Annotated in this window: 121 protein-coding genes, 5 tRNA genes, 1 other RNA gene, 1 pseudogene and 1 riboswitch (2 of these 129 cut by a window edge); of the genes and pseudogenes, 54 read left to right on the top strand and 74 right to left on the bottom strand. The window is 39.3% G+C overall.

The features are described 5' to 3' along the window. Positions 1-191, bottom strand: the beginning of a protein-coding gene (gene thiB, locus NYR60_RS04455) for a thiamine ABC transporter substrate binding subunit (RefSeq protein WP_279467929.1). The gene continues 775 nt to the left of window position 1, outside the view; the window shows 191 of its 966 coding nt (coding positions 1-191); the start codon lies at positions 189-191; the stop codon falls past the left edge of the window. Between the two features lie 73 nt (positions 192-264). Beyond that, positions 265-358: riboswitch (TPP riboswitch) on the bottom strand. Positions 359-632: 274 nt separating this feature from the next. On the opposite strand from thiB, the gene NYR60_RS04460 reads away from it, so the two are divergent. The 6 genes from NYR60_RS04460 (at position 633) to ruvC (ending at position 6337) form a co-directional block, all read left to right on the top strand. Then, positions 633-1619, top strand: coding sequence for an amidohydrolase family protein (locus NYR60_RS04460; RefSeq protein ID WP_279467930.1), 987 nt, complete (start codon positions 633-635; stop codon positions 1617-1619). A 194-nt stretch (positions 1620-1813) separates the two neighbouring features. Next, positions 1814-3589: an aspartate--tRNA ligase gene (gene aspS, locus NYR60_RS04465; RefSeq protein ID WP_279467931.1), complete on the top strand. Its 1776-nt coding sequence runs from the start codon at positions 1814-1816 to the stop codon at positions 3587-3589. Positions 3590-3622: 33 nt separating this feature from the next. Next, the gene (gene nudB, locus NYR60_RS04470; RefSeq protein WP_279467932.1) at positions 3623-4060 is read left to right on the top strand and encodes a dihydroneopterin triphosphate diphosphatase; all 438 of its coding nucleotides are present in this window, start codon (positions 3623-3625) and stop codon (positions 4058-4060) included. Positions 4061-4274: 214 nt separating this feature from the next. Continuing rightward, the gene (locus NYR60_RS04475) at positions 4275-5015 is read left to right on the top strand and encodes a YebC/PmpR family DNA-binding transcriptional regulator (RefSeq protein ID WP_279467933.1); all 741 of its coding nucleotides are present in this window, start codon (positions 4275-4277) and stop codon (positions 5013-5015) included. A 135-nt stretch (positions 5016-5150) separates the two neighbouring features. Further along, positions 5151-5675, top strand: coding sequence for a hypothetical protein (locus NYR60_RS04480; protein WP_279467934.1), 525 nt, complete (start codon positions 5151-5153; stop codon positions 5673-5675). Positions 5676-5758: 83 nt separating this feature from the next. Next, positions 5759-6337 carry a crossover junction endodeoxyribonuclease RuvC gene (gene ruvC / locus NYR60_RS04485; protein WP_279467935.1) on the top strand — a complete coding sequence of 193 codons (579 nt, stop codon included), beginning with the start codon at positions 5759-5761 and terminating at the stop codon, positions 6335-6337. A gap of 39 nt (positions 6338-6376) precedes the next feature. On the opposite strand, the gene NYR60_RS04490 is transcribed toward ruvC, so the two are convergent. Both NYR60_RS04490 and NYR60_RS04495 read right to left on the bottom strand, forming a co-directional pair. After that, positions 6377-7843, bottom strand: coding sequence for a M16 family metallopeptidase (locus NYR60_RS04490; RefSeq protein WP_279467936.1), 1467 nt, complete (start codon positions 7841-7843; stop codon positions 6377-6379). Positions 7844-8027: 184 nt separating this feature from the next. After that, entirely contained in the window at positions 8028-9488 is a 1461-nt protein-coding gene (locus NYR60_RS04495; protein WP_279467937.1) for a DASS family sodium-coupled anion symporter, read from the bottom strand. 221 nt (positions 9489-9709) lie between these two features. Here NYR60_RS04495 and NYR60_RS04500 point away from each other — a divergent pair, with 221 nt between their 5' ends. Then, entirely contained in the window at positions 9710-10639 is a 930-nt protein-coding gene (locus NYR60_RS04500; protein ID WP_279467938.1) for a LysR family transcriptional regulator, read from the top strand. A gap of 61 nt (positions 10640-10700) precedes the next feature. Here the strand turns inward: NYR60_RS04500 and rluB are convergent, their stop codons facing one another. The 4 genes from rluB to NYR60_RS04520 all read right to left on the bottom strand — a co-directional run bounded on the left by rluB (position 10701) and on the right by NYR60_RS04520 (position 13910). Beyond that, positions 10701-11774 (bottom strand): 23S rRNA pseudouridine(2605) synthase RluB, encoded by a 1074-nt coding sequence (gene rluB, locus NYR60_RS04505; protein WP_279467939.1) that lies wholly within the window; start codon positions 11772-11774, stop codon positions 10701-10703. A 78-nt stretch (positions 11775-11852) separates the two neighbouring features. Beyond that, positions 11853-12470, bottom strand: a complete 618-nt coding sequence (locus NYR60_RS04510) for an L-threonylcarbamoyladenylate synthase (RefSeq protein ID WP_279467940.1) — start codon at positions 12468-12470, stop codon at positions 11853-11855. A 102-nt stretch (positions 12471-12572) separates the two neighbouring features. Beyond that, complete coding sequence (locus tag NYR60_RS04515; protein ID WP_279467941.1) at positions 12573-12899, bottom strand: hypothetical protein; 327 nt, start codon at positions 12897-12899, stop codon at positions 12573-12575. 114 nt (positions 12900-13013) lie between these two features. Continuing rightward, positions 13014-13910, bottom strand: coding sequence for a Dyp-type peroxidase (locus NYR60_RS04520; RefSeq protein ID WP_279467942.1), 897 nt, complete (start codon positions 13908-13910; stop codon positions 13014-13016). A gap of 170 nt (positions 13911-14080) precedes the next feature. Here NYR60_RS04520 and NYR60_RS04525 point away from each other — a divergent pair, with 170 nt between their 5' ends. The 5 genes from NYR60_RS04525 to NYR60_RS04545 are packed head-to-tail and all read left to right on the top strand — an operon-like array spanning position 14081 to position 18699. Next, positions 14081-15631: an anthranilate synthase component 1 gene (locus NYR60_RS04525; protein WP_279467943.1), complete on the top strand. Its 1551-nt coding sequence runs from the start codon at positions 14081-14083 to the stop codon at positions 15629-15631. Positions 15632-15644: 13 nt separating this feature from the next. Continuing rightward, positions 15645-16232 carry an aminodeoxychorismate/anthranilate synthase component II gene (locus tag NYR60_RS04530; RefSeq protein ID WP_279467944.1) on the top strand — a complete coding sequence of 196 codons (588 nt, stop codon included), beginning with the start codon at positions 15645-15647 and terminating at the stop codon, positions 16230-16232. A gap of 56 nt (positions 16233-16288) precedes the next feature. After that, positions 16289-17293, top strand: a complete 1005-nt coding sequence (trpD, locus tag NYR60_RS04535) for an anthranilate phosphoribosyltransferase (RefSeq protein WP_279467945.1) — start codon at positions 16289-16291, stop codon at positions 17291-17293. Between the two features lie 40 nt (positions 17294-17333). Then, on the top strand, positions 17334-17942 hold the full coding sequence (locus tag NYR60_RS04540) for a glutathione S-transferase family protein (protein WP_279467946.1): 609 nt from the start codon (positions 17334-17336) through the stop codon (positions 17940-17942). A gap of 1 nt (position 17943) precedes the next feature. Then, the gene (locus NYR60_RS04545) at positions 17944-18699 is read left to right on the top strand and encodes a class I SAM-dependent methyltransferase (RefSeq protein ID WP_279467947.1); all 756 of its coding nucleotides are present in this window, start codon (positions 17944-17946) and stop codon (positions 18697-18699) included. A 28-nt stretch (positions 18700-18727) separates the two neighbouring features. Here the strand turns inward: NYR60_RS04545 and NYR60_RS04550 are convergent, their stop codons facing one another. Further along, complete coding sequence (locus tag NYR60_RS04550; protein ID WP_279467948.1) at positions 18728-19870, bottom strand: hypothetical protein; 1143 nt, start codon at positions 19868-19870, stop codon at positions 18728-18730. Between the two features lie 196 nt (positions 19871-20066). Here NYR60_RS04550 and NYR60_RS04555 point away from each other — a divergent pair, with 196 nt between their 5' ends. Continuing rightward, entirely contained in the window at positions 20067-20285 is a 219-nt protein-coding gene (locus NYR60_RS04555) for a YdcH family protein (RefSeq protein WP_279465755.1), read from the top strand. 172 nt (positions 20286-20457) lie between these two features. Here NYR60_RS04555 and pgi read toward each other — a convergent pair whose 3' ends face one another. From pgi to NYR60_RS04630, 15 genes are all read right to left on the bottom strand, one after another. After that, the gene (gene pgi, locus NYR60_RS04560; RefSeq protein WP_279465757.1) at positions 20458-22098 is read right to left on the bottom strand and encodes a glucose-6-phosphate isomerase; all 1641 of its coding nucleotides are present in this window, start codon (positions 22096-22098) and stop codon (positions 20458-20460) included. A 37-nt stretch (positions 22099-22135) separates the two neighbouring features. Beyond that, positions 22136-22387, bottom strand: coding sequence for a ubiquinone biosynthesis accessory factor UbiK (ubiK, locus tag NYR60_RS04565; RefSeq protein WP_279465759.1), 252 nt, complete (start codon positions 22385-22387; stop codon positions 22136-22138). Positions 22388-22528: 141 nt separating this feature from the next. Further along, positions 22529-22603 (bottom strand) — tRNA-Gln (locus NYR60_RS04570). Between the two features lie 48 nt (positions 22604-22651). Then, positions 22652-22726, bottom strand: a tRNA-Gln gene (locus NYR60_RS04575). A gap of 48 nt (positions 22727-22774) precedes the next feature. Then, positions 22775-22849, bottom strand: a tRNA-Gln gene (locus tag NYR60_RS04580). Between the two features lie 26 nt (positions 22850-22875). After that, positions 22876-22960, bottom strand: a tRNA-Leu gene (locus tag NYR60_RS04585). A 3-nt stretch (positions 22961-22963) separates the two neighbouring features. Further along, positions 22964-23040 (bottom strand) — tRNA-Met (locus tag NYR60_RS04590). A gap of 173 nt (positions 23041-23213) precedes the next feature. Further along, the gene (gene aroE, locus NYR60_RS04595) at positions 23214-24038 is read right to left on the bottom strand and encodes a shikimate dehydrogenase (RefSeq protein ID WP_279465762.1); all 825 of its coding nucleotides are present in this window, start codon (positions 24036-24038) and stop codon (positions 23214-23216) included. A gap of 1 nt (position 24039) precedes the next feature. Next, entirely contained in the window at positions 24040-24594 is a 555-nt protein-coding gene (locus tag NYR60_RS04600) for a Sua5/YciO/YrdC/YwlC family protein (protein ID WP_279465765.1), read from the bottom strand. Further along, entirely contained in the window at positions 24587-25120 is a 534-nt protein-coding gene (locus tag NYR60_RS04605) for a DNA topoisomerase family protein (RefSeq protein WP_279465766.1), read from the bottom strand. The genes NYR60_RS04600 and NYR60_RS04605 overlap by 8 nt, the downstream gene beginning before the upstream one ends. After that, positions 25117-25425: a N(4)-acetylcytidine aminohydrolase gene (yqfB, locus tag NYR60_RS04610; protein WP_279445929.1), complete on the bottom strand. Its 309-nt coding sequence runs from the start codon at positions 25423-25425 to the stop codon at positions 25117-25119. Before yqfB ends, NYR60_RS04605 begins: the two co-directional genes overlap by 4 nt. Beyond that, positions 25418-25873 carry a recombination regulator RecX gene (gene recX, locus NYR60_RS04615; protein WP_279465767.1) on the bottom strand — a complete coding sequence of 152 codons (456 nt, stop codon included), beginning with the start codon at positions 25871-25873 and terminating at the stop codon, positions 25418-25420. The genes yqfB and recX overlap by 8 nt, the downstream gene beginning before the upstream one ends. 68 nt (positions 25874-25941) lie before the next feature. Further along, entirely contained in the window at positions 25942-27081 is a 1140-nt protein-coding gene (recA, locus tag NYR60_RS04620; RefSeq protein ID WP_279465769.1) for a recombinase RecA, read from the bottom strand. Between the two features lie 120 nt (positions 27082-27201). Beyond that, positions 27202-27801, bottom strand: coding sequence for an aminotransferase class IV family protein (locus NYR60_RS04625; RefSeq protein WP_279465773.1), 600 nt, complete (start codon positions 27799-27801; stop codon positions 27202-27204). After that, on the bottom strand, positions 27779-28747 hold the full coding sequence (locus NYR60_RS04630; protein WP_279465774.1) for an aminodeoxychorismate synthase component I: 969 nt from the start codon (positions 28745-28747) through the stop codon (positions 27779-27781). Before NYR60_RS04630 ends, NYR60_RS04625 begins: the two co-directional genes overlap by 23 nt. A gap of 134 nt (positions 28748-28881) precedes the next feature. Between NYR60_RS04630 and rmuC the strand changes: the two genes are divergently transcribed. The 3 genes from rmuC (at position 28882) to NYR60_RS04645 (ending at position 31602) form a co-directional block, all read left to right on the top strand. Next, on the top strand, positions 28882-30516 hold the full coding sequence (gene rmuC / locus NYR60_RS04635) for a DNA recombination protein RmuC (protein WP_279465775.1): 1635 nt from the start codon (positions 28882-28884) through the stop codon (positions 30514-30516). Beyond that, positions 30488-31078, top strand: a complete 591-nt coding sequence (locus NYR60_RS04640) for an anthranilate synthase component II (RefSeq protein WP_279465776.1) — start codon at positions 30488-30490, stop codon at positions 31076-31078. Before rmuC ends, NYR60_RS04640 begins: the two co-directional genes overlap by 29 nt. 77 nt (positions 31079-31155) lie before the next feature. After that, positions 31156-31602, top strand: a complete 447-nt coding sequence (locus NYR60_RS04645; RefSeq protein WP_279467967.1) for a DUF302 domain-containing protein — start codon at positions 31156-31158, stop codon at positions 31600-31602. 93 nt (positions 31603-31695) lie between these two features. Here NYR60_RS04645 and lpxM read toward each other — a convergent pair whose 3' ends face one another. The 8 genes from lpxM to rsxA are packed head-to-tail and all read right to left on the bottom strand — an operon-like array spanning position 31696 to position 39175. Next, entirely contained in the window at positions 31696-32652 is a 957-nt protein-coding gene (gene lpxM / locus NYR60_RS04650; protein ID WP_279465777.1) for a lauroyl-Kdo(2)-lipid IV(A) myristoyltransferase, read from the bottom strand. An 8-nt stretch (positions 32653-32660) separates the two neighbouring features. Further along, positions 32661-33347 (bottom strand): electron transport complex subunit E, encoded by a 687-nt coding sequence (locus NYR60_RS04655; RefSeq protein ID WP_279465778.1) that lies wholly within the window; start codon positions 33345-33347, stop codon positions 32661-32663. A gap of 11 nt (positions 33348-33358) precedes the next feature. Then, a complete protein-coding gene (rsxG, locus tag NYR60_RS04660) occupies positions 33359-33991 on the bottom strand; it encodes an electron transport complex subunit RsxG (protein WP_279465779.1) in 633 nt (210 codons plus the stop codon). Further along, positions 33991-35037: an electron transport complex subunit RsxD gene (gene rsxD / locus NYR60_RS04665; protein WP_279465782.1), complete on the bottom strand. Its 1047-nt coding sequence runs from the start codon at positions 35035-35037 to the stop codon at positions 33991-33993. Before rsxD ends, rsxG begins: the two co-directional genes overlap by 1 nt. A gap of 18 nt (positions 35038-35055) precedes the next feature. After that, positions 35056-35700, bottom strand: a complete 645-nt coding sequence (locus NYR60_RS04670; RefSeq protein ID WP_279465783.1) for a trimeric intracellular cation channel family protein — start codon at positions 35698-35700, stop codon at positions 35056-35058. A 4-nt stretch (positions 35701-35704) separates the two neighbouring features. Beyond that, the gene (gene rsxC / locus NYR60_RS04675; protein ID WP_279465784.1) at positions 35705-37990 is read right to left on the bottom strand and encodes an electron transport complex subunit RsxC; all 2286 of its coding nucleotides are present in this window, start codon (positions 37988-37990) and stop codon (positions 35705-35707) included. Continuing rightward, positions 37983-38594: an electron transport complex subunit RsxB gene (gene rsxB, locus NYR60_RS04680; RefSeq protein WP_279465785.1), complete on the bottom strand. Its 612-nt coding sequence runs from the start codon at positions 38592-38594 to the stop codon at positions 37983-37985. Before rsxB ends, rsxC begins: the two co-directional genes overlap by 8 nt. After that, positions 38594-39175, bottom strand: coding sequence for an electron transport complex subunit RsxA (gene rsxA / locus NYR60_RS04685; protein WP_279465786.1), 582 nt, complete (start codon positions 39173-39175; stop codon positions 38594-38596). The genes rsxB and rsxA overlap by 1 nt, the downstream gene beginning before the upstream one ends. 383 nt (positions 39176-39558) lie before the next feature. Between rsxA and nrdG the strand changes: the two genes are divergently transcribed. Further along, positions 39559-40026 (top strand): anaerobic ribonucleoside-triphosphate reductase activating protein, encoded by a 468-nt coding sequence (gene nrdG, locus NYR60_RS04690; RefSeq protein ID WP_279465787.1) that lies wholly within the window; start codon positions 39559-39561, stop codon positions 40024-40026. Positions 40027-40031: 5 nt separating this feature from the next. After that, on the top strand, positions 40032-41813 hold the full coding sequence (gene nrdD / locus NYR60_RS04695) for an anaerobic ribonucleoside-triphosphate reductase (protein WP_279465788.1): 1782 nt from the start codon (positions 40032-40034) through the stop codon (positions 41811-41813). A gap of 102 nt (positions 41814-41915) precedes the next feature. On the opposite strand, the gene NYR60_RS04700 is transcribed toward nrdD, so the two are convergent. Further along, positions 41916-42806 (bottom strand): LysR family transcriptional regulator, encoded by an 891-nt coding sequence (locus NYR60_RS04700; protein WP_039197504.1) that lies wholly within the window; start codon positions 42804-42806, stop codon positions 41916-41918. Between the two features lie 177 nt (positions 42807-42983). On the opposite strand from NYR60_RS04700, the gene NYR60_RS04705 reads away from it, so the two are divergent. Together NYR60_RS04705 and NYR60_RS04710 are read left to right on the top strand one after the other, a co-directional pair. Then, positions 42984-43562 carry a DsbA family protein gene (locus NYR60_RS04705; protein ID WP_279465789.1) on the top strand — a complete coding sequence of 193 codons (579 nt, stop codon included), beginning with the start codon at positions 42984-42986 and terminating at the stop codon, positions 43560-43562. A 9-nt stretch (positions 43563-43571) separates the two neighbouring features. Next, a complete protein-coding gene (locus NYR60_RS04710) occupies positions 43572-44225 on the top strand; it encodes an NAD(P)-dependent oxidoreductase (protein WP_279465790.1) in 654 nt (217 codons plus the stop codon). A 33-nt stretch (positions 44226-44258) separates the two neighbouring features. Here NYR60_RS04710 and NYR60_RS04715 read toward each other — a convergent pair whose 3' ends face one another. Both NYR60_RS04715 and rdgC read right to left on the bottom strand, forming a co-directional pair. Beyond that, complete coding sequence (locus tag NYR60_RS04715) at positions 44259-44864, bottom strand: beta-phosphoglucomutase family hydrolase (RefSeq protein ID WP_278225900.1); 606 nt, start codon at positions 44862-44864, stop codon at positions 44259-44261. A 9-nt stretch (positions 44865-44873) separates the two neighbouring features. Then, positions 44874-45782: a recombination-associated protein RdgC gene (rdgC, locus tag NYR60_RS04720; RefSeq protein WP_279465792.1), complete on the bottom strand. Its 909-nt coding sequence runs from the start codon at positions 45780-45782 to the stop codon at positions 44874-44876. A 360-nt stretch (positions 45783-46142) separates the two neighbouring features. On the opposite strand from rdgC, the gene proC reads away from it, so the two are divergent. Beyond that, positions 46143-46964, top strand: coding sequence for a pyrroline-5-carboxylate reductase (proC, locus tag NYR60_RS04725; RefSeq protein ID WP_279465794.1), 822 nt, complete (start codon positions 46143-46145; stop codon positions 46962-46964). Beyond that, positions 46961-48115 carry a 3-phenylpropionate MFS transporter gene (locus NYR60_RS04730; RefSeq protein WP_279465797.1) on the top strand — a complete coding sequence of 385 codons (1155 nt, stop codon included), beginning with the start codon at positions 46961-46963 and terminating at the stop codon, positions 48113-48115. Before proC ends, NYR60_RS04730 begins: the two co-directional genes overlap by 4 nt. Positions 48116-48185: 70 nt before the next feature. Here the strand turns inward: NYR60_RS04730 and mnmA are convergent, their stop codons facing one another. The 9 genes from mnmA to NYR60_RS04775 form a co-directional block, all read right to left on the bottom strand. Next, positions 48186-49355 (bottom strand): tRNA 2-thiouridine(34) synthase MnmA, encoded by a 1170-nt coding sequence (mnmA, locus tag NYR60_RS04735; protein ID WP_279465799.1) that lies wholly within the window; start codon positions 49353-49355, stop codon positions 48186-48188. 228 nt (positions 49356-49583) lie between these two features. Then, positions 49584-49829, bottom strand: coding sequence for a (Na+)-NQR maturation NqrM (nqrM, locus tag NYR60_RS04740; protein WP_279465802.1), 246 nt, complete (start codon positions 49827-49829; stop codon positions 49584-49586). A gap of 12 nt (positions 49830-49841) precedes the next feature. Further along, entirely contained in the window at positions 49842-50873 is a 1032-nt protein-coding gene (locus tag NYR60_RS04745) for an FAD:protein FMN transferase (RefSeq protein WP_279465804.1), read from the bottom strand. 208 nt (positions 50874-51081) lie between these two features. Further along, positions 51082-52311, bottom strand: coding sequence for an NADH:ubiquinone reductase (Na(+)-transporting) subunit F (gene nqrF / locus NYR60_RS04750; protein ID WP_279465806.1), 1230 nt, complete (start codon positions 52309-52311; stop codon positions 51082-51084). Positions 52312-52321: 10 nt separating this feature from the next. Beyond that, on the bottom strand, positions 52322-52918 hold the full coding sequence (gene nqrE / locus NYR60_RS04755) for an NADH:ubiquinone reductase (Na(+)-transporting) subunit E (RefSeq protein ID WP_279465807.1): 597 nt from the start codon (positions 52916-52918) through the stop codon (positions 52322-52324). 1 nt (position 52919) lies between these two features. Then, positions 52920-53543 (bottom strand): NADH:ubiquinone reductase (Na(+)-transporting) subunit D, encoded by a 624-nt coding sequence (locus NYR60_RS04760; protein WP_279465808.1) that lies wholly within the window; start codon positions 53541-53543, stop codon positions 52920-52922. Further along, entirely contained in the window at positions 53543-54316 is a 774-nt protein-coding gene (locus tag NYR60_RS04765; protein ID WP_279465811.1) for a Na(+)-translocating NADH-quinone reductase subunit C, read from the bottom strand. Before NYR60_RS04765 ends, NYR60_RS04760 begins: the two co-directional genes overlap by 1 nt. Before the next feature lie 2 nt (positions 54317-54318). Further along, positions 54319-55551 (bottom strand): NADH:ubiquinone reductase (Na(+)-transporting) subunit B, encoded by a 1233-nt coding sequence (locus NYR60_RS04770; RefSeq protein ID WP_279465815.1) that lies wholly within the window; start codon positions 55549-55551, stop codon positions 54319-54321. Between the two features lie 4 nt (positions 55552-55555). Then, positions 55556-56905 carry a Na(+)-translocating NADH-quinone reductase subunit A gene (locus NYR60_RS04775; protein ID WP_279465818.1) on the bottom strand — a complete coding sequence of 450 codons (1350 nt, stop codon included), beginning with the start codon at positions 56903-56905 and terminating at the stop codon, positions 55556-55558. 453 nt (positions 56906-57358) lie between these two features. Here NYR60_RS04775 and nfuA point away from each other — a divergent pair, with 453 nt between their 5' ends. Beyond that, positions 57359-57958: a Fe-S biogenesis protein NfuA gene (nfuA, locus tag NYR60_RS04780; RefSeq protein WP_279445899.1), complete on the top strand. Its 600-nt coding sequence runs from the start codon at positions 57359-57361 to the stop codon at positions 57956-57958. 74 nt (positions 57959-58032) lie between these two features. Here the strand turns inward: nfuA and add are convergent, their stop codons facing one another. From add to NYR60_RS04795, 3 genes are all read right to left on the bottom strand, one after another. After that, entirely contained in the window at positions 58033-59067 is a 1035-nt protein-coding gene (gene add / locus NYR60_RS04785; protein WP_279465820.1) for an adenosine deaminase, read from the bottom strand. 161 nt (positions 59068-59228) lie between these two features. Beyond that, positions 59229-60893 carry a ribonucleoside-diphosphate reductase subunit alpha gene (locus NYR60_RS04790; RefSeq protein ID WP_279465821.1) on the bottom strand — a complete coding sequence of 555 codons (1665 nt, stop codon included), beginning with the start codon at positions 60891-60893 and terminating at the stop codon, positions 59229-59231. Continuing rightward, complete coding sequence (locus NYR60_RS04795) at positions 60880-61860, bottom strand: ribonucleotide-diphosphate reductase subunit beta (protein WP_279445896.1); 981 nt, start codon at positions 61858-61860, stop codon at positions 60880-60882. Before NYR60_RS04795 ends, NYR60_RS04790 begins: the two co-directional genes overlap by 14 nt. A 353-nt stretch (positions 61861-62213) precedes the next feature. Here NYR60_RS04795 and dusA point away from each other — a divergent pair, with 353 nt between their 5' ends. The 3 genes from dusA to NYR60_RS04810 all read left to right on the top strand — a co-directional run bounded on the left by dusA (position 62214) and on the right by NYR60_RS04810 (position 66184). Next, positions 62214-63185, top strand: coding sequence for a tRNA dihydrouridine(20/20a) synthase DusA (gene dusA, locus NYR60_RS04800; protein WP_279465822.1), 972 nt, complete (start codon positions 62214-62216; stop codon positions 63183-63185). 63 nt (positions 63186-63248) lie between these two features. Continuing rightward, positions 63249-64622, top strand: a complete 1374-nt coding sequence (gene ppnN, locus NYR60_RS04805; protein WP_279465823.1) for a nucleotide 5'-monophosphate nucleosidase PpnN — start codon at positions 63249-63251, stop codon at positions 64620-64622. 11 nt (positions 64623-64633) lie between these two features. Then, on the top strand, positions 64634-66184 hold the full coding sequence (locus NYR60_RS04810) for a DUF2813 domain-containing protein (protein ID WP_279465824.1): 1551 nt from the start codon (positions 64634-64636) through the stop codon (positions 66182-66184). Positions 66185-66254: 70 nt separating this feature from the next. Here NYR60_RS04810 and NYR60_RS04815 read toward each other — a convergent pair whose 3' ends face one another. From NYR60_RS04815 to NYR60_RS04830, 4 genes are all read right to left on the bottom strand, one after another. Further along, positions 66255-66527 carry an acylphosphatase gene (locus NYR60_RS04815; protein ID WP_279439282.1) on the bottom strand — a complete coding sequence of 91 codons (273 nt, stop codon included), beginning with the start codon at positions 66525-66527 and terminating at the stop codon, positions 66255-66257. A 17-nt stretch (positions 66528-66544) separates the two neighbouring features. Then, entirely contained in the window at positions 66545-67678 is a 1134-nt protein-coding gene (locus NYR60_RS04820; RefSeq protein WP_279465826.1) for a glycerate kinase, read from the bottom strand. Between the two features lie 10 nt (positions 67679-67688). Continuing rightward, entirely contained in the window at positions 67689-68951 is a 1263-nt protein-coding gene (locus tag NYR60_RS04825; RefSeq protein ID WP_279465828.1) for a GntP family permease, read from the bottom strand. A gap of 125 nt (positions 68952-69076) precedes the next feature. Beyond that, positions 69077-70189, bottom strand: coding sequence for a CdaR family transcriptional regulator (locus NYR60_RS04830; protein ID WP_431831737.1), 1113 nt, complete (start codon positions 70187-70189; stop codon positions 69077-69079). Between the two features lie 347 nt (positions 70190-70536). Here NYR60_RS04830 and leuC point away from each other — a divergent pair, with 347 nt between their 5' ends. Together leuC and leuD are read left to right on the top strand one after the other, a co-directional pair. Continuing rightward, positions 70537-71946, top strand: a complete 1410-nt coding sequence (leuC, locus tag NYR60_RS04835) for a 3-isopropylmalate dehydratase large subunit (RefSeq protein WP_279465830.1) — start codon at positions 70537-70539, stop codon at positions 71944-71946. A 10-nt stretch (positions 71947-71956) separates the two neighbouring features. Next, complete coding sequence (gene leuD, locus NYR60_RS04840) at positions 71957-72559, top strand: 3-isopropylmalate dehydratase small subunit (RefSeq protein ID WP_279465831.1); 603 nt, start codon at positions 71957-71959, stop codon at positions 72557-72559. A gap of 42 nt (positions 72560-72601) precedes the next feature. On the opposite strand, the gene NYR60_RS04845 is transcribed toward leuD, so the two are convergent. Continuing rightward, on the bottom strand, positions 72602-73108 hold the full coding sequence (locus NYR60_RS04845; protein ID WP_279465833.1) for a DUF2301 domain-containing membrane protein: 507 nt from the start codon (positions 73106-73108) through the stop codon (positions 72602-72604). An 88-nt stretch (positions 73109-73196) separates the two neighbouring features. Continuing rightward, a complete protein-coding gene (pyrG, locus tag NYR60_RS04850; RefSeq protein WP_279465835.1) occupies positions 73197-74834 on the bottom strand; it encodes a glutamine hydrolyzing CTP synthase in 1638 nt (545 codons plus the stop codon). A gap of 305 nt (positions 74835-75139) precedes the next feature. On the opposite strand from pyrG, the gene ansB reads away from it, so the two are divergent. After that, positions 75140-76189 (top strand): L-asparaginase 2, encoded by a 1050-nt coding sequence (gene ansB, locus NYR60_RS04855; protein WP_279465836.1) that lies wholly within the window; start codon positions 75140-75142, stop codon positions 76187-76189. An 80-nt stretch (positions 76190-76269) separates the two neighbouring features. Here ansB and NYR60_RS04860 read toward each other — a convergent pair whose 3' ends face one another. Genes NYR60_RS04860 through NYR60_RS04875 form a run of 4 tightly spaced genes read right to left on the bottom strand, consistent with a single transcriptional unit; the run spans position 76270 to position 79468 of the window. Further along, the gene (locus tag NYR60_RS04860; RefSeq protein WP_279465838.1) at positions 76270-76914 is read right to left on the bottom strand and encodes a hypothetical protein; all 645 of its coding nucleotides are present in this window, start codon (positions 76912-76914) and stop codon (positions 76270-76272) included. Next, positions 76915-77898 (bottom strand): HTH-type transcriptional regulator CysB, encoded by a 984-nt coding sequence (cysB, locus tag NYR60_RS04865; protein ID WP_279465840.1) that lies wholly within the window; start codon positions 77896-77898, stop codon positions 76915-76917. Beyond that, complete coding sequence (gene yjjG / locus NYR60_RS04870) at positions 77898-78578, bottom strand: pyrimidine 5'-nucleotidase (RefSeq protein ID WP_279465842.1); 681 nt, start codon at positions 78576-78578, stop codon at positions 77898-77900. The genes cysB and yjjG overlap by 1 nt, the downstream gene beginning before the upstream one ends. Then, complete coding sequence (locus NYR60_RS04875) at positions 78578-79468, bottom strand: transcriptional regulator GcvA (protein WP_279465844.1); 891 nt, start codon at positions 79466-79468, stop codon at positions 78578-78580. The genes yjjG and NYR60_RS04875 overlap by 1 nt, the downstream gene beginning before the upstream one ends. 528 nt (positions 79469-79996) lie before the next feature. Here NYR60_RS04875 and rsgA point away from each other — a divergent pair. The 7 genes from rsgA (at position 79997) to NYR60_RS04910 (ending at position 84887) form a co-directional block, all read left to right on the top strand. Further along, positions 79997-81031, top strand: coding sequence for a small ribosomal subunit biogenesis GTPase RsgA (gene rsgA / locus NYR60_RS04880; protein WP_279465847.1), 1035 nt, complete (start codon positions 79997-79999; stop codon positions 81029-81031). Positions 81032-81053: 22 nt separating this feature from the next. Then, positions 81054-81647: a ribonuclease HII gene (gene rnhB, locus NYR60_RS04885; RefSeq protein ID WP_279465848.1), complete on the top strand. Its 594-nt coding sequence runs from the start codon at positions 81054-81056 to the stop codon at positions 81645-81647. Beyond that, entirely contained in the window at positions 81648-82502 is an 855-nt protein-coding gene (locus NYR60_RS04890) for a metal ABC transporter permease (protein ID WP_279465849.1), read from the top strand. Further along, on the top strand, positions 82495-83325 hold the full coding sequence (locus NYR60_RS04895; RefSeq protein ID WP_279465850.1) for a metal ABC transporter permease: 831 nt from the start codon (positions 82495-82497) through the stop codon (positions 83323-83325). The genes NYR60_RS04890 and NYR60_RS04895 overlap by 8 nt, the downstream gene beginning before the upstream one ends. A 71-nt stretch (positions 83326-83396) precedes the next feature. Further along, positions 83397-83762, top strand: coding sequence for a purine nucleoside phosphoramidase (hinT, locus tag NYR60_RS04900; RefSeq protein WP_279465851.1), 366 nt, complete (start codon positions 83397-83399; stop codon positions 83760-83762). A 1-nt stretch (position 83763) separates the two neighbouring features. Next, positions 83764-84138 carry a YcfL family protein gene (locus NYR60_RS04905; protein WP_279465852.1) on the top strand — a complete coding sequence of 125 codons (375 nt, stop codon included), beginning with the start codon at positions 83764-83766 and terminating at the stop codon, positions 84136-84138. After that, complete coding sequence (locus tag NYR60_RS04910) at positions 84135-84887, top strand: phosphotransferase family protein (protein ID WP_279465853.1); 753 nt, start codon at positions 84135-84137, stop codon at positions 84885-84887. Before NYR60_RS04905 ends, NYR60_RS04910 begins: the two co-directional genes overlap by 4 nt. A gap of 3 nt (positions 84888-84890) precedes the next feature. Here the strand turns inward: NYR60_RS04910 and NYR60_RS04915 are convergent, their stop codons facing one another. The 5 genes from NYR60_RS04915 to proQ all read right to left on the bottom strand — a co-directional run bounded on the left by NYR60_RS04915 (position 84891) and on the right by proQ (position 90588). After that, entirely contained in the window at positions 84891-85520 is a 630-nt protein-coding gene (locus NYR60_RS04915; RefSeq protein ID WP_279465854.1) for an MBL fold metallo-hydrolase, read from the bottom strand. Between the two features lie 17 nt (positions 85521-85537). Next, positions 85538-86092: a YcbK family protein gene (locus NYR60_RS04920; protein ID WP_279465855.1), complete on the bottom strand. Its 555-nt coding sequence runs from the start codon at positions 86090-86092 to the stop codon at positions 85538-85540. Between the two features lie 170 nt (positions 86093-86262). Further along, positions 86263-87849 carry a L,D-transpeptidase family protein gene (locus NYR60_RS04925; protein WP_279465857.1) on the bottom strand — a complete coding sequence of 529 codons (1587 nt, stop codon included), beginning with the start codon at positions 87847-87849 and terminating at the stop codon, positions 86263-86265. 99 nt (positions 87850-87948) lie between these two features. After that, the gene (gene prc, locus NYR60_RS04930; RefSeq protein ID WP_279465858.1) at positions 87949-89958 is read right to left on the bottom strand and encodes a carboxy terminal-processing peptidase; all 2010 of its coding nucleotides are present in this window, start codon (positions 89956-89958) and stop codon (positions 87949-87951) included. Between the two features lie 81 nt (positions 89959-90039). After that, positions 90040-90588, bottom strand: a complete 549-nt coding sequence (gene proQ, locus NYR60_RS04935; protein WP_279465859.1) for an RNA chaperone ProQ — start codon at positions 90586-90588, stop codon at positions 90040-90042. A gap of 364 nt (positions 90589-90952) precedes the next feature. Between proQ and cspE the strand changes: the two genes are divergently transcribed. Beyond that, positions 90953-91162 (top strand): transcription antiterminator/RNA stability regulator CspE, encoded by a 210-nt coding sequence (gene cspE / locus NYR60_RS04940; RefSeq protein WP_279445166.1) that lies wholly within the window; start codon positions 90953-90955, stop codon positions 91160-91162. Positions 91163-91212: 50 nt separating this feature from the next. Here the strand turns inward: cspE and bioB are convergent, their stop codons facing one another. Next, positions 91213-92220 (bottom strand): biotin synthase BioB, encoded by a 1008-nt coding sequence (bioB, locus tag NYR60_RS04945; protein WP_279465860.1) that lies wholly within the window; start codon positions 92218-92220, stop codon positions 91213-91215. Positions 92221-92320: 100 nt separating this feature from the next. Continuing rightward, positions 92321-92896 carry a hypothetical protein gene (locus tag NYR60_RS04950; protein ID WP_279465861.1) on the bottom strand — a complete coding sequence of 192 codons (576 nt, stop codon included), beginning with the start codon at positions 92894-92896 and terminating at the stop codon, positions 92321-92323. Positions 92897-92982: 86 nt separating this feature from the next. Here NYR60_RS04950 and NYR60_RS04955 point away from each other — a divergent pair, with 86 nt between their 5' ends. After that, entirely contained in the window at positions 92983-93834 is an 852-nt protein-coding gene (locus tag NYR60_RS04955; protein WP_279465862.1) for a thymidylate synthase, read from the top strand. Positions 93835-93887: 53 nt separating this feature from the next. On the opposite strand, the gene NYR60_RS04960 is transcribed toward NYR60_RS04955, so the two are convergent. The 4 genes from NYR60_RS04960 to NYR60_RS04975 all read right to left on the bottom strand — a co-directional run bounded on the left by NYR60_RS04960 (position 93888) and on the right by NYR60_RS04975 (position 96715). After that, positions 93888-94160, bottom strand: coding sequence for an HU family DNA-binding protein (locus NYR60_RS04960; protein WP_279465863.1), 273 nt, complete (start codon positions 94158-94160; stop codon positions 93888-93890). A 135-nt stretch (positions 94161-94295) separates the two neighbouring features. Continuing rightward, entirely contained in the window at positions 94296-94886 is a 591-nt protein-coding gene (locus NYR60_RS04965) for a YjaG family protein (RefSeq protein WP_279465864.1), read from the bottom strand. A gap of 109 nt (positions 94887-94995) precedes the next feature. After that, positions 94996-96060 (bottom strand): uroporphyrinogen decarboxylase, encoded by a 1065-nt coding sequence (hemE, locus tag NYR60_RS04970; protein WP_279465866.1) that lies wholly within the window; start codon positions 96058-96060, stop codon positions 94996-94998. Positions 96061-96163: 103 nt separating this feature from the next. Next, complete coding sequence (locus NYR60_RS04975) at positions 96164-96715, bottom strand: UPF0149 family protein (RefSeq protein WP_279465867.1); 552 nt, start codon at positions 96713-96715, stop codon at positions 96164-96166. Positions 96716-96791: 76 nt separating this feature from the next. Between NYR60_RS04975 and NYR60_RS04980 the strand changes: the two genes are divergently transcribed. The 6 genes from NYR60_RS04980 to NYR60_RS05005 all read left to right on the top strand — a co-directional run bounded on the left by NYR60_RS04980 (position 96792) and on the right by NYR60_RS05005 (position 102228). Continuing rightward, a complete protein-coding gene (locus NYR60_RS04980) occupies positions 96792-97112 on the top strand; it encodes a cell division protein ZapA (protein WP_279445172.1) in 321 nt (106 codons plus the stop codon). Positions 97113-97180: 68 nt separating this feature from the next. Further along, a non-coding RNA gene (ssrS, locus tag NYR60_RS04985) (6S RNA) lies at positions 97181-97362 on the top strand. A gap of 22 nt (positions 97363-97384) precedes the next feature. Then, positions 97385-97963: a 5-formyltetrahydrofolate cyclo-ligase gene (locus tag NYR60_RS04990; protein ID WP_279465868.1), complete on the top strand. Its 579-nt coding sequence runs from the start codon at positions 97385-97387 to the stop codon at positions 97961-97963. Continuing rightward, a complete protein-coding gene (locus tag NYR60_RS04995) occupies positions 97960-98745 on the top strand; it encodes an IclR family transcriptional regulator (protein ID WP_279465869.1) in 786 nt (261 codons plus the stop codon). The genes NYR60_RS04990 and NYR60_RS04995 overlap by 4 nt, the downstream gene beginning before the upstream one ends. Before the next feature lie 575 nt (positions 98746-99320). Continuing rightward, positions 99321-100835: a sodium/proline symporter PutP gene (gene putP, locus NYR60_RS05000; RefSeq protein ID WP_279465871.1), complete on the top strand. Its 1515-nt coding sequence runs from the start codon at positions 99321-99323 to the stop codon at positions 100833-100835. A 166-nt stretch (positions 100836-101001) separates the two neighbouring features. Next, positions 101002-102228 (top strand): uracil-xanthine permease family protein, encoded by a 1227-nt coding sequence (locus tag NYR60_RS05005; RefSeq protein WP_279465873.1) that lies wholly within the window; start codon positions 101002-101004, stop codon positions 102226-102228. Between the two features lie 108 nt (positions 102229-102336). On the opposite strand, the gene NYR60_RS05010 is transcribed toward NYR60_RS05005, so the two are convergent. Then, positions 102337-103182, bottom strand: coding sequence for a co-chaperone YbbN (locus tag NYR60_RS05010; RefSeq protein ID WP_279465874.1), 846 nt, complete (start codon positions 103180-103182; stop codon positions 102337-102339). A gap of 43 nt (positions 103183-103225) precedes the next feature. Next, positions 103226-103552, bottom strand: a complete 327-nt coding sequence (gene glpE, locus NYR60_RS05015) for a thiosulfate sulfurtransferase GlpE (RefSeq protein WP_279465875.1) — start codon at positions 103550-103552, stop codon at positions 103226-103228. Between the two features lie 185 nt (positions 103553-103737). On the opposite strand from glpE, the gene exbB reads away from it, so the two are divergent. The 10 genes from exbB (at position 103738) to psiE (ending at position 109851) form a co-directional block, all read left to right on the top strand. Further along, positions 103738-104187 carry a TonB-system energizer ExbB gene (gene exbB / locus NYR60_RS05020; protein WP_279465876.1) on the top strand — a complete coding sequence of 150 codons (450 nt, stop codon included), beginning with the start codon at positions 103738-103740 and terminating at the stop codon, positions 104185-104187. Between the two features lie 12 nt (positions 104188-104199). After that, positions 104200-104589 carry a TonB system transport protein ExbD gene (exbD, locus tag NYR60_RS05025; protein WP_279465877.1) on the top strand — a complete coding sequence of 130 codons (390 nt, stop codon included), beginning with the start codon at positions 104200-104202 and terminating at the stop codon, positions 104587-104589. Positions 104590-104598: 9 nt separating this feature from the next. After that, entirely contained in the window at positions 104599-105489 is an 891-nt protein-coding gene (locus NYR60_RS05030; protein ID WP_279465879.1) for an energy transducer TonB, read from the top strand. A gap of 171 nt (positions 105490-105660) precedes the next feature. After that, entirely contained in the window at positions 105661-105990 is a 330-nt protein-coding gene (locus NYR60_RS05035; RefSeq protein ID WP_005600053.1) for a YbaB/EbfC family nucleoid-associated protein, read from the top strand. Between the two features lie 67 nt (positions 105991-106057). After that, complete coding sequence (recR, locus tag NYR60_RS05040) at positions 106058-106663, top strand: recombination mediator RecR (protein WP_279465880.1); 606 nt, start codon at positions 106058-106060, stop codon at positions 106661-106663. Positions 106664-106743: 80 nt separating this feature from the next. Further along, the gene (gene grxD, locus NYR60_RS05045) at positions 106744-107067 is read left to right on the top strand and encodes a Grx4 family monothiol glutaredoxin (protein ID WP_279467968.1); all 324 of its coding nucleotides are present in this window, start codon (positions 106744-106746) and stop codon (positions 107065-107067) included. Between the two features lie 141 nt (positions 107068-107208). Continuing rightward, entirely contained in the window at positions 107209-108246 is a 1038-nt protein-coding gene (locus tag NYR60_RS05050) for a branched-chain amino acid aminotransferase (RefSeq protein ID WP_279465882.1), read from the top strand. 82 nt (positions 108247-108328) lie between these two features. Then, positions 108329-108673 (top strand): RidA family protein, encoded by a 345-nt coding sequence (locus NYR60_RS05055; RefSeq protein ID WP_279465887.1) that lies wholly within the window; start codon positions 108329-108331, stop codon positions 108671-108673. Between the two features lie 57 nt (positions 108674-108730). Further along, positions 108731-109363 (top strand): hydrolase, encoded by a 633-nt coding sequence (locus tag NYR60_RS05060; protein WP_279465889.1) that lies wholly within the window; start codon positions 108731-108733, stop codon positions 109361-109363. A 77-nt stretch (positions 109364-109440) separates the two neighbouring features. Then, positions 109441-109851: a phosphate-starvation-inducible protein PsiE gene (psiE, locus tag NYR60_RS05065; protein WP_279445183.1), complete on the top strand. Its 411-nt coding sequence runs from the start codon at positions 109441-109443 to the stop codon at positions 109849-109851. Positions 109852-109983: 132 nt separating this feature from the next. Here the strand turns inward: psiE and NYR60_RS05070 are convergent, their stop codons facing one another. From NYR60_RS05070 to NYR60_RS05090, 5 genes and pseudogenes are all read right to left on the bottom strand, one after another. Continuing rightward, a complete protein-coding gene (locus NYR60_RS05070; protein ID WP_279465891.1) occupies positions 109984-110973 on the bottom strand; it encodes a peptide ABC transporter ATP-binding protein in 990 nt (329 codons plus the stop codon). Positions 110974-110985: 12 nt separating this feature from the next. After that, a pseudogene (dppD, locus tag NYR60_RS05075) lies at positions 110986-111971 on the bottom strand (dipeptide ABC transporter ATP-binding protein). A 10-nt stretch (positions 111972-111981) separates the two neighbouring features. Beyond that, positions 111982-112872 carry an ABC transporter permease subunit gene (locus tag NYR60_RS05080; protein WP_279465892.1) on the bottom strand — a complete coding sequence of 297 codons (891 nt, stop codon included), beginning with the start codon at positions 112870-112872 and terminating at the stop codon, positions 111982-111984. Positions 112873-112949: 77 nt separating this feature from the next. Further along, the gene (locus tag NYR60_RS05085; protein WP_279465893.1) at positions 112950-113954 is read right to left on the bottom strand and encodes an ABC transporter permease subunit; all 1005 of its coding nucleotides are present in this window, start codon (positions 113952-113954) and stop codon (positions 112950-112952) included. Positions 113955-114081: 127 nt separating this feature from the next. Next, positions 114082-114144, bottom strand: the 3' portion of a protein-coding gene (locus tag NYR60_RS05090; protein ID WP_279465894.1) for an ABC transporter substrate-binding protein. The gene runs 1539 nt beyond the window's last position; the window shows 63 of its 1602 coding nt (coding positions 1540-1602); the start codon falls outside the window, past its right edge — the gene reads right to left on this strand; its stop codon occupies positions 114082-114084.

The raw sequence follows: 114144 nt of genomic DNA on the forward strand, positions 1-114144 counted from the left end.
GTAATTCCGTCTTCAAACGGCATAAATTTCACATCACATTGACATTGCTGTTCAAACAACGGTTCTAATTTTGGTGCAGCTCCCCAATCCGAGGCAAATGAATCATAAGTATAAACGGTTAATGCCTGTTGTTGAGCATAAGCGGTGGCGGTGAAAAATGCTGATAACACAGCAAGTTTGGTCAGTTTCATGAATTGTCCTTCTAATTTTACGGAATATAGAAGGATTTGAGTAAATCTTACTTTACTTCTGTTGTAAGAAATCAGAAAAAAGCGTCTCAAATCCCTACGCTGATACTAATCAGATCAGGTTCTATGGGTAATTTCTCAGCTTTTGTAAAGCACCCCAATGAGAACGTGTTAATTGTAAGGTATGCGTAAATATAATGCAAACACCATAAGCAAACGTTTGCCTTTTTAAGAAGAAATGACTATACTACAATCCTAGTGCCAAGAAAGGACCTAGATAAATTCATATGCAAAACCTTACAACATACTTAAACACTCATTTAGCCAAACATCATGTCACTATGGTGTTTGGCTCTTTTTTTGGCATTTCAAAATTTCATTGATCTCTTATAGAGATCTTTTTTTTGTCTAAAAATCAGCAGTCGTAAAGAGGAATAATTTAAAATGAGCCAGTTAATTCGTACACTTAAAAGCCATATCCGTGACGAAATTATTAAAAAAGGCGGTTGGGTAAATGCTCACGCTCATGCAGACCGTGCATTCACAATGACACCGGAAAAAATTACCATTTACCAAAATGCCAACCTCCAACAAAAATGGGATTTAGTGGACGAAGTAAAACGTAACTCAACCGTTGATGACTATTATCGTCGCTTTTCACAAGCGATTGAATTAATGATTTCACAAGGGGTAACCGCATTCGGTACATTTGTCGATATTGATGGTGTATGTGAAGATCGTGCCATTATCGCCGCTCATAAAGCACGCGAAGTATATAAAAGTGACATTACCCTAAAATTTGCTAATCAAACCTTAAAAGGTGTTATTGAGCCTAATGCAAAAAAATGGTTTGATATCGGTTCTGAAATGGTAGATATGATTGGTGGCTTGCCATACCGTGACGAATTAGATTTCGGCAAAGGCTTGGAAGCAATGGATATTTTGATGGATAAAGCCAAATCACTCGGCAAGATGTTGCATGTACACGTGGACCAATTTAATACCCCGAAAGAAAAAGAAACTGAACAATTGTGTGACAAAGCAATCGAGCACGGTATGCAAGGTCGAGTGGTCGCAATCCATGGTATTTCTATTGGCGCACATCCGAAAGAATATCGTAAAATGCTCTACCAAAAAATGCGTGACTCGCAAATGATGGTAATTGCTTGCCCAATGGCGTGGATTGATAGCGGTCGTAAAGAAGATTTACAGCCATTCCACAATGCACTGACACCTGCAGACGAATTAATCCCAGAAGGTATTACCGTAGCAATCGGTACCGATAACATTTGTGACTATATGGTACCGTTATGCGAAGGAGATATGTGGCAAGAACTTAGCTTATTATCTGCCGGCTGCCGTTTTACTAACTTAGAAGAAATGGCAAATATCGCCTCAATTAATGGCAGAAAAGTTTTAGGTTTACTCTAATTTCCGACTATTCACGCATATTTATGCTGATTTAGTACTAACAAGCGGTCAAATTTGCAAAAAAATCTGTAAATTCGACCGCTTGTTTCTTTTCCTCTCTCCAATTTCCAGCAATTTTCCGCTATAATCCCAAAGATTTTTTCTCCGCATTTAGCAAAGCGGAAAACCTCTTTTTAATAATTAAGGATATTTTTATGATGCGTTCTCATTATTGCGGTGCTTTAAACCGCTCGCACGTTGGTCAAACCGTCACATTAAGCGGTTGGGTACATCGTGTGCGTAACCTCGGTCGTTTTATTTTTATGCAAATTCGTGACCGTGAAGGTATCGTGCAAGTTTTCTTTGACGAAAAAGACGAAGCGATTTTCAAAATCGCTTCAAGCCTACGTTCAGAAGCGTGCGTACAAATTCAAGGTGAAGTGATTGCACGTGACGAATCGCAAATCAACAAAGAGATGGCGACCGGTGAAATCGAAGTGTTAGTAAAAAATGTGATTGTATATAACAACTCGGAAGTTTTACCGCTCGATTTCAACCAAAACAATACGGAAGAACAACGTTTAAAATATCGTTATCTTGATTTACGCCGTCCGGAAATGGCGGAAAAACTCAAAACACGTGCGAAAATCACCAGCTTTGTACGTCGCTATATGGACGACAACGGTTTCCTTGATATCGAAACGCCGATGCTAACCAAAGCAACACCGGAAGGCGCACGTGACTACTTAGTACCAAGCCGTGTACACAACGGTAAATTCTACGCCCTACCACAATCACCTCAACTTTTCAAACAGTTGCTAATGATGTCGGGTTTTGACCGTTACTACCAAATCGTAAAATGTTTCCGTGACGAAGATTTACGTGCTGATCGTCAGCCGGAATTTACTCAAATCGATGTGGAAACCTCATTCTTAACCGCTGAAGAAGTACGCGAATTAATGGAAAATATGATTCACGGCTTATGGTTGGACCGCTTAAATGTCGATTTAGGCAAATTCCCAATTATGACGTGGCAAGAAGCGATGCAACGTTTCGGTTCGGACAAACCGGATTTACGTAATCCGTTAGAATTAGTGGACGTGGCAGACATTTTAAAAGACGTTGAGTTTAAAGTATTTAACGAGCCGGCAAATTCAGCGGACGGTCGTGTAACCGTGCTTCGTGTACCGAACGGTGCAACGCTTACTCGTAAACAAATTGACGAATATACCCAATTTGTCGGTATTTACGGTGCAAAAGGCTTAGCATGGGCGAAAATCAATGATGTGAATGCCGGTATGGAAGGCATCCAAAGCCCGGTAGCCAAATTCTTAAACGAAGAGGTTTTCAAAGCATTAATTGAGCGTACCAACGCAACCAGCGGCGACATCCTATTCTTCGGTGCGGATAAATGGCAAGTGGTTACTGACTCAATGGGGGCTTTACGTCTGAAAGTTGGTCGTGATTTAGAGCTAACCGATTTAACCGCTTGGAAACCGCTTTGGGTGATTGATTTCCCTATGTTTGAAAAAGATAGTGAAGGCAACCTTTCAGCAATGCACCATCCGTTCACTTCTCCGAAAGGTTTAACACCGGAAGAATTAGCAGCAAACCCTGTTAACGCAGTTGCAAATGCTTACGATATGGTGATCAACGGCTACGAAGTGGGCGGTGGTTCAGTACGTATTTACGATCCGAAAATGCAACAAACCGTATTCAATATCCTCGGCATTAACGAACAAGATCAACAGGAAAAATTCGGTTTCTTATTAGACGCATTAAAATTCGGTACGCCACCGCACGCAGGTCTTGCATTCGGTTTAGACCGTTTAACTATGCTTATTACCGGTACGGAAAATATCCGCGATGTGATTGCATTCCCGAAAACTACCGCAGCAGCATGTTTAATGACCGAAGCACCAAGTTTTGCAAATCCGCAAGCATTGGAAGAGTTAGGTATTGCAGTCGTGAAAAAAGAGAAGGCGGAATAAGACAAGCGGTCAAAAATCGCTTATTTTTTGCTGATGAAATACAAAAATCCTAACTCCGTTTTAGTTGTGATTTATGCACAAAATTCGGGCAAGGTCTTAATGCTACAACGCCAAGACGATCCCGAATTTTGGCAGTCGGTGACCGGTTCGCTTGAACCGAATGAACAGCCGTTTGAAACGGCGATTCGTGAAGTGAAAGAAGAAATTGGCATTGATATTTTAGCGGAAAAACTTACGCTAACGGATTGCAACGAGTCGGTAGAATTTGAGATTTTTCCGCATTTTCGGTATAAATACGCACCTGATGTCACGCACTGCTCGGAACATTGGTTTTTACTTGCCTTAAAACAAGAACGACAACCGATATTAAATGAACATTTAGCGTTTAAATGGGTAAGCGTTGAAGAATCCATCCGGCTAACGAAATCCCCGAATAATGCAGCAGCGATTGCAAAATATTTAAAGAAATAACCACTCTCTCCTCTTGTGAGAGACAGTCTGTGAAGCGTATAGCGAGCAGACAGAGAGAGGGGGAAAACTAGCGGTCTAAATTCGTAAATTTCTTACAAAAATTAACCGCATCCCCTCTCCCTGATTTCCGCCTCTAAACGAGGCTTCAATCTTTCCCTCTCCCACAAGGGGCGAGGGCAAATTTTCACAAATCAAATATAAAGGAAACAACAGAATGGCAGGTCATAGTAAGTGGGCTAACATTAAACACCGTAAAGCGGCACAAGATGCACAACGCGGTAAAATTTTTACTAAATTAATTCGTGAATTAGTTACTGCAGCAAAAATCGGCGGCGGTGATGTTTCTGCAAACCCTCGTTTACGTTCTGCAGTAGATAAAGCGTTATCAAACAATATGACTCGTGATACGATCAATCGTGCAATTGAACGTGGTGTAGGCGGTGGCGATGACACCAATATGGAAACCAAAATCTATGAAGGTTACGGCCCGGGTGGTACAGCGGTAATGGTTGAATGTTTAAGTGATAACGCAAACCGTACTATTTCACAAGTTCGTCCAAGTTTTACTAAATGTGGCGGTAACTTAGGTACTGAAGGTTCTGTTGGTTACTTATTCAGCAAAAAAGGTTTAATTTTAATTGCTTCAGGCGATGAAGACGCTTTAACCGAAGCAGCTATCGAAGCGGGTGCAGACGATATTCAAGCACAAGAAGACGGCTCATTCGAAATCTATACTGCTTGGGAAGATTTAGGTAGCGTACGTGATGGTATTGAAGCCGCAGGCTTTAAAATTCAAGAAGCGGAAGTAACAATGATCCCATCAACAACTGTTGAATTGGATGCGGAAACTGCACCGAAATTACTTGATTTAATTAACCGCCTTGAAGATTGTGATGACGTACAAAACGTATACCACAACGGTGAAATCAGTGACGAAGTTGCTGCATTACTCTAATAGTTAAAGTTGATAAGTCAGCCGAATCGGTTGGCTTATTTTTTAGCTATTATCGGAACTAATTTAAGCATGAAACACTCTAAGAAATACGTTTAAAAAAACGTATATGTTTATCTTGAATAATAAGGAATAAAAATGAAAGCAATTAAACTCGTATCAGCATTATCTTTAGCAACAATTTTAGCAGCTTGCTCAACAGCAAGTGATGTTGCCTCAAATGTGACTGAAGGCGTATCAAATGTCGCCTCAGCAACCACAAATGCAGTAAAAGAAGGTGCAACCGCTGTATCTAACGGTGTTTCAAACACAGTCACTACTGTAAAAAATAAATTAACAGCCTCTTCTAAAACCGTAGTTTATCAATGCCAAAATAACAAAGCGGTTGTAGCAACTTATAACTTTGAAGGTGAGAAAGCAACAGGTTTAACTTTAACTGTGAATGATGTAGCAGTAAAAGATTTAATGCGTGATGATAACAATAAAGACTTTACGTCATTTGCATCAAAAACACACGTATGGAATGTTGATAACAATTTTGCATTAAAAACATTTAACAAAACTGAAGCAGGAATGTTATTCAAAAAAGGTAAAAATTCAGATGAAATCCTTGCCAAAAACTGCGAAGTTAATCAAACTGCAACTGCAAAGTTAAATAAATAACAGATTGATTCGTTTAGATAAGCGGGCAGGTTTGTAGAATTTTTTGCAAATCTGCCCGTTTGTTTTCATTCATTGGACAAGCTATGCCGATTATTTTAGGAATTGACCCTGGCTCACGAGTTACTGGATATGGCGTGATTCGTCAAACCGGACGCCATTTAGAATATTTAGGCAGCGGTGCAATTCGCACTTCTGTTGATGACCTACCAACTCGCTTAAAACGTATCTATGCAGGTGTGATCGAAATCATCACCCAATTTCAACCTGATATGTTTGCGATTGAACAAGTGTTTATGGCGAAAAATGCTGATTCCGCACTCAAGCTTGGGCAAGCTCGCGGTACAGCGATTGTTGCGGCAGTAAATCACGATTTACCCGTGTTTGAATACGCTGCTCGTTTAGTCAAACAAACTGTGACCGGTATCGGCTCGGCGGATAAAATCCAAGTGCAGGATATGGTCACCCGTATGCTTCAACTTTCTTCCAAACCACAAGCCGATGCTGCCGATGCTCTTGCGATTGCGATTACTCACGCTCATTCTATTCAACATTCTTTGGTCGTGGCAAAACAAAGTAATCAGAATGTCAGTAGCGATAAAGAACAAATTCTTGCATTAATGAAAACCCGTTATAGTCGTGGACGATTCCGTTTAAAAGGCTAAAAAATAAGAGTAATCAATTTCTTGATTACTCTTTTTCTCTTATTGCTTGTTTTCTTTAGCAGGTTCTGTAGCAGGTGGAAGCATATCTACTTTTTCCACTTCCGCTTTTAGCAGATTCACCGTTTCTTGCGTAATCGGCTTAATCTGTATTTTTCTTGGTGGTTGATAGTTGATCACTCGATCTTTTACATTACTCCACTGCTGGATTCTCTCATTAACCTCTTTAACCGATACTTTTTTAAGCATAGGTTCAAGTAATTCCGCTAACTTATTTTGCGTTAAGTAAGGTTTATCCAATAATACCGTTTCCGACATGAGCTTTAACCATTGTTGGAAATCTCGATCATTATCATCTTTTTTCGCATTTTCAATTTGAAGCTGGACAACTTCTTTTTGTTTAGCTAGCTCCTCTTCCGTAATAGGAGAGAGCTTTAGATTCTCTATTTCGCTAAAAATTTGCTTTAACCCTAATTCGTGCTGGGTTGATCCTACCGTTGCAAAAAAACCTAGTGCCGCTGTATTTTTACCAATATCAGATTTACGCACACTAATCGCTGACACACCTTTCGGCAAGTTATTTGCGCCTGTTTGTAATCGCTGTTCTATTAATGAAAGTGCTAAACGATCAATTAAACGTGCATAGCGAGCTTCATTAGTTCGTACACGATGTTTAGTTTCATCGAAACGAAAAATATAAGCGACTTGGCTTACACTACTTCTCGCATCTTGGAATTGATTAATTGATAATCTCTCCGCCAAAACCGGTTCTAAATAATCACGTTTAAGCGTTTCTTTTTTTGCAAAACCAGCAAAATATTGCTGAATTTGCTGCTTTGTCGCTTCCGGTTCAATATCTCCAACAACTAACAGCTGCATATTATTTGGTACATACCACGTTTGATAGAACTGCTGTAATTGGGTTGCCGGTAAACTTTGAATATTTTCCGCCGTACCGATAATCGCTCTATCCGCATAACGAGAATCAGCTCGCACCGCTGAAATACGTTTCTGATTCATCAAATTACCGACACTTTGTGCCTGTTGCCAATCTTCCAAAATATATTTACGCTCATCATCCAAATCTTCTTGGGTTAATTTTGCTTGGAATAACATTTGACTTAATAAATCAAAGCTCTTATCCAAATTTGAAGTTGACGGAGGAATCATTGTATAAGTGGTATGATCATAATTGGTTGTTACACTATAATTTTTATCTTTCTTCCATTTCTGCTCATTGAGATATGTCGTTAAACCGTTTGGGTGAGCATTAGTGCCACGGAAAACAAGATACTTAAGTGTATTTGCTGCACTAAATTGTTCATTTGTTTCATCAATCGCTCCAGCATTGACTTTCATTCGGATTTCAACTCGGCCCTGCTCCGAATGTAATGGAAGTAAGGTATAACGTAAACCATTCTCAAGTTGTCCTTGAATCGGCTCACTTTTTTCTGCATAACTTACTGCTGAAGTAGCCAGTAATACTAAAGAGGTTAAAACAACACGCATTTTTATTTTCCTAAAATAGAAAATCCTCTCACTAAATATAAGAGGGGAATAAGTGATGACATTCTAACAAATAATTATAGCAAGCGGTCTAATTTGCAAAATTTTTTACAAATTAGACCGCTTATTCTTATTCCGTTACATTAGTAACATTCCAGTACAAATTTTAGTTTTCATTTTCCTTAAACTACCACCAACCGAGTAGCTTCATCCAAACGCCACCGACAGTAAACCAAATAACTAACGAAGCAACCGAAATAATGAAACTTACGCCCCACCATTGCCCTGTTGTGTTGTAACCTGAACCGAATAATGCAGGTCCCGGGCCACCGGCATATTGAGTTAAACTCATTGATAAAGTTGAGGTATAACCTAAACCGATTGCCGCTAACATCGGCGGAGTGCCGACTGCGATTGCCGCTGCAAGGAAAGCAAGATACATCGCTGAAATATGTGCCATTGCAGAGGCAAAGAAATAGCGGGTGTAGAAGTAAACCAGTACTAAAATACCAAATGCAATCGGCCAATCCAAACCGCCGACCGATTGTGAAATATGCGAAGAAATCCACGTGATTGCACCATATTTATTTAGCGCATTCGCCATCATCACTAACACTGCAAACCAGAACATCGTATCCCACGCTGATTTTTCAGAAATGATATTTTGCCAGTTCATAATGTTAGATAAGAGTAAAATGACTAAACCGATAAAAGCGGATACGGTTGCAGGGATACCAAATGCAAGATCACCGACGGTCCAGAGGAACAGTAATAACACAAAATCTAATGCTAAAATCCATTCCGCTTTACTCATTTTGCCCATATTTTGTAATTCTTGACGAGCCATCTCCGCCATTTTAGGCGTATCTTTTAATTCAGGCGGATAAATCAAATAGAGTAAATACGGCAGAACGATTAAACAAACCACACCAGGAACTAATGCACCGATAAACCAAGTAATCCATGAAATCTCTACGCCTTGACCGCGAGCAAGTTCGGCAATCAAAGGGTTACCCGCCATAGCGGTTAAAAACATCGTACAAACAATCGTATCGATTTGCGATACGGCTAAAGCCAAAAACGCACCGGCACGTTTTGCTGTCGGACCAGGCTTAGAATCGTATGCTTCGGCAATCGATTTCATAATCGGATACATAATACCACCACCTCGAGCCGAAGCAGATGGGATTCCTGGTCCGATAACCAAATCGGCAAGAGCAATACCGTAAGCCACGCCCATCATTCTCTTACCGAAGCGAGAAACGAAATAAAGCGCGATACGCTTACCCAGCCCCGTTTTAATTACCGCCTGCGATAAAAACATTGCGATCCCGATTAACCAAATCGTTGCATTGGAAAAACCGGATAACATCGCCACTTCGTCTTTACCCGCTTTAATCGGGGTTAATTCGGTCACACCGCTAATCACTAATGCGACTAAAGTAGCCGCGCCCATAGGCATTGCTTTTGCAATAATCGCCACAATCGTTGCAACGAATAAAGCTAACATTCCCCATGCTCTTTCACTCAACCCTTCCGGGGTAGGAATTAATACGATACCAAATCCAACCACAACGGAAATCAGCAATCCCTGCCAATTAAAACCTAATTTAACCTCAACCGGAGGTGATTTTTGCTCTGCTGACATAACTTTTCTCCTAACTAAAATAGATTACAGTCTAACCATAATTTCAGCTAAAGATGTCAAAAAATCACCATATTTTGATTTTAATTAAACATTATTTTTTATTATGTGAAAAAAATATCAAATATAGCGAATTAACCTCTATTTTCATTTTAACTCTTGGCATAGAAAGCATTTATCTATAATATCTTTCATCATTTTTCTTCTTATAATGAATTATTTACATGAAACCGATATTTCTTGAATTACGTCACTTAAAAACGTTGGTCGCTTTAAAGGAAAGCGGGAGTGTTTCTCTTGCCGCTAAACGAGTACACCTTACACAATCCGCTCTCTCCCATCAGCTTAAATTATTGGAAGATCAATATGAACTCACTTTATTTGAGCGTAAGACCCAACCGCTACGTTTTACACCCGCCGGAGATCGTCTAGTCAAATTGGCGCATGATATTCTGCCGAAAATCGTTGAAGCCGAGCTTGATCTCGCCCGTGTCAAACAAGGGGAAGCGGGAGAATTACGCATTGCGGTGGAATGTCATACCTGCTTTGACTGGCTGATGCCGGCAATGGATACTTTCCGTCAAAGTTGGCCACTAGTCGAATTGGATATTGTATCTGGTTTCCATACTGATACTGTCGGTCTACTCTTAACCCATCGCTCGGACTGGGCTGTTGTTGCCGAAGCTGAGGAAACAGAAGGCATTATTTACCGTCCACTATTTTCGTATGAAATGGTTGGTATTTGTGCTAAAGATCACCCATTAGCACAAAAAGAAGTGTGGGAAGCGGAAGATTTTATTGATGAAACTTGGATTACTTATCCGGTTCCAGATGATATGTTAGATTTATTGCGTAAAGTGTTACGCCCTGCCGGCATTAATCCGACACGCCGTACCAGCGAATTAACCATCGCAATTATTCAGTTAGTGGCAAGTAAACGAGGCATAGCGACTTTACCTTATTGGGCTGTCAAACCTTATTTGGATCGAGGCTATGTGGTTGCCAAGAAAATTACTCAGCAAGGGTTATACAGCAATCTTTACGGTGCATTTAGAGAATCGGATCAGCATTATGCTTATCTTAATGATTTCCATAATACAGTTAAATCGCAAAGTTTCGCAACATTACCAGGGCTACTGGTGCTTGAAGAATAATCTTCTCGCAGTATGAATAGAAAACGGTCGATTTTCTTAAACCGACCGTTCTTATTTATCTTTATGCTACTGTACGATATTTAGCGTGTTGTTTTACCGCCTTACGAATTTGTCGAACATTAGTACGACGGCGATTTTTTGTTACATCCACTTTGGTCTCGGTTTCCGCCGGTAAGCCAACAAGCTCACGCAAATAGTTTACTTGCTCCAAGCCCATTTCTTCCCAACCGCCACGAGGTAAACCTTTTTCTAATTTGATATTACCGTAACGAATACGAATTAAACGACTTACTTCAACGCCTTGTGATTCCCATAAACGACGTACTTCACGGTTACGTCCTTCAGTTAAAGTGACATCAAACCATTGGTTTAAACCTGTGCCACCAACGGTTTTAATCTGTTTAAAGTTTGCCGGACCGTCTTCTAACTGAACACCTTTACGTAAACGTTGTAACATTGCTTCATCAATATTACCGAACACACGCACCGAATATTCACGCTCTACTTCACGACTTGGGTGCATTAAACGATTCGCTAATTCGCCGTCTGTAGTAAACAGTAATAGACCTGACGTATTAATATCTAAACGACCAACTGCAATCCAACGTGCACCGGTTAAACGAGGTAAACGATCAAATACGGTTGCACGACCTTCCGGATCTGAACGAGTACATAATTCGCCTTCCGGTTTGTAGTACATCAACACACGACAAATTTCTTTTTGTGCCGGAATTAAGCTGATTAAATTACCGTCAATACGAATTTTAGTCGCACTACTTACTTGTACGCGATCGCCTAAACTTGCAATCTTACCGTCAACACTTACACGCCCTGCCGCAATAATCTCTTCCAATTCACGACGAGATCCTTGACCGGCACGTGCTAGAATTTTCTGTAATTTTTCACCAGCTACTTTCGTTTTTTTCTCTGCTGTTTCAGCCACAGAAGCGGTCGGTTTTACGGATTTTTTTACTAATGGTTTAGATGTTAGGCGAACTCGTCTTTCCGATTGTTCATCAAATTTTTTAGATGATGTACGCTTATCTTCGCTACGTTTATCAAAACGCTTTTCGCCTTGCGAATGTTTAAAAGACGGTGAACGTTTATCAGTTGGTTTTTTTTGAAATGTTGTCATTAAAATTCCTTAAATTGTCGCTCTCACGAGCGTCTGAAATATAGATTTCTCCGCTGATACACAAGCAGAAAAACGCAATTAGTTAAAAGGCGTAATATCGCCTGATCCTTCACGAATAATTCGAGGACTCTCTTCGGTTAAATCTATCACGCTGGTCGGCTCTTGACCTAAATAACCGCCATGAATAATTAAATCCACACGATGTTCCAAATGCTCTCGAATTTCATCCGGATCCGATTCGGTAATTTCCGTATCAGGTAACATTAGCGAACAAGATAAAATCGGCTCGCCTAACGCTGCAATTAATGCCAAAGCGATCGCATTATCCGGTACACGAATCCCAATCGTCTTACGTTTGGTCATTAATCTACGCGGTACATCTTTGGTTGCCGGTAAAATAAAGGTGTAAGGATTTGGCGTGTTATTTTTGATTAAGCGATAAGATTGATTAGTGACTAATGCGTAAGTGGAAAGCTCTGACAAATCACTACATACCAAGGTAAAATTGTGATTTTCAGGTAATTTACGAATCGCAACAATGCGATCCATTGCGTGTTTTTCACCGATTGCACAGCCTAAAGCATAACCTGAATCTGTCGGATAAATAATAACGCCACCATTTTTAATAATTTCTACCGCTTGATTAATCAAACGAGCCTGAGGATTATCAGGATGAATATAAAAAAATTGGCTCATAGCGTAATATCCTTCGAAAAAAATGTTGGTGCATTATACACCAACATTCTTATATTCTCTAAAGTAATTGTGCCGTTATAGAAATCATCTCGTAAAAGAACACTATAGATGAGATTTTTTAACACTACGTACAATAAAAAAAGCAAATGTAGATAAAAGCACAGCAACAATAACAAGTCCGATTGATAATCCCATTGTTGATTCCTCCATCAAATTCTCTTTATTTTTACGTATAAAATCTGCCATAAATAAACATATATACATTGAAAATAAAAGCACGAAGCTATTAAATAATTTATAAAACAAACCATTCGGGCTATATAGTACAACAGGAATTGCCAAAAGCTCAATTTTACTAATATCGTCCAAGATCTTACACCAAGAATCTAAGCTTTCTTTATTAAAAGGCTTCTTAAATATATTAAGCATTTATATCTCCATTTATCAGAAGATATAACCTTAAAAGAAAAAGCACTTCTAAGCAGTAAACCATGCTTATTTTTACGATTGAGATCGCAAAATAATCTACTTTTGTATCTATTATCACACCATAGCCAATTGTTCTAACGACGGAGCAAAATAGTAACTGCCTGAAACCGCTTTGGTAAAACCTAACAAGCGGTCAGTTTTGCCGTCTAATTCACCAAACATACTTTTAAGCTGCTGGTCGATATTGTGTAAATGTTTTGCAAAAGCAATGAAATATAGGCCATGCTCACCACTCGCTAAGCCGTATGGTAAACTGTGGCGTAGAATTTTTAGACCTTCGCCGTTTTCTTTTAAATCCACACGACCTACGTGAGAATTTTCCGGCACATCATCAAGCTCAACGCTATCCGCTTTTGTTCTGCCGATCACCTGTTCTTGACGTTCGGTATTCATCTTATGCCATTTAGCCAGTTGATGAACATAACGTTGGCTCAATACATAACTCCCACCGGCATCTTCACCGTCTTCAATTAAAGCAACTTCACGCAATTTTTCATCGGTTTGCGGATTCTCCGTACCATCAATAAAACCGGTTAAATCACGCTCTTCCACCCAACGAAAACCATGGGTTTCCTCTACAATTTCCGCCACCGCTTTTAATTGTTCCACCACCATTAAAGCGATAGAAAAATTAATATCCGGACGATTTGATTGAATATGCACTAAAAAATCACGTTGGGTTGCCGGTGCATACTCTCGTTCCGCTTTGCCTAGTGCAACAAAATCCTTTAATTCGGTAGCGGAATTAGCTTTTAACTGACTCCAAAGCGTTTTGCCGAAAGCAAGGGTAAGCCCTAATGCCTCTGTTGCAAACTGCTGCTGAATTTCTTGAAATTGATGCTGAATGCTATGGATTCTAGAACGAAACGTTTCAATATTTAGCACATTCGCTTCAATAAAAATGCCTGATTTACGATGGGTTAATGTAATGCCGGATTGTGGAGTTGCCATAATGTATCCCGTAAATAAGAAAATAGGTAAGAAATAATGGCTATTGTACAAAAGCAATTAAATCAAATCTGTCGTTTTAGTCAAATCTTGCACATTTAAAAAATATGCTTGACTTATTATTTTTATACTAGTTTAATAGTACATAAATAACTTAAACAAGGAATCGTGAAATGAATCTCCATACTCAGCAAACACAACTTCCCTATTATGAAGATACAACCGTAGCGTTTTATCACTTATGTGATAAGAAACCGTATACGCTGTTATTGGATTCAGCAGAAATCCACAGTAAAAACAGCCTAAAAAGTCTATTGTTCGCCCAATCCGCCTTACATATTTATTGCGATGCACAAACCGTCACTTTTGAAGCGTTAACTGAAAACGGTAAAGCCGTACTTCCCCATATTCAAGCAACGCTTGCTCAGTTATCTCCGGCTCCTAATTGCCAATTTTCAGCAGAATTTAACCGCTTGTCGGCTATCTTTCCGCCCATTGCCCAAAATTTAGATGAAGATAGCAAACTTAAAACCAGCACCGTGTTTGACGGCTTACGTTGTGTGAGCCTACTTTTTGCTGATAAAGCGGAGCCGATCTATTTAGGCGGTTTATTTAGCTACGATTTGGTCGCCCATTTTATTCCAATGGACGGTATTCAACTACAAGATGATGGCTTACGTTGCCACGATTACAGCTTCTATCTTGCCGAACAATTAGTGTTTATTGACCATCAAAAACAGGAATCGGTGTTGCACACTTTCTGTTTTGATGAAACACAGCAAAGCCGCTTACAGCAACAAGCGGTCGAATTTAGCCAAATGCTTGCAAAATATCAACCTTGCGAATTACGTTTACCGATTCAAGCTGCAAGTGGTAAAGTAAAAACCAATATTGAAGATGAAGCCTTTAAACAAATCATTCAAAAACTCAAACATCATATTCATATCGGTGATGTGTTCCAAATTGTGCCTTCACGCCGTTTTAGCTTACCTTGCCCGAATATTTTAGCCGCTTATCGCCAGCTTAAAATGAATAATCCGAGCCCGTATATGTTCTTTATGCAAGGCGAAAACTTTACTTTATTCGGTGCATCACCCGAAAGTGCGCTGAAATATTCACAAGCTAATCGTCAATTAGAAATCTATCCGATTGCCGGCTCTCGTCCGCGTGGATTTGATGCTAATGGCAATATCGATCCGGAATTGGATTCACGCTTAGAATTGGAATTGCGTTTAGATCAAAAAGAATTGGCAGAACATTTAATGTTAGTCGATCTGGCTCGTAATGATGTCGCACGAGTCTGCCAAGCCGGTACACGTAAAGTGGTGGATCTGATGCAAATCGATCGCTACTCACAAATTATGCACCTTGTCTCTCGAGTGGTTGGCACATTGCGTACCGATTTAGATGCTCTACACGCTTATCAGGCGTGTATGAATATGGGAACTTTAACCGGTGCACCAAAAATTAAAGCGATGCAATTAATCTATCAAGTAGAGCAACAAAAACGTCACAGCTACGGCGGTGCGGTCGGTTACTTAACTTCGCACGGCGATTTAGATACCTGCATTGTGATTCGTTCCGCATTCGTACAAAACGGTATCGCTTACGTACAAGCCGGTTGCGGTGAAGTATTGGATTCGGATCCGCAATCGGAAGCGGATGAAACACGTCACAAAGCGAAAGCCGTATTAAAAGCAATCGCACAAGTTAATACCAAATAAGGACGGATAAGCTATGGCATATATTCTTTTTGTTGATAATTTTGACTCGTTTACCTACAACCTTGTCGATCAATTTCGTGAATTAGGTCATCAAGTGACGATTTTCCGTAATGATTACCCGTTGGAAGATTTTTTGAAAAAAGCACAAACCACCGAAAATTGTATTGTAGCGCTTTCGCCCGGCCCTGGCACACCGGCAGAGGCAGGTAACCTGCTCACGATCATTAAACAGCTCAAAGGCGTTGTACCGATGATTGGCATTTGTTTGGGGCATCAAGCAATTATCGAAGCGTTAGGCGGACGTATCGTGCATACCGGTACCATTTTACACGGCAAAGTGTCTAAAATTGAACACGATAACCAAGCAATGTTCCACGGTATTAATAACCCGATGCCGGTTGCCCGTTACCATTCATTAATGGGTGATAACCTACCGGAGGAGTTAGAAATCAATGCTCACTTCGATAATATCGTGATGGCGATTCGCCACAAACAATTACCGATTTGCGGTTTTCAATTTCACCCTGAATCAATCCTAACCGTAGAAGGCACTAAATTATTAAAACAATCGGTCGAATGGCTGCTTTCCACACAACATTAAGCAAAAAAATTTAGAAAAATAACCGCTTATCAACATAACAAAAACAGGATAATACTATGCAACTCGACAACATTCTTAGCCAATTATTTGAAAATCAAGCACTCACGAAAGCAGAATCGCAATACTTTTTTGAACAAGTAATTCAAGGTAATATTTCTAACGAACAACTTTCCGCTGCGCTTATTGCATTAAAAGTACGGGGCGAGACAATTGAGGAAATTGCCGGAGCGGTTGAAGCTGCATTCTCAAACGCAACCGAATTTCCGACACCGGATTACGCCTTTGCGGATATTGTCGGCACCGGTGGTGACGGACAAAATACAATCAACATTTCTACTGCTAGTGCGATTGTAGCAGCGACTTTAGGCTATAAAGTCGCAAAACACGGTAGCCTTAGTGTTTCCAGTAAAACCGGCGCAAGCGATGTGCTATCCGCATTAGGAATTAATGTGGCGATTTCCCCCCAAACCGCACGCCAAGCGTTAGATGAAAATAATCTCTGTTTCTTATTTGCACCGCTTTATCACGCTGGTTTTAAACACGCTGTACCGGTACGCCAAGCGCTGAAAACTCGCACACTATTTAATATTCTGGGGCCGTTGGTGAATCCGGCACACGCTAAACGCCAATTACTCGGCGTTTATTCACCGGATGTGTTAAAAATTTATGCAGAAACGGTACGCATCTTAAATCATCAACATTCGATTGTGGTGTACGGTTCCGGTTTAGATGAAGTGGCGGTACACGGCGAAACGTTAGTCGCTGAAATTGAACAAGGAGAGATCCATTATTTCACACTAACACCGGATGATTTCGGTATCCAACGCCATTCAATTGAGGCGTTAAAAGGTGGGGAACCTGCAGAAAATGCCGAAAAAATTACCGCTTTATTAAAAGGCAAAGGCGAAGCGGCACATATTGATGCGGTTGCAGTAAATACTGCTATGCTTATGCGTACTTTCGGCGAACGAGATTTAAAAGCCAACGTACAACGTGTTAAAGATTTGCTCAGCACAGATAAAGCCTACCAGACCTTGCAAAAACTCGCCCAATACCAGTAACATATCGCCCACATTTGTGGGCTTTTTTATAGGAAAATTTATGTATCAGCTTTATATCAATCCGCCTAAATCGTCTTGGTCGCTTCGTCCTTGGATGCTACTGAAAATGCTGGATATTCCTTTCGAGCCAAAAATTGTCCGCTACCTCGCAGATATAAATGAGCAAAGACAACAATTTTCAACCTTTTCAGCAACAGCAAAAATTCCTGTTTTATATGATAATGAGGTACAAATTTGGGATAGTTTGGCGATTATTGAGTACGTTGCCGAAAGTTATCCGCAAGTTTGGCCAAAGGATAAAAAAGCTCGAGCATGGGCTCGTTCTGTTTGTGCCGAGATACATTCCGGTTTTGAGAATTTGCGAAATATTTGTGATTTTCGACCGCTTGAAAAAATTACGCTTACGGAAATTCCTCAACAATTAGAAGATGAGCTCAAACGCTTAAACACGATTTTTACACAAGGCTTACAACAATTTGGTGGCAAATATTTAACAGGTTCATTCTTCACTGCGGCAGATGCGTTTTTATTGCCGGTAGCGGCAAGAATTAATACTTACGGATTAGCCCACTATTTTGATGAAAATGTGCGGATATACCTGCAACAAATGTTAGCATTACCTGCATATCAAGAATGGTTAAAAGGATAAAATGAAAAAAAGTATTTACGATACCCCGATTTTCTTTGAACGTTATCAACAATTACGTGAAAACCCAATCAGTATGAATGAAGTGGTGGAAAAGCCTACTATGTTTTCACTTTTACCGGATCTTACCAAGAAAAAAGTGTTAGATTTGGGATGTGGTACCGGCGTGCATTTGGCGCATTATTTGAAAGCGGGTGCGAGTAAAGTTGTCGGACTGGATTTATCGGAACTGATGCTGAAACAGGCGGAAAGTGATTTAGCAAAAAATTGGCAAAAATCGACCGCTTTCTCACTGCACTGCCTGCCAATGGAACAATTAGATAAAATTCCGGAAGATCATTTTGATGTGGTCACCAGCTCGTTTGCGTTCCATTATATTGAGGACTTTGCCGATTTACTTGCAAAAATTTCCGCAAAAATGACCGCTTGCGGTACGCTGATTTTTTCCCAAGAACATCCGATCGTCACTTGCTATAAAGACGGCTATCGTTGGGAGAAAAATGAGCAAAAACAACAAGTTGCTTATCGTTTAAATTATTATCGAGAGGAGGGGGAGCGAGACAGAAGTTGGTTCCAACAAGCATTCAAAACCTATCATCGCACCATGGCAACAATTTGCAATCAGCTAATTCAAGCCGGTTTTGAAATCGTGCAAGTGGAAGAGCCGATGCTGGCGGAACAACCGCAATGGCATAACGAGTTTAACGATCTACAACATCGTCCGCCGCTTTTGTTTATTAAAGCGATTAAAAAAAATTAAGCAGCCAATCGGCTGCTTAATACTCTGCTTATGAAAGAGGAAGTTTATAATCCGGTGTCGGATCCATTTCCGGAATAATCTCTTTTTCTGGATTTTCTACTTCCTCTTTAGATTGTTTATCCGGAGAAGTCGTCGCCTCTTTTTCTTTAATTTCATCTTTTGCTTTAACAGCTTCTGCGTTTTTTTCTGACTCTAACTTTGTTCCTGTATCTGTATCAGTGGCTTTTACTTCTGTACTTTTGTTTTCAGTCACCGGAGATTCTGACTTCACTTCTACAGCGGCTTTAACGTCAGTTACCTGTTGAACTTCAGGTTGCTTTTCTTGTGAAACCGCTTTTGTATCTACCGATTTATGTTCAGTATTTACCGCTTCTTTAGCTACCTCTGTGGCTTTAGTTTCTATAGTTTTCTCAGCATCTAAAGGTTTAGATTCCACCTTTTCTTTGACTTCCACTTTATTCGGCTCTACAGACTTCGTAATTGGCGAAAGTAAACTTGGCACACCAATAGATTTTATTGGCTTGGTTGATTCTAATTTAGTTGATTGTTGTTCAGAATCTACCGCTTGTTCTGTAGTTGCAATATCATCGCTCAGTTCAACGGTTAAAATACTTTCTTTATTAGGCTCAATAGATACTTCTTCTAAACTTTGTGGGTAATCTAATGAGTGATGAACCTCCTGCTCTGCTCCTGCAATTTTTTTGGTAATTAATTTCTGGCTAAATTCCACTTTAGGATCCAACCAAATTGCAAGCATCGCATTATTAAACGCCTGATCAAACTCCTGTTCAATCACTTGATTATTTAATACAAAATAGCCTTTGTCTGCTAATGCAATATAACTTAATCTATCATCAGATTTTATATCTGGTAAAATTTTACGCAGGCGATCAATCACTACATCTTGGTCCGATAATGTAATCCCTAAATTTGTCCAAGATTTTGCCACAGAAATCGCAAAGTCACGCCCATCAACCGGTTTACTATATTTCAAAGTTAACATGATCGGACGTGTACCCGCTTTATATTCGCCCGTTTCTGTAAAGAGGGAAATATTATAAATTTTGAACGGCCCCCAAGTGTAATCAATATCATTGATTTTTTCCCACTTAGCGACAGCAGCCCCACTTAATAGAGCTAAGAAAAAAGATAAGAGAGCTTTGCAACGCATTTATTATTGTCCCTACAAACAAAATGAGGCTGTATTATACCTGAGCTGGTATGAGAGTAAATTCATCTATTAACGCCAATGTAAATATTTTGTGATCCACTTCAAAAAATCCAAACAAAATCAGCACGAAATAAATAAAAAGGAGTAGTATCAAATTAAACCTAAATGATTAACTAAGACATAATAGGAGTTGTATATGTTCCCTGAATTTCGTGAATTAATTACTCAATTAAAAAATAGTGATACTCACTTTTCTCGTTTATTTGATAAACATAATGAGTTAGACCAACGTATTAAAAATATGGAATCAAATATTGAGCTTGCAACCAATGATGAAATAGAGGTATTGAAAAAAGAAAAACTACATATTAAAGATGAGTTATACACAATCTTAAAGAAAAAATCTGTAGAATAAAAATTCTGAATTAAGTAGTTAATTATCTAACCTAAATTAATCATCCCTTTCAAAAATTTGGAAGGGATTTTTTTATGTATTCTAATAAATTAATCTGTTATTCACAAAAAAGCGGTTAAAATTTGTAATTTTCTTACAAAATTCAACCGCTTATTTGTTCACGATAAAATCATTAACGCCATGCTTTAAATTGATTAATTAAACCATTGGTAGAGCTATCATGGCTAGTAATTTGTTCCGCATTTTGTAACTCTGGCAAGATACGATTTGCGAGTTGTTTACCTAACTCTACACCCCATTGATCGAAGCTGTAGATATTGAAAATTACCCCTTGTACGAAGATTTTATGTTCATACATCGCAATTAATGCACCTAAAGTGAATGGTGTAATTTTTTGCACTAAAATTGAGTTAGTCGGTTTATTGCCGGTAAATACTTTAAACGGAACAATTTCCGCAACATCTGCTAAATCCTTACCTGCCGCCACAAATTCTGCTTCAACAGCTTCTTTTGATTTACCGAACGCAAGTGCCTCTGTTTGTGCAAAGAAATTCGATAACAATTTGGCGTGGTGATCTCCTACCGGATTATGTGTTTGTGCCGGAGCGATAAAATCACAAGGAATCAGTTTCGTACCTTGGTGAATTAATTGGTAAAAAGCATGCTGACCATTAGTACCTGGTTCACCCCATACAATCGGCCCGGTTTGATGCGTTACCGGCTTGCCGTCACGACCGACAAATTTACCGTTTGATTCCATATTCCCCTGTTGGAAATATGCCGCAAAGCGATGTAAATATTGATCGTAAGGTAATAATGCTTCTGTTTCCGCACCAAGGAAATTACTGTTCCAAATACCGATTAACGCTAATGTTGCCGGAATATTTTGCTCAATAGGTGCAGTACGGAAATGTTTATCCATTGCATGAGCGCCTGAAAGCAATGCTTCAAAATTTTCGAAACCTACTGATAGAGCAATAGAAAGACCGATTGCAGACCATAAAGAATAACGGCCGCCTACCCAGTCCCAAAATTCGAACATATTTGCCGTATCAATTCCGAATTTTGCAACTTCTTTTGCATTCGTTGATAATGCCGCAAAATGTTTTGCTACTGCCGATTCATCTTTCGCTGCTGCTAATAACCACTCACGTGCAGTTAACGCATTGGTCATTGTTTCTTGAGTGGTAAACGTTTTTGAGGCAACTAAGACTAATGTTGTTTCAGGATTCACTTTTTTCAGCACTTCTGCAATATGCGTACCGTCTACATTTGACACAAAGTGCATATTCAAATGATTTTTATATGGGCGTAACGCTTCAGTTACCATATAAGGACCTAAATCCGAACCGCCGATACCAATATTAATCACATCAGTAATCGCTTTACCGGTATAGCCTTTCCAACTGCCAGAAATAATACGCTCACAGAAATCTTTCATTTTAGCTAATACCGCATTTACTTCCGGCATCACATCTTTGCCGTCAACCATTACAGGCGTATTTGAACGATTACGTAATGCGGTATGTAATACCGCACGATTCTCTGTACGATTGATTTTTTGACCTGAGAACATTGCTTCAGTCGCAGAAGCTAAACCACATTCACTTGCTAACTGACGTAATAGCTCTAATGTTTTTTGATTAATCGCATTTTTAGAAAAATCAACTAGAATTTGTTCTTCAAAATTTAAGTGATATTTATCAAAACGGTTTGTATCTTCCGCAAATAATTGAGGAATATTTAAGTTATCCGCTTTATGTTGCTCTAAAGCAGACCAAGCTGCCGTTTGCGTTGGATTAATATTTTGCATTTGAATTATCCTTTTGCTTGATAAAATTAAAAATAAATTATTTTTCGGATTGACGATTTTCAAGCTCATTCAATCGTTTTTCTAATTCGTTGAGCTTTTCACGTGTACGTAATAAAACTTGCGATTGCACATCAAATTCTTCTCGAGTCACAATATCAAGTTTAGCTAATTGGGCTTGTAAAATTTGTCTGAATTTTTCTTCGAGATCATTACCGACGCTTTTTAGTGGTTGAGGTAATGCATTATGGAGTTGCTGAGCTAAGGACTCTAAATTCTTTGGATTTAACATTCATTTTCTCCTTATAGAATAAGAACCAATTCTAATGGGTTTTTCGTTAAATCTAAAGAAGAGAATAAGAATAATTAGGAATAAATCAAAAATAGAAAATATTTTTAATAAGGCAAAATAAATTGGAAATAATTAATAGGATGGCTGGGGTACTAGGATTCGAACCTAGGGATGCCGAGATCAAAACCCGGTGCCTTACCGCTTGGCGATACCCCAAAAGAAAAAAACTAACATAATGTTAGCTTATTTGATATGATAATTAGATGGCTGGGGTACTAGGATTCGAACCTAGGGATGCCGAGATCAAAACCCGGTGCCTTACCGCTTGGCGATACCCCAAAAGAAAAAAACTAACATAATGTTAGCTTATTTGATATGATAATTAGATGGCTGGGGTACTAGGATTCGAACCTAGGGATGCCGAGATCAAAACCCGGTGCCTTACCGCTTGGCGATACCCCAACACTAATTTTTTTATAAATCGATAATGGTGCGGGAAGAGGGACTTGAACCCACACACCTCGCGGCGCCAGAACCTAAATCTGGTGCGTCTACCAATTTCGCCATTCCCGCAAATGGTGGCTACAGCGAGATTCGAACTTGCGACCCCAACATTATGAGTGTTGTGCTCTAACCAGCTGAGCTATGTAGCCATTTATTTTTGCGTTCACCACATCGGTTTACGGGGTGTATTATGCTGATTTTATTCAACCTCGTCAAACACTTTTTTCAAAAAAGTTGATAAATCTGCTTGTTTGGCTATACATTGCACATTTTGCCATAAAAACAGCTAATTTCTGTTTATTTTATAATAAGTTACAGATTCTTATTTTGCATTTTCCATTTCAATTTTTAACTGTTTAAGCACTTTTTCAACATCAGGAAATTCATTTTCCCAAAGTTTAAAGGAAAAACCGGCTTGACCAACCAACATTCCTAAGCCATCTTGATAACGTACAGCACCACACTCACGAGCGTAATTTAAGAATGGTGTCTGCATATTTATAGCATACTGCATATCATAAACGGCTGCATTTTTTAAAAGGTGTGATGCAACAGGCACATATTTACCCTGTAAGCCTAACGATGTTGCATTAATGATCAAATCAAATTTTTGTTCAGCAATCTGATCAAGTGAAGCGGTTTGAATTTGTCCATATTTTGCAAATTTTTCCGCTAAATCGACCGCTTTCTCTAAAGTTCGATTATAAAGCGTAATCTGCTGTTTAGCTGCTAATAAAGGGAAAAGCACACCTTTGGTTGCACCACCAGCCCCTAAAATAAGTACGCGTTGCTCAGGCATTAGCCAACCTAAACGATCCAAATCTGAACAGAGGCCGAAACCATCCGTATTATCCGCATATAAACGTCCATCTTCCAAACGTTTTAATGTATTACAGGCTTCGGCCAACAAACAACTTTCACTATATTCATCTGCGAGTACAAATGCACGCTCCTTAAACGGAGCAGTAATATTCGCCCCTTTTGCACCATTAGCAAAAAAGTTCAGTAACTCATTTTCAAAATGCTGTTCGCTACCTAGTTTTGCTACATAACTGATATCTTTACCCGTTTGTGCCGCAAAAAGTTGATGAATACGTGGCGACTTACTTTGAGAAATTGGGTTTCCCCAAACCGCATATTGATTCATATTATCCTTGTCTAAAAATATGTTGGGTAAAAATATCCCGAATTTCAGAAGGATTGATTTTTCCTCCTGTATTACCGTCTAATACCGGAAAATCCATTCCGAATTGTGATTTTACTTCGTCTGCCGTTCGGCATGGTTCTTGTCCAGTCAAATTGCAACTGGTCGATGTTAAAGCAAAACCGGTTGCCTGACACAGTTCTATAACTGCTGGCACACGGCATAAACGTACCGCAATCGTATCAAACTGTCCGGTTAAATATTGAGGCACATCTTTTTTAGCCGGCATTACCCAAGTAATCGCACGTTCGGAAGGTGTTTCAAAAATTTGCCAATGCTCTGCCGTTAATTTGTACTCATCAATATACGGAAGTAATAGCTCTTTAGTAGGAGCGATAAGAATAAGCCCTTTTTCTTCTGGGCGTTTTTTTAATTTTAACAAAGCTCGCACAGCGGATTCACTATTAGGATTACAGCCTAAACCAAATACCGCTTCCGTAGGATAAGCAACCACTCTATTCTGTTTTAATTGCTCAACAATATTTTCTAAATTATTCATTTTCTTCACTAAATAGATATTGGCATGACTTATTTGCACAAAGATACATTGATTTTCCACGCTGTTTCTTGAGCGTTACGATTGAACACTGGCATTGAGGACACGTTTTTACTATAGGTTTGGATGCCAAAGTAAACTTACAACTAGGAAACCCGCTACAGCCATAAAACGTTTTTCCTGAACGTCCTTTCCGAGCGACTAATTTATGCGTTTTGCACTCTGGGCAATCAAATTCTTCTTGTTCTTCCGCCTCATCATGTACAGTAAAATGACACTCTGGGTAATGACTACAGCCAATAAAAATGCCAAAATTACCCTGTTTTAATTGCAGCAAATGTCCGCACTCAGGGCAGATTTCTGTTAAATCTTTGATTACACGGTTAGTTTGATGTAACGGTTTTATATAATCACATTGCGGATAACTACTACAACCTAAAAATAAACCTTGTTTCCCTCGTTTAATTTGTAATGCAGATCCACAATCAGGACAAAGTTCTACTTGTTTCGTAGATTTAAAAATACTCATTCAATTAATTCAAACTCAATCACAAAAAAGTCATTGTCATTCGGATAAATCTCTCTGATGACTTGCTTCAGCTCTGCTAACAACATATTTTCTTGTTTAGCATGCTGTTCATTTAATTGCTCAAAATGGATTGGTGTAACGGAAATCACTCGAATATTAGCAAAGAAACGATCAGTTTCATTGGTAAAAACCGCTAGTTGTTGCTGAGGCTGAAAATCAGACTCGGATTTATCTCGAATGGTAATAGTTTTCTTACCGGCTAAAATATCTGCCTCGAAACGGCTAAAAAAAGTAATCTTATTCATATTCTGCATCATTGTAATCTATGTCCATTAGATGGCTAAAGTGATCATTATAAAAGCCTCTGCTAAGCATAAAACGCCACATTTTCTGTTTGGCTTTAATATCCCATACAAGCGGTCGTTTTTTCTCAAAAACTTGTTCCGCTAATGCAAACCAATCCGTTTCCGCATTATCCAACTCTTGGCTAATCAACCAATCTTTAATACCTTTCAGTTTTAATTCTTGCTTCAAACGGCGAGGACCAATTCCTTGCTGAGAACGATAACGGATAAAACTAGCACAAAATCGCTCATCACTTTGCCAATGATTAGATTGTGCCTTTTCTATTGCCTCATCAACTTCCGTTTCAGTATACTCTTTTTGTAATAATTTACGTCTTAATTCTTGCTCACTATAATCACGTTTAGAAAGTAAATATAGCAGATAATTTGTTGCAGTATATTTTGTCATTATCTTATCTATTAAATACAAAATGCGGTTTCCACATTTGAGATGTAGAAACCGCATTTTTATCTTACTTATAACTCTTCGTCATTAAATGAATCATCAGAAAAACTCTCCACATCATCTGATTCTGACGACTCATCATCAGATGATGAAGCTAAATGTTTTTCCGGATTAGCAATTAATAATTGTCGAATCTCTTGTTCAATTTTTTCTGCAATCTCAGGATTTTCTTTTAACCATTTAATCGCATTATTTTTACCTTGACCGATTTTTGTTCCTTCATAAGAGAACCATGCACCGGCTTTCTGAATAAAACCATTTTTCTCCGCAAGGATAAGTAACTCGTTCATACGAGCGATACCTTCGCCGTACATAATATCAAATTGTACTTCACGGAATGGCGGAGCAACTTTATTCTTCACGATTTTCACTTTCGTTTCGCTACCGATAACCTCATCACCGTCTTTTACCACACCTGAACGGCGAATATCTAAACGTACCGAAGCATAGAATTTAAGTGCGTTACCACCAGTTGTCGTTTCTGGATTACCGAACATCACACCAATTTTCATACGAATTTGGTTGATGAACACCACTAAACAGTTAGTCGCTTTAATATTTGCTGTTAATTTACGTAATGCTTGTGACATTAAACGCGCTTGTAAGCCCATATGAGAATCACCCATATCGCCTTCAATTTCCGCTTTCGGTGTTAATGCAGCAACCGAGTCCACAATAATTAAATCAACCGCACCAGAACGCACTAACGCGTCACAGATTTCTAAAGCCTGTTCACCGTTATCAGGTTGTGAAATTAATAACGCATCGGTATCCACACCTAATTTACGTGCATAAACAGGATCTAATGCGTGTTCCGCATCGATAAATGCACAAGTTTTACCGTTTTTTTGTGCCTGAGCAATGACAGAAAGCGTTAACGTTGTTTTACCTGATGATTCCGGGCCATAGATTTCTACAATACGTCCCATCGGTAAACCACCGATACCTAATGCGGCATCCAAACCGATTGAACCGGTTGAAACCGCTTCAATATCAAGTGCTTGCGTATCGCCTAAACGCATAATGGAACCTTTACCAAATTGTTTTTCAATTTGAGCAAGCGCGGCAGCTAATGCCTTTTCTTTTTGTTCTGGATCTGTTTGTTTTACTGCTGTTGTATTTTTTTGACTCTTTTTGTTGTCCGCTGCCATAATTTTGTCCTTTGCAAACTTTTTCGATAAAACGACCGCTTGTCGTCAATTAACTGTGTATTATTATAGTGTTTACTTATACAGTTTCAAGTGTTTTTTTACTGTTTTTCGATCCATATCCTAAAATTTAATCGCCGATACTGGCAAAGATCGTTCTGGATCAAACGGATTTAGTGCATTTACCATCATTACACGTTCATATTGCGACAGATCCTCTACTGAAATTTTGGTTAAAAATACTTGCTGACGCTCAACTAATACGGTTAATTGCGTCCCTTTAAGCAAATAATCTTGTGAGCTAAACCACTGTCCTTGTTTTAAAAACAGTAAATTTCCAATTGTGCAATCACTCACTTTGCCATTATTGATAATAATCACTTCATCCGCTTGCGATGTTTTAAGCGAATCCAACCGCTTGCGATCACTATATTTAAAACGGTAGTCCAAGTCCTCAACATAAACACATTGAAAAGATCCGATCTTACGTGGCGTATAATGGAAAAATTTCTGCTGAAATTCATTAGCATTGTAATCAATACGGCAACGAACTCTTCCCTGCTGAAATTCATTTGGCACACAAATTATCTCAGCTAATTGTCGTTGTGATGTCACATTAAAATATTGCTCCATCGCACTTTCAAAGCGTTGCTGATGATAAGCTAAATTTTGTGGTTCGCCATCAATAATTGCAATCGTTTCAAACAATGGAAATCGGCACATACACTTTCTCCAATAGTTCATTATATTCATCGTTCAGTACGCTTTTTGCAGTAATGCCACCACCGCTACGGAAAAGCAGTCGCTCATTATTCTGTTCGATAAAACGAATCGCCACCGCACTCTCTAAATTCTCGCCGTCAAAATAACCGAAAATACCGGTGTAATAGCCTCTTTGACCAATTTCTGCTTGTTGAATAATCTCTAAGGTTTTTTCTTTCGGCGCACCGCTAATTGAGCCTGCCGGCAGGAGCTTAGATAATAGTGAACCCACACTCGCTTGCCAATTTTCGTTTAACTCGCCGCAAATTTCTGAACTGGTTTGGTAAATCGCACCACGGTAGGTATTCACTTTTTCTAAATAACGATATTTCGTCACCTGAATATTTTGTGAAACTAACGCCAAATCATTACGAATCAAATCCACAATTGTGTTGTGTTCGGTAAATTCTTTATCCGATTGCATCAGCTTTTCCGCCGCATTCGCTTCATTCGCATTAATCGTGCCTTTCATCGGGTAAGAGTAGATTTTATTTTGCTGAATCCGCACAAAAGTTTCCGGCGAAAAACAGACAAACTGCCCTTTTAGCCACAATTTATATTTTGCCGAACTGGCGAAAAACAGCTCTTCTAAACTGTAATTGGTTTGAATTTCAGTCGGATAAGTCAAATTCAATAAATAGCTGTTACCGGCTTGGATTTCCTTTTGAACAAGCTCAAAACCTCGCTGATAAGTTTCAAATGAGATAGGATTGATTTGAAATTCAAAAGGTTTACTAACGTTTTGCGGCTGAACATTCGATTTGCAAAAAAAATCAAAAAATAAACCGCTTTCCGCCGCCTTTTCCAGCGGGCAAATAATCGGTTTTTGCTGTTCAAAATCAATTAAAAAGAAAAACGGACTTTTCTGTTGCCCGAGTTGATTGGCGATTTGGATAAAATGTTGCATAAACTCAAAATGTGACGAATATTGCCGTTATTCTAGGGGAATTTCTGCCAATTTAGCAACGTTCTTTCACTTTTCATTTTTCGCCGGATTGCTATAATACTGTATATTTTTCTATTAGATTCAGGTTTACCTTTATGATTATTGATGAAATATGGTTTTATGTAGCGATTGCCGTGTTATTGGTTATCGCTGTGTTTCTATTTTTTCTGCAATCACGCTACCAACGTGATGCGTTTGAACTTTCACAAGATTTAGCCAAAGCACAAACCGATCTCTGCCAAATGAATCAAAAACTTGAGCAACTTTCTGCTGAAAAAAATCAAATCGAACAATGGGCAATTCAATATAAAACACAAGCCCAAGCGGGGATTGAACGAATTAACGAAAAAGAAGCACAAATCAACCGCTTACACAGCAAAATTGAAGAAGCGGAACAGCAAGAACAACAATTAGAACGCTATATCAATGAGCTAAAAGAGCGTATCGGTGCATTCCAAGCTAAATCGGAAAGTTTAGAAGAACAATTACAATTTAATCAAAATTCACTTTCGCATAAAGAGCATGAAAACCAATCACTTGTTACCCAACTTAGCCAAACGCAAAATGAATTAACTGAATTGCGAACCTCACTTTCAGAAAAACAAGCGAATTTTGAATCGCAACAACGCAATTTTATCGAGGTAAAACAACAACTTAATGCTGAGTTTCAACATTTAGCACAGCAAATTTTGGAAGAAAAAACCAAAAGTTTTACCGCCAGCAATCAATCTTCATTAGATGCCCTGTTAAAACCGTTTAAAGAACAAATTGAAGGCTTCCAAAAACGGGTCAATGAAGTGCATAGTGAGTCGCTGAAAGGCACAGCAAGTTTAGAAGCTGAACTGAAAAGGGTGCTACAAATCGGTGTGTCAATGTCGGAAGAAGCACAAAACCTAACTAATGCGTTAAAAGGTAACAATAAAATCGCCGGTAATTGGGGCGAAGTACAGCTTGAATCGGCACTACAGGCGGCGGGATTATTAGCCGGTGAGCATTATGTAGCTCAAGAAAGTTTCCGAGATCAGGAAGGCAAACGCTTTGCACCTGACTTTGTGGTACATTTACCCGATCAAAAACACTTAATTATTGATAGTAAAGTATCGCTGCTGGCTTACGATCAAGCGGTCAGATCCGAAGAAAATTTTGCAATTGCCCAAGCTTTAGATCAGCATTGCAAATCGCTCCGCTCGCACATTGACGGCTTATCGAAAAAGAATTACAGCAGTTTGCAAGGAGTAAGAAGTCCGGATTTCGTGTTGATGTTTGTACCGATTGAGCCGGCTTATATTGAAGCGATGAAACACGATCCGCAACTGTTTAATTACGGTTATGAACGTAATGTCATTTTGGTTTCATATACCACCTTAATGCCGATTTTGCGTACCGTTGCAAATTTATGGCGAATTGAGCGAGGCAATGCCGAAGCACGTGAAATCAGCGAAAAAGCGGGTGAAATTTATAATCAAGTGTGTGCCGTTGCCGACCGTTTGGCGAAATTGGGCAATACACTGAATACGGTCAATAACCAATATAATCAGACGGTAACCTCATTGGTTGGACGCCAAGGCTTGGTCGGTAAGGTGGAACGCTTCCAGCAACTTTCCGCCAAAGCGAGCCAAATGATGCCGGCGGTTGAGATGCTCACCAATGATTTTGAAACCAATAAACTCACCCTAATTGCAGAAAAGATTGAAGATAGTAATGCAGCAAATAATGAAGAAAGCCACTAATTTATTAATTATCGATAACCACGATTCGTTTACTTTCAATCTGGTGGATCTGCTACGCAAAATCGGTGTACCGATGAAAGTGGTGTTAGTAGAACAATTAGTGCTGGATGAAGTGGAAAACTTTAGCCACATTTTGATTTCACCCGGTCCGGATGTACCACGAGCTTATCCGCAAACTTTTGCAATGTTGGAACGTTTTCAGCAAACCAAATCGATTTTAGGCGTGTGCTTAGGTCATCAGACGCTGTGTGAATTTTTTGGTGGTGAGCTATACAATTTGCATGAAGTCAGACATGGACAACAACGCCCTTTAATTCAGCTTTGCGATAATCCGATTTTTGACGGTTTACCCGAGCATTTTAAGATTGGTCTGTATCATTCATGGGCAATTTCGCAAAAATCGTTGGAAAATACACCGCTTGTTGCCACGGCAGTTTGTGATCAAAATGTGTTAATGGCTTTTAAGCATCAGCATTTACCGATTTACGGCGTGCAGTTCCACCCCGAATCATTTATTACTGAGTATGGCGAGCAAATGTTACGAAACTGGCTAAATGCCTAGCGTGAAATTTTGGTGTAATGGCAATAATAGATTACAGTCTAATATTAGCTTATTTTAACTGAGGACAATCCAATGAAATTAAAGCTCTATTACTAGCATCTTTATTCGCTATAACCGGTTATGCAAATGCACAAACAGACCTAAAACCGGCAGTATTCAAAAGCAAGTTTAGTTTTCAACAAACAGTTGATACATTAGAAAACACCTTGAAAAGTAAAGGAATGACGATCTTCGCTAAAGTTGATCACCAAGCAGCGGCAAAAGCTGCCGGCCTTGAAATGCAACCGGCAACCGTAATTATTTACGGTACACCAAAAGCCGGAACACCTTTGATGGTGAAAGATCCTAGCTTAGCATTACAGTTGCCTTTAAAAGTGTTAGTAACGGAGCCGAAAGCAGGAGAGGTTGAAGTGATGCTAAATCGTGCGGAACAAGTTGTAGTCCATTCAAATACGCCATATCAAGCAATTGAAAACAACTTAGCCAAAGCGGAAAAACTAATTGAAACCACCGTCACCAAATAGCCTCTGACTTATAAATGACAAGCGGTCAAATCTTGCAAAAAATTTGCGAAATTTGACCGCTTGTTTGGGCTTAAAACGAGATAAATAGATCAGTTAACGCTTATAAATATCCTCACCGTTTCGGCGGGTTTTAAGTAAACGTAAAATCCACACGTATTGTTCCGGATTTTTCGTCACGAAATACTCAATCACTTTATTCATTTCTCGGGCGGATTGCACCGGATCGCCGGAAAATTCCAATGCTGGTAAGATTTCCATTTGATATATCCCCTGTTCCGCATTGTAAATTGGAAACATTGGAATCACGACCGCATTAGCCACTTTCGCCATTTTATTCAGCCCTGGTAACGTTGCTTTTTCCGTCGCAAAGAAATCGGCATAAACGCTAAGATCTTCCCCATAATCTTCATCCGGAAGGAAATAACCGACATCGCCTTTGCGTACATCATTTAAGAATTTCTTAATACCGTTTTGACGCGTGTGCATTTTGCCGCCGAATCGCTCACGGGTAATATTCCAAAGCCAATCGACAAGTGCGTTTCGATGCGGATTATACATTGAGGTCATCGGGAAACCGTGGGTGTACATCGCAACGCCTGCAGCATCAATCGACCAAGTATGCGGCACGAGCAAGATGACGTTTTTACCCTTTTCTCGAGCTTCTCTCACATATTCAAAGCCACTAAACTCACAACGTTTTTGTAAATATGCAGTTGAACGTAATGCGGTTTCGCCGATTGCCAGCATTGTTTGAGAAACGGTAATAAACATTTTCTCAATCACTTCCTCACGTTTTTGTTCCGACCATTCAGGAAAACAATAACGCAAATTCACATCGGCGCGATGATACTGTTTTTTACCTTTACGTTTTAAATGATTGGCAACGATTCGCCCAATCCATACTCCCAATTTATCACGCAGACGAACTGGCACATAAGCTAGAATAACCAGTGCAAGAACGCCCAACCATACGCCCCAATATTTCGGATACAAAAATTCCGTTAAAAATTTATGCTCATACCCTTGTCGGGCTGTAATTCGCTCTGTCATTCGGTTCTCTATTTCTTATCAATCATATTCTTTACCGCCAAAATTACCCCAAGCCCTATAAAAGCACCGGGAGGTAAAATTGCCAACAATAAACCGGAATCTAAGTGTAACACATCAACACGCAAAGATTTTGCCCAATCGCCCAGCAATAAATCCAAACCGTCAAATAAAGTGCCGTTGCCAATCAGTTCACGCATTGCACCTAATACGACCAGACTGAACGTCATACCAAGTCCCATTGCAAAACCGTCAAAGGCGGAATGTGCTACCGAGTTTTTAGACGCAAAAGCTTCTGCTCGACCGATGACAATACAGTTAGTCACAATCAACGGAATAAAAATCCCAAGCGATTGATAAACCGGATAGGCAAAAGCATTCATTAGGAGCTGCACTGCCGTCACGACAGTCGCAATAACCATCACATAAATCGGGATACGAATATCATTTGGGGTAAATTTACGAAATAACGATACCATTGTGTTAGTACAAACCAATACTAATAAGGTCGCTAATCCTAAACCAAGGGCGTTAGTCACATTACTAGACACCGCCAATAACGGACAAAGCCCTAATAATTGCACTAAAGCACCGTTATTTTTCCATACGCCTTCAGCCAGTAAGTTACGCCAAATTGACGGTTCTGCCTGTTTTGTCGTATCGATTTCCGTCACCGGAATTTGATTTTCAGTATTCATACGATAATTTCTTATTTACAGCTCGCAAAAGTTTCTAATTGTTCAGGAGATTTTGCTAGCTCCGTCACCACCCATTTTGCACTTTGACGTACATTATTCACTACTGCACGAGGCGTAATCGTCGCACCGGTAAATTGATCAAACTGACCACCGTCTTTTTTGACTGCCCATAACGATTCATTTTCTAGGCTAAATAACTTACCACTAAAGGACAAAATCCAATCCGAAATACGCGTTTCAATTTTATCGCCTAATCCTGGTGTTTCTTTATGTTCTAGTGTTCGTACGCCAAGTACTTTCCCATCCGGCTGAATCCCGATTAATAATACGATATTACCCGAATAGCCATCCGGAGCGGTTGCTTGAATCGCATAAGCGGTCAAATTTTCCGATTTTTTTGCCATATAGATGCGATTTAAATAGGGTGCATTCGGCAGATTCACTATTTTACAAGAACCGAGCAAATCATTATCAAAATGGCTCTCAGGCACAACTTCTTGTAAAAATTGGCGTTGTTGAGCCGCCGTGACTTCATCAATCCGCCCTTTAGTGAGCAAATAAACACCGGTCGAAACAGCGGTACAAATCAGGGCAATCACACCTAATAATAAGGCATATTTAGTCGTAATTTTGGATGTATTCATTATCTTCCGGTTCCATATAATCGTGGTTGAGTGTAATGATCAATGAGTGGTACGCAAATATTTGCCAGTAATACAGAAAATGCCACCGCATCAGGATAATTGCCGTAATAACGAATCAAATACACAAATAAACCGATTAAGCCGCCAAAGATCAATTTGCCACGAGGTGTAATCGAAGCAGTAACTGGATCGGTTGCAATAAAGAAAGCTCCAAACATCATTGCACCGCTAACAAGTTGACTCACAACATTTAAGTGAGTATGCGGTAACAATAAATCGGTTAGTCCACTTAATAAAGCAAATATCGCCAACATTGCCACCGGAATTTGCCAATGAATAATACGTTTATAAATTAGCAATAAGCCACCGGCAAGAAAGGCTAAATTAATTTGTAACCAACCATTTGCGAACATACCGCTAAAAATCGGTGATTGTAATATGCCCTCAATCCCTAATTTCTGCATACTGGTTTTGGCACTATCGAGCGGTGTTGCCTGTGCGATACCGTCAACACTCCCCAATAATTGATGCACACTAAAACCATCACTAGTGACGCCAGAAAAGACCAATGAAATTGCATCAGCGAATGTCGGCGGTTCATTTAACAAATTAATCGGCACTAACCAACCGGTCATTTGCACCGGAAAAGAAACCAATAATAACGCATAAGCAACCATTGCCGGATTAAATAAATTCTGTCCTAAGCCACCGTAACTATGTTTTGCGAGTAATAAAGCTACTATCACACCTATCACCATAATCCAATAGGGTGCATAAGGCGGAATTGACATCGCTAAAATCGCAGCTGTTAATAGCCCACTTAGATCAGCGACATAAAAAGCGGTCGGTTTTTTACGTAATTTTGCTAATGTCACTTCAATAAGAATCGCAAGAAAAATGGCAATAACGAGTTGAATAATCACACCATAGCCAAAAAAATAAACTTGCATACCTAGTGCCGGTAACATTGCCACCATAACCCATAGCATAAATTTCGCCGTTAAATTGGACGAATGAGTATGGGGAGAACTGACCATTTTAAACATTAAATTATTCCTTTCCGTTTAAATTCTCGGTAAATTTAAATTAAATCGAATCGCTAATAAGCGTATTACAATCACCGTACCAACCGTAGCAATATCGACCCAACGACTTTCCACACCGGAGGCATAGAACAAGACAAAAATCACACCGCCAATAAGGCTTGCCGTAACATAAATCTCTTTTTGCAATACGATGGGGACTTCATTGCGTAAAATATCCCGAATAACTCCACCAAAACAGCCGGTCATTCCACCTAATGCAATAGCTATCAATGGATGCAAACCGAAATCTAAACCTTTCTGTACGCCAATTACGGTAAATACACCTAAACCAATCGCATCAAAAATCAGCAGCCCTGTTTGCCATTCTTTTTTGCTGATATTATTCTTAAAAACAGCCGTAAGAATAACTGCCAGAGCAATCATCAGTACATAAATCGGTTGTTTCATCCAAAATACAGGTGTGCTACCGATCATCACATCACGCAACGTACCTCCGCCAACTCCAGTCACAAACGCCAAAATGAACATACCGAATATATCCATTTTATGCTGACGAGCTGCCATTGCCCCCGATACGGCAAACACGATAGTGCCGATCAAATCTTGAATAAATAAGAATGACCAAGGCAACTGTGGCAATAGACTGTCAAATAAATTCGTCATTTGGTCACTCTAATCCTATTTTCTTCGCTTTAGCCCTAGCAATTGCCGCTGCAACCGCCGCTTTGCGTGGGTCTTCCGCTTCTGTTTCGGTTGCAACTTCTTCAGTATTTTCAACCGCTTGCGCTGGTGATTGCTGCGCCGCTTTTTTCGCTTTCGCTCTGGCTAATGCTGCCGCAACCGCCGCTTTGCGTGGGTCTTCTGCTTCTGTTGCCGTTACAACTTTTTCAGTATTTTCGACCGCTTGTTCCAAGGCTTGCTGAGCCGCTTTTTTCGCTTTTGCACGAGCTAACACTGCCGCAACCGCCGCTTTGCTAGGGTCTTCCGCTTCTGTTGCGGTTGCAACTTCTTCAGTATTTTCAACCGCTTGCGCTGGTGATTGCTGCGCCGCTTTTTTCGCTTTTGCACGAGCTAACGCTGCCGCAACCGCTGCTTTACGTGGGTCTTCTGCTTCTGTTGCCGTTGCAACTTCTTCAGTATTTTCAACCGCTTGCGCTGGTGCTTGCTGAGCTGCTTTTTTTGCTCTTGCACGAGCTAACGCTGCCTCGACTGCCGCTTTCTTAGAATCGGTTTGTTTATCCTGTTGTACGGTATTGATTGATAAATTTTCGTCACTTGCATCAGTTACAGCCTCAGCTTGTTTTGCCAAACGTCTTGCTCTACGTTGTGCCATTAATTCGCTATTATCCGGCTCACCATTAGCTTTTGCATGGACTGCTTCCACCTGTGTTTCGGTTTCTGCTTTTTTCGCTTTGATACGAGCGAGTGCGGCTGCCACCGGATCTTCTCCGGCAGAATTTGCTATTTCTTCTCGGCGTTTATCCGCGGCTTGAGCAATTCGTGCAGTACGAGCCTCTTTTTCCTTTTGTAAACGAGCTTCTCTCGCTTCAAAACGAATTTTCGCTTCTTCCGCTTTTTTCGCTTTTTCCTCAATTTCCGCTATTTTGGCTTTTTCTTGACGGAAATATTGAATCAACGGAATGTAACTTGGACAAACATACGCACAAACACCACATTCGATACAAGCGTCTAAATGATATTCCTTCGATTTATCATGATCATCCGAACGAGCAAACCAATAAAGCTGTTGCGGCAATAGGCTGACTGGGCAGGCATCCGAGCAACTTGAACAGCGAATACAGCTACGTTCCGGCTCCGGCGGTGCATATTCAAAATGATCTGGGGCAATAATACAGTTTGCGGTTTTTGTAATCGGCGCTTGTAAGGATGGTAAAATAAAACCGGTCATTGGTCCGCCTAAAAAGACCGGAAAACGACTATCCGCTTGATAATCCACTTGCTCCAATAAATGTTGAATCGGTGTACCAAGTCTTGCCCACACATTGCCTTTATTGCGAATTTTATCACCGGTCAGCGTTACCACGCGTTCAATCAAAGGTTCATCATCCATCACCGCACGTTTAACCGCAAATGCCGTACCGACATTGTGCATCACAATGCCCATTTCAATGGTACGTTTTCCTTGAGGGATCTCTAAACCGGTTAAGACTTGTACCAGTTGATCACTTGCACCAGACGGATAAATGGTCGGAATCACACGTAAAGTAATATCATTGGAACCTTTTAATGCTTTTTCTATCGCTTTAATCGCTTGTGGTTTATTATCTTCAATCGCTAATACCACTTCTTCCGGACGTAGCACATAACGCAAAATTCGGATCCCTTCGAGAAATTCGTGGGTATAATCCTGCATTAAGCGGTCATCACAAGTAATATAAGGCTCGCACTCCGCACCATTGATAATCAATACTTTGCAACGCTTATCCGCCAAACTGAGTTTTGAAGCGGTGGGGAACACCGCACCGCCTAAACCGGCGATACCGTATTGGTAAACTTTTTCGATAATTTGACCGCTTGTCAGCGTTAAGAAATCTTCAATCGGCTGATGTTCAATCCATTCATCTTTACCGTCTGTTTCAAGAATCACGGTAATTTCAGGCAAGCCGGACGGATGTGCAGATACATAAGGCTCAATACCGATAACCGTTCCTGATGTTGGTGCGTGTACCGGTAACTGGCGATAATTATCGCCTTTAGTGAGTGGTTGCCCTTTTAATACATGATCGCCAACCTTAACCAACAGCTCGCCTGCCCAACCTGAATGTTGTACTACTGGCACATAGAAAAATTTGGGTAAATGCAAACTGCGAATCGGCTTTTGATTCGATTGTTTTTTATTCTGCATTGGGTGAATACCGCCCGGAAAGTGCCATAGCTTACCGGATTGGTTGCCTTGGCGAATACGATCCAATACGTCTATCGCATTACTCATGTTTACCTCCGCCAATTACCAGCTTTTTCTGTAAATCCGTTGTATTCACTACCGGAATCACTAAATTCTCATCAAATTGCCAATTCCATGTTCTCGTAGTCGTCTGCTGTTTAACCATTTCAATACAATTGGTCGGGCAAGGTGCAACACATAATTCACAACCGGTACATAAATCTGGAATAACCGTATGCATCGCTTTATTTGTACCAATAATCGCATCGACCGGACAGGCTTGAATACATTTAGTACAGCCGATACACATATCTTCGTGAATTAATGCCACTTTCACTTCCGGCTCTTCCACGCCGTCCATTGCCGGTACATCTACACCAAGCAGATCCGCAATTTTTACCACCAAAGGCTGGCCACCCGGTACACATTTAGTAATTTGATCACCATTAGCAATCGCTTCTGCATATGGCTTGCAACCGGGATAACCGCATTGTCCGCATTGGCTCTGTGGTAGCAAGGCATCAATTTGTTCAACGATAGGATCGGCTTCAACTTTTAATTTAATTGAAGAATAGCCTAAAACCGCACCAAAAATCAGGGCGATCACAGCAATAGCGATAACGATATAAACAATGATAGGAAATGTTAACATTAGATTTTTACCAAACCGGTGAAGCCCATAAAAGCAAGTGACATTAATCCAGCCGTAATTAACGCAATAGAAGCGCCTTGAAACGGACGAGGCACATCCGCAGCGGCTAAACGCTCACGTAGCGCCGCAAATAAGACAAGTACAAGTGAAAAACCTAGTGCCGCACCAAACCCATAAAGTACTGATTCAACAAGATTATTAGCTAAATTCACATTTAATAACGCCACACCCAAAACCGCACAGTTAGTCGTGATTAACGGCAAATAAATCCCCAATAAACGATATAAAGTCGGACTGGTTTTATGCACAATCATTTCTGTTAATTGCACAATGACTGCAATCACTAAAATAAATACGAGAGTACGTAAAAATTGTGCATCTAAAGGAATTAAGACATAAGTTTCAACCAAATATGCCGATAACGAAGCGACCGTCAGAACGAAGGTTGTCGCCATTCCCATACCGATTGCGGTTTCTACTTTTTTCGACACACCCATAAACGGACAAAGCCCTAAAAACTTCACAAGCACAAAGTTATTTATAAGTGCGGTACTAATAATTAACAGAATATAATCGACCATAGTATCCACAATAAAAAGACAAAATAAAAATAAGCGGTTGTTTTCATTTAAGATTTTGCAAAAATTTTACTAAATCCCACCGCTTATTCTTTAGAAATCATTCATAAAAATGGTGCCTATTATCCTGTTTTTTAGCCTTTCTCACAATAAAAAAGATTAGGTATATATTGTCTTCCTTAACACTCATTACCGCTACTCTACAAAATAGAATGTAAGAAAAATTTACAATCCGTTATCCGCTTTATTTTTCCATTAGTTAGAAAATTGCAAGTCTTCATCTAAAAATTTTTTGATTTTATTTTCCAAAAACAATAATTAGAATGCACAACATCTTGTGCTTAACAACAAAACAAACACAATATATAGTAACAATTTTATAACAAATGGAAAAACTCAGATTCTGTTCCGAACAGATTGTTTGGCAAGAAGTACCGAACGAAACTTCGCTCGCTTTTATGATGACAGGCTGTCCGATCGGCTGTAAAGGGTGTCATAGCACTGAAAGTTGGAAAGCTGGAAGCGGTCAAATTTTGACTGAAACTTACCTACATCAACAACTCGAAAAATATGATGGCTTAATCAGTTGTGTCTTATTTTTAGGGGGCGAATGGCAAGCCGAATCTTTATTAACATTATTGAAATTTGTCAAAGCCAAAGGGCTAAATACTTGCCTTTATACAGGGCTAGAAAAAAACGAGTTACCCGAGGCCTTATTGGCTGAATTAACCTATCTAAAAACAGGGCGATGGCTCGCTGAGCGAGGGGGATTAGATAGCCTCACAACCAATCAACGTTTTATTGATTTACGCACAAACGAAAACCTTAACCACTTATTTCTCAAAGGAGTTTAATCATTATGATCCGCTTAACACCGAATCAAGTTGAAGGAAAATTAGACTTTATCCATCATTATTTACACGCCAAAAATGCAGCTGACGGCTCAAAAATGGATGCAAATGCCAATGTTACGCAAAAAAATATTGCGACAATGGAAAATGAAATGATGAAAGACTTCTTTGTGCAAATTAACCGAGCAAAAGTAAGCAACAAAATTGCCGAATTATTTGATGAAGAACTTTCGGGCGAATACTTACGTCAAATTGAATCACACGAGATCTATGTACACGATGAAACGAGCCTCAAACCATATTGTGTTTCTGTCACAATGTATCCTTTCTTGCGTGACGGACTCACCAAATTAGGTGGTGAATCTAAAGCACCAAAACACCTTGCCTCATTTTGTGGTTCGTTTGTGAATTTCGTGTTTGCCGTTAGCTCACAATTCGCTGGAGCAGTCGCTACCGTTGAATTTCTCACCTATTTTGACTATTTTGCCCGTAAAGATTTTGGTGATAACTATTTAGAAACCCACCGTAGTGAAATCGAAAATCACTTACAGCAAGTGGTTTACAGCATTAACCAACCGGCAGCTGCACGTGGTTATCAAAGCGTGTTCTGGAATATTTCGCTGTATGACAAACACTATTTCGATGCAATGTTTGGCAATTTTGTGTTCCCTGATTTTGAACGTCCAAATTGGGAAACGACTTCTGCCTTACAAATTTTCTTTATGAAATGGTTTAACCAAGAACGCACTAAAGCGATTTTAACTTTCCCAGTAGTAACGGCAGCAATGCTGACCGAAAACGGCAAATGCAAAGATAATCAATTTGCCGATCAAATGGCAGAAGAGCTTTCGCAAGGTAATTCATTCTTTATTTATCAATCAGATAATCCTGATTCACTTGCTTCTTGCTGCCGTTTACGTAATGAAATCTCGGATCACACTTTCTCTTATTCATTAGGCGCAGGCGGTGTGGCGACCGGTTCGATTAACGTCATTACTATTAATATGAACCGTTTAGTGCAAGATGGGCGCAATTTAGAAGAAGAAGTCGGCAAAATTCATAAATACCAATATGCTTACCGTAAATTAATGGAAGAATATTTAGAAGCAGGAATGCTACCGGTTTATGATGCGGGATTTATCTCTTTAGATAAGCAATTCCTCACGATTGGTATTAATGGAATGGCGGAAGCGGCCGAATCACAAGGGCTAACTGTCGGTTATAATCCGGATTATATGCAGTTTGTACAAAGCCGTTTAAAAGTGATTTTTGAAGCAAATCAGACCGCTTCTAAAAAATATGGCGTGAAATTCAATACCGAATTTGTACCGGCAGAAAATCTTGGTGTGAAAAACGCAAAATGGGATAAACAAGACGGCTATTTTGTGTCCCGTGACTGTTACAACTCCTATTTCTATGTGGTTGAAGACGAAAACACTAATGCTTTGGATAAATTCTTGCTCCACGGAAAAGAACTCATTGAGTGGCTAGATGGCGGCTCAGCACTTCACCTTAATTTAGATGAAGCACTTACTCAAAGCGGCTATCGATCATTACTTGATATTGCGGCAAAAACCGGCTGCAACTATTTCTGTATTAACGTGAAAATCACCATTTGTAACGAATGTGCACATATTGATAAACGCACCTTATGCAGTTGCTCAAAATGCGGTTCACAAAATATCGACTATGGTACACGCGTGATCGGCTACTTAAAACGCGTATCCGCTTTCAGTTCCGCCCGCCAAAAAGAACACAGTTTGCGTTTTTATCATCGGGAAGCGGCTTGACCCCTCCCTCTGCGGAAATTGCTTGACGCAATTTTCGCTGTCTCTCTCCCGCAAGGGGAGAGAGTGCATTTCCTTTTTCTCTTAAAAATTTAACCGCTTGTATCACCAATCTTGGTTGGCAAAACGTTCGACTAAAAAGTCCACAAACTGCCGAACATTAGGCGACAATTTATGGCGTGAAGCATAAAGAGCATAAATCGAATAAGTTGGTAATTGCCAGTCAGTGAGTATCGCAGTCAGACGATTTTCCGCTAAATGTTCACTAGTCAAATACTTCGGCAGCATTGCTATACCGCCGTCTGAAAGAGTAAAGTTCAATAATGCCAATGTATCATTGGTCGTAAAGGTGCTGGTTAATTCTAAATGGACTTCCTGATCAGCTTGGCTAAATTTCCATTCCTTTTTATTAATATTGGCATGAGCTAAATAGCGATGCTGACTTAGATCTTCCGGTCGTTTTGGCGTTCCGTATCGTGCTAAATAGTTCGGGCTTGCGACAATCAAGGAATGACACTTCGCCAATGGGCGAGCAATTAAACTCGGATCCGGATTATTGGTAATCCGAATCGCAACATCAATCGCTTCTTCCACCAAATTCACTACTTTATCTCCCAACTGCATTTGCACATTAAGTTGCGGATGTATTTCCATAAATGTTTGAATTGCGTCCAATAAATGCGAACTGCCAAAGGTAGTATTCGAAGCAATACGCAATGTGCCGTGCAAACTATTTTGTTGCTGATGAAAATCCTGCTCAATCGAATCGGTTATATTTGCAATTTTTCGGCAATATTCGACCGCTTGTCTGCCTGCATCCGTTAGCGAAACGTGGCGAGTAGTACGATGTAATAATCGGGCATTAAACCACTCTTCCACTAACGCAACCGCTCTGGTTACCATTGGACGAGAAAGTTCCATTCTCTCCGCCGCTGCTGTAAAACTATGAGTTTCCGCCACATTTAAAAATACTTGAATCGCTGTAATTCTGTCCATTTTTCATTCTTCTAACATTTTAAATTGAAACAATTATAATTTAAAATTCATTATTTTCACCAAATTTATTTCAAATAATGAAACAAACTTTTGCTAAAGAGATTCTTTTTCACTGGATTCATTTACGTATAATGCAGCTCATCTACTGATGAAGAAATAAGATTTCAAGGAAATAAAATGCAAAAAATTTATTATCTTTTCGACCCTTTATGTGGCTGGTGCTATGCCGTCTCCAACGGCTTGGCAGAATTATCGGAAAATGCCGAAATTGAACTGATACCAACCGGCTTATTTAGTTATGACCGTTTGATTGATGCCGATTGGGCAGAACACGCTTGGACAAATGACCAACGTATTCATCAACTTACCGGACTATCTTTTAGTGAAACTTACCGACAAAATATCTTGCTTGGAGCGAAAAACTTTAATTCTTTCGCACTGGTGCAAGCCTTAACGGCGGTACGACAAGTAGAACCCACTCAAGAATTAAACGTGCTTCGCCTATTCCAAAAAGCTCGCTATGAAAACGGTCTAGATACGGCGGATATTAACGTACTCAGCCAAATTTTAACTGAGAATGGTTTTACACAAGCGGTCAATATTTTGCAAAATTCTGCCACGATAGATCTTGCTAAGGAACGCATTACCCAAGGGGCGGCATTAGCGGCAGAACTTGGTGTACGTGGAGTACCGCAAATTTTTAAACAAACCGAACAAGGTTTGATTCAACTCAATACTCAAACATTTATCAAATAGGAGCATAAAATGAAAATTGCAGTTATCGGAGCAACAGGATTAGTCGGAAATACAACTGTACAAGAATTAGCTGAGCGTGGTCATCAGGTCATCGGCTTTGCACGTAACATTGAGAAAGTATTCCAAGCGGACAATGTAACGGCAGTACAAGCAGACGTAAATGCCGCTGATTTTGCCGAAAAATTAAAAGGCTTTGATGCCGTAGTAGCCGCATTTAACGGCGGTTGGGACAATCCAAACTTAGCAGCGGATACCGAGCGAGGTTGGAAGGCTATTTTAGCTGCGGCTAAAACCGCTCAAGTGCCGTATTTATTGGTCATCGGCGGAGCAGGTAGCCTATATGTTGCCCCGAATCTTCAGTTAGTTGATACGGCGGAATTCCCTGCGGAAATTTATCCGGCGGCAAATGTGGTGCGTAATTTACTGACTGAATTACAAGCTCGCCGAGATATTAACTGGGCATTTTTATCGCCTGCCGCAATGTTTGCCGTCTTACCGTTATCTTTCGATAAAACCGGCACTTATCGTTTAGGTAAAGATGATATGTTGCTGAACACAGACGGCAGCCCAGCTAATATTACTGTGCCGGATCTCGCCGCCGCGATTGCTGATGATGTCGAACAGAAAGCTCATTTATTTGAGCGTTTTACCGTGGCGAACTAGAAAATAGCTCTCTCCCGCAAGGGAGAGAGTTAATTATCGTGCCTTTGTAATCTGATTGGTTCTCACATCAAACACATCCATTCCGCCGGCAAGGGCGGCTTGGATACCGAGATCGGCATCTTCAAATACCAGACAATGTTTAGGCTCTACCCTCAAACGCTCAGCACAGAGTAAAAAGGTTTCTGGTGACGGCTTATGTTGTTTCACATCGTCCGCATCGACAATCGTGTTGAAATACGGGCGTAGGTTAAATTTATCGAGTAATTTATACGCCTGCACACGGTGAGCGCCTGTACCGACCGCTAACGGCTTTTTGCCCGAATAGTGTTGGATAATCTCAAATGCCGGTAGCAACGAGGAATGTTCGTAAGTGAGATCCATCGCAATTTTACGTTTCATTTGCACCACCTCTTCCAGTAATTCCATCGGCATATTCGCTCGTTGCATAATTTCACGCCCAATGGTGTAAGTGGTTGCCCCACCCAATTCATACATTACCGAGCTATCCACTTGATAACCGAAATGTTCGCCGGTAATTTCCCACGCTTTGGCGTGGCTTGGCATAGTATCAATAATGGTACCGTCCATATCAAAAATAAGTGCCTGATATTGCTCCAAAATTTCTGCACTGACTAACATAATGCTCTCCTAAATACGCTCTTTAATACCGCCAAATTCTTCAATCATTTTTTGAGTAAATAATTTAAGTTCTTCGGTCATCAATAAGAAATCCGCATCGAAACGTTGAGCAATATCTTCCTTTAAAATATCGTCATTCTTTTCACGCACTTCATCAGCAAATTTCACACGAGAAAGTGTTGCATCTTCATTCAATACGCACGAGAAATGGTTATCCCAATCAATTGCAAGTTTTGTGACAAATTTGCCCGCTTGTAAATGTTGGGCGATCTCGTCACTTTCCAGATCTTGGCGTTTACAGCGGATCACGCTGTCTGTATCAAACGATTTCAATTCTGCTTCTTCTAATAAATTTAACCAATTAGGTGTATGTCCTTTGGCAATCCAGTTCGTCATTACTTCACTTGGTAATAAAGCAAATGAAATCGGCACAACAGGTAATGATCCTAATGTTTTACGCAACAAGGCAAGTGTATCTTCCGCTCGTTTGCTTGAACCTGCATCGACATAAACTAGCTGTGCATCCAAATCCAACCAAATTGCGGTAAATTGGTGCTTACTAAATGCTCGAGGCAACAACATTGCCACCACATCATCTTTGATCGCTTGTTTTTCAGTTTTCTTAAGCTTACGAGCTTCTTTTTCTTCTAAAACGGCAATACGTTCTTCCGTTTCTTTTTTAACCACATTCGCTGGTAATAACTTATCTTCTTTATGTGAAACCAGTAAAAACTGTTTGCCCTGCGAAAAATGTAATAATTCTGAACCAGAAAGCGGACTCGACCAGCCGAATTTACTCATATCGCTTTGTGAACAAGGGGTAAATTTGGTTTGTTGCAGTTGCTCTTCCAGTGAATGACTTTCCAACGAAAGCGGCGAAGTCAGGCGATAAATCATGACATTTTTGAACCAGAACATTTTTATGATCCTTTTAGGGTGTTAGAATGGGCAAAATTCTAACAGATTTCTCTTTTAGGCTCTAATCAAATCTCCCTAGCACCTCTTTTCTAAAGAGAGGCAGCTTGGGATAGATAAATGATTTATCCCCCCTATTTTCCGCCGAAGCGGTTGCGTAAACTTTTGAAGGCAACTTTTCGTGTTTGAGTTTACTTGCAAACGAGTTTGAAAAGTTCGCCTCAAAAGTTAGCAATAAGCGTAGGGAGAAGGAAAATCTGGGGTCGCCTTTCTTCAGTTACTTTTTGATGGTTACTTTCCTTGGTGACGCAAAGAAAGTAACAAAAAACAGATAATTTATTAACATCAGCTGGAAATATAATAATGAAACACTACCCACTTCTAAGCTTTATCGGCACCGGCAATATGGCATACGCCATCATTCAAGGCTTACTCAAAAGCCATTATCCTGCCTCGCAAATTATCGCTTGCAACAAAAGTAATTTAGATCGCCGAGCGGAATTACAAGCGGTCGGAATTGTGACAAATTTTACCAATCGTGAAGCAGTTGAACAGGCGGAAGTGGTTGTGTTAGCGGTCAAACCGCAAATGATGGTGGAGGTTTGTAGTGAATTTTCCAACGTAGATTTTTCCAATAAAACCGTAATTTCTGTTGCAGCAGGGATTTCTGTTGCACGTTTAGAACAGCTTTTACCGAGTGCAAAAAATATTATCCGCACCATGCCGAATACCCCTTCGCTGATTGGTGAAGGAATGACTGGGTTATTTGCCAAAAAATCGGTAAATTCAACCGCTTGTCAATTTGCCGAGAGCTTAATGTCAGCGGTCGGAAAATGCTATTGGGTTGAGCAAGAGCAACAAATCAATCATATTATTGCCGTGACCGGTTCCAGCCCTGCCTATTTCTTCCGTTTTATGGAAGTGATGCAACAAAGTGCAATACAAATGGGATTCAGCGAAGCTGATGCTCGTTTACTGGTGCAACAAGCCGCATTAGGCGCAGCAAAATTAGTCGAAGCGAATCCAAATACCCCTCTTGCAACATTGCGAGAAAACGTTACTTCAAAAGGTGGAACAACGGCTAAAGCATTGGAAGTTTTTGAACAACACGCATTAGCGGAAACAGTCGATCAAGCAATGTGGGCAGCCATTCACCGTGCAGAAGAAATGGAGCAACAACTATGATAAAACCAACCCCATTCCAATGGGCAGCATTTAACTTCTTTGGCTTCTTTTGTGCCTATGGCGTTTTTTTACCCTTTATGCCTGTATGGCTAAAACAGTATGGCTATAGTACCGAGATGATCGGTTTACTCGCTTCATTCGGCTATCTATTCCGTTTTGTCGGCGGAATGTTGTCATCACAACAGGTTAAATCCTCCAATCAATTAATTCCAACCGCACGTATACTCACGTTATTAAATCTGCTTGCGATTATTCTCATTGTGTGGTCGGTAGATTCTATTTGGTTGCTATTCCCTGCGTTGATGCTTTTCCATATTTTTAACGCCGGTGCAATGCCGATTGGTGACAGTATCGCTTCGCTTTGGCAACAACAAGTCGGCATTGATTACGGCAAAGCCCGTTTATTCGGCTCAATCGCTTTTGTGGTTGGCTCATTGAGTACAGGCTATTTAAGCAGCTGGCTAGGAGAAGATTCGATTATTTGGATTATGTTCAGTTTCTTTATCTTATTAGGTTGTGGGCAATTACTTACACCTAAAGTTAGCTTTGAAAATCAACAAGATAAGAAATCCTCCTCAAATCTCAGCTATTGGCAAATACTCAAAGAACCGACTACATTACGAATGATGCTAGCGATTTCGTTAATCCTTGGTTCACACGCCGCTTACTATATTTATAGTACGATTCATTGGTCGGCAGCCGGTATTTCCACTCAAACCAGCAGCTTGTTATGGGGTTTTGCGGTATGTGCCGAAATTTTATTTTTCTTATTTTCTAACCGTTTATTTAAATCGTGGCGTATTTCTCACTTAATGATCATTGCGAGTGTGATTGCGATTATTCGCTGGTCAATTTTAGCGTCAACCACTGAAATTAGCCTATTGGCGATCTCACAAACATTTCATGCCATCACATTCGGTATGGCTCACTATGCAATGATTCGCTATATTTCTGCTCAAGATCCGGAAAAAATCACCAAATTACAAGGCTTATATTTTGCGTTATCGAATTGTGGCTTTACAGCAATCTTTACCTTTATATCAGGTATGCTGTACCAAGATAATCCAAATTTTGTCTTCTGGTTGATGGCGATTATCGTTATACCGGCAATTTTAATCGTACCGAAAAAATTTAATGCCACATTGCGTTAATCAAAAAATAAGCGGTCATTTTTTGCTAAAAATTAACAAGAAATGACCGCTATTTATTGTAAATAATGACTTACTTTAATTGCTCTTCAATGACTCCACCGCCTAAGCAAACCTCACCTTGATAGAAAACCGCCGATTGTCCTGGTGTTACTGCAATTTGCGGTTCATCAAAAATTACTCGAATCGTATCATCATCTATCGGTTGAATTTCACAGGCGATATCCGTTTGGCGATAACGTGTTTTAACCGTGCAACGTAGATTTTCACGAATCGGTTGACGCTCCACCCAATGTAACTGAGTTGCGATTAAACCGCTTGAAAGTAATGCCGAATTATCATGACCTTGTGCCACAACTAACACATTATTGATGAGGTCTTTTTCGACTACATAAAACGGCTCTTCGCTCAAGCCTTTCACGCCGCCAATCCCTAAACCTTTACGCTGACCGAGCGTGTGATACATTAAACCGTCATGGCGACCGACTACTTTACCGTCCACCGTTCTGATCTCACCCGGTTGTGCCGGTAAATAACGTGCTAAGAAATCTTTAAATTTACGTTCACCGATAAAACAAATACCGGTTGAATCTTTTTTCTTCGCTGTCGCTAAGCCAAGATCTTCAGCAATTTGACGGACAATCGGTTTCTCAATATCACCCACCAGGAATAGGCTCTGCCCTACTTGCTTATGGCTTAGTGTGTAAAGGAAATAACTTTGATCTTTATTTGCATCTAAACCACGTAATAATTGAGCATTATTATCATTACCGCTACGGCGTACATAATGACCGGTCGCAATATAATCCGCACCTAAATCTTCCGCCGCATATTCTAAAAAGGCTTTAAATTTGATTTCTTTATTACAAAGAATATCCGGATTTGGTGTACGACCTGCTTTATATTCGTTTAAGAAATGCTCGAAAACATTATCCCAATACTCTGCGGCAAAGTTGATTTTATGCAGTTTCATACCCAGTTTATCTGCCACCGCTTGAGCATCGGCTAAATCTGCCGCTGCGGTACAATAATCAGTATCATCGTCTTCTTCCCAGTTTTTCATAAACAGGCCTTCAACTTGATAACCTTGTTGTTGCAGAATAAAAGCGGATACTGATGAATCTACGCCACCGGACATTCCAATAATCACTTTCTTTTTCGCATTCTCCGCTAATTGCTCAGCGGTTAATTTAGCAAAGTGAGTATCATAAGTTTTTGAGCTAAGTTGAGTTTGATTTGTCATAATTCTCCCGTAACTTCGGTTAAGGCGAAGCACATTGGTTAATGTTAAATAAAATACAAGCGGTGAAAAAATCAAAAATTTTTGCTTTTCACCGCTTGCTATGAATCTCCCTAACCCCTCTTTGCAAAAGAGGGGGACTATAACTGAGCATAAATAAACAACAAAGCTATCATCAATTAAAAGAAAACTCCCCTCTTTAATAAAGAGGGGATGGGGGAGATTTTAAAATTATTTTACTTCATAAAATTGCGGTTCTTTACTAAAGCGTGCAACTTCTTCGGGATCCGCCGTACCGTCCGCCATTTTAGCTTTTAGATTGTCACAAGGCTCTTCACAGTCACACATTTTTTTCATCCCTAATGCGGTAATTCCACCACAGCTGCCTTTAATTGTTTTGCCTTTTACGATAAAACCAATCGACATTGCAAAAATCACGGCAACAAAAAAGCCGAAAGTAATTAATAATGTTTCCATTGTTTACTCCAATTATTTTTGGTTAATTAATTTTTCAAATTCGCTCGACATTTTGGTTTCAAACGTCTCGCCGTTCTTGATGATTAGAAATACCGCTAGCTTTTCACGTTCAGCCACTTCTAACGCTTTTTCCGGTCCTAACACGAATAAACCAGTTGATAAACCGTCCGCTGTCATTGTAGTCGGGGCAAATACGGTAATCGAAGCTAATTTATGGCTAACCGGGCGTAATTCTTTCGGATTGATAATATGAGAAAGGCGATTACCTTGTTCGTCTTCGAAATAATTGCGGTAATTACCGGATGTCGCCATACCTAGATTGTGTAACGGTACGGTAATCTGTGCTGCCTGCCCTTGTGCTAGCGTTGGCTGCTCAATCGCAATACGCCAATCAACACCCTGTAAATTTTTCCCTTTACCTCGCAACTCACCACCGATTTCCACCAAATAATTGGCTAAACCGAGGCTTTCCAAATGTTCCGCCAATTTATCTACACCAAAACCTTTTGCGATCGAAGAAAGATCTAAATAAAGGTTTGGTACTGATTTCATCAATACGTTACCGCTTACGCTTAATTTCTCAATTCCGACACTCGAGGCAAACTCGGCAATCTGTGCTGCACTCGGTGCCTTATTTAAGCGTTTATCCGGACCAAATCCCCATAAATTTACTAGCTTACCAACCGTGACATCTAATGCCCCTTCGGTTACCTTATTTAATCGGATAGCTTCACGCACAACTTTAGCAAAATCCGGTGAAATTTGTACCGCTTTATCTGCTTCTTGCATCGCATTAAAGCGACTGATCTGCGAATCCGGTTGATAAGTGGACATTTCATTATTCACTTGCTTAAGCAGAGTGTCTAACGTCTTTTGTACTTCCTCCGATTTGGGAAGATTTTGTAACTTACCGTCATCAATATATTTAACCGTATAAGTTGTACCCATTGTTTTACCTTGTAAGGTAACCTGCTCCGGAGCTTTGTTACAAGCGGTTAAAAAAATTGCCGATATTGCAAAAATTAAAATAGATTTAAGTTTCAAATTAAACCTCTTTATTTTGGTACGTAAGATTTTTAAACAAGCCAATCTGCTCGCCCTTATAAATTAAAATTACTATTGAAAAAGACTGCACTAGCAAACTTTTTCACTAACAATTTAAAGCACTTCAAGCGGTGTAATTTACAAAAGACTTTGCAAATCACACCGCTTGTAAATCAGGGAGCATTTACCCCCTGTGTTCTATTTGGTATTAACCACCAAAATCATCTAATAAGATGTTTTCGTCCTCAACACCTAAGCTCTTCAGCATACCGATTACCGCTGCATTCATTACTGGTGGACCACACATATAGTATTCACAGTCTTCCGGTGCTTCATGATTTTTCAGATAGTTTTCATAAAGTACGTTGTGAATAAAGCCTGTGTAACCAGTCCAGTTATCTTCCGGTAACGCATCTGAAAGTGCTACATGCCATACGAAGTTATCGTTTTCAGCTGCTAATTGGTCAAAGTCTTCTTGGTAGAAGATTTCACGTTTAGAACGAGCACCATACCAGAACGACATTTTACGTTTAGATTTTAAACGTTTTAATTGGTCAAAGATATGTGAACGCATTGGTGCCATACCTGCACCACCACCGATAAATACCATTTCATTGTCGGTTTCTTTCGCGAAGAATTCACCGAACGGACCAGAAATCGTTACTTTATCACCTGCTTTTAATGACCAAATGTATGAAGACATTTGACCTGGTGGAACATCAGGATTACGTGGTGGAGGTGTTGCGATACGCACATTTAGCATAATAATGCCTTTCTCTTCCGGATATGAAGCCATTGAGTAAGCACGAATAATATGCTCATCCACTTTTGACACATAACGCCATAAGTTAAATTTATCCCAGTCTTCGTGATACTCTTTCGGAATATCGAAGTCTTTATAATTAACTGTATGAGGTTCCGCTTCGATTTGGATATAACCACCCGCACGGAAAGGCACTTCTTCGCCTTCAGGAATTTGAAGTTTAAGCTCTTTGATGAAGGTTGCTTTGTTATCGTTAGAAATAACAGTACATTCCCATTTTTTCACACCAAAGATTTCTTCCGGAAGTTCAACATCCATTGAAGATTTCACATTTACCTGACACGCTAAACGCCAACCTTCTTTCGCTTCTTTCTTCGAAATATGCGATAACTCGGTTGGAAGAATTTCACCGCCACCAGATTTTACTTGTACTCGACATTGACCACATGAGCCACCACCGCCACAAGCTGACGATACGAAAATACCTTTGCTCGCTAAAGCACCAAGTAATTTACCACCCGCCGGAAGCGTAATACCTTTTGCAGGATCGTTGTTGATTGAGATGGTAATATCACCTGAATCGACTAATTTTGATTTAGCGAAAAGAATAATCACCGCAAGCACTAATACCAGAGCAGTAAATGCGATAATACCGAAAATAAAATTACTATCCACGATATGCTCCTTATAATTGAATGCCTGAGAATGACATAAAGCCTAATGCCATTAAGCCTACAGTAATAAAGGTAATACCTAAACCACGTAAACCAGCCGGCACATCAGAATATTTCATTTTTTCAGTTAAACCTGCTAATGCGACGATGGCTAACATCCAGCCCGTACCTGCACCGATACCATAAACTACCGATTCTGTGAAGTTATATTCACGTTGAACCATGAATGATACGCCACCAAAAATCGCACAGTTTACGGTAATTAGTGGTAAGAAGATACCTAATGCACTATATAATGCAGGGAAAAACTTATCCAATACCATTTCTAAGATTTGGACAAGTGCTGCAATCACACCAATGAATGTGATGAAGTTTAAGAAACTTAAATCTACACCTTCAACTAGTGCACCGTCTTTTAATACATGCGTATAAACTAATTGGTTTGCCGGTACGGAAATACCCAATACCACGATTACCGCAACACCTAAACCAAAAGCAGTTGAAACTTTCTTAGACACCGCAAGGAATGTACACATACCAAGGAAGAAAGAAAGTGCCATATTCTCAATGAATACAGACTTAACAAATAGACTTAAATAATGTTCCATCTTATTTCTCCACTTGCTCTGGTTTCCATGTACGAATACCCCAAATCACAAAACCGATAATGAAGAACGCACTTGGTGCTAATAAGAATAAACCGTTTGCTTGATACCAGCCACCGTCTTGGATCGTTTGTAGAATGGTGACACCGAATAATTTACCTGAACCGATTAATTCACGTAAAAATGCAACGATGAGCAACATCGCACCGTAACCTAAACCATTACCGATACCGTCAACAAAACTTTCTACTGGGCTTGATTTCATTGCAAATGCTTCAGCACGACCCATTACGATACAGTTAGTAATGATAAGACCTACGAATACAGAAAGCTGTTTTGATAAGTCATATGCATATGCACGTAAAATTTGGTCAACTAAGATTACAAGTGATGCAATGATAGCCATTTGTACAATGATACGGATACTATTTGGAATATAGTTGCGAATCATTGAAATAAACATACTAGAGAAAGCAGTAACTAAACTTACTGCAATCGCCATTACTACCGCTGTTTGTAACTGAGTCGTTACCGCTAATGCAGAACAGATACCTAAGATCTGTAATGCAATCGGGTTGTTATCCGCGATTGGAGATAACAATAACTTTTTAAGATTGTTACTCGCCATTAGTTAGCTCCCATTGCTGCTTTGAATTTCGCTAAATATGGACCGAAACCGTTAGCACCGAACCAATATTTGAATGAGCCATCAACACCGTTTGAAGTTAATGTCGCACCAGATAAGCCATCAACACCGTGATCTTTATCTGCTGACGCACCTTTACCTACGGTTAATGCTACTTCATTGTTTGCGTTGAATAATTTCTTACCTACAAAGTTTTTCTGCCAGTTAGGGTTAGCAATTTCACCACCAAGACCGGCCGTTTCACCTTGTTCATAATAAGTAATACCATTTACCGTATTCGCATCCGGTTGAACCGCAACAAAGCCGTACATAATTGACCATAAACCGTTACCGTACATAGGAAGTACCACTTGGCTTACTTTACCTGCTTCGTCTTTTACTAAATAAACTTCTGCATATTTAGCACGTACTTTGATATTCGCTTTATCATCAGCCGGATTGATCGCTACATTTTGTGCAGGATCTTTCGCCGCTACTTTCGCATCAAAGTTAGTTACACCTTCAACATAATCGCCGCTTGCTAAATCAACAATTTTCGGCTCAATGAATTTAGCGTAGGTTTCTTGCACATTGGTATTTTCTTGCATTAAACCTGCCGCTTGTAAGATGTTTTTCTGTTTATCAAGTTGTTTCTGAATATCTTGTGTTGGTTTTAATAACACAGCAGCACCTGCTACGATAAGAGAACAGATTAAACTTAATAACACAACAACGGTTAGAGTACCGCTTACGCTATCTTTATTAAATTTAGCCATTTTTATGCCGCCTTCGCTTTTCTACGTTTGATGTTGCCTTGAACGACTAAGTAGTCGAAGATCGGAGCAAATAAGTTAGCGAATAAAATTGCTAACATCATACCTTCTGGATATGCTGGGTTTGCTACACGGATAACAACACACATAAAACCGATTAACGCACCGTACCACCATTTACCTTTATTAGTAAATGCCGCAGATACTGGGTCTGTCGCCATAAAGAACATACCTAATGCGAAACCACCTAATACTAAGTGCCAATGCCATGGCATTGAGAATAGAGGGTTTGTGTTTGAACCGATTAGATTAAATACAGTCGCAGTCGCAGCCATACCAACCATTACACCGGCAATAATTCGCCATGAAGCAATGCGAGTGAATACGATAATTGCAGCACCAATGATTAACATAAGTGTTGAAACTTCACCGATTGATCCCGGAATATTACCTAAGAAGGCATCCATCCAAGTAATTTCTTGACCGGTTACAACGTGTTTTAACGCACCTTGTCCGCCTTGTGCCCATTGTGAAAGAGCTGTCGCACCAGAGAATCCGTCTGCTGCTGTCCACACTAAATCACCAGAGATTTGACCCGGATATGCAAAGAATAAAAACGCACGACCCGCTAATGCTGGGTTCATAAAGTTTTTACCTACACCACCGAATACTTCTTTTGCAACAACAACACCGAATGTCGCAGCAAGTGCTGCTTGCCATAGAGGTAATGTTGGCGGAACAATTAATGCTAATAAAATAGAGGTAACGAAGAAACCTTCATTAATTTCATGCTTACGCACCATTGCAAATACAACTTCCCAGAAACCACCTACTAAGAAAATCGTTAAGTAGATTGGAAGGAAATAAGTTGCACCAAGTAACATTTTACTGCCCCAGCCTGCATCAGCAGTTAAGGTCGCACCTAACGCATCAGCAAAACCATAATGCCAGTTATTTGCAATCGTATCGGCTAATGTACCTAAATGATTCGTAGCTAATAATGCTTGATGACCAACGTTATACATCCCCCAAAACATTGCTGGGAATAATGCTAACCATACGATAATCATCATACGTTTAGAATCTAACGCATCACGTACGTGTGAATCTTTACGAGTCACCGTACCCGGTGTATAAAGAATAGTATATGTTGCTTCAAAAAGCGTATACCATTTCTCATATTTTCCACCTTTGTGAAACGCAGGTTCCATCTTTTCAAAAAGATTTTTTAAACCCATTTTCTTAACCTTCCTTCTCGATCTTCTCTAACGCAGCACGTAACATCGGACCGTAGTTATTTTTACCCGGGCAAACATAAGTACATAATGCTAAATCTTCTTCATCTAGCTCTAAGCAACCTAAGTTTTGTGCAGAATCGGTATCGCCGGCAGCTAAATCACGAAGTAACAACGTAGGAATAATATCTAACGGCATTACACGTTCATATGCACCAATTGGCACCATTGCACGCTCACCACCGTGAACAGCTGTCGTGAAGTTAAATAGTTTTTTACTAAAGTGACCTAACACGGTACGAGTAATAGAGAATTTATCCGAACCCGGCATAATCCAACCGATGAACTCTTTCTCACGACCTTCCGCAAGTACGGAAACTTGTAACGCATAGCGACCTAAATAATCAACCGGACCGGTTGCCGTTGCACCGCTTAATACCGAACCTGAAATCACACGATTTTCACCTGCATTCAACTCGTTCGCAGTTAACTGAGAAATGTTAGCACCAAGACGAGTACGCACTAAACGAGGATTTTTCACTTGCGGGCCTGCAAGAGAAATAATACGGTCAGTAAATAATTCACCAGTAGTAAATAATTTACCGATAGCAATTACATCTTGATAATTTAAATGCCAAACTTGTTTAGTTGCACTGACAGGATCAACGAAATGGATATGGGTACCAACTAAACCAGCAGGATGTACACCACTGAATGATTTAATTGTGATACCTTCGATAGCCGGACTTAATGGAATATTACTGTCCGCATCTTTACATAAATAAACCGGTTTTTGACCGTCAAATAGACGGGTTAACACTGTTAAACCGGACTTAAAATCAGTTTCGTATTCTTTTAAAACAATTTCCGGATCTGCCGCTAATGGATTTGTGTCCATTGCATTAACGAAAATTGATGACGGAATTGCATCTACCGCAGGAACCTTACTGAACGGACGAGTACGGAATGCAGTCCATAAGCCTGATGCAATAAGGTTTCGTTTCACTTGTTCTGCTGATAAAGACGCTAATTGCGTAGCTTCATAGCAGTCAAAGGTAATTTGCTCATCACCCTCAACTTTAATCACGACTGACTGAAGAACACGTTTTTCACCACGGTTAATTGCAACCACAGTACCACTTGCAGGAGCAGTAAATACTACGCCCGGATTCTTTTTATCTTCAAAAAGAACCTGACCTTTTTTTACTGAATCGCCTTCACGAACTTTCATAGAAGGACGCATACCCACATATTCTTCGCCAAGCATCGCAACTTCATTAACGGTATTGCCGTTATGGATTACTTGTGCCGGTGTACCTGCGATAGGTAAATCCAAGCCTTTTTTGATTGTAATCATATTATTTGCACTACTTTTGTTGGGTTAAAAATATGATTGCGAAACATCGCAATCGCTTCTCTTGAGCCGTAATCGATACAGAAATAAACGAATTCCCCCACCTATTTCTCACGTTACATAAAGTTCTCAAATCTGATTTAATTTGTTTTTTTCACAAACTAAAATAAACGAGCTATTTTAACTTAAAAAGCAGTCAAATATCCATAAGAAGACCATTTTTTTGTCCCTTAGCCCTTGAAAATTTGAAATAAATCAATATTTATTGTACAAATTTTTAACAAATAACTCTTAAGAGTTAAATGCTTTACTCGCATAAGCGGTACAATTTTCTGAACTTTTTGTAAACTTCGTAACAATTTAGATTTGTAAAATATTTGGCTAGAAAAAACAGTTAGTAAGGCGTAGAATACCTGATAGATTTAGTCAATTTAATGATCAATTTGGAAAGTAATCATGGAACAACAAGACACAATTCATATCTCGATTTCCGATGCGGCACAAGCTCATTTCCGCCGTCTTTTAGAACAACAAGAAGAAAACACCAATATCCGCATTTTCGTCGTCAATCCGGGAACACCTAATGCTGAATGTGGTGTATCTTATTGTCCGCCGAATGCCGTTGAAGAAACCGATACTCAATTTGAATATAACGGTTTTTCTGCTTTTGTGGATGAAATCAGTTTACCGTTCTTAGATGAAGCTGAAATTGATTACGTAACGGATCCAATGGGCTCTCAATTAACGTTAAAAGCACCAAATGCAAAAATGCGTAAAGTGGCAGATGATGCACCTTTTATTGAGCGTCTAGATTATGTGATTCAAACTCAAGTTAATCCGCAATTAGCCAGCCATGGTGGTCGAGTAACGTTAATTGAAGTGACTGAAGACAAATATGCAATTCTGCAATTTGGCGGTGGTTGTAACGGTTGCTCAATGGTAGATGTCACCTTAAAAGAAGGGATCGAAAAACAACTACTGGCGATGTTCCCTGATGAACTGGCTGGTGTAAAAGACGTGACTGAACACCAACACGGTGAACATTCTTACTACTAAATAGCACAAAAAAGCACGAGTAATTGCTCGTGCTTTTTTTACAACTTTTCAGTCAAAGTTAACCGCTTGCTAAACTAAAGTAATGCTGGATAACGTTGTTGAATTTCGTTCAATAAAGCTGTTTTATCTTGCTTATAAAGAAAAGCCGCTTCTATCACATTACATAAAAGCTGCTGTGCTTCTTCTTTGGTAAGTTGATAATCGCTTTCCAATAATTGAAATTCATTTTTCACATTGGTTTGCGAAACCGTCATATTGTCGCTATTTAGCGTTGCTACCACATTACGCTTCAAAAAAGTACGTAGCGGATAATCTTTCAAATGCTGAACCGTTTTAGTTTGCAAATTACTACATGGACACATTTCTAGCGGTGTTCGAGTATTAATTAATTGACACATTACCGTTTCCGACTGAATTGAGCGAACACCATGTCCAATACGTAATGCACCGAAGTTAAGTGCTTGCTCGACACTTTCCGCTCCGGCAGCTTCTCCGGCATGAAGAGTAAACGGCACACCTAATTGATTCGCATAACTAAATTCTACTGCAAACTTTTCCGTTGGATACAACCCTTCCGCTCCAGCTAAATCTACTGCCACTACTCCGGCTTCACCTTTACTTAAATATTTATGGGCTAAGCGTACAGTTTCTAAATTTTCTGCCTGATTATCCGCTGCTCGCATACAACACAAAATTAAATTCGCTTTAAACAAACGTGTTTTTGCTAAACCGTCCCGTAAACCTTTGAGTGCTGCTTGTACCGCTTGCTCTTGATTCATATCTCTTTGGGTATGAAATTGTGGTGCAAAACGGATTTCCACATATAGCAATCCCATTTGATCCAATCGCTGTAATAAATCAGTCACGGATGAAGCTAAAGATTCGGGTGTTTGTAATAAAGAAATTGGTAGTTCAAAACAACGTAAATATTGATTTAAATCACTACAATCTTGTGGAACAGAAATAAAAGGAAGTAAGGTTTTAGGGTCATAGGATGGGAGTTGAATTTGCTGTTTAACAGCCCATTCGATCATCCACTCCGGTGATAGAGATCCATCTAAGTGCAGATGTAAATCGATTACCCCGTATTTTGCTAAATTTGAAGTCATATTGTCTCCTTAACTGTTATTAATATTTTATATATAGCCATCGAAAGATTACATAAATTTACCCAAAACAACAATAAATAAAAATCATAAGCGGTTTAATTTCCGAGAAATATTACAGATAAAAAAACACCACCTTACGGTGGTGTTTTTAATGCTTCTAATTAACCTTCACAGCTAGAACAACTTAATAAGTTACGGTTAAATACTTGTGCCGCACTCATTGAGTATTGGTAATAAATTGATTTTAAACCAAGTTCTTCTGCGGTTAAGTATAATTGATTCAAGTCACGCGCTGGTGTTGCCGGATGAACCATAATATTAATACTTTGACCTTGGTCGATATATTTCTGACGTTGTGCCGCTTGTTGAATCACGCTTAACTGGCTGATTTCAGAGAAAGTTTTGAATACTTCTTTTTCTTCATCGGTTAGTTGTTCTAAGTGCTGTACAGAACCGTCATTATGTAAAATCGATTCCCAAATCTCTTCCGTATCTAAACCTTTTTCTTGGAGTAATTTCTCTAAGAACGGGTTTTTATACACGGTTTTAATCTTCGCTAAATCTTTAACATAGTAGTTAGATTTAAACGGTTCAACCGATGGCGATACGCTACCTAAAATAAAACTACTTGATTTAGTCGGTGCAATACTCATTAAAGTGGTATTACGGCGACCGTAGCCTTTTAAGATTTCCGGCTCACCAAAACGTTTTGCTAACTCTTGTGATGCTTTTAAGGTTTTTTCTTGTAATGTTTTAAAGATTAAATTGTTTTTTTGCATTGCTTGAAAGCTATCAAACGCAATGTTATTCGCTTGTAAATAGCTATGCCAGCCTAAAACACCTAAACCTAATGCACGATGGCGAGTGGCAAAGCGATTTGCTCGTTCTAAGAACGGCATATTTTGGCTTTTCTCGATAAACTCACTCATGACCACATCTAAGAAGTAAGTTAACACTTCAGGTGCATCCGTATCCTTCCACTCATCAAAATAGAGTAAGTTCATTGAAGACAAGCAGCAAACGAAACTCTCGTCAGAATTAGACGGAAGCATAATTTCGGTACATAAGTTTGATGCGTGTACCGTCATATTTTTATCTTTATACACGTCCGGGCGACCAGCATTCGCATTATCTTTAAAGAATAAATACGGAATACCCGTTTCCGTTTTACGTTGTAAAAGTTTTGCCCAAAGTTGACGTTTATATGGGTCACCCGCTTTCATTGATTCTAACCAATCATGACCGACACATACGCCGTAATACATTAATTGGATTGGGTTACCTTCGGTATGAATATCTAACCATTCGTCAATATCGCCGTGTTCAATATCGATATAACCGGCAAATTGGCCTTTACGTGACGTACCTTGAGAAATAACGTCAATCACCGTATCAAACAATTTACTAAAGTTGAACGAACCGTCTGATTTACCGTTATTTTTAATTGCCGAACCACGCGGACGAATATCACCGAAATAAGCGGAAGTACCACCACCGATTTTACTCATCATCCCCACTTCAGCAGTCGTCACCATAATTTCGTGGATTGAGTCACCGATGTAGCTACCAAAACAAGAAATCGGTAAACCACGATCTAAACCGAAATTCGACCAAATCGGAGAAGAAAGTGAGAAATAACCACGTGCCATATAGTGATAGAATTTATCCGCATAACCTTCGATACCGAGTTTATGCTCCGCATGTTCAGCGATAAAACGAATACGCTCTAATGCGGTTGTTCCTTCAAGTAAGTAACCACGTTGTAAAAATAAGCGGCTATCTTCATTTAGCCATTCAAAATCAGGGCGAGTATTAGAATAAGTCATCTGCGGTAATCTGCTTCATTTTTTTGCTGTAATCAGTACTACGTTTGTTAAAGAAATCTGTTTCTTTCGTTGACAGGATTTCAATATCAAACCACTCAGTTTCTTTTAGTAATTCAGGATTTACATCGTATGGCGGCTCTAAACCTAGCGTCATTAACGAGTTGTTATAACGGCTACGAATATAGTTTTCTACCGCTTCACGACTAATAAAGCTTAAATCGCCTTCTTCAAAAATCCAATCTAAAATGCCACATTCCGCCTCAAACGCTTGAGTAGATAGGGTCTTTAATTCTTCAAAAAATTCCGGAGTGAAAAGCTCACTGTGTTCATCACGTAAAATTTCGTATAACGCAATACCGAATTTACCATGAATCTCTTCTTCTTTTGACGTTGCTTCAACCGCATTAGAAATCCCTTTAAACAGGTTTTTATGCTTATTGAACGACATCATAATTAAGAACTGACCGAATAATGAAATATGTTCTACGAAAAGAGAGAATAAAACGAGTGAAAGCACAAATTCACCTTTACCCGCATCTTTATCTTTCATGAACGATTCCATATAACGAATACGGTTCATTAACGGCTCAATGTCTTGGATTTGGCTAAACATTTCGTTTAAGCCTAATTTTTCTAATAAAAACGAGTATGCATCTTTGTGACGAACTTCCGACTCTGCGAATGTACCGCCGACATCATCCATTTCCGGTTTCGGGAAATAGCGATATAGTTCACCCCAGAAACGTTTTACGTTTACTTCCACCTGAGAAATCGCCAACATCGCTCGTGTTAAAACGTGACGTTCATGATCATTAATATCAATACGATAGTTCTGAATATCACCAGTAAAATTAAACTCTGTATGTAGCCAATAGGAATGGCGAATCGCATCTTTAAATTCTAATAATTCAGGATATTCATACGGCTTGATATTCAAGCGTCTTTCAAAGAGATTTCTTTTTGACATAATTCTCTAGCTCAAAGTAAGGTAACAATAGGCGGCGATTTTAGGGAAATTTTTTTGCAATCACAAGTCTTGACAAACGCGCTTTTTAGTTAGTCTTTTGATTTATAAAGAAAAAATTTTTTGTCAATTTATAAATCAATATCTAGTGTTTTCTTAATAAAAATTTACTAGATATTGTATTGTTCTAATTATAGCCAAATGTCCGATAAGCCTGATAAAACCGTGAATTTACAGGCGTTTTATAGTATGATGAAGGAAATTTTTATCCTTTTATAAGCGGTTAAATTTAGCGAAAATTTTACAAAAGATCAGCTAAATGACACCGCTTGTTATTTTTATTCGTGAATAACTTTATGCAAAATCAATTTTATCGCGGACGTTTTTCCGTTGCACCAATGTTGGATTGGACCACTCGCCATTGTCGCTATTTTCATCGCCAATTTAGTCAACACGCTTTGCTTTATACCGAAATGATCACCGCACCGGCGATCATTCACGCAAAATACGATCTGCTTGAATACGATCCGAGTGAAAATCCGGTTGCGTTACAACTCGGCGGCAGCGATCCGGTACAGCTTGCACATTGTGCTAAATTAGTTGAAGAACGTGGCTATGCCGAAATCAATTTAAATGTCGGCTGTCCTTCCGACCGTGTGCAAAACGGGATGTTCGGTGCTTGTTTAATGGCAAAAGCCGATTTGGTTGCCGACTGTATCAAAGCAATGCAAGATACGGTGCAAATTCCGGTGACGGTTAAACATCGTATCGGTATCGATGACTTGGATAGCTACGAATTTTTGTGTGATTTTATTGAGAAAGTACAGCCGTACAGTAACGATTTTATCGTTCATGCTCGTAAAGCGTGGTTATCCGGTTTAAGTCCAAAACAAAATCGTGAAATTCCACCGCTTGATTACGAGCGTGTTTATCAACTGAAACGTGATTTTCCGCACTTAAATATTTCAATTAACGGTGGCATTAAAACCGTTGAGGAAATCAAACAACACTTGGTATTTGTCGATGGTGTAATGGTGGGGCGTGAAGCCTATCAAAACCCGTCATTATTAGGTGAAATCGATTCGCAAATTTTCGATGAAAATCGACCGCTTGTCACCGCTCGTGAAGCGGTGGAAAAAATGTTGCCTTATATTGAAGCACAAACGCAAAAAGGGGTTTATTTAAACCACATTGTTCGACATATGTTAGGCACATTCCAGAACTGCAAAGGCGCACGTCAATGGCGTCGTCATTTAAGCGAGAACGCCACCAAGCAAGGTGCCGGCGTTGAAGTCGTTGAACAAGCACTCAGCTTCGTGCAGGAATAATTAAATTTGCTATTTCTCCCTTAAATTCAGATAATGTTTTTATTTGGATTTAAGGGAAAATTTATGAGCGTTCATTGCGTCAATCCCAAAGGTAGCTTAGACCAATTATCTCACCTAGAGATGGAATTACTCACCAAAAATGCCCAAGGCAATCTCTATTCTCTCTATCGAAATTGTTCACTCGCCGTACTTAATTCCGGTGCAATTACTGATGACAGTCGTGCGTTACTCAATCAATATCCTGACTTTGAAATCAATCTACTTACCAAAGAAAAAGGTGTGTCGCTTGAATTACATAATCCACCGGAATCCGCTTTTGTAGACGGTAAAATGATCATCAATATCCAATATCATTTATTTGCGGTATTACGAGATATTGTATTTGTAAATGCACTTTATCAATATATTGGGCAACACGCTTCTCCACAAGACAATAATAAATACATTACCAATCTTGTCTTTTCCATTTTACGTAACGCTAAAGCATTAGAAATCGGTTCGGATCCGAACCTAATCGTGTGCTGGGGTGGACATTCGATTAATCAAACCGAATATCAATATTGCCGTGCAGTCGGTACGGAACTTGGGTTACGTCAATTCAATATCGTTACCGGTTGCGGCACGGGTGTAATGGAAGCACCGATGAAAGGGGCAACAATCGGTCACGCAAATCAACGTTATAAGCATAGTCGTTTTATCGGAATCACCGAGCCGTCCATTATTGCCTCCGAGCCACCAAATCCGATCGTAACGGAATTAATCATTATGCCGGATATTGAAAAGCGTTTAGAGGCATTTGTACGAATGGGACACGGTATTGTGATCTTCCCTGGCGGACCAGGAACATTGGAAGAATTGCTCTACATTCTTGGCATCAAGCTCAATCCGGCAAATAAAGCACAAAAACTACCGGTCATTCTTACCGCACCAAAAGAAAGTGCCGCTTATTTTACCGCTATCGATCAATTTATCGGAGAAACCTTAGGTAAAGAAGCACAGCAAATGTATGAGATTATTATTGATAATCCGACATTGGTAGCACAAAAGATGGCAAAATCGATGAAAGAGATTAAACAGCAACGTCTTGAGCTTGCCGATTCATATAGTTTTAACTGGTCTTTACATATTGCGGAAGAATTTACGCATCCGTTTGAGCCGACTCATCATAATATGAGTCATTTAAATTTGCATTTTGAGCAACCAACCGAACAGCTAGCCGCTAACTTACGGCGAGCATTCTCCGGTATTGTAGCTGGTAATATTAAACCTGCTACTCAAGATTTGATAGAGCAATTCGGCCCGTTCCAATTACAAGGTGATCACAAATTATTGGATAAAATCGACCTCTTGTTACAAACGTTCATTACTCAGCATAGAATGAAATTACCGACCGGCGAAGCCTATACACCTTGTTATCAAATCGTACCAAATAAATAGGGGATTTAGGTATGTATTTACAACAAATTGAGATTTCCGGCTTTCGAGGTATTAACTACCTATCTCTTGCATTACATCCTAATATGGTACTGATCGGCGAAAATGCGTGGGGAAAATCCAGTTTATTGGATGCACTTAGCCATATTTTCAATTTAAAAGATGAACTGTATCAGTTTCAAGAAGACGACTTTCATCTTAAAAACCAGCAACAAGCACAATCAATTAAATTGTGTTTTACCTTTTGTGAAGAAGAATCCGATGCTTCTTCACAAAATGAGCTGCAATATCGAGATATACTGCACTTAACAGAGGAAGGGTTACAAAAAGTATATTTACAAGTTATCGGTATATTGACTGAACAAGGTGTGCAAACAACATACCAATTTTTAGATAGTCACGGAGCAGTATTAAATATTGATAATCTGGAACAAATTGTCCGTATTATTATCAATCAAACGCCGGTATATCGTTTCCGTGACGTGCAATTAAATCCATTTGCTAACTTAGCCGCACTCTCTCAGCCCAATAATCTCACACAACACGAATTATCGAATGAATTGGCAGCACTTTCACTATTGTTGAAATATTACTTCTTTAACGATGATATACACTCAGTCGATACTACGCTTGATACGACCCAGCTATGGAATCAAGTTAAAGCGCTTTGCCAACATCTAAAACAAAATCAAGATCCTAAGCTCATTCAACAAGTTCGTACTCAGCTTTCATCATTATTTGTACTTAATCAAAAACATAAACAAATCAAAACGCCGATTATCCTATTTGAGGATCTTGAAGCCCGTTTACATCCTCGCATGATTGCGATCTTTTGGGAATTGGTCAGTTATCTTCCGATACAACGTATTACCACGACTAATTCGATGGAATTACTTTCTCAAGTGCCGCTACGCGAAATCAGTCGTTTAGTACGTTATCAAGATCGTACCGAAGCTTTTTCACTGACTCACAGCCGTTTAGGTAAAGAAGATCTGCGTAAATTGACCTTTCATATTCACTACAATCGAGGTTTAGCCTTATTTTCTCGAGCATGGATTTTAGTCGAAGGTGAAACGGAAGTTTGGATTCTAACCGAGCTGGCAAATTTACTAGATATTAACTTGGAAATGGAAGGGATTCGGATTGTAGAATTTGCCCAATGCGGTTTACGTCCGTTAATTAAATATGCCAAGGCGATGGGCATTGAATGGTATGTGTTAACCGATGGCGATCAAGCGGGCGAAAAATATGCCGATATTGCCAAAAGTATGTTACAAGAAGATGAACATCCAAGTAAGCATTTGACTGTCATTCCACGCCAAGATATTGAGCATTTTTTCTATCACGAAGGACTAAGAGAAGTATTTGTGCGTCTTGCCCGTTGGCAGCCGAGAGATCATAAATACCCGACCAAAACCATTATCAAACGAGCGATTCAGTACACCTCAAAACCGGATTTAGCGATTGCGATTTCAACTGAAATTAAACAAAGAGGCAACCAAGCGATTCCTCACTTATTCAAAAAGTTGTTTATTAAAGTCCTACAACTTATCAAAGAGCAATAAATAACAAGCGGTTAAATTTACAAGATTTTTTGCAAATTTAACCGCTTGTCTGATTCCAAATCCGCCATGGCTAGCGTCGAATTTCAAAGCGTTCGAATTGTTCCGAGCCTTGATAACTTTGTTCAATTAAATTACGCACAGCAGATGTCGGAGGGCCTTTTTGTAGCCAGTTTCTGAACGCTGCCATTTGCGCTTCACTCCCCATTGCAACCACTTCCACCGAGCCTTCAGGGCGATTTTTCACATAACCTTTAATGCCGAGTTTTCCTGCCTCTTGTAGCGTGAAAAATCGAAAACCGACACCTTGTACATGTCCGGTCACAATAAACTGTTTCTGTTGCATAAGCCCTCCGCCAATTTCTACATTTTCAATTTAATTAAACGTGCGACATTTTCTGCGCTAGACTCCAAGTTTTCTCGTCCTTGTTTTAAGGTTTCTTCGAGTGAATTTAATTGACGAATAATCGGGAATACCGCATCAATGCCGTGCTGATAAACCACATTGTAATCTTCTCGTAAGCAACCGACAATCGCAATCACCGGCACATCAAATTGTTTTGCCGTTTTTGCCACACCCACCGGTGTTTTGCCAGCAATACTTTGTGCGTCCATACGCCCCTCGCCGGTAATCACTAAATCCGCATCTTGAATATGTTCTGCCAGACGAGTCGCTTCGATAATGATTTGTACACCTGCTTTAAGCTGCACGTTCGGCAGTAATAATAAACCGCCGCCCATACCGCCTGCCGCACCTGCGCCGGCATGATTAGCAATCGCAATCCCTTGTTGAGCTAATGCTATATCCGCAAAATGCGCCAAAGCATTATCCAAGGTTTGCACCATCTCCGGCGTTGCGCCTTTTTGTGGGCCAAACACTGCCGAAGCGCCACGCTCGCCGCATAACGGGTTATTTACATCGCACGCCACTTCAAACTCAACACTTTGTAAACGAGGCTCTAAATTTTCTAACGAAATCTGGCTGATTTGTTGTAGCTGTTCGCCCCCAAAATCAATTTCCTCACCGACTGCATTTTTAAAAGAAGCACCGAGCGCTTGCAACATACCGACACCGCCGTCATTGGTCGCACTACCGCCAATACCCAACAGAATTTTCTTCACACCCAGATCTAACGCTTTTTTGATTAATTCGCCGGTGCCGAAACTGGTGGTTTTAAGCGGATTACGTTGTTCAAAAGGCACAAGATGTAAACCGGAAGCCGCTGCCATTTCAATAAAAGCGGTCTGTTTATCGCCTGAAATGCCTAAAAAGCCGGTCACTTTATTACCAAGCGGCGCAGTCACTTCAACTTCTAATAATTCGCCTTTAGTCGCATCAATTAATGACTGAACCGAACCTTCACCACCGTCTGCCATTGGCACTTTAATATATTCCGCATCAGGGAAAATACGTCTGAAACCACCTTCGATTGATTGTGCTACTTCAAGCGCTGTAAGACTTTCTTTAAATGAATCGGGAGCAATAACAATTTTCATATTTGACCTCTTAGAATAATTTAAACACACCAAATACTAAGGTTGACACGATCGTCATAATTAAACCGACTGCGGTTTCATATGGAATTAATTTTAGACGTTCTTTCATCTCCATATTGACGCTACCACCGGTGGCGTGGAAGAAAGAACCGTGCGGCATATGGTCAAATACAGTCGCACCGGCGTGAATCATTGCCGCACCAGCCAATGCACTTACACCTAACTCGATTAAAGTTGCACTAAATACATTTGACGCTACTACGGTACCCGCTGTGGTTGAAGCAGTTGCCAGTGACATTAACGCCCCTGAAATCGGTGCAAGTAAATAAGATGGCAAGCCGGAAGCAGTTAACGCTTCAATTAATACATCTTTTAAACCTGAATTGGCAATAATGCCGGCTAATGCCCCTGTACCTAATAACATCACAGCAACCGGTGACATTTTTAATAAACCTGAAGTGGCAAATTGATTCACTTGTTTTAATTTACCCATTGCCAATGCACCAACTAAACCACCAAGCGGTAATGCGATCAACGGGTCAATTTTAATATCCGCAATAGGGCGTAATGCTAATAAGATAATCGCACAAAGCGGTGCAGCAATTGCCGGTAGGAAAGCGGGTAAATTTTGCAGATTATTTGCAGAAACTTCGCTATCCGTAACTTTTGAACCTTTATTGATCAGGCGTTTTGCTAAAAAATAAGTCAGAATAATACCGAAAATTGCCGGAATGATGCCTGCAGCCATTACAGACGTGAGTGGTAAATGAAAAGCGTCTGAAGCCGCAATCGCATTTGGATTCGGTGACATTAAATTACCGGCTTTACCACCACCAATCATTGCCAATAAGATTGCCGGTTTGGATAAATTACCACGTTTCGCTAACGCTAATGCGATTGGTGAAACAGTAATAACTGCCACATCCACAAATACCCCAACAGCAGTTAAAATCATAGTGGAAAGCACTAAAGCAAGTAATGCACGGGTTTCGCCTAATTTTTTCACGATGGTTTCTGCAATGGTACTTGCCGCACCGGATTCAATTAACACACCGGCTAATACACCCGCAGCTAAGATACGCATTACCGCAGTAGTAATTCCTTGTGCACCGCCGATCATTAAGCTCACGGTTTGCGACAGATCCGCCCCACCGATTAAACCGCCGACCAATGCCCCGATTAACATACCATATGCCGGCGGCACTTTTTTCAAGATAAGAACAATTGCCACAGAAAGGGCAACGACTGCTCCAATTGCTGTTACTGTTACCATAATAAACACCTATACGTTCATTAAAAAAGAATAATGTGTATTATCAATATTTAACACGAAAAGTCTTTAGTAAAAATAACAAAAAATAAACTTATTTACTCTATATTTTTGTTATTTCATACAAATTATTTAAGCAATGATGCACCTAAATAAAGCATAAATTTATCTTCTATCTTATTGAAAGATAAGGAAGTAATTTCTTCAATCTTTTCTAAGCGATAACGTAATGTATTTGGATGAATAAATAGTTTCTCAGAAGCGTGAGCAAGATCACAATTTGACAAAAAATATTGTTGCAAACTCTTAAATAAAACCGCTTTGTTATCTTGTGCAAAGAGAGCATTAAACGGCGACAATAATTCGCTACATTGCCAAGTTTGAGCAAAATCAGCTAAGAGCGCCGGTAATTTATAATCTGAAAAAAGCAGTATTTGTTTTTTTAATCGCATTTTTTCGGCATAGGCTAAGGTATGTAATGCAGTTTGATACGAAAAATGAACTTGATGAAAGTAGTCTACTTTTGCTCCAACAACAATTTTATATTCAGTATTACGCGTAATATCCGGTAATAATGACAATAAATTCCGTTCTTTATAGAGATGGTTAAATTCATCTTCGCTCATCAAAACAACCAATTTATCTAAATCAACTACGGCAAGTGCAAGATGTCTTGTATTTGCTTCTATATGGTTAAGCAAGCGTTGCAGTTTTTCAGAATCCGGCTGGTTTATCTTAACCATCAAGGTTATCGGTGCGTGACAAAAATCTAATTGAAAAAAGACCGCTTGTTGCTTAACTTCTGCTTCGCTTAAATTACCTCGCAAAAGTTGACGAATAAATTCTTCTTTATAACGCTGTTGCCAACGTTCCTGAGCGAGTAATACTGACTGCTCTACAATGAGTTCCGCTGCCATTTTGACTAACTCACCATACTGACGCACCTCATTAGGTTTACCGGAGATACCGATAACCCCGATAATATTTCCCAAATAAGAAATTGGTAAATTAAATCCCTCTCTTGCCTCATAATTCCACTGCTTTACAAGATGTTCATCAATTTCAACCGCCTGTTTATTACGTAGTACGATAATGGCTCCAGTATGACGCTCGCCTAAACGAGAGGGATTGCCCGATGCGATAATTATTCCATTCTCATCCATAACATTCACGGAATTAGGAATAATCTGCATAGTACGTTTTACAATCGCTTGTGCGGTAGGAATATCAAGTTTTAACATGGTTTTATGATCCTCTAATGATAGGAATTACCTTTTATTGTAACTAAATCAAAAGAAAAATGATTTAGGGCATCACGCTATAAAGTGGAATAAAGCATAGATAAGCGTCTATATATTCCTAAAACTTTAGAATAATATTCTACCTTATAGCAAAAACAAGCATTTTCCAGCTTCTTAAACAGCATAAAACACGCCATTTTTTATAAAAATAGCATTTTACATTCAAATAGTTAACGGTTATATTCCTTTACACCAGCGGTTGCTTTACACAAAAAGTAACAAATGTAACCGCACTTAATTCAAAATTAATTGCATTCACAATATTCATTTTAGAGTTGGACAATATTATGGCAAAAACACTATACGAAAAACTATTTGACGCACACGTGGTATATGAAGCTGCAGGTGAAACGCCGATTCTTTATATTAACCGCCATTTAATCCACGAAGTTACTAGCCCACAAGCGTTTGACGGTTTACGTGTAGCTGGTCGCCAAGTACGCCAAATTGGAAAAACTTTCGGTACAATGGATCACAGCATTTCAACCCAAGTACGAGATGTTAATAAACTAGAAGGTCAGGCGAAAATCCAAGTTTTAGAATTAGCCAAAAACTGTGAAGCAAGCGGTATTTCGTTATTCGATATGCAAACCAAAGAACAGGGTATTGTCCACGTAATGGGACCGGAGCAAGGCTTAACCTTACCTGGTATGACCATTGTATGCGGTGACTCGCATACTGCCACACACGGTGCATTTGGTGCATTAGCTTTCGGTATCGGTACTTCTGAAGTGGAACACGTACTTGCAACGCAAACCTTAAAACAAGCACGTGCGAAAAGTATGAAAGTGGAAGTGCGTGGTAAAGTAAACTCGGGTATTACCGCCAAAGATATTGTATTAGCGATTATCGGCAAAACTACTATGGCAGGTGGTACTGGTTATGTGGTGGAGTTCTGCGGTGAAGCGATCCGTGATTTATCCATGGAAGGTCGTATGACGGTATGTAATATGGCAATCGAATTTGGTGCAAAAGCCGGTCTAGTTGCACCGGATGAAACCACATTCGCTTACTTGAAAGGTCGTCCGTACGCACCAAAAGGCAAAGATTGGGATGATGCCATTGAATATTGGCAAACCTTAAAATCAGACGATGATGCAGTCTTTGATGCGGTCGTCACATTGGAAGCGAAAGATATTGCACCGCAAGTGACTTGGGGAACCAACCCGGGTCAAGTAATCGGTATTGACCAAATTGTGCCAAACCCACAAGAAATGGCAGATCCGGTCACAAAAGCCTCGGCAGAAAAAGCATTGGCATACATCGGTTTAGAAGCCAACACCGATATGAAAGATATCCCAGTGGATCAAGTATTTATCGGTTCTTGCACTAACTCTCGTATCGAAGATTTACGTGCAGCAGCAGCAGTAATGAAAGGCCGTAAAAAAGCAGATAACGTAAAACGTGTATTAGTTGTTCCAGGTTCAGGTTTAGTGAAAGAACAGGCGGAAAAAGAAGGCCTAGATAAGATCTTTATCGAAGCCGGCGCAGAATGGCGTAATCCGGGCTGCTCAATGTGTTTAGGTATGAACGATGACCGTTTAGGCGAATGGGAACGTTGTGCTTCAACCTCTAACCGTAACTTTGAAGGTCGCCAAGGTCGTAACGGTCGTACCCACTTAGTTAGCCCAGCAATGGCAGCTGCAGCAGCAATGTTTGGTAAATTTGTCGATATTCGTCACGTGGAATTAAATTAAGGATAAAAAAATGGCAGGATTAAAACAACACTCAGGTTTGGTCGTTCCGCTTGATGCGGCGAATGTGGATACTGACGCAATCATTCCAAAACAGTTCTTACAAGCGATTACTCGTGTCGGCTTCGGTAAGCATTTATTCCACGAATGGCGTTATTTAGATGCGGAAGAAACCCAATTAAATCCGGATTTTGTGTTAAATTTCCCACAATATCAAGGGGCAACTATTTTACTGGCTCGTAAAAATTTAGGCTGTGGTTCTTCTCGTGAACACGCACCTTGGGCGTTAGCCGATTATGGTTTCAAAGTGATGATTGCACCAAGCTTTGCAGATATTTTCTATAACAATAGCTTAAACAATCATATGCTCCCAATTCGCTTAAGCGAAGAGGAAGTGGAAGAAATCTTCCAATGGGTATGGGCGAATGAAGGCAAACAAATCCATATTGATTTAGAAGCAATGACGGTAACGGTAGGTGACAAAGTTTACCATTTTGAATTAGACGAATTCCGCCGTCACTGTTTATTAAATGGGTTAGATAATATCGGCTTAACCCTACAACACGAAGATGCAATCGCAGCTTACGAAAGCAAGATTCCGGCATTTTTGCGTTAATATTACATATAAAAAACGGCTTAAATGCCGTTTTTTTATTACTTAAATCTGAAACTTAGTCTTATCGCCAATATCAAAATGTAACGGCATTCGCCATTTTTGAATACTAAGTACCACTAATAATACTCCGCTTATCGTACTAACCACTTGGTATAATAATACCTGCTCCAACAATAATGCCAACCAAAGTACCGCCACAAGAAACGGTTGAAAATTTAAGCCGAATACTCTAAAACAAAAATATTCTTTATAACTCAAACCACCAATCACAAATAACATCGCCCCTAAAGCAAGCATTGGAAAACAGAAGATTTGGCAAAGTAAACCTATCCATGCAACAAATTGAAAAATAAAACGAAATTGTTTTAAATAAAGATGAAGTGAAGAAGCTAGCATTGCCCCAGCAACAAATAAGCCGGATGAAACCAATTCGGTTTGATAGGGTAACAGTAACACCATAATACTTGCTACCACAAATCCTAGACGATAGATAATAACAGTTAGATAATCCCAAAAATCCATAGGTGATTGAATATGTGGATCAGCCATTTTTTACTCCTTTTATAAATAACAAGCGGTCAATTTTTCGCAAAATTTTGCAAGAAATTGACCGCTTGAGAAAGAAAAACCTTACAGCTTATGCTTTGTGACTATCTTGATAGTCTTTCGCCGCTTTTACGAAACCGGCAAATAATGGGTGACCGTCACGTGGTGTTGAGGTAAATTCCGGATGGAATTGTGCTGCAATAAACCATGGGTGATTTGGCACTTCAATGATTTCCACTAATTTACGATCTGCCGATAAGCCACTCACTTTTAATCCTGCCGCTTCGATTTGTGGTAATAAAGTATTGTTTACCTCATAACGGTGACGGTGACGCTCAACGATAGTTTCCGCACCATAAACTTCACGTGCTTTAGTACCTTCGATTAAGTGGCATTGTTGTGCACCTAAACGCATTGTACCGCCTAAATCCGAATCGTCAGAACGTGTTTCCACATTACCAGACTCATCTTGCCATTCAGTAATTAAACCAACGACCGGTTGTGGACAATCTTTATCAAACTCAGATGAATTTGCTTGGGTTAAACCTGCCACATTACGTGCATATTCGATGAGTGCGATCTGCATACCTAAACAAATACCTAAATAAGGGATTTTGTTCTCACGTGCATATTGTGCGGTACGAATTTTACCTTCCACACCACGATAACCGAAACCGCCCGGTACTAAAATTGCATCCAAACCGTGTAAAACTTCAATGCCTTTTGTTTCTACATCTTGTGAATCAATATACTTGATATTTACCGTTAAGCGATTGGTTAAACCTGCGTGTTTTAACGCTTCATTTACTGATTTATACGCATCCGGTAATTCAACATATTTACCCACCATACCGATAGTCACTTCACCGGTTGGGTTAGCTTGGCGATAAAGCACTTGTTCCCATTCGCTTAAATCCGCTTCCGGGCAATCTAAACGGAAACGATCACAAACGAAGCTATCTAAGCCTTGTGATTTAAGTAATTCCGGAATACGGTAAATTGAATCCACGTCTTTTAATGAAATCACCGCACGTTCCGGCACGTTACAGAATAAGGCGATTTTTTTACGCTCATTGCTTGGAATCGCTCGATCCGAACGGCAAATTAACACATCCGGTTGAATACCGATTGAAAGTAATTCTTTTACCGAGTGTTGAGTCGGTTTCGTTTTCACTTCACCTGCTGTCGGAATATAAGGCACTAAGGTTAAGTGCATAAATAAGGTTTTTTCACGACCAACATCCACCGCTAGCTGACGTAACGCTTCTAAGAACGGTAACGATTCAATATCGCCTACCGTACCGCCAACTTCAACGATAACTACATCACGACCTTTACCGCCTTCAATAACACGTTCTTTAATTTCATTGGTGATATGCGGAATCACTTGGATGGTCGCACCTAAATAATCGCCACGGCGTTCTTTACGTAATACTTCAGAATAAATTTTACCGCTAGTAAAGTTATTCGCTTTGCTCATTTTAGAACGGATAAAACGCTCATAGTGACCTAAGTCTAAGTCAGTTTCCGCCCCATCTTGCGTCACAAACACTTCACCGTGTTGCGTTGGACTCATTGTACCCGGGTCAACATTGATATAAGGATCCAGCTTCATAATGGTTACGTTTAAACCACGAGCTTCGAGAATTGATGCGAGAGATGCAGCGGCAATACCTTTGCCTAAAGATGAAACAACACCGCCCGTCACGAAAATATAATTCGTTGCCATTTTGATCTGCCTTTGATAATCAGTTAAATAGATAAGAAAATTCGGAATGGATAGTAAAATAGAACTATCAGGACGGGAGCGTAGTATACAGTAAAAGGTATTTTTGTGCTATCGGAAAAATCAACAAGCGGTCAAATTTAACCAATTTTTTTACAACATTTCTTTGCAATAAAAATGGGAAATTTAACCGCTTGTTCAATGCAAAAATTTTGTGAACGAGATCAAAGAACAAACGGTAAGTGTTTCTATTTGCATTGGATTACGTGGGATAATTCCTTATCTTTTTAAAATCTTAAGGAGCTTATATGAAACTCAAAAAACTTGCTTTATCTGCTGTGCTTTCTATAGCGGTTTCAAGTGTGTATGCGGCGGAATTGCCGAATATTACGATTTTAGCAACCGGTGGAACGATTGCCGGCAGCGGACAAAGTGCCGTGAGTTCAGCCTATCAAGCAGGGCAATTAAATATTGATACGTTAATCGAAGCCGTACCGGAAATGAAAACGTTGGCAAACATTAAAGGCGAACAAGTAGTCAAAATTGGCTCACAAGATATGAGTGACGAAGTATGGCTAAAATTAGCGAAAACCATTAATAATCAATGTACCAATACGGACGGCTTTGTGATTACTCATGGTACAGATACGATGGAAGAAACCGCATATTTCCTCGATATGACGGTAAAATGCGATAAACCGGTGGTTTTAGTCGGTGCAATGCGTCCAGCAACGGAGAAAAGTGCAGATGGTCCGTTGAATTTATATAATTCAATTGTAGTGGCTAAAGATAAAAAATCGGCAAAACGTGGTGTGTTAGTCGCAATGAATGATGAAGTACTAGGGGCAAGAGATGTGACTAAAACCAGCACCACCGCTGTACAAACCTTTCACTCACCGAATTTCGGTACTCTCGGCTATATTCATAACAGTAAAGTCGATTACGAACGTGCTCCGGAAAGCAAACACACGCTAAATACCCCATTTAAGGTTGATAATCTGAATGAACTGCCGAAAGTCGGTATTATCTACGCTTATGCCAATATGCCGACTGAGCCGCTTAAAGCCTTATTAGATGCGGGTTATCAAGGTATTGTGGTTGCTGGTGTCGGTAACGGTAATATGAATGCTGCAAATTTAGCGTTACTTGAACAAGCAGCGAAAAATGGTGTTGCGGTGGTTCGCTCCTCACGTGTGCCAACCGGCTATACTACTCGCGATGCGGAAGTAGATGATTCTAAATATGGTTTTGTGGCATCCGGCACACTCAATCCACAAAAAGCACGTGTATTATTACAACTTGCCTTAACTCAAACCAAAGATATCAATACTATCCAGCAATATTTTGAAGACTTCTAGTTTTCAGCCATAAATACAAGCGGTCTATTTCTTGCAAAAAATTGCGAAAAATAGACCGCTTGTCTTTTTGTAACTATCGCTTATTTTACAAAGCTATCAAAGGTTAACTCATAGTTATCTCCATCACGATTATATGAAATATAACGAGGGAATTTTTCACCTACATATTTTTTCACAGTAATCGCTTTGTTATCACTGGTTTTAAAACTATAAGTAATTTCTTGATAAGTCTGCCCTTTTACCGTTACCGCTTTTTGTACTTTATTGAGTTTTACATTTGGCGTCGGATATAATTTTTTACCATTGGTTGTTTGAAAACTATTCGGTAAACGATCGTAATAACTTAATTGAAAAGCAGTAGTAAATAAATCAAAAGTCGGCATCGTTAACGCCTCTTGTTTTAATGGATCTTTCGCTTTTCCATATTTAATTGTACTTGAATCAATCTCCGCTAACGCATAGGTTTTACCATTACGTGTATCGCGGTAGCTCAACATATTAAATTGCCCGTTACGCTCTGTTCCTTTCGCAGAGAAAACAATGTTATACAGTGGCACGTTAATTTTCGATTGAATCGAATACTGACCCGCTCCATTTTTAAAATGCACATAAGCCGGCATTAAATAATTCGAACTATATTTAATATTGAAATCCTCAGCCCAAGCGGTTGAAATTAACGATAAAATTGCAAAGAACGAGAGTGCGACTTTTTTAAAAAAATTCATTTATTTTTCCTCAAGTTTGGTATTTTCGAACAAACGGAGAATTGCATTGGTTTCCCGCAATTGTTCTGCCTTTTCCACTTGCATTTTGGTTAAATGCGGAGAGAAATAGTTAATAAAATCATACATATAATTACGTAAGAATGTGCCTCGTTTAAATGCGATCTGAGTCATACTAGATTGGAATAAGTGGCTCGCATCAATCGAAACTAAATCACTGTCTGCCGCTGTATGAGCCATTGATGCCATAATCCCAACCCCCAAACCTAAACGTACATAGGTTTTAATCACATCCGCATCTGTCGCCGTAAACACAATATGAGGCAAAATTCCTTCTTTATTAAATGCATGGTCTAAATCTGATTGTCCGGTAAAACCGAAGGTATAAGTAATCAGATCATATTTACCAAGCTCTTCGACCGTCAAACTCTCACTTTGGTTCGCAAATTTTACTAACGGGTGATCCGGTTTCACAATTACCGAACGATTCCATAAATAGCAAGGCAGTAAAATCGCATCTTCAAATAAATGTTGTGCTTCAGTTGTAATCGCAAGATCAACTTCCCCTGCCATTAACGCATCGTAAATTTGACTTGGTGAGCCTTGATGTAACTGTAGACTTACTTCCGGATATTTAGTTTTAAACTTCTCAATAATCGGTGGTAATACATAACGAGCCTGCGTATTCGGTGTCGCAATTCTTAATACGCCACGATTTGGACGCGTTTGTTCTTCTGCTACCGATTTAATACTTTGTGCTTTAACTAATAATTCTCGGGCAATTGCAACGATTTTTTCTCCGGCAGGTGTTAACCCTTTGATATGTTTACCGTTTCGTTCAAAAATATTAATGCCTAACTCACTTTCTAATAAGCGTACTTGCTTACTGATACCCGGCTGAGAAGTATAAAGCGTTTCTGCCGCCTCAGTGATATTCAGATTTTGGTTTACAATTTCAACAATATAACGTAACTGCTGTAATTTCATTATTCAATTCCTTTAATAATCTCAACAAGTTGACTCATTGAGCTAATTTCATAAGTCGAACGGATTTGTGTTTCATTTTTACTTTTGGTCGGATTAAACCAACAAGTATCAATTCCAGCATTATTACCGCCTAAAATATCAGATGCCAAAGTATCGCCGACCATTAAGACTTTGGTTCTATCCGATTGATCCATTAATGCAAAGGCATAATCAAACACTTGACGATCCGGCTTTGCCGCACCAATTTGCTCGGATACTACCACAATTTCAAAAAATTTTTCGGTTTCTGTATTAATTAATCGTTTTTGTTGTAATTCAGTAAAACCATTGGTAATAATGCCTAATTTCACTTTACCGTAAAGTTGTTTTAGCATATCCATCACACCATCTAATGGCTTACTAACTAGAGCCATTTCCGCCATTAATTCTTGATTAAGCTGTAACGCATCAACCCCGGTTTGGTGCGATAACTTAGCAAAACGACGCGTTTGAATATCTTTTGCGGTAATTTCATTATTTTGATAAGCAACCCATAACGGTTTATTAACCGCTTGAAACTCATCATAATCTTGTTGGCTAAAATCAATGCCATAATGTTTTAACATTGATTTTAGACCTAAATATGAATTGAATGAAAATAGTGTTTCATCCGCATCAAATAATACCCATTCATACCTCATTATTTATAACTTCCTTCTATTTCATGCATAATCCATTCCACAAAATGTTGCACTTTCGCAACTTCTTTCATTTGCGGAGGATATACAACATAAAATGCTTTTTCATCATAGACATCTGTAGCAAACGGCTCAATCATCGAGCCTTCTTCAATTTCATCTTGAGCAAGAATTCGATTAGCAACCACTACACCTTGACGATGCTTCGCCGCTTGAATCCCCATTGAAGTATTCGGGTACATCGGACCGGATTCAACTTCTAAATGGTTTAATCTCAGGTGTTCCGCCATTTGCTTCCATTTAGTATGTGAACAAACGTGAATCAAATTTTTACCTTCTAAATCTTGCGGTTTACTAATAGGATTATCTCGCAAATATTCCGGTGCAGCCAAAATCATAATTCTAGCCTGAACAAGTTCAATCGCTTCAAGATTCTGCCAATTACCTGTTCCGTAGTAAATTGCGACATCAATATCTTTACCTAATAACCCTTCATCTTGTGAAGCCGTAGTCAGCCGCACTTCAATATCCGGATATTTATTGTGAAACTCGTTTAAGCGAGGTACAAGCCAGTGCATACCGAATGATGGTGTCGTACTAATTGAAAGAATTTGTCGGCTACTTTTTAACTTAACTTTTTCAGTAGCCATCGCAATTTGTTCCAAAAGCGGTTGAATATCTTCAAAATATTGCTGACCGGCTTCAGTTAATTCTAATAAGCGATTTCTGCGATGAAATAATGACACGCCGAGAAAATCTTCTAATAATTTTATCTGATGACTTACTGCCGCTTGCGTTACAAATAAATCATCCGCCGCTTTAGTAAAATTTAAATGGCGAGCTGCCGATTCAAATGCTTTTAATGCATTTAATGGAGGGAGTCTTTTGTTCATAGTAATTAATTATTCTTGGTTAATTTGGTTAAATAATGGGCTTTGACCTTAAAGGTAGAATGGTTATTCCATTATTTTTTTTGATAGTTAGAATTAAAATTTTTAGTTTGCGTTACTGGTCCAACATCAATATAATTCGTGCCGTACTTAGACAGATAGTGATAGCTGAGATAGACTCTCCGCTATTTCAGATTTTTAAGTATGATGTTGTGTTTGCATATTGGTCTAGGAAACTAGGCTAGAGTAACCTTGAGTTACTCGTTTCACTTCCTGTATATTTTGAACCCTTTTGGTTTATCAACCGCCCTATTTGGGCGGTTTTTTTCGTTTATATCTTATCTATTGTATCAGAATCGATAAATCCTGCCAGTATTTGGCAACTATTTTCATTAAAATTTCTTATCCCAGACCATAAATTATAAATTTTTTATTCATAAACGAAAACAGCATCATTACGCCGGTACTACATAAATCCTGTAATTTATAGTATCCTTCCGTCTTATTTTGATTATCTAATAGAGAGCTCCCTTGAGTAAACGCAGACTGACCCAAAACCAACAACGTCGCATCAAATCGAATCATCATAAAAAAATCGCAAAGCCTGAATTAGAATGGCAAGACGAAATGCTTGGCGAAATTCAGCAAGGTATTGTGGTGACTCGCCATGCAAAACACGCTGATGTTGAAACTGAACAAGGTGAAATTTATCGTTGTAATCTCCGCCGTACCCTCAAAAATGTCGTAGTTGGTGACTGCGTATCGTGGCGTAAAGGTAACGAGCAATTACAAGGTATCAGCGGTGTAATTGAAGCGATTTATCCGCGTAAAAACGAACTGAGCCGTCCTGATTACTATGACGGAATCAAAGTCATGGCGGCAAATATCGATCAAATCATTATTGTTTCTGCCGTATTACCTACTCTTTCACTCAATATTATTGACCGCTATTTAGTCATTTGTGAAACAGCTAAAATTCCTGTGCTTATCGTGTTAAATAAAATTGATTTGCTTTCGGAATCAGAACAACAAGCAGTGCAAAAGCAATTAGCTATTTATGAAAATATCGGTTACGAAACCCTTTGTCTGTCTGCCGATACTGGTGAAAACATGGATAAATTAGATCGCTATTTGTCACGTGGTACTTCAATTTTTGTTGGTCAATCCGGAGTAGGAAAATCGAGTCTTATCAACCAATTATTACCGGAAGTCAACGCATTGACAGGCTCTGTGAGTGATATTTCAGGCTTAGGGCAACATACGACCACCTCTTCTCGCTTATATCATTTACCGCAAGGAGGTAATTTGATTGATTCACCAGGAATCCGTGAATTTGGTTTATGGCATTTAGAGCCGGAGCAAATCACGCTTGGTTATCGTGAATTTCAATCGGTATTAGGCACATGTAAATTCCGAGATTGTAAGCATAAATCGGATCCGGGCTGTGCGGTAAGAGAAGCGGTCGAAAAAGGTGAAATTAATGCAATTCGCTTTGAAAACTATCATCGACTAATTGAAAGCCGTGATGAAACCAAAAGTCAGCGTCATTTTAGAACAGAAGAATAAAATCAAATAAGAATCAATAGCAATGAGTACAAGTTTCATTTATCCTAATGCCCACTTGATCGCAGGTGTGGACGAAGTCGGTAGAGGCCCGTTAGTCGGTGCAGTAGTAACCGCCGCCGTGATTTTAGATCCAAATAATCCCATTGAAGGATTAGCCGATTCTAAAAAACTGTCGGAGAAGAAGCGTTTGCTTTTAGCGGAGGAAATTAAAGCAAAAGCGCTTTGTTGGTCTTTAGGGAGAGCCGAACCGGAAGAAATCGATCAATTGAATATTTTACACGCAACGATGCTTGCCATGCAGCGAGCGGTTGCCGGATTAAATATTCAGCCCGATTTCGTGCTAGTTGACGGTAACCGTATTCCAACTTTACCGATGCCGGCACAAGCGGTCATAAAAGGAGATAGTTTAGTTGCCGAGATCAGTGCCGCTTCGATTTTAGCTAAAGTTGCCCGAGATCAGGAAATGGATGAATTAGATGTGCAATATCCAGAATATGGTTTTGCAAAACATAAAGGCTATCCGACTAAACTACATTTTGAAAAACTGGAACAATTTGGGGCAACCCCTTTTCACCGAAAGAGCTTCGCCCCAGTGAAGAAAATCTTAGGTTTATAAATGTTAGAACTACTACTCGAACCATTCCAATATAACTATATGCAAAAAGCGATTTTTGTCAGTATGGGCGTTGGTGTGGTTTGTGCTTTTCTCTCTGCCTTTTTAATGCTAAAAGGCTGGTCTTTAATTGGCGATGCTCTTTCTCATGCTGTAGTACCGGGCGTTGCTATCGCTTATGCGTTAAAACTTCCTTATGCTTTCGGTGCATTTTTTTCCGGTATTCTTGCCGTACTTTCGATTTTATGGGTAAAAAGTATGACTCGTATAAAAGAAGATGCGATTATCGGCTTTATTTTTACTACATTTTTTGCACTGGGTATGTTTATTGTGTCACTCAACCCGACATCGGTTGATGTGAATGCGATCATTATGGGCAATATTCTTGGTATTGCGGATGAAGATTTATGGCAAGTTGCAATCATTATCGGATTATCGTTGCTCGGTCTTATCCTGTTCTGGAAAGATTTACTGCTCACTTTTTTTGATGAACATCACGCATTATCCGTAGGACTTTCTCCTCTACGTTACAAAATCTTATTCTTTACCTTATTAAGTGCTTGTGTCGTGGTGGCATTACAAACCGTTGGTGCAATCTTAGTGATTGCAATGGTTGTTACGCCAGGTGCAACCGCCTATTTACTGACAGACAGATTCCCTCGTTTAGTCATCATTGCCATTCTTATTGGTAGTTTAAGTAGTGGAGTCGGAGCCTATCTCAGTTACTTTTTAAATGGTGCGACCGGCGGTGTGATTGTGAGCTTACAAACCTTTATCTTTTTATTGGCATTTTGCTTTGCACCTAAATACGGTTTAATCAGCCAAAAACGTAAGCGTTTGGAGGCAATCAATGAATGAATTGATACAATGGTTTGTTACACCTTTTGAATTTGAATTTATGCAAACCGCTCTTTTTACAGCTGTCTTAGTCGCTTCTATTTGTGCGGTACTTTCCTGCTATTTAATTTTAAAAGGTTGGTCATTAATGGGCGATGCAATTTCTCATGCTGTATTGCCGGGTGTCGTCATCTCAAGTCTATTAGGACTACCTTTAGCTATCGGTGCATTTACTTCAGGATTATTTTGTTCGATTTCTGTGGGCTATCTCAAAGAAAACTCTCGCTTAAAAGAAGACACCATTATGGGCATTATGTTTTCTGGCCTATTTGCGTTCGGTATCGTGTTATTTACCGCCTTACCGACCGAACAACATCTTACCCACTTACTATTCGGTAATTTGCTCGGTGTGACTCAATCCGAATTAATGCAAACCATGATTATTTGTGCGATAACCTTTAGCATCATTATCTTTAAACGCAAAGATTTCTTACTCTATTGCTTCGATAGTAGCCATGCTAAAGTAATTGGTTTACCGGTCAAATGGCTACACTACGGATTGCTTGCACTCTTAGCATTAACCATCATTAGTGCAATGCAAGTTGTTGGTGTGATTCTAGTTGTTGCAATGTTAATTGCTCCAGGGATTACCGCCTACCAACTATCAAACCGCTTTGACTATATGTTGGTTATTGCGATGATCATTGCGATTAGCTCATCTGTTTTTGGGACGATATTAAGCTATCATATTGATGCGGCAACGGGTCCAACAATTATTTTAATTCAATCGATTGTTTTTATAGTGACACTAGTAAATAAACAATATCAACAATACAAGCGGTAAATTTTTTTGCAAAATTTTCTAAAAAATTAGAGAATTATTACTTCTAAGCAACTCATTCATAAGGAATATTTATGTCAAACACTACATTTGAAGAAACGATTTTCAGTAAAATTATCCGTAAAGAAATTCCGGCAGCAATTGTCTATCAAGATGAACTCGTAACGGCTTTCCGTGATATTTCTCCACAAGCACCGACTCACATTTTAATCGTGCCGAATAAATTAATTCCAACCGTAAACCACGTTGAAGCAGAAGACGAATTAGCCTTAGGTCGCTTATTTACCGCTGCGGCGAAAATTGCAAAAGAAGAAGGTATCGCAGAAGATGGTTACCGCTTAATCATAAATTGTAACGTACATGGCGGTCAGGAAGTATTTCATATCCATATGCATTTAGTGGGTGGTGAACCTTTAGGCAAAATGTTAAACAATAAATAGAATGAAACGATTAAAATCTTATTGGCTATTGGCAAGTTTTTCGCTTTTTTTAACCGCTTGCGGCAGTAATCCGCAAAGTTATATCAAAGGAAAATCAGAACCGATTGTAAATATTGAAGCTCAAATTGCTCCACTTATACAAGTTGATGCTGAAATCGATAAACTTTCTATCACGAATCTGAGTGAACAGCCGCTTAATTTATCCTACAAGTTATTTTGGTATGATAGTCAAGGCGTTACCCAAACTGCAAATGACATATCAGAGCAATCTTGGTTACAGTTGTGGTTAAATAGCAAACAGTCACAAACACTACCGTTTGAAAAGCCAACTAATGAAAGCAGCAATTATCGTATCTATTTACGTGGTAGCCGATGAATGTTTTTGATTGGCTTGCAAGGCAACAACAAGCGGTCGTTTTTCGCAAAAATTTATCAGGATTGACCGCTTGTAGCCAACAGATTCAGCTCGCCTCTGGCGAGCGTTTTGTTTTACGCCAACAAAATGAGCGAGCAACCGCTTTCGGGATTAGTTATACTCAAGAGGTACAAATTTTACGCTATTTAACTCACTTACCTTTTACGCCAAAGGTCTATTACCATAATGAAAATGCTAGTTTATTAACTTGGGTTGAAGGTAATATACCTAGCCACTTCAGCTCATCATTACTAAGCAAGCTGGCGTTACAACTTGCTGAATTGCATCTTTTTCCTATTACTCAACCCCTTCCAAAGCTGGAACTTGCTGAGCGTTGTCAATTTTTATGGGACAAGCTCTCAGAACAGCAACAAGCCACATTAAGATTCCAGCCCCCATTTCAAACGATCCAGCCTTTTACATTAGCAATCTGTCACCACGATCTGCATTTAGGTAATTTTATTGAAAAAAATGACCGCTTGTATCTGATTGATTGGGAATATAGTGCCGTGTCGGATCCAGCATTAGAGATTGCGATGCTTTTTAGTGCGAATGCTAAAATACTCAACGAACAACAACAAACTAAGTTTCTTCGATTGTATCTACAAGCAACAAAATTTAATCAGAAAGGCTTTAAACAAAAAATGGCAGAATATCATTCTGCCATTAATCAGTTAAATCAATTATGGTTTGCGATTCTTGAACCATAAAAACTATTCTAAGAATGGATTATGCAGTTTCTCACGTCCAATTGTGGTGTGGGGGCCATGACCAGCAACGACAATAAAATCATCATCTAAATCAAACATTTTAGTGCGAATTGTATTGAGTAACACCTCTAAACTGCCTAGATAAAGATCAGTACGTCCAATGCTGTCTTTGAATAAGACATCGCCACTAAAAGCGATTTTATTTTCAAAATCAAAGAAACCAATATGTCCTGGTGCATGCCCTGGTAAATGGCGAACGCTAAAACGTAACGAACCTACTTCAACTACATCATTTTCATTTAACCAATAATCCGGTAAGAATGCTTTTACTGGCGGAAGGCCGAACATTTCACACATTTGCGGTAGTTGTTCAAATAACGGTTTATCATCAATATGAGAACCATACACTTCTACACCAAAGTGATCCCGAACTTTTTCAACCGCCATAATATGATCTAAATGACCATGTGTAAGTAACAATTTTTGTACATTCAAGTTTTGTGATTCAACAAACTGAATGATTTTATCTGCATTATCGCCTGCATCAACAATAGCGGCATTTTTATTATCATCCCAAATAATACTGCAGTTTTGCTGAAAAGCACTTACTGGGATAATTTGTAAATTAAACATAAAATTTAACCGCTTACTTAACCACGCCACGTACGAACTGGGCCGGTATCTACATGAACAAAATTACTGCGAGGATAATAACCCACACCGCCATTATGCAAACTTTCCGCAGCCGCTTTTACTTTTGCCAATGGCACACCTGATACTTGGAAATCAATCGCCTGACCACGGATATGGAAGCTATTACTTGCCACACCACGATATATACGACGCATTCTCGCATTAGTTTGTGCCGAACGATAACCACTTAGCACCAAAATTTCAGCATTGCGAAAACCTAAACGTTGCTGAATTTGATTCAATTTAACAAATAACATCGGATCAATACGCTTCACTTGATTTGTATGACGATCTCTCATTAAATAATTAAGCTGACCTAAATCCGCAGTAGATAATCCTCCACCACTAAATTTTGCCGCATAAGTATCACCGGTATTCACATTACGAAAACGTAATGCTAATGGTGTTGGCGTTGAAAGTGCTGCCATCACTTTGCTCGGCAATAAACTTGCGCCTAAAACAAGACCACCGAGTGATAACCACTTACGGCGTTGAACATTTATTTGATTCATTGGTATTCCTCATTCTTCACGAGTAATGATTGATAGTAGATGACTCAAACTAAATTATTTACTATCAGCCATAAATAAAGGCTTATTATTAATAAGCCCTTTAGTCTAACTCTAAAAAAGAAAGTTCCGAGAAGCAAGCAAAAACTTCTCGGAAATCGTCAGTTTGTGAATTAGATCACACTTCTAACCTTGCTCCAATTCACAGCATTTTTCGGAATTGCAACATCGAGTTTATAAATATCCGGTAAGGTATAAACTTTTCCATTTTCAACCCAAGAAGTCACATAATATAAATAAACCGGATTATCCGAACGAATATTCGCTGAAGTTGTTTTTTCACTCGCTAATACTTGTTGTTTTTTATCCATACTCCAACCGGCTTCTTTTAATAAAATACTCGCCAATTCATCCGAACGTTCAACACGAACACAGCCAGAACTTAATGCTCGATCCGTCTTACTGAATAAACCACGGTTCGGTGTATCGTGTAAATAAATCGCATCTGAACTTGGCATATTAAATTTAAAACGACCTAACGCACTATCGTCCCTGGCTTTTTGACGAATACGATATGGTAAACTTTTACTATTCACATATTGTGACCAATTCACGCTACGAGGATTAATTTTATTACCTTTTCCATCAAAAATTTCATAACCTGCCGCTTCCGCAAAGCCTGGATTTCTCGCTAATTTTGGCACAATATCTTTGGTTAAAATTGTTGGCGGAATATTCCAAGGCGGATTTACTACTACATTACTTAATTTGCTGTACATTACTGGTGTACGACGATCATCACGTCCGACAATCACTTTTGATTGTAATGCAAGCTGACCGTTTTTAAAGTAATAAAGTTGATAGCTTGGAATATTTACAAAAATACCATTATTAAAACTTGGAATAATACGTAAACGTTGTGTATTTAACGCCAATTTGTAAAATGCTTCACTACCTGCAGAAGCTACAGGGGCGTTATCTGATGCTGAATTTTTAGCTTTCTTCTCTGTTTTAGCTTTCTTCGCTCCACCTGCCGACATTGAAAGTACTCGTTGAGCTGTTTCCTGATAAATATGGTTGCGTGGCACTAAATTTGCAACAAACTGACCTGAGCTACCATTTTTAGTTGATTTTACCCACTGGCTGATTTGCTCAGTACTCGGCGATTTAGGCGAATAGCTACCTAAATTGTATAACCATTGATTTGCATTTTTATACACATTTTTGTTGTAGTATAAATAATCTAAAAAACCATCAGTTAATAGCATATCTCGTGCTAATCCTTCCGGCTGGTTTAAAATTTGTTGTAATGCTCTCGCAGATTTACCTGAAACGCCACTTGCAGCAAATAAAGCATATTCTTTTAAGAACTGCTTCTCTGCATTCTTATCTACCCACATCGGGGCAAACTCATTATCCAAATAAATTTGAGTAACCGTTTTACCTAATAACAACGGGCTGTTTCCCACTGTCTGTTTTACTTTAGCTTCTGCCTCGGCAAATTTACGTGCTTCTTCTTGGCGAATTTGTTCTTGTTCAAGAGCATAATCCGCTTGTTTTGCCAATGCAGCGGCTCTTGCCTGCTGAGCACTAAAACTTAATTGAGGTAGAATTGCATCAGATACTACATTATTTTCAACAACAGGTCTTGCTGTAACATTCGCTACATTCTCTTGTTGAACATTTGTCGTCGTTTCAGCAAATGCCATACTTGAAAGCATTACTAACGGTAGTAATTGAAAGGTTTTCACCTTATTCATATAAAAATCCTTAAAACCGAGATTGTAAAATATTCATAAAAACAAGCCGCTTAACTCGCGTTAAGCGGCAGTTGATTTAATACATTATAAGCTATTTTATTACTTCTTATCAATTTCTAACCAATCAACCATCATTTTTTCAGCTTCCTTCAAGAAAAAGTCCGGAGCTTCATAGTCTTTTGGTAGAGCATCAATATTCTTAATCGCTTTCTTGCCTTCCCTTGCAAAACGTGCATTTAGGTCTTTTAAGCGTTTAGCTTCATCTGTACGATCTTCTTTTAAACGTTCTGCTAAATTCAGAGATGTATATTTACGAGCATCTCTTTCCTTTCTAATCGCAATATCCTCATTTAAGGTCATAAATTCCGGCTCTTTTGCAATACGTTCTTCATGTTTAGTTGTCAACGTCGCTACAGCATCCCTTGCATGACCTGCTTCTTGATAAGTTGCAGCTGGGATTTTATCCCATGGTAAGGCATTATCTTCAAAACTTTCGCCAGTTTTCGCTGCATTAATAATTTCAGGGAATTTAATATCTGCATCAACGCCTTTTAGCTGAGTACTTCCACCATCAATGCGATAGAATTTCTGAATCGTATATTGGATAAAACCTAACGGTTCCTGATCCAAATCATATACGAAATTCAATGAACGACTTTGCTGAACAGTCCCTTTGCCAAAAGTTTGCTGACCGACAATAATCGCACGGTTATAATCTTGCATTGCCGCTGCAAAAATTTCCGATGCAGATGCACTATGGCGGTTAATCATCACCATAATTTTACCATCATATAGTGATTTATCCGCTTCTGGATCTTCATGAACTTTAATACGATTAAACGCATCACGTACTTGAACAACAGGACCTTCTTTAATGAATAAGCCTGTTAACTCAACAACTTCTGTTAATGAACCGCCACCGTTTTCACGTAAATCAATAATTAAACCGTCCGCTTTTTTAGTTTTCATTTGTTCTAAAAGTTTACGAACGTCATTGGTTAAACCGATATAGAAAGTCGAAATTTTGATAACAGCAACATTTTTACCATTCACTTTTTCAACGGTAAGTTTCGCCGCACTATCTTCCAAACGCACTTTATCACGAGTAAGCGTAATTACTTTGGTTTTACCACCTTTTTCCGGCTCAATTTCTAAACGAACTTTCGTGCCTTTTTTACCTTTAATCTTGTCAACAACATCATCTAAACGCCAACCAATCACATCTTCGATCTCGCCTTGCTCTTGACCAACCCCGACAATTTTATCACCTACGCCAATTTTTTTACTGCGTGCAGCTGGGGCCCCAGGAACAAGGGATTTGATCGTAGTTACATCATCTTCCATTGCAAGTGTTGCACCAATCCCCTCCAAAGAAAGATTCATACTCTCTTGGAATGCCTTCGCTGCTCTAGGCGATAAATAACTGGTATGCGGATCAATTTCACGAGCAAAAGCATTGAGATAGGTTTGTAAAATATCGTCCGCTTTCACTTGCGTTAAACGTTTAATTGCTAAGTTATAGCGTTTCGTTAATGTTTTCTTAATTTCAGGCCATTTTTTATCTTTAATATACAAACTGATCACATCATTTTTAACACGTTGCTCCCATAGCTGATTAGCTTCTTCAAGAGAAGTTGGAAACGGTGCTTTTTCACGATCATTTTCAATTTGATCAGAACCTTTTAAATTTGGCTCTTTATCTAATAACGATAGTGCATACTTATAACGTTCATAACGACGTTTAGTCATTAAATCATAGATTTCAAACGCTGAATCTAACTTACCTTCATAAAGCTCATCATCTAATTTAGTCGCATATTTTGCTCGTAACTCATCAATATCCGATTGTAAGAAGGTATTATGTGCACCATCTAACCAATCCATATAACGATTAAAAATTTTACTAGCAAATTCATCATCTAAGTTGAATTTATGATAATGAGATTGTGTTAAACGAGCCGTAACACGTTTAGTAGATAAACTATGCTGTTCTGTCGGTTTTGGCGTCATTAAAGCACTTTCTTTAATTTGCGGCTCTACTGCAAATGCAGTGCTTACCAATGTACCTAAACAAAGTGCAATGAGTCGGCTAAGTTTGTTTATTTTCATAAAAATCCTGATTCACAATAGGTATACACAAGCTGCCAAAATCAAATCCCAACTAGAGGGGTGATGGCAGCAAAATGAAAATTATTTATTACCTTTACCAAATTTGCTGGTAAGAGCGGCCAAACTTTCAGCGGTCGCTTTTGCCGACTTATCTTTTGCTACTCTTGGGGCTTTTTTCAGTCGTGCATCTGTACTTTTCTTCGCATTTTCTTCACGTGCTTTTTTCTTGAAAAATTCTTTACGCTGTTCTTTCTTCTGCTCCGCTTTACGTGCAGCATATGCTTCTTTAGCCACAGATAATGACTGTGCGGCGTGTTCCGCTTGAGCTTCATCTACGATGCCAGCTTCTTCGCCTTGTAAACCGACACGTTGCGCATTTACTTTACAACAAGCAAGATAACGCCAACTCATTGTATATGTACGTAATGCTTGACGTAATAATGTTTTACTGATTTTTTCATCATTCGCCAATGCTTCAGCTAACTCTTGGAAAAGACCAACTTTTAACGGTTTAGCTTCACCTTCAACACTGAAGCAAAGTGGAAATTTATCGGCTAAATAAGCGATCACTTCTTTTATGCTCGGATTTGTTCTATTGCCATTTTGCACATTGACTTGTTGTTCTGACATATTATTTTCTCTTTTAAAATTTGGGCCAAAATAGATGTTTACTCAATACAGAGCCATAACTTGTTACTATATTTTATTTACCGATTTTCGTCTATATAAAATCAAGCCTTTCTATGATTTTGTTGTTGAGCGATATATATGTGTTTCAATTTGTGTAAATAAGTTCAAAAAACATTTGCTTTAATAATTTTTTAGTGTTCTAATCACTTCCGCTTCTCGTAGCGTTCTTGAGTACGATTGCTTTATCGATGTTTTCCTTTCTATAAAATCTTATGATTTTCCGAGAGTTTTCACGAATAAATCTCTAATCTCCAACCAAACGTGTAGCAACTCTTTTCAATTTATTTTTTATAAGGAAAATCCTATGTCTAAAGCAACAGGTATCGTTAAATGGTTCAATTCAACTAAAGGTTTTGGTTTCATTACTCCAGATCAAGGCGGTAAAGATATTTTTGTTCACTTTTCAGGTATCGTAGGTTCAAACTTCCGTACTTTAGAAGAAGGTGCAAAAGTTGAATTTGAAGTACAAGATTCTGAACGTGGCCCATCAGCGGTAAACGTAAAAGCACTTTAATTTAAATTGCTTGTATAAAATTTTAAAGCCAGCTCTCGCTGGCTTTTTTCTTATTCATGAGGTTCATACGCTAGAGGATATAAATCCAGTTTATCCATTAATAAGCGGTCGGAATCCTCTTCTGGATTACAAGTCGTCAATAATTTCTCACCATAGAAAATTGAATTAGCACCAGCCATAAAACATAAAGTTTGCATCGCTTCCGGCATTGCAGTTCTACCGGCTGATAACCTTACATAACTTTTCGGCATTGTAATACGGGCAACCGCTATCGTTCTTACAAATTCCGTCCAATCCAAATCTTCCGCATTTTCCAATGGCGTACCTTCAACTTTAATTAATTGGTTAATCGGTACACTTTCAGGTTGCGGATCAAGATTAGCTAAACTGGCGATAAGTCCGGCACGTTCCGGACGGGTTTCATTCATACCGACAATACCGCCACAGCACACTTTTAAACCCGCGTGACGCACTTTACCAAGCGTATCCATCCTATCATTATGATTACGTGTATGCACAATTTTACTATAACGTTCCGGATCAGTATCTAAATTATGATTGTAATAATCCAAACCTGCTTGCTTTAAATCTTCTGCCATTCCTTCTTCAAGTAAACCGAAAGTACCACAAGTTTCTAAACCTAATGCTTTGACTGCTCCTATAATTTCAGATACAACTTTAATGTCTTTCGGCTTAGGTCCACGCCAAGCAGCCCCCATACAAAAACGGCTTGCCCCTCTCGCTTTCGCTATTTTTGCTTTCTCAACGATTTCTTCAACATTCATCATTACTTGTTTTTCAAGCCCCGTATCATAGCGAGCAGATTGTGGACAATATTCACATTCTTCCGGGCAGCCACCAGTTTTAATTGATAGTAATGTTGAGAGTTGAATCGCTTGCGGATCAAAATTTTCTCGATGAACTTGTGCCGCTTTAAAAACTAATTCCATAAAGGGCATCGCAAACAATTCTTCCACTTGGCATTTACGCCAATATTGTGCTGTAGGATGAGGTGTTAATTCGTTTTTTGCTTTCAAGCGTAAATTATAGGTAGTCATAAATTCCATTCTCCTTAATTATAAAAAAAGCGGTCAATTTCCTTGTATTTTTTACAAAAAATGAGGAAAAATTGACCGCTTACATAAGTGATAATCTCAGTTACTTAGCTAATTTTTTTGTTTTTACAGCTTTTTTCACTTTAGCTTTAGTTTTCACCTCAGCTTTATTTTCATCTTCTACCATGGTTTTCACGCAAAGATGAAGAATCTGTTCTACACCGTTTTTAATATATTCATCACTACGCACCGTATTCTTTTGAATATCAAGCATAGCATCGTGGATACCTTGGCTCATGCTTGGCGTTTGCACAAAGCTCCAGCAATTCGGATCAAGATGGTTAAAGTTACCCTGTAAATCTGCCGCATAAAGCACGCCGCTATAATATGCGTAGATATTATGATCCATCATTCTATTCAAGATCATTGCTCTGATCTGCTCCACCGGCATATTCACTTTCTTGTTATACCAAGCATCCACCCCATTCATAAATGAGTTAATATCATAACTTTCATTTACTCGATCAGCGTAAGTCTGTGCCGTTGCACCATAAGCAATTGCATAAGATTTTTGGTCCACTTCCGAATCATTTAAACGAGTCCAACTACTTTTGCTCGAACAAGCGGTTAACACCGCTAACGTTAAGCAAACTAAAATCGGTTTAATTAGCGTTTTCATATTGCACTCCTGATTGCTTTATAAAAATTTGTTATCCATTTTACCGAATAAATGGCAAAATTACTTCTATTTTTTAAGAGGTAAGTATGAAACAGTATTTGGATTTATGCCATCGTATCGTAAACGAAGGAAAATGGGTAGAGAATGAACGTACAGGTAAGCATTGCTTGACTGTTATTAATGCAGATTTAACTTATGATGTGGCTAACGGTGAATTTCCTTTAGTAACTACTCGCCGTAGTTTTTGGAAAGCTGCAATTGCGGAATTACTCGGGTATATTCGTGGTTACGATAATGCGGCAGATTTCCGTAAGCTAGGTACTAAATCATGGGACGCCAATGCAAATCAAAATGCCGCTTGGTTGGCAAATCCATATCGTAAAGGCGAAGATGATATGGGATTGGTTTATGGTGCGGTTGGTCGTCATTTCCCTAAACCTGACGGTGGTTCGGTTGATTTATTACGTCAAATTGTCGATGATCTTAAAAAAGGCATCGATAATCGTGGTGAGATTTATACTTTTTATCACCCGGGAATATTCCATATGGGCTGTTTGCGTCCTTGCCTATACAGCCATCATTTCTCGCTTTTAGACGGCACGCTTTATTTAAACAGTACGCAACGTTCTGCCGATGTGCCGTTAGGCTTAAACTGGAACATGATCCAATGTTATACCTTCTTAGCTTTAATGGCACAAATTACCGGGCACAAAGCAGGTCAAGCGTATCATAAGATTGTCAATGCTCATATTTATGAGGATCAGTTGGAATTAATGCGTGATGTGCAACTCAAACGGGAGCCGTTAAATGCACCTAAACTTTGGATTAATCCGAAAATTAAATCACTTGAAGATTTAGAAACTTGGGTAACGTTAGAGGATTTTAAAGTGGAAGGCTATGAATATCATCCAAGTATTCAATATCCATTTACAGTATAAAATATCGATAAAAAAGCCTAGATTAATCTAGGCTTTTTATTGTATTCAGAGAATTATTTTACTAAATCTTTTAATGCTTTACCTGCAACGAATGCCGGTACTTTAGATGCTTCAATTTTAATTTCTTCGCCTGTACGTGGGTTACGACCAGTACGAGCATTACGTTCGTTTACTTTAAAAGTACCGAAGCCGATTAATTGAACGGTATCGCCATTTTTTAGGCTTTCAGAGATCGCGTTTAAAGTCGCTTCTAATGCTGCTTTCGCATCTTTCTTGCTTAATTCTGCACCAGCAGCGATAGCATCGATTAACTCAGTTTTGTTCATAATTGTATCCTCTAAGATTTATTTTAGATTAAATGACGTTACACGCCTGAAATAATTGCGTAAAACGATTGCTAGCTTAATTCAAACTTGCTATTTCGCAAAGGAGATTCGTATCAAAATCACGGATAATTTACTTTATTGATTAAATTTTAACCCAATATTACTAATTCCATTCGTGCGAATCTCATTTTTTAGACCGGAAATTAACTCTATATCACGTTCGTCACATTCATTCAGCAGACGGTAAATTTGCCATTGAACATCAAGCTCATCTTGAATTTCTTCGGCATTTTTTAGCTCTTGCTCATTTAATTCACGCTCTTGTTGCATTTCTAAATAGCTTGCTACTGTTCCTAATGAGATTTGGCTAATACGAATTGCTTGTTCTAAGGTCGAACCGGCAATTAAGCTATGTAATAATTCCGAAAGTGCTTCACAAGCTTCTTGTGCAGGTAGAACACCGAAAAAATCATAGTCGTTCACATCCGGAATGATTTCTTCTAATTTTTCTAGCTGATTATCGAAGTTTATCTTTGCTCCTTTAACGGTCAAAAACTCCCAAACTAAATTGAGAATATTTTGAAAAACCTTCTCTTTGTCAGTTTGTTCAGTTACTTCACAAAATAGCTGATAATTTGGATACATTCTTTCACAAAGACACGCCATAAACGTTAAATGTTGCCAAGACTCAAAACGTTCCATACGTTTATGAATAGGATTTCTCATTTTTGCCTCTTTCATTAAGCTAAGCGGATTTTCTCAAAAACAAGCGGTTGAATTTCCGTCAGTTTTGGCAAACTTTTAGTGAAATTGAACCGCTTGTTTAACGATTAAATTACTTATGGTACTGTTTGGAATACTCGTGAATCGCATCCACAAATACTTTCGGACTTTCTACCGGAACATCCTGATGAATACCGTGCCCAAGATTAAATACATGACCGGAGCCTTGACCAAAACCGGCTAAAATTTGTTGTACTTCTTGCTCGATACGTTCCGGTTGAGCATATAATACGCTCGGATCCATATTGCCTTGTAATGCAACTTTATGTCCGACACGACGACGAGCATCAGCGATATCAATTGTCCAGTCTAAACCTACCGCATCACAGCCGGTTTCCGCAATCGCTTCCAACCATAAACCGCCGCCTTTGGTAAATAAGGTGACCGGCACTTTTCTACCGTCATTTTCACGAATTAAACCGTCCACGATTTTGTGCATATAACGTAGCGAGAACGCTTTATATTCGTTATGTGCTAATACACCGCCCCAAGTATCGAAAACCATCACTGCTTGCGCACCGGCTTTAATTTGTGCATTCAGATATAAGATCACACTATCGGCTAATTTATCTAATAATGCGTGTAGAATTTGCGGATCGGCATACATCATTTTTTTGATTTTAGTGAACGCCTTGCTTGAGCCGCCTTCCACCATATAGGTTGCTAATGTCCACGGACTGCCTGAGAAACCGATTAACGGCACTTCGCCTTTTAATTCACGGCGAATGGTACGTACCGCATTCATCACATATTGTAATTCGCCTTCTGGATCCGGAATCGGTAAGTTTTCTACCTGTGCTTTATTTTGAATCGGACGAGCAAATTTAGGGCCTTCGCCAGCACCAAAACTTAAACCTAAGCCCATTGCATCCGGAATAGTTAAAATATCAGAAAATAAAATCGCTGCATCCAACGCATAACGACGTAATGGTTGTAACGTCACTTCACAGGCTAAATCCGCATTGCGACATAAAGACATAAAATCGCCGGCTTCTGCGCGTGTTGCTTTATATTCCGGTAAATAACGCCCTGCTTGACGCATCATCCACACCGGTGTCATATCTACAGGTTCACGTAAGAGTGCTTTTAAATAGCGATCATTTTTTAATTGATTCATTGTATTCCTCGTATATCAGTTCAAAATAGAAAAGCGGTTAAATTTTATTTAAAATTTGTAAAATATTGCCATAAAGTAACCACTTGTATATAACTCATCAGGATTAATGAATTTGAGGTTTTTCGCTTTTATTGACATTTAGCGCAAAATGGCTGTGTAGGAATAAAGTTAATACTCGAAGATATTCAACCACTTCCTCTCCTGCTTCCAACAATTCATTATTCTCATCTTCTTCATTGTACCCTAATTTAGAGATTTCTTCTAAATCATCTAGAGCCTCGCCGATTTCATCCGTTTCACGGCTTAATTTAGGTTGTGCTAATCCTAATCCTAGCAAAAATTGACTGGTCCATTCCGCTATCGCATCCGCTAAAGCAAAACCGTCTTCATTATTCGGCATCCAAAGTGAAAATAAGGTATTTGCTTCATCAAAACTTTCCGTTAGTTGTTGATAAAAATCACTCAATGTTGCTAAAGGCACTTGAGAAAAAGCATGACCGTCATTTAAAAATTGATAGGTAAGCGTTTTCCAAGATTCGTCTTGTACACCGCCAGCAATTAATCCGCTTAAAAAACCGTGTACTTCCGCGGCCGTATCTGTAATTTGTAACTGTGAAATTAATTGATTAAATTCATTTGATTGTGTAATAGCCATAGTGTCTTATTTGTGATTCTGTCAAAGAATGGCATAATAGCAAAAAATTTATATTACTTGTGAGGATTTCACGACTATGTCGGCAAATTATATTGAAGTTCAAATTTTTGGACAGGTACTTCGTTTACACTGTCCACCGGAACAACAGGAACATTTACTTGCATCCGCAGAACGTTTAGAAGAACGTGTGGCGCTTTTGAAAGATCAATCCGGAATTATCCAACTTGAAAAAGTGTTGGCGATTGTTGCATTAAATCTCAATTACGAGCTTGAGCAAGAAAAACAAAAAAATGCGAATAATAAAGCTGTATTAGAATCCTGTATTCAGCAACTTGATAGCTCTCTCAATAAATTACTGACAAATACATCGGTTGAGATTAATCAAGAAAACGTTTAAAAGCTGATCATTTGTGAATTTTTCTAAATTCAAGACTAGGAAAAATCATTAATTTCCGTTAGTATAACTCTTGCCTGAGGTGTACGTTGTTAGTTACGTCCCTGAGCCGATAATTTAAAACTTTGAGTTGGACATCTAGTCGCTGGTGAGCAGGCTTACCTTGAGTAAGAAGCCTAAAGGCAATTAAGTTCGATTCCCTTGAACCTTTTGGTTCAAGGACCATCACTGATAACGGCACTTCGGGTTCTTTTTTGCATTAAGGTGGTTTTACTATGCAAACTCATCAAATGCCACTTCGTAAGCAACTTCGCCGAATGGTTCAAACTGAACGAGCAAAATTATCTCCGAATCAACAACTTACTGCCTCTTTAAATCTTATTCCGAAAGCATTAGCTTTAATTAATCATTATCGTGCTGAACATATTGCTCTTTACTTACCTTTTAATCACGAAATCTCCCCGTTACCCCTTATCGATAACTTGCTTGCATTAGGAAAATCCGTTTATCTTCCTGTTCTACACCCTTTTGCTAAAGGTCATCTACTCTTTTTAAAATATGATTCTTCCTGTGTCTTAGAAACACATCGCTTCGGAATGTTGCAACCCAAACTTGATGTTCGCAATGTCAAACCATTAACTGAATTGGATATGATCTTTACACCGTTATTGGCTTGTGATTTGGCAAAAAATCGCTTAGGGTATGGTGGCGGATTTTATGACAGAACCCTTGCAATGGCATCAGCAAAAACAATAAGCGTAGGTTTGGCACATCAATGTCAATTAATTGAACGAGTGCCAACAGAGCCTTGGGATATGCCACTTAATCATTTGATTATTGGAGAGATAATATGACAGAAAAGGAATCAGCAGGAAGCCAAACACTCATTCGTGGGCTTAAATTACTTGAATTGCTTTCCCAATATCCAAACGGTTGCCCACTCGCCCAACTGTCAGAACTCGCTCATTTAAATAAGAGTACCGTTCACCGGTTGTTACAAAGTTTACAACAAGAAGGATTTGTTCGCCCTGCCCCAACGACTGGTAGCTATCGCTTATCCACTAAATGTTTAGCTATCGGGCAAAGGGCATTAAGTTCACTCAATATTCTACATATTGCTGCACCTCATTTAGAAGCCCTTAATTTAAAATTAGGTGAAACAGTAAACTTTGCGATGAGAGAAGAGCATCACGCAATTCTTATCTATAAATTAGAGCCAACTATCGGAATGATGAAAACGCGAGCTTATATCGGGCAAAGATTACAACTGTATTGCTCTGGTATGGGGAAATTATTTCTTGCTTATGATCAACCGGACTATATCCCACATTATTGGCAACTAAAACAAGATGTAATACAACAGCTAACCCCAAATACGATCACTACCATTCCGGCAATGAATATCGAATTGGAAAAAATTCGTTCTCAGCAATTTGCAATGGATGATGAAGAAAATGAAATAGGAGTTTCGTGTATTGCTTGTCCGATTTTTGATCATCAAGGAAAAGTCATCTATGCTATTTCAGTTTCGCTTTCTACTGCAAGATTAGCCCAATCTGGATTTAATACTTTGTATTCTGAAATCCAATCAACTGCGGCAAAAATTTCGGAAGAATTGGGTTGGCATCAAGTATAAGCGGTTAGATCTACACCGTTTTTTGCAAAATCTCAGCAAAGATCTGATCATATTGTCAGGCATTTTTTCTATCCACAAAAGCTGTGGATAACTTTGTGGATTTCTTTATCAAAAACCGGCTAACCCTAGACAGGATCTAGATCCTTTATCTATCATACCTAATTGAACACAAAATAACTTTTATAACAAAATCAATAACTTATATTTTGGCTAGCCATTTTATATAAAAATACTTAATTTTTTTAATGTAAAAATGCTTGACAACATTTGCCTGTGTAAAAGTTATTTTTCTCTCGCCTATAATTCATAAAAACTCATAATTGAATTTAACATTATTTTAACCTTTAAAACATTTTATTAAAAAAATAGGTTGCAAGCTCCTATTTTTTCCGCTATGTTCCGAAATAATCAAATCTTCCGTAATCTGCTGAAAATTTGATTTAACTCGTAAGTACTACATAAAAATAAGTGAATTTTTGCTAAAAATTCATTTCCATCCTATCTTTTGCTATAATTTTCGACTTTTGCACAAAGTTAATAAAATTAGCAACATGGAAAGAATAAGAGGAATAACTATGTTCAACTTCGATCCAACAACAATTACATTCCTGATCTATATTATTGGAATGATTGCGATTGGTTTTATTGCCTATCGTATGACCAATAATTTATCAGACTATATTCTAGGCGGTCGCCGTTTAGGCAGCTTCGTGACAGCTTTATCTGCCGGTGCATCGGATATGTCCGGTTGGTTACTGATGGGATTACCCGGTGCAGTTTATGCCGGAGGGTTAATTGAAGGCTGGTTAGCTATCGGTCTGACTATCGGTGCATATCTAAACTGGAAACTAGTTGCAGGTCGTTTACGTTCACATACAGAACATAGTGGTGATGCACTCACTCTTCCCGAATATTTTCATAATCGTTTTAATGACGAAACCCGAATTATCAAAATTTTATCAGCACTTATTTTTTTGCTGTTCTTTGCCGTATATTGTGCATCAGGTGTCGTAGCTGGAGCGAGAGTATTTGAGAATCTTTTTGGTGTACCTTATGAAAATGCAATTTGGTATGGTGCAATCGCAACTATTCTTTATACTTTCATCGGCGGATTTTTAGCTGTAAGTTGGACTGATACCATTCAAGCATCATTGATGTTATTTGCATTAATTTTAACGCCAGTTTTCGTGATAATTAATGTAGGTGGCTTTGAAGTGATGCAAGAAACCATAGCCAGAGCCGGCGAATTAGCACAGAAAGATTATAACGATATCTTTACCGGTACAACCGTATTCGGTGTATTAAGTCTATTAGCTTGGGGATTAGGTTACTTCGGACAACCGCATATCGTTGTACGTTTTATGGCGGCGGAGAGTGTAAAATCGCTAGAAAAGGCTCGCCGTATCAGTATGACTTGGATGATTATTTGCTTAGCTGGTGCTATCGGTATCGGTTATTTCGGTATGGCTTACTTCTTTACTCATCCGGAACAAGCCGCTATTGTTAATCAAAATAAAGAACAAATCTTTATCGAATTAGCGAAACTGTTGTTTAATCCTTGGGTTGCCGGTGTCTTACTTTCCGCTATTTTAGCTGCGGTAATGAGTACCCTTTCGGCACAGTTATTAATTTGTTCAAGTGCGATTACCGAGGATCTCTATAAAGGTATTTTACGCCCATCTGCAACAGATAGAGAACTAGTTTGGTTAGGTCGAGTTATGGTATTAGCGGTTGCGGCATTAGCGATCTATATTGCACAAGATCCGAATAGCCAAGTATTCGGCTTAGTAAAAGATGCTTGGGCTGGTTTTGGTAGTGCATTTGGGCCGGTCGTATTACTGTCATTATTTTGGAAACGTATGAATGGTTTCGGTGCTATTAGTGGTATGTTAATCGGAGCATTAACAGTTTATTTCTGGAAAGACATTACTGTTTGGGCAAATTTACCGGAAGTTTATTCAATGATTCCGGGATTTATTTTCGCAACATTGGCAATTATCTTTGTTTCGCTCATTACTCCCCCACCAAGCCAAAAAGTGGCCGAAACATTTGAGCGTGCAGATAAAGCCTATTTAGCAGAGCTTAAATAAAAACGATTTACGATTAAAATTAGCTCACTATTTATCCCCTTAGCGACAAACTAAGGGGATTTTAATTTTCTGTTTAGCAAGTCATTTACTTTTCAGCTATAATGCACCGACTATCCCGTGAGGTAGTGTTTACATATGTTAATTCAAACCGAGAGTTGAAACAAAAATGACAAATCAAACTATCAGCACACCTAAACAGGTGTTTGTTGGCTTACAAATGCTATTTGTGGCATTTGGTGCTTTAGTATTAATGCCGTTAATTACCGGCTTAGATCCTAATACAGCCCTCCTTACTGCCGGCATCGGTACCCTACTTTTCCAAATTTGTACTAAAGGTCAGGTGCCTATCTTCCTCGCCTCTTCCTTCGCATTTATCGCTCCTATTCAATACGGTGTACAGCAATGGGGAATCCCAACCACTATGGGCGGTTTGGTATTTACCGGTTTCGTTTACTTCGTATTAAGTTCGTTAGTGAAATGGAAAGGGGCAAATATCCTCGAAAAACTTTTCCCACCGGTGGTAGTTGGGCCGGTAATCATTATTATCGGCTTAGGTTTAGCCCCGACTGCGGTTGATATGGCGCTAGGTAAAGGTACAACTATTGAACCGAATACCGCCTTACTGATTTCAATGGCAACTTTAATCACTACGCTTATCGTAGCGGTCTTTGCCAAAGGTTTAATGAAATTAGTCCCGATTATGTTCGGAATTGTGGTTGGTTATATCCTTTCGCTCGTGTTCGGCATCATTGATTTTAACCCGGTAACTAATGCCGCTTGGTTTAGCTTACCGAAACTCACCACGCCGGAATTTAAGTTAGAAGCGATTCTTTACTTATTACCAATTGCCCTTGCGCCGGCAGTCGAACACGTCGGCGGCATTATGGCGATCAGCTCGGTAACCGGTAAAGATTTTATGACGAAACCGGGTTTACACCGCACCTTATTAGGTGATGGTGTTGCAACCTCTGCCGCAGCATTCTTAGGTGGTCCACCGAATACTACTTATGCCGAAGTTACCGGTGCGGTTATGCTCACCAAAAACTTTAACCCACGTGTAATGACCTTTGCCGCTGTTTGGGCAATCGCCATTTCATTCTGTGGTAAAGTCGGTGCATTCTTACAAACTATTCCGGGCGTAGTGATGGGCGGCATTATGATGTTAGTTTTTGGTTCTATTGCAGCAGTCGGGATGAGTACCTTAATTCGTGCCAAAGTCGATATGGGAGAAGCTCGTAACCTCTGTATCGTTTCCGTAGTAATGACCTTTGGTATCGGCGGTATGTTGATCAATGTCGGCGAATTTTCATTAAAAGGCATCAGCCTCTGTGCTATTGCGGCAATTATTATGAATTTACTACTCCCAAAAGAAGCGAGTAAAGAAGCAGAATAATTTACAATTTCTTATAATAAACAAGCGGTCAAATTCTGTTAAACATTTGCAAATTGCAAAAGATTTTTAGAATTTGGCCGCTTGTTTTTGTTTTTTAGTATAACGACATTAGTACAACAATGAATAAAGCTGTCGTCTAAATTTCGGCACAATAGGATCATTACCTAAAGCGGAAAGAATCGCTAAAAATTGGTTTTTGACTTCCCCATTGGCAACATTTAAATCCGTTTTAAGCCAATCGAAAAGTAACTCCAACGCATCTTCATTCTTATGTGCCTGATGCAATTGATTTGCTAAACGAATTGCAATTTCCGGCGTTTTGTTATTCGCATAATCGGCTTGCAATTGCTGTAATTCAGGCGATTCATTTGCTTGTTCTAACAGTTCAATCTGTGCCTGTAAACCGTTCCAACGGCTATCACGATCTTGAATCGGAATCTGCTTTAAGATCTCTCGAGCGTCTTCTACTTTTTTCATCACAATAAAAGTTTCTGCATAAAGCAAAGCAAAATCGCTGTTTTTCTTATCGGTCATCTCCCAAGCTGATTTAAGTAACGGTAATGCCTCTTCATAACGCTGATCTTGCAATAATTCCAAAGCCTGATTGAATTTAAGCTCTTCTTCTTTCGGCAGAATATTTGCCAAACGTACACGCATTTCTTGCTCAGAAATCGCCCCTTGAATCATATCAACCGGTTGTCCGCCTGCGAAAAGATACATCGTTGGAATCGTTTGAATCCTAAATTGAGCTGCCAATGCTTGTTGTTCATCGCAATTTACCGTAGCCAATAAAAATTGTTCAGGATTTTCATCCGCCAAACGGCGTAATAATGAATCCATTTCCAATGAAGCAACTTCTATCGGCGAGATAAAACTAAATACAACCGGCACTTGTGCCGCTGCATTCCACACTTCACTAAAATTACTTTCAGTCACATTGACAAAATAATTCATACTCTTTTCCTAATCTAAAAAATCAGCAAATTATACCTTATTTTTAGTAAGCCGTTTCAATCGGTAAACTATTTCTTTCCCAAGCATCAAAGCCACCTTTTATGCTATATACACGATCAAACCCTTGTTCGACTAAAAACTGAGCGGTATTCCGACTACTTACGCCATGATAACAAACGACAATAACCGGCTCCTCATAATCCACTTCATCTAAAAAACGTCCATAACTTTCATTCGTTAAATGAAACGCATCTTGTGGATGACTATAAACATAACGGCGTGCATCACGAATATCTGCTAAAGTCGCACCTTCATTTTCCATTAATTCCCATGCCTGTTGTGGGCTGATTTCAGTAAATGTTTCACTCATAAATAATTTCTCGAATAGCTAGTCATAAAAATTGGGCGAATATAGCATAATCTATAAAATAAAAATAAACGAGAATACCTATTATTACAAGTTGAATTTTTTGGTTCTCTTAGTATAATTACGAACCATTTTCATTTCACAGAATTATCTGTTTTCTTTATATTTAGATCGTTTCCGAGGATTTTATGGAACAAATGCTTGAACTGTTACAAGGCCATGTCGATTATATTATTTTAGGTTTATTATTATTAATGAGTGTCGTATTAGTATGGAAAATCATTGAGCGAATCCTGTTTTATAAACAACTTGATGTTACACAATACGACACTATTCACGATTTGGAAATTGACGTAACTCGTAACCTCACCACGATTTCTACTATCGGTGCTAATGCACCTTATGTCGGCTTATTAGGTACGGTATTAGGTATTTTATTAACCTTTTATCATTTAGGCCATTCTGGCGGTGAAATTGATGCAGCATCGATTATGGTGCATTTATCACTTGCACTAAAAGCAACTGCGGCAGGTATCTTAGTTGCGATTCCAGCAATGATGTTCTACAGCGGCTTTAACCGCAAAGTGGAAGAAAGCAAACTTAAATGGCAAGCTATTCAAGCTCGCAAAGCCAATTAATAGGGCGTTGTTATGAAAAAGTTTGATGAAATTAATATTATTCCGTTCATTGATATTATGTTGGTGTTGCTAGCAATTGTATTAGTTACTGCTTCGTTTATTTCGCAAGGAAAAATTCCGGTAAACGTGCCTAAAGCAACAACAACTCAAGCCATGAAAGCGGATGAATTAGCAAAATTACTTACGATTACGGAAAATAATGAGTTCTATTTCAATGACAAACCGATTACAAAAGAAGCATTAACTACAGAAGTCGCAGCTTGGGATAAGACTCAAAAAGTTACCTTAAAAGTTGATGGTGCAGTTGCATTTGAGAAATTTGTTGAACTGACTGATATTCTCGCTGCTAACGAAATTAAAAATGTCGCTATTGTAACGAAAAAAGATACAGTTAAGAAATAGGATACGAGTATGAAGAAAAAACATTCTCGTATCGGTTTAGTCGGTTCTATTGCTTTCCATTCTCTTATTTTTGCCGGTATTACTTCTGTTGTTATCAATTCTCACTCCGATATAAAACCTCAAGAAGAAGCCTTATCTATTGAGATGGTTGCCGCATTATTGGAGCAGCCTCAAGTTGCTGTATCACAAGAAGTATCAACCCCACCGGAAGTTGAACCACAAATAGAGAAAGAACCTGAAGTTCTACAACAAGAAGCTGTTCCTGAACCGAAACCGCTTCCCAAACCTAAACCGAAAGAAAAACCAAAAGAGAAGCCAAAGGAAAAACCTAAAGAACCACCAAAGCCTAAAGAAAAACCCAAAGAAGTTGAAAAACCAAAAGACAAGCCTAAAAAAGAAAAACCGAAAGAAATCGTTAAGCCGATTAAAGCCTTAGAGAAAGGCCCTGAAACTAAACAAGGTATTGTCGCTAAAGCAGTACCAAATGCTTTCCAAGGTACTCAAGTTCGTGCAGGTATTCCAAACGGTAAACCGGAAGGAAATCCAAACGGCATTGCTACAAACGGTGCTAAAAATGGAACAATAGCTGGTAATAACAACGGTGGAAGTTCTGCAAGTGAAATAGGAGCTTATAAAGCAGCACTACAACGCGCTTTACAGCGTCGCGCAAGTAGTTCCTATCCAACTCGGGAAAAAATGATGCGTAAGACCGGAACCGTTACTATCGGTTTTAGCGTTTCCTCATCGGGACAACTGACCAATGTACAGGTACTGAACAGCTCAGGGAACAGTAATTTGGACAGCGCTGCGGTAAAAGCGGCACAAAGTACCAAAGTTGAACCACCTCCGGCCGGATTCCCAAGTAATGTTACCGTTCCGGTAAGATTTTCGATTGAGTAAATCTTTTCTAATAAGCTCCCATTCGGGAGCTTATTTTTTTATTCTATGCAAGCGATCATTTTCTACGAAATTTTTGCAAAAAATCGCCAAAAGATAACCGCTTGCCTAAAGCAGAGTGCTTAAGTAAAATAAGTCGTTTCTGTTTTTATTATACAATTTGAGGAAAATGTAATGTTTGGAAAAGGCGGCTTAGGCGGTTTAATGAAACAAGCTCAGCAAATGCAAGAGCGTATGCAAAAAATGCAAGAAGAAATCGCACAACTTGAAGTAACCGGCGAATCCGGTGCAGGTTTAGTAAAAGTAACCATCAATGGTGCACATAACTGCCGTCGTATCGAAATCGATCCATCATTAATGGAAGACGATAAAGAAATGGTTGAGGACTTAGTCGCCGCTGCATTCAATGATGCCGTTCGCCGTGCGGAAGAAATGCAAAAAGAAAAAATGGCAAGCGTGACTGCCGGTATGCAATTACCACCGGGTATGAAATTCCCATTCTAATTTAGCTATAATGGATAGATGCTCTGGCAACTATCCATTATTAATTTTCAACTATCCATTCCTATTTATGCAAATTAGCCCTTTACTCGAAAACCTTATGGAAGCCCTGCGTGCATTACCCGGTGTCGGTCCGAAATCCGCACAGCGTATGGCATATCATTTATTACAACGCAATCGTTCCGGTGGTGTGAACTTATCTAAGGCATTGAACGAAGCAATGACGCATATCGGTCATTGTAACTCTTGCCGTACATTTACCGAAGAGGATGAATGTAATATCTGTAAAAACCCTCGCCGCCAAATGAGCGGTCAACTTTGTGTGGTTGAAATGCCGGAAGATATTCAAGCCATTGAACAAACCGGACAGTTTTCAGGGCGTTATTTTGTATTAATGGGACATCTTTCACCACTAGACGGTATTGGACCAAGAGAAATTGGCCTAGATCTATTACAAAGCCGTTTAGAGAATGAATCTTTTCACGAAGTTATTCTTGCCACTAATCCGACGATTGAAGGCGATGCAACGGCTAATTATATTGCGGAAATGTGTCATATCCACAATGTGAAAGTCACTCGCATTGCGCATGGGATTCCGGTTGGCGGCTCATTAGAAATGGTAGACGGCACAACCCTTTCTCACTCTTTTGCCGGTAGACGAGATATTTCGCTATAAGATGAAAAGGTTATTTGGCTAGCTATAAAAGTCTGATACAATTACTCAAGTATTAATCACTAGAGGTTATCATGGAAACTATCGATACTATTGAAAAAATCAAAAAACAAATCAGCGAAAACCCAATTCTTCTTTATATGAAAGGTTCGCCGAAATTCCCTTCATGCGGTTTCTCTGCTCGTGCGGTGGAAGCGGTAATTAACTGCCAAGTACCATTCGGTTATGTTGATATTTTAACAAATCCGGATATTCGTGCTGAATTACCAAAATTCGCAAATTGGCCAACTTTCCCACAATTATGGGTAGAAGGCGAATTAGTTGGCGGTTGTGATATCGTATTAGAAATGTTCCAAAAAGGTGAACTACGAACCTTATTAAAAGAAGTCGCGGCTAAACACGCTTAATTCTTTAACAAACATTCAGCCCAAGCCATTCGCTTGGGTTTTTTTCTGCAAAAAATGCCATTTTGCTCTTACATTCTTATTCGTTTTTGGCTTACAATGTAAAAATTCATTGGTAAGAAATAACAATAAGGACACAACAACATGGCTTTAAAAGATTTAGATTGGGCTAATTTAGGCTTTTCCTACATTAAAACAGATTATCGCTTCATCGCACATTGGAAAGATGGTAAATGGGATGAAGGTCAATTAACTACCGATAACACTCTCCATATTCACGAAGGTTCAACTGCACTTCACTACGGCCAACAATGTTTCGAGGGCTTAAAAGCCTATCGTTGCAAAGACGGTTCTATCAATTTATTCCGCCCTGAAGAAAATGCAAAACGTATGCAAGGTACAGCACGCCGTCTATTAATGGCAGAAGTGCCGACCGAGTTATTTGTGCGTGCTTGTAAAGAAGTAGTCAAAGCAAACCAAGATTGGTTAGGCCCATACGGTTCAGGCGCTACACTTTACTTACGTCCGTTCTTAATTGGTGTCGGTGAAAACATTGGTGTTAAAGCCGCTCCGGAATACATTTTCTCCGTATTCTGCTGTCCGGTGGGTGCGTATTTCAAAGGTGGTTTAGCACCGTCTAACTTCATCACAACCGACTACGACCGTGCCGCACCAATGGGAACCGGCGGTGTTAAAGTGGGTGGTAACTACGCGGCAAGTTTATTACCGCATGAATTGGCGGCAGCACAAGGCACAGCAACACGTAAATTTGCCGATGCGATCTACCTTGATCCGAAAACTCATACTAAAATTGAAGAAGTGGGTGCAGCAAACTTTTTCGGTATTACCAAAGACAATAAATTTATTACCCCAGCGTCAGAATCGATCTTACCAAGTATTACCAAATACTCGTTATTACATATTGCTAAAGAGCGTTTAGGTATGGAAACGATTGAAGGCGACGTATATATTGATCAGTTAGATCAATTCGCCGAAGCCGGCGCTTGCGGTACAGCGGCGGTAATTACACCGGTTGGTGGTATTCAGCATAAAGGTAATTTCCACGTATTCTATTCAGAAACGGAAGTTGGTCCGGTAACAAAACGCTTATATGCAGAGCTGACCGGTATCCAATTTGGTGATGTAGAAGCACCAGAAGGCTGGATTGTTAAAGTAGAATAGGCTAATTTTGTGACAAGCGGTAAAATCTTGCAATTTTTTGCAAATTTCTACCGCTTGTTCTTTTTTAAAGATAGGGAATATTATGATTCAACGTATTGATGTTAGTAAACGTTTCTCTGAAGTGACAATTTATAACGGCGTGGCTTATCTAGCCGGTCAAGTACCGACTGACGATAGCCAAGATGCTTATCAGCAAACCAAACAAGTGCTTGCGGAAATTGATAAATTTTTAGCGAAAGCTAATACCGATAAAAGTAAGATCTTAATGGCAACCGTTTATCTTGCGAATATGGCTTATTATGATGAGATGAACCGTGCTTGGGACGAATGGGTTGCAGAAAATAATGCACCGCCACGGGCTGCGGTGGAAGCAAGACTCGCAAATCCCAACTGGAAGGTTGAAATCGTTGTCACTGCCGCCATTTAATGAGTAAGGCGTAACTATTTGCTTACGCCTAGCGTGCTTAATCGAATAGGAGGAAACATGAGATCATTTAATCGACACGCTCATATTTTCTTTATTGGTGGTGCAGCTGATCTTGAACCCTACTATTTTGTAGGACCTCTGAATAATATCACAATTGCACAAAAAAGATTCGCTAGAAAAATCCACAGATATTTAGCAAATTATTCAAATATTCACTTCCATTCTCTTGGCTATAACCATATTTATCATTTAAGTGATATTGAGTTAAATGTCTTACTCAAAATTCAACCGCAGGATCTTATTTATATTATCGGACACAGTTTAGGTGGTTGGAATGCACCGCATTTAGCCAAAATACTAAAAGACAAAGGCTATAGAGTACGTATTCTTGCTACACTTGATCCAGTTGGAGAGGGAACATTAGTTTGGCTCGGCTCAAATATCTATAAAACACCGCAACCCCAACCAGATGCTGATTTTTGGATTAATATTCGAGCAGAAAACGAGAACTTAGATCTTTCCGATATTGTGGCTCAGATAGGTCAACAATGGTTACTGACTGATGAACCAAATATCAATGAAACACTCCATATTCATCATTTCGATGCTCAACAAATGTTAAGACATAAATTACATACGGGAAAATCAATTATGGATTACATTATCGACAATATTCAGCAACTCTTATAATGCTTCTGATTGTGACTTTACGAAAATCGATCTATTATTTTAGGACATAAATTAAATTCTATAATAAAGGATAAAAAATGAATCTCACAGAAGCATTACCTGAAACCATTACCAAACTATTACGCAATATTTTAAGTTCATTACTCATTATTCTTGCTATTGTATTAATCATCGCTTTGGTTAAAGTGACTTACGGACTATGCATAATGATTTTAACTAGTGGAACTACTGTCCCCTATGCCTTAGCCGAACAAATCGTAATGTTCTTTCTCTACTTCGGTTTTTTAGGACTCATTTCGCAATATTTTAAGAGCGGTTATCATTTCCCATTACGCTATTTTATTTATGCTGGGATCACTGCGATGTTACGCCTAATCATTGTTGACCACGAAAGTGCTACAAACACAATTCTATTCGCAGGTGCCATCTTACTCATGGTGATCGCACTTTGCTTAGTACTTTATTCGGATAAACTCAGAAATATCTAAATTATCCGTGTATTACGTAGTTAAATTTTCTAAATATTCTACCGCTTATAAATAAAAAACCACGGAAAGCAATGATCACATAGGATAACTTCCAAGTAATCAGAGTATTCCGTGGCTAACATTCCTCTTAAATTATTCCACCATAAAACAAGCAATTTTAGTGTCGTTTTCGTAGCTTTTTAACTGCGGCTGTTCAGCTTTACATTTTTCGGTCGCCAAACGGCAACGAGCGTGAAATGCACAACCTTTCGGCGGATTTAACGGGCTTGGTAATTCACCGGTTAATTTAATTCGCTCACGACGTTGCTCCGGATTTAAGCGAGGTGTCGCCGAAAGTAACGCTTGGGTGTACGGGTGGCGAGGATTACTGAAAATCGCTTTGGTTTCGCCTTGCTCCACCACTCGTCCTAAGTACATCACCATCACTTCATCGGCAATATGCTCAACCACCGACAGATCATGCGAAATGAAAACATAGGAAAGTCCCATCTCGTCTTGCAGATCCATCATCAAATTAAGCACTTGCGCACGCACCGATACGTCCAATGCCGAAACCGGCTCATCCGCTACCACTACATCAGGGTTAAGCATTAAGCCTCGAGCAATCGCAATACGCTGGCGTTGTCCGCCGGAGAACATATGCGGATAACGGTCATAAAACTCAGGTTTTAAGCCGACTTTGCCCATCATTTCCAACACTTTCGCTTTACGCTCTGCTGCCGATAAATCGGTATTGATTAATAACGGTTCTTCTAAAATGCTGCCCACTTTTTTACGTGGATTCAGCGAGCTATAAGGGTTTTGGAATACAATCTGAATTTTTTTACGGCGTAATGCAGCGGTATCTTTATCATTGACTAAGAAATTCTGCCCTTTATAAAACAGCTCGCCTTCAGTTGGGCTTTCAATCATGGTGAGCATTCTCCCCAAGGTTGATTTACCGCAACCGGACTCGCCGACCACCGCTAGCGTTTTACCTCGTTCCAATTGGAATGACACGCCATCTACCGCTTTAACTGTTTTCGGTTTAGCAAACATACCTTGCTTAACCGGATAATATTTTTTCAGATTTTTCGCATCAAGAAGCGGTACGTTTTGTTCATTTTTTTGCAAATCAGTCATTTCGCTTCTCCGTTATTGTTGGATCGTTGGCACGCCATTTTCATCTAACGGAAAATGACACTTCACTTGGCGACCGTTTAAAACCCGTAATTCAGGCTCACTGGTTCGGCATTTATCCGTTGCATACGGACAACGAGGATTCAGCAAACAGCCTTGCGGTCGGTCGTATTTACCAGGAACCACACCGGGCAGCGATTGTAAACGAGATTTACCTTCGGCAAATTCAGGCAACGCTTTAAGCAATGCTTGAGTATAAGGGTGAAGTGGTGCTTTAAAGATTAATTCTGCTTTGCCCTCTTCCACTACTTGCCCTGCATACATCACAATAATGCGATGTGCCAATTCTGCAACCAATGCTAAATCGTGGGTAATCAGAATCAACGCCATATTTTCTTTACGTTGCAATTCCAGCAATAAATCAATAATTTGTGCTTGAATCGTTACGTCTAATGCGGTGGTCGGTTCGTCCGCAATCAATAGTTTCGGATTACACGCAATCGCCATAGCGATCATCACACGCTGGCTCATACCACCTGAAAGCTGATGCGGATAAACCTCTAAACGAGATTGCGGATCAGGAATCCCCACCATGGTTAATAATTCAATCGCACGTTCACGGCGAGCCGCTTTTGAGCCGCCTTGATGCACTTTCAACGCTTCCATAATTTGGAAACCAACAGTATAACTCGGGTTAAGACTGGTCATCGCATCTTGGAAAATCATCGATACGTCCGCACCAACAATTTTTTGTTTTTCTTTCGGTTTTAACGCTAATAAATCATTACCATTAAACTCAAGCGAATTTGCTGTCACACGACCAGGAAGTCAATTAAACCCATAATCGCTAACGAGCTGACCGATTTACCCGAACCTGACTCACCGACAATGCCTAACACTTCACCTTCGTTAATCGTATAACTAATACGATCTACCGCTTTGAAAGGGGCTTTCTCATCACCGAAATGGACAGAAAGCTGATCTACCGTTAATAAAGCCATCTTGCTCTCCTTATTGTTTCAATTTTGGATCGAGTGCATCACGTAAGCCGTCACCCATTAAGTTAAACGCTAATACAAGTAATAAAATTGCTAGTCCTGGAATGGTTACTAACCAGTTTGCCGATTGCATAAAACCACGAGATTCCGCTAACATCGTGCCTAATTCCGGTGTTGGTGGCTGCGCACCAATACCTAAGAAACCAAGTGCGGCAAGTTCTAAAATCGCATTGGAAATCCCCATCGTCATTTGTACGATTAATGGTGCTAGACAGTTTGGTAAAATGACGACAAACATTAAACGTAATACACCGGCACCGGCAACTCGGCTCGCCACCACATAATCACGATTCTTTTCGCTCATCACCGAAGCACGAGTTAAACGTACATAGCTTGGAATCGAAACAATCGCAATCGCAATCGCCGCATTAATCAAGGAAGGTCCTAAAATGGTGACCACGCCAATGGTGAGAAGTAAGCTCGGAATGGCTAACATAATATCGACAAAACGCATAATCACGATATCAATCACACCGCCGTAATAGCCGGCAAGTAAGCCTAAAATTACGCCGAATACGCAAGATAAAATCACGATAACTAAGCCGATAAACACCGATAAACGCGCACCGTAGATAATGCGAGAAAGAATATCACGTCCAATATCATCAGTTCCTAACAGATAAGCGGAATTACCACCGTCCATCCACGCCGGAGGTAGTAATAAGGCACTACGATTTTGCTCAATCGGATCAAAAGGGGCGACCCAACCTGCAAATACCGCAGCGAAAAAGACAATCGTAATAAAGGCAAGCCCGATAACCGCACCACGGTTTTGGCAAAAGTAATACCAAAACTCTTGTAAAGGTGTCTTCGGAGCCGGTGCCGAAAGGGTTGTTGAAGACATTATGTATCTCACTCCATTCAAATCATTTTGCAAAATGTTGCGTAAATTTAACCGCTTGTGAAAGCTGAAAAATAGGCTTAGTTATGGCGAATTCTTGGATTAACAACACCATAAATTAAATCAACGGTTAAGTTCACTAAAATAATAATCGTCGCAATAATTAGTACTGAACCTTGTAAAACCGGATAGTCACGAGCATTAATCGCATCGATAATCCATTTACCGATCCCTGGCCACGAAAAGATATTCTCGGTAAGTACAGCACCGGAAAGTAACTGCCCCACAATTAATCCCACAACGGTAACTACCGGAATCAAAGCATTGCGTAACGCATGGACAATCACAATACGAGTGGTATTCAAACCCTTCGCTTTTGCGGTACGAATATAATCTTCACCTAACACTTCCAGCATTGAAGAACGAGTCATACGTGTCACCACCGCCAATGGAATAGTCCCTAATACGATTGAAGGTAAAATCAAGGATTTGATAGCGGCAAGAAAAGCACCCGGTTCCTCTGAAATCCAAGTGTCATACAACATAAAGCCACTTTCCGCTTCAATCCAATATTCGGAAGGTAAACGCCCAGAAGCCGGTAAACCTAACGGCGTAGAGAAATAGAGAATTAAGATTAACCCCCACCAGAAAATCGGCATCGAATATCCAGTTAAAGATAAAGTGGTTACTGTATGTGAAATCCACGAATCTTTCTTCACAGCGGCAATCACACCGAGGAAAATCCCAAATATCAGCGACCATAACAACGCAAAAAACGCTAATTCAACCGTTGCTGGGAAAAGTGTAAAAAACTCTTTTAACACCGGTTCATTGTTACGGAATGAATTGCCGAGATCGCCCTGAAAGATTCCCTTAATATAATTAAAATATTGTTCAGGTAAGGGTAAATCTAAACCAAGCTGAGCCATCATCTGAGCGTGAACTGCCGGATCTAGACCTCGTTCCCCCATACGAATTTCAATCGGGTCGCCCGGAATTAAATGCACTAAGGCAAAAGTAATTAACGTTATCGCCAGAAAGGTTGGGATAACCATCAAAAGACGTTTAAGAATAAATGAAAACATTAGGTAATACTCATTATTTGAACCACGGAAAATATGAAAAACACGGCATTAAGCGGTAAAATTCAGCGGATTTTTTACAAATTGCTAATAACTTTCTGCCGTGCTTTTCAATGGTTAATAAGAGAACTTATTTTGCCTCTAAATCAACCCCGTAGAAATTATGTAAGCTAAATGGGCTGATCACATAACC

It is taken from the genome of Actinobacillus genomosp. 2 (assembly GCF_029773605.1).
In the GTDB taxonomy this organism is placed as follows: Bacteria; Pseudomonadota; Gammaproteobacteria; order Enterobacterales; family Pasteurellaceae; genus Actinobacillus.

What these genes read in the sequence shown, in the direction of transcription:
- nudB (WP_279467932.1), top strand. Translation starts at nt 3,623, where the DNA reads ATGAAATACAAAAATCCTAACTCCGTTTTAGTTGTGATTTATGCACAA.
- proQ (WP_279465859.1), bottom strand. Translation starts at nt 90,588, where the DNA reads ATGTCAGAACAACAAGTCAATGTGCAAAATGGCAATAGAACAAATCCG.
- NYR60_RS04655 (WP_279465778.1), bottom strand. Translation starts at nt 33,347, where the DNA reads ATGAATACTGAAAATCAAATTCCGGTGACGGAAATCGATACGACAAAA.
- NYR60_RS04890 (WP_279465849.1), top strand. Translation starts at nt 81,648, where the DNA reads ATGTTAGAACTACTACTCGAACCATTCCAATATAACTATATGCAAAAA.
- NYR60_RS04815 (WP_279439282.1), bottom strand. Translation starts at nt 66,527, where the DNA reads ATGCAACAGAAACAGTTTATTGTGACCGGACATGTACAAGGTGTCGGT.
- NYR60_RS04480 (WP_279467934.1), top strand. Translation starts at nt 5,151, where the DNA reads ATGAAAGCAATTAAACTCGTATCAGCATTATCTTTAGCAACAATTTTA.
- rsxA (WP_279465786.1), bottom strand. Translation starts at nt 39,175, where the DNA reads ATGGTCGATTATATTCTGTTAATTATTAGTACCGCACTTATAAATAAC.
- NYR60_RS04875 (WP_279465844.1), bottom strand. Translation starts at nt 79,468, where the DNA reads ATGAACAAAAGACTCCCTCCATTAAATGCATTAAAAGCATTTGAATCG.
- NYR60_RS04540 (WP_279467946.1), top strand. Translation starts at nt 17,334, where the DNA reads ATGTATCAGCTTTATATCAATCCGCCTAAATCGTCTTGGTCGCTTCGT.
- putP (WP_279465871.1), top strand. Translation starts at nt 99,321, where the DNA reads ATGTTCAACTTCGATCCAACAACAATTACATTCCTGATCTATATTATT.
- NYR60_RS05035 (WP_005600053.1), top strand. Translation starts at nt 105,661, where the DNA reads ATGTTTGGAAAAGGCGGCTTAGGCGGTTTAATGAAACAAGCTCAGCAA.
- yjjG (WP_279465842.1), bottom strand. Translation starts at nt 78,578, where the DNA reads ATGAGGTATGAATGGGTATTATTTGATGCGGATGAAACACTATTTTCA.
- NYR60_RS04950 (WP_279465861.1), bottom strand. Translation starts at nt 92,896, where the DNA reads ATGAAAACGCTAATTAAACCGATTTTAGTTTGCTTAACGTTAGCGGTG.
- NYR60_RS04895 (WP_279465850.1), top strand. Translation starts at nt 82,495, where the DNA reads ATGAATGAATTGATACAATGGTTTGTTACACCTTTTGAATTTGAATTT.
- NYR60_RS04705 (WP_279465789.1), top strand. Translation starts at nt 42,984, where the DNA reads ATGCAAAAAATTTATTATCTTTTCGACCCTTTATGTGGCTGGTGCTAT.
- cspE (WP_279445166.1), top strand. Translation starts at nt 90,953, where the DNA reads ATGTCTAAAGCAACAGGTATCGTTAAATGGTTCAATTCAACTAAAGGT.
- leuD (WP_279465831.1), top strand. Translation starts at nt 71,957, where the DNA reads ATGGCAGGATTAAAACAACACTCAGGTTTGGTCGTTCCGCTTGATGCG.
- rsxB (WP_279465785.1), bottom strand. Translation starts at nt 38,594, where the DNA reads ATGTTAACATTTCCTATCATTGTTTATATCGTTATCGCTATTGCTGTG.
- pyrG (WP_279465835.1), bottom strand. Translation starts at nt 74,834, where the DNA reads ATGGCAACGAATTATATTTTCGTGACGGGCGGTGTTGTTTCATCTTTA.
- lpxM (WP_279465777.1), bottom strand. Translation starts at nt 32,652, where the DNA reads ATGACAGAGCGAATTACAGCCCGACAAGGGTATGAGCATAAATTTTTA.
- dusA (WP_279465822.1), top strand. Translation starts at nt 62,214, where the DNA reads ATGCAAAATCAATTTTATCGCGGACGTTTTTCCGTTGCACCAATGTTG.
- NYR60_RS04915 (WP_279465854.1), bottom strand. Translation starts at nt 85,520, where the DNA reads ATGTTTAATTTACAAATTATCCCAGTAAGTGCTTTTCAGCAAAACTGC.
- recX (WP_279465767.1), bottom strand. Translation starts at nt 25,873, where the DNA reads ATGACAAAATATACTGCAACAAATTATCTGCTATATTTACTTTCTAAA.
- NYR60_RS05030 (WP_279465879.1), top strand. Translation starts at nt 104,599, where the DNA reads ATGAAGAAAAAACATTCTCGTATCGGTTTAGTCGGTTCTATTGCTTTC.
- nrdG (WP_279465787.1), top strand. Translation starts at nt 39,559, where the DNA reads ATGGAAAAACTCAGATTCTGTTCCGAACAGATTGTTTGGCAAGAAGTA.
- NYR60_RS04630 (WP_279465774.1), bottom strand. Translation starts at nt 28,747, where the DNA reads ATGCAACATTTTATCCAAATCGCCAATCAACTCGGGCAACAGAAAAGT.
- rdgC (WP_279465792.1), bottom strand. Translation starts at nt 45,782, where the DNA reads ATGTTCTGGTTCAAAAATGTCATGATTTATCGCCTGACTTCGCCGCTT.
- NYR60_RS04640 (WP_279465776.1), top strand. Translation starts at nt 30,488, where the DNA reads ATGCAGCAAATAATGAAGAAAGCCACTAATTTATTAATTATCGATAAC.
- NYR60_RS04820 (WP_279465826.1), bottom strand. Translation starts at nt 67,678, where the DNA reads ATGAAAATTGTTATTGCTCCCGATTCATTTAAAGAAAGTCTTACAGCG.
- NYR60_RS04515 (WP_279467941.1), bottom strand. Translation starts at nt 12,899, where the DNA reads ATGCTTAATATATTTAAGAAGCCTTTTAATAAAGAAAGCTTAGATTCT.
- NYR60_RS04910 (WP_279465853.1), top strand. Translation starts at nt 84,135, where the DNA reads ATGAATGTTTTTGATTGGCTTGCAAGGCAACAACAAGCGGTCGTTTTT.
- NYR60_RS04955 (WP_279465862.1), top strand. Translation starts at nt 92,983, where the DNA reads ATGAAACAGTATTTGGATTTATGCCATCGTATCGTAAACGAAGGAAAA.
- NYR60_RS04525 (WP_279467943.1), top strand. Translation starts at nt 14,081, where the DNA reads ATGAATCTCCATACTCAGCAAACACAACTTCCCTATTATGAAGATACA.
- NYR60_RS04545 (WP_279467947.1), top strand. Translation starts at nt 17,944, where the DNA reads ATGAAAAAAAGTATTTACGATACCCCGATTTTCTTTGAACGTTATCAA.
- rmuC (WP_279465775.1), top strand. Translation starts at nt 28,882, where the DNA reads ATGATTATTGATGAAATATGGTTTTATGTAGCGATTGCCGTGTTATTG.
- NYR60_RS04830 (WP_431831737.1), bottom strand. Translation starts at nt 70,189, where the DNA reads ATGTTAAAACTTGATATTCCTACCGCACAAGCGATTGTAAAACGTACT.
- mnmA (WP_279465799.1), bottom strand. Translation starts at nt 49,355, where the DNA reads ATGACAAATCAAACTCAACTTAGCTCAAAAACTTATGATACTCACTTT.
- cysB (WP_279465840.1), bottom strand. Translation starts at nt 77,898, where the DNA reads ATGAAATTACAGCAGTTACGTTATATTGTTGAAATTGTAAACCAAAAT.
- NYR60_RS04860 (WP_279465838.1), bottom strand. Translation starts at nt 76,914, where the DNA reads ATGAATTTTTTTAAAAAAGTCGCACTCTCGTTCTTTGCAATTTTATCG.
- NYR60_RS05055 (WP_279465887.1), top strand. Translation starts at nt 108,329, where the DNA reads ATGATTCAACGTATTGATGTTAGTAAACGTTTCTCTGAAGTGACAATT.
- NYR60_RS04980 (WP_279445172.1), top strand. Translation starts at nt 96,792, where the DNA reads ATGTCGGCAAATTATATTGAAGTTCAAATTTTTGGACAGGTACTTCGT.
- prc (WP_279465858.1), bottom strand. Translation starts at nt 89,958, where the DNA reads ATGAAAATAAACAAACTTAGCCGACTCATTGCACTTTGTTTAGGTACA.
- NYR60_RS04925 (WP_279465857.1), bottom strand. Translation starts at nt 87,849, where the DNA reads ATGAATAAGGTGAAAACCTTTCAATTACTACCGTTAGTAATGCTTTCA.
- NYR60_RS05050 (WP_279465882.1), top strand. Translation starts at nt 107,209, where the DNA reads ATGGCTTTAAAAGATTTAGATTGGGCTAATTTAGGCTTTTCCTACATT.
- NYR60_RS04960 (WP_279465863.1), bottom strand. Translation starts at nt 94,160, where the DNA reads ATGAACAAAACTGAGTTAATCGATGCTATCGCTGCTGGTGCAGAATTA.
- nqrM (WP_279465802.1), bottom strand. Translation starts at nt 49,829, where the DNA reads ATGGAAACATTATTAATTACTTTCGGCTTTTTTGTTGCCGTGATTTTT.
- pgi (WP_279465757.1), bottom strand. Translation starts at nt 22,098, where the DNA reads ATGCAAAATATTAATCCAACGCAAACGGCAGCTTGGTCTGCTTTAGAG.
- ppnN (WP_279465823.1), top strand. Translation starts at nt 63,249, where the DNA reads ATGAGCGTTCATTGCGTCAATCCCAAAGGTAGCTTAGACCAATTATCT.
- NYR60_RS04605 (WP_279465766.1), bottom strand. Translation starts at nt 25,120, where the DNA reads ATGAGTATTTTTAAATCTACGAAACAAGTAGAACTTTGTCCTGATTGT.
- NYR60_RS04710 (WP_279465790.1), top strand. Translation starts at nt 43,572, where the DNA reads ATGAAAATTGCAGTTATCGGAGCAACAGGATTAGTCGGAAATACAACT.
- NYR60_RS04995 (WP_279465869.1), top strand. Translation starts at nt 97,960, where the DNA reads ATGACAGAAAAGGAATCAGCAGGAAGCCAAACACTCATTCGTGGGCTT.
- ansB (WP_279465836.1), top strand. Translation starts at nt 75,140, where the DNA reads ATGAAACTCAAAAAACTTGCTTTATCTGCTGTGCTTTCTATAGCGGTT.
- rsxC (WP_279465784.1), bottom strand. Translation starts at nt 37,990, where the DNA reads ATGAGTAATGCGATAGACGTATTGGATCGTATTCGCCAAGGCAACCAA.
- NYR60_RS04795 (WP_279445896.1), bottom strand. Translation starts at nt 61,860, where the DNA reads ATGTCAAAAAGAAATCTCTTTGAAAGACGCTTGAATATCAAGCCGTAT.
- NYR60_RS04905 (WP_279465852.1), top strand. Translation starts at nt 83,764, where the DNA reads ATGAAACGATTAAAATCTTATTGGCTATTGGCAAGTTTTTCGCTTTTT.
- nrdD (WP_279465788.1), top strand. Translation starts at nt 40,032, where the DNA reads ATGATCCGCTTAACACCGAATCAAGTTGAAGGAAAATTAGACTTTATC.
- exbD (WP_279465877.1), top strand. Translation starts at nt 104,200, where the DNA reads ATGAAAAAGTTTGATGAAATTAATATTATTCCGTTCATTGATATTATG.
- NYR60_RS04460 (WP_279467930.1), top strand. Translation starts at nt 633, where the DNA reads ATGAGCCAGTTAATTCGTACACTTAAAAGCCATATCCGTGACGAAATT.
- NYR60_RS04775 (WP_279465818.1), bottom strand. Translation starts at nt 56,905, where the DNA reads ATGATTACAATCAAAAAAGGCTTGGATTTACCTATCGCAGGTACACCG.
- NYR60_RS04475 (WP_279467933.1), top strand. Translation starts at nt 4,275, where the DNA reads ATGGCAGGTCATAGTAAGTGGGCTAACATTAAACACCGTAAAGCGGCA.
- aspS (WP_279467931.1), top strand. Translation starts at nt 1,814, where the DNA reads ATGATGCGTTCTCATTATTGCGGTGCTTTAAACCGCTCGCACGTTGGT.
- NYR60_RS04730 (WP_279465797.1), top strand. Translation starts at nt 46,961, where the DNA reads ATGATAAAACCAACCCCATTCCAATGGGCAGCATTTAACTTCTTTGGC.
- NYR60_RS04555 (WP_279465755.1), top strand. Translation starts at nt 20,067, where the DNA reads ATGTTCCCTGAATTTCGTGAATTAATTACTCAATTAAAAAATAGTGAT.
- glpE (WP_279465875.1), bottom strand. Translation starts at nt 103,552, where the DNA reads ATGAGTGAAACATTTACTGAAATCAGCCCACAACAGGCATGGGAATTA.
- NYR60_RS04990 (WP_279465868.1), top strand. Translation starts at nt 97,385, where the DNA reads ATGCAAACTCATCAAATGCCACTTCGTAAGCAACTTCGCCGAATGGTT.
- NYR60_RS05085 (WP_279465893.1), bottom strand. Translation starts at nt 113,954, where the DNA reads ATGTTTTCATTTATTCTTAAACGTCTTTTGATGGTTATCCCAACCTTT.
- NYR60_RS04965 (WP_279465864.1), bottom strand. Translation starts at nt 94,886, where the DNA reads ATGAGAAATCCTATTCATAAACGTATGGAACGTTTTGAGTCTTGGCAA.
- NYR60_RS04825 (WP_279465828.1), bottom strand. Translation starts at nt 68,951, where the DNA reads ATGGTAACAGTAACAGCAATTGGAGCAGTCGTTGCCCTTTCTGTGGCA.
- exbB (WP_279465876.1), top strand. Translation starts at nt 103,738, where the DNA reads ATGGAACAAATGCTTGAACTGTTACAAGGCCATGTCGATTATATTATT.
- NYR60_RS04715 (WP_278225900.1), bottom strand. Translation starts at nt 44,864, where the DNA reads ATGTTAGTCAGTGCAGAAATTTTGGAGCAATATCAGGCACTTATTTTT.
- bioB (WP_279465860.1), bottom strand. Translation starts at nt 92,220, where the DNA reads ATGACTACCTATAATTTACGCTTGAAAGCAAAAAACGAATTAACACCT.
- NYR60_RS04520 (WP_279467942.1), bottom strand. Translation starts at nt 13,910, where the DNA reads ATGGCAACTCCACAATCCGGCATTACATTAACCCATCGTAAATCAGGC.
- NYR60_RS04700 (WP_039197504.1), bottom strand. Translation starts at nt 42,806, where the DNA reads ATGGACAGAATTACAGCGATTCAAGTATTTTTAAATGTGGCGGAAACT.
- NYR60_RS05080 (WP_279465892.1), bottom strand. Translation starts at nt 112,872, where the DNA reads ATGTCTTCAACAACCCTTTCGGCACCGGCTCCGAAGACACCTTTACAA.
- NYR60_RS04495 (WP_279467937.1), bottom strand. Translation starts at nt 9,488, where the DNA reads ATGTCAGCAGAGCAAAAATCACCTCCGGTTGAGGTTAAATTAGGTTTT.
- NYR60_RS04810 (WP_279465824.1), top strand. Translation starts at nt 64,634, where the DNA reads ATGTATTTACAACAAATTGAGATTTCCGGCTTTCGAGGTATTAACTAC.
- nfuA (WP_279445899.1), top strand. Translation starts at nt 57,359, where the DNA reads ATGGAACAACAAGACACAATTCATATCTCGATTTCCGATGCGGCACAA.
- leuC (WP_279465830.1), top strand. Translation starts at nt 70,537, where the DNA reads ATGGCAAAAACACTATACGAAAAACTATTTGACGCACACGTGGTATAT.
- yqfB (WP_279445929.1), bottom strand. Translation starts at nt 25,425, where the DNA reads ATGAATAAGATTACTTTTTTTAGCCGTTTCGAGGCAGATATTTTAGCC.
- NYR60_RS04975 (WP_279465867.1), bottom strand. Translation starts at nt 96,715, where the DNA reads ATGGCTATTACACAATCAAATGAATTTAATCAATTAATTTCACAGTTA.
- recA (WP_279465769.1), bottom strand. Translation starts at nt 27,081, where the DNA reads ATGGCAGCGGACAACAAAAAGAGTCAAAAAAATACAACAGCAGTAAAA.
- hinT (WP_279465851.1), top strand. Translation starts at nt 83,397, where the DNA reads ATGTCAAACACTACATTTGAAGAAACGATTTTCAGTAAAATTATCCGT.
- trpD (WP_279467945.1), top strand. Translation starts at nt 16,289, where the DNA reads ATGCAACTCGACAACATTCTTAGCCAATTATTTGAAAATCAAGCACTC.
- ubiK (WP_279465759.1), bottom strand. Translation starts at nt 22,387, where the DNA reads ATGTTAAATCCAAAGAATTTAGAGTCCTTAGCTCAGCAACTCCATAAT.
- NYR60_RS04760 (WP_279465808.1), bottom strand. Translation starts at nt 53,543, where the DNA reads ATGGCGAGTAACAATCTTAAAAAGTTATTGTTATCTCCAATCGCGGAT.
- rsxG (WP_279465779.1), bottom strand. Translation starts at nt 33,991, where the DNA reads ATGAATACATCCAAAATTACGACTAAATATGCCTTATTATTAGGTGTG.
- hemE (WP_279465866.1), bottom strand. Translation starts at nt 96,060, where the DNA reads ATGAATCAATTAAAAAATGATCGCTATTTAAAAGCACTCTTACGTGAA.
- NYR60_RS04845 (WP_279465833.1), bottom strand. Translation starts at nt 73,108, where the DNA reads ATGGCTGATCCACATATTCAATCACCTATGGATTTTTGGGATTATCTA.
- NYR60_RS04500 (WP_279467938.1), top strand. Translation starts at nt 9,710, where the DNA reads ATGAAACCGATATTTCTTGAATTACGTCACTTAAAAACGTTGGTCGCT.
- rsxD (WP_279465782.1), bottom strand. Translation starts at nt 35,037, where the DNA reads ATGTTTAAAATGGTCAGTTCTCCCCATACTCATTCGTCCAATTTAACG.
- NYR60_RS04490 (WP_279467936.1), bottom strand. Translation starts at nt 7,843, where the DNA reads ATGCGTGTTGTTTTAACCTCTTTAGTATTACTGGCTACTTCAGCAGTA.
- nqrE (WP_279465807.1), bottom strand. Translation starts at nt 52,918, where the DNA reads ATGGAACATTATTTAAGTCTATTTGTTAAGTCTGTATTCATTGAGAAT.
- NYR60_RS04920 (WP_279465855.1), bottom strand. Translation starts at nt 86,092, where the DNA reads ATGAATCAAATAAATGTTCAACGCCGTAAGTGGTTATCACTCGGTGGT.
- NYR60_RS04670 (WP_279465783.1), bottom strand. Translation starts at nt 35,700, where the DNA reads ATGACGAATTTATTTGACAGTCTATTGCCACAGTTGCCTTGGTCATTC.
- NYR60_RS04550 (WP_279467948.1), bottom strand. Translation starts at nt 19,870, where the DNA reads ATGCGTTGCAAAGCTCTCTTATCTTTTTTCTTAGCTCTATTAAGTGGG.
- recR (WP_279465880.1), top strand. Translation starts at nt 106,058, where the DNA reads ATGCAAATTAGCCCTTTACTCGAAAACCTTATGGAAGCCCTGCGTGCA.
- psiE (WP_279445183.1), top strand. Translation starts at nt 109,441, where the DNA reads ATGAATCTCACAGAAGCATTACCTGAAACCATTACCAAACTATTACGC.
- ruvC (WP_279467935.1), top strand. Translation starts at nt 5,759, where the DNA reads ATGCCGATTATTTTAGGAATTGACCCTGGCTCACGAGTTACTGGATAT.
- NYR60_RS04790 (WP_279465821.1), bottom strand. Translation starts at nt 60,893, where the DNA reads ATGACTTATTCTAATACTCGCCCTGATTTTGAATGGCTAAATGAAGAT.
- NYR60_RS04765 (WP_279465811.1), bottom strand. Translation starts at nt 54,316, where the DNA reads ATGGCTAAATTTAATAAAGATAGCGTAAGCGGTACTCTAACCGTTGTT.
- rluB (WP_279467939.1), bottom strand. Translation starts at nt 11,774, where the DNA reads ATGACAACATTTCAAAAAAAACCAACTGATAAACGTTCACCGTCTTTT.
- NYR60_RS04625 (WP_279465773.1), bottom strand. Translation starts at nt 27,801, where the DNA reads ATGTGCCGATTTCCATTGTTTGAAACGATTGCAATTATTGATGGCGAA.
- add (WP_279465820.1), bottom strand. Translation starts at nt 59,067, where the DNA reads ATGACTTCAAATTTAGCAAAATACGGGGTAATCGATTTACATCTGCAC.
- NYR60_RS04770 (WP_279465815.1), bottom strand. Translation starts at nt 55,551, where the DNA reads ATGGGTTTAAAAAATCTTTTTGAAAAGATGGAACCTGCGTTTCACAAA.
- NYR60_RS04510 (WP_279467940.1), bottom strand. Translation starts at nt 12,470, where the DNA reads ATGAGCCAATTTTTTTATATTCATCCTGATAATCCTCAGGCTCGTTTG.
- NYR60_RS05070 (WP_279465891.1), bottom strand. Translation starts at nt 110,973, where the DNA reads ATGACTGATTTGCAAAAAAATGAACAAAACGTACCGCTTCTTGATGCG.
- proC (WP_279465794.1), top strand. Translation starts at nt 46,143, where the DNA reads ATGAAACACTACCCACTTCTAAGCTTTATCGGCACCGGCAATATGGCA.
- NYR60_RS05010 (WP_279465874.1), bottom strand. Translation starts at nt 103,182, where the DNA reads ATGAATTATTTTGTCAATGTGACTGAAAGTAATTTTAGTGAAGTGTGG.
- NYR60_RS05060 (WP_279465889.1), top strand. Translation starts at nt 108,731, where the DNA reads ATGAGATCATTTAATCGACACGCTCATATTTTCTTTATTGGTGGTGCA.
- aroE (WP_279465762.1), bottom strand. Translation starts at nt 24,038, where the DNA reads ATGAATCAATATGCGGTTTGGGGAAACCCAATTTCTCAAAGTAAGTCG.
- rnhB (WP_279465848.1), top strand. Translation starts at nt 81,054, where the DNA reads ATGAGTACAAGTTTCATTTATCCTAATGCCCACTTGATCGCAGGTGTG.
- NYR60_RS04530 (WP_279467944.1), top strand. Translation starts at nt 15,645, where the DNA reads ATGGCATATATTCTTTTTGTTGATAATTTTGACTCGTTTACCTACAAC.
- NYR60_RS04600 (WP_279465765.1), bottom strand. Translation starts at nt 24,594, where the DNA reads ATGAATAATTTAGAAAATATTGTTGAGCAATTAAAACAGAATAGAGTG.
- NYR60_RS05005 (WP_279465873.1), top strand. Translation starts at nt 101,002, where the DNA reads ATGACAAATCAAACTATCAGCACACCTAAACAGGTGTTTGTTGGCTTA.